Source organism: Mycoplana sp. MJR14 (genome assembly GCF_029210525.1).
Classification (GTDB): domain Bacteria; phylum Pseudomonadota; class Alphaproteobacteria; order Rhizobiales; family Rhizobiaceae; genus Mycoplana.
On the sequence record NZ_JARGEO010000002.1, the window covers coordinates 166,618 to 279,532 of the forward strand.

The window sequence follows — 112,915 nt, forward strand, 5'->3', positions numbered from 1 at the left end:
GTCCGTCGCTCCGCATCACATGCCGCCGACCGCCCGGAAGGCGCCAGCGCGCGTCGGGAGAAGCGGGAAGAGAACTTCAGAGCCATACTGCCCCGGATCTTCGGAAAAATCGATGGCCGATCGGGGTGGAACGACAGGCCCTACTACCGATCTGGGGCATGACGACTGCCATTTTTGCTATTGAGTTCCCCAGAATACCGAGCGTTGCTGCTTTCACCTTGACCACATTGTCACTTTGACACCGCGAGCGCACTGAACTTTACTGGTGTTGGGTGGCTGGAGGGAGTGGTGACTAGGGTCTTAGCACTTTTGTTTGCGCTGTTGGCGACCTCGACTGGGGCGCTTCGAGCAGCCGACATTCAGATGGAGCGCCTTGAGAAAGGTACGATCATCGCCGTGGAGGGTACGTTCGTCGAGGGCGACGATGTGCGCTTCAAGAATCTGGCGATCGCTGCCGACAGCGCGGTTGTTGTTTTTAATAGCCCAGGTGGCCTCGCGCACGTTGGCATGGAGATTGGCCGCACGATTGCCATCAAAGGCTTCGTCACAGCTGTGTTCCAAGACCATATCTGCGCCTCGGCATGCGGTCTTGCTTGGATAGCTGGCAAAACGCGCTTTCTTCATCCGACCTCCAAGGTCGGCTTCCACGCGGTCTTTACCGATCAATACGGTCAACAGGATGTAAGCAGCGCCGGCAATGCGTTGGTCGGCTCCTACCTGCAAAAATTGAATCTCAGCGAGAATGTCATTGTCTATGTGACGCAGGCAAATCCGTCTTCGATGCAATGGCTTACCGCAGAAGATGCGCGACGGATCGGCTTGGATGTCGAGCCGATACCGCAGTCGGTCGAGCCTTCGCCGCCATCGTCCAACGTCCCGGTTCCGTTTGGCTCCACCTCGCAAGAGCAGGCCAACCTGCCGCAGCAAACGCCGGCAATTTCACCCATGCCTCCTTCATGGCAATTCTACGACCATACGGACCTCCCCGGATATGACCTTCCGGGCATGCCGTTGAGAGTGGCTTCAGCAAACCACTGCCGCAAGGAATGCGAAGCCCATGACCGCTGCTCCGCGTTCACTTACAACGTGCCCCAGCGGGCCTGCTTCCTAAAGGGGATGGCGACCGAAGCCCTGCAGTACTCCGGGGCCGTTTCTGGATATATCGGATCTCCAGAGGACATCATGAGAGTCGGGCGTGACTTTGGTCCAACGCTTGCTTTCAGGACGAGTCGCGATATCGAGATTGTCGCGAGGCCTTTTGCTCGATTTCAGAACTATTCCTTGTCCGCGTGCCAGGACCAATGCGTCACGTCATCGCGGTGCCAAGGGTTCAGTTACTTCAGAAGCGGTATGTGCCTGATGTTCGATGTGCGCAAACCGACACGACGGAACCTGCTGTCCGTTGCTGGCTCGCGTTCAAACTAGTTGCGAGCGCGGCTTGCCAGCATCAGTGACACTGCATTTGGCTGATCAGCATGCTGCACCTTGACGCGACATATGTCGCGCTGGAGCACCACGATGCGAATCGTCGACAACCCGTTGGGCACGAGGCTGTCACCCATGTCCTGGGTACGCTCAGTTACCTATGTCTCCGGGTCGGACAGGGGAAGGATGGCGGAGAAGAAGGGATTCGAACCCTCGATACCGTTTCCGGTATACTCCCTTAGCAGGGGAGCGCCTTCGACCACTCGGCCACCTCTCCGTCGCGGTTTCAGTATGCGGCGAATGCTGTGATTGCAAGGCTTTTTTGCGGTACTCGCCAGAATTTTCCCGCGCCATCCTATGCCTCCCCCATACGGGAACAGACGCGAACAAACCTTGGTTTCCGGCGCGCTCCCGCAAAGTTTCCGCAACATTTGATCCCGCTTCGTTCTCAAACGAGAAGTGGAAGGCGAGCTTTTGGGCGAGCGCGCCGATCGATGGATTGGCGAGCGTTACGTCCACTGATTCCCGACCGCCCTCGGCGCGCGGGCGTATGACGTTCTTGGTCTGACCAGTGGTCTCAGACGCCTCTTCGGCGCGCGCCCCGGCAACACCTGCTGCACGTTGCGGAACGTCGCGGCGCAAGGCGCGTTTACTTCGCCGAGAGAGGTGCGCTCGCGATCAGGGCGAGACCAATTCGGGAGGTTTCGATGACGGATCTGACGCTGCAGGACATTGCAAGGGAAATGAAGGCCATCGATTTCGGGATGCTGTCCACGCGGAGCGAGAGCGGCCGGATTTCCGCCCGCCCGATGAGCAACAACGGCGACGTCGAGTTTGATGGCGACTGCTATTTCTTTTCCTACGAGGACACGCGGAAGGTCGCCGATATCCGGCAGGCGCCGGGCGTCTCGCTCACCTTCAGCGGAGCCCCTTCCCTTTTCGGAAAGCCCGGGATCTTCGTCGCCGTCCAGGGCGATGCGGTGCTGAGCAAGGACAAGACCGAGTTCCAGCAGCATTGGGTCGACGGCCTCGACCGGTGGTTCCCGGACGGCATCGAAACCGAGGGGCTCATCCTGATCAAGGTGGTCGGGAACAGGGTCGACTACTGGGACGGCAATGCGAACGGCACGATCGAGATCGCCCGCTAGCACGTCGGGCGAGACTTCGCGCACGCGCTCCGGAACGATCTCTGCCGCAGATCGTTGAAGCAGCGCCACAACCCATCGGGAGGATAAGATGCAGTCACTGTCCGAACTGTTCGAACACACCCTGAGGGACGTCTATTTCGCGGAGAACGAAATCGCGAAGTCGCTTCCCAAGGTCTCCAAGGCCGTGAAGAGCGCGGAGCTGAAAAAGGCGCTCGATGCCCATCTGGACGAGACGAAGGGGCAGATCGAAACGCTGAAGAAGGTCTTCAAGACGATCAACGTCAAGCCGGCCGGCGAAAAGTGCGATGCCGCCGAGGGTCTCTTGAAGGAAGCCGACGGCATCATCGACGAGGGCAAGGGCGTTGCGCTCGATGCCGGCGTCCTTGCCGCCTGCCAGGCGGTCGAGCACTACGAGATTGCCCGCTACGGCTCGCTGCGCGAGTGGGCCAAGGTTCTCGGAAACGAGGAGGCGCACGTGCTGCTGAGCGAAATCCTCGATCAGGAGAAGGCGGCAAACAACGTGCTGACCAACCTGGCCGTCTCGAAAATCAATCACTGAGCCATGCCCGGTCGCAGGTTCCTCGTGAAGGACGGCGCGTTCCAGTTGGCTGCGCGCCGGCCGACCGGGGCAAATCCGCACCACCGCTCCTCCAGACTGCGCTCGCCGCGGCCTGGAGATCAGGCTTGGCAAGCTTCGGTCTCGCGGTCGTTCATGCGACTGAAAGGTGACTGTCCGAGGTCGCCGCTCGACGTCCCCTCAATGGGGTACGCTGCCTCTGACGCAGTTGTCCGGTTTCTCCCCATTCGCCCGTTGCTTCGCCGGGCGGACGATTTCCAGATATACAGCCCTATCCCTCACCCCGGCGCGATAGAGAATCATCATGCGCCGTGCGACCTCGTCGGCCGCCGCCGACCGGTGCGCGATGTGCTCCTGTTCGCAGACCTTATCGAAGAGCTCCCGAAGCCGCGCAGCCTCGCCGGGGCCGGTACATCCAGCATTTGCGAAATCAACCATAGCCCTATCCTCCAAACGACGGAGCTTGCTCCTCCGGAGGGCGCAGGACAACCAACTATCGCGTTAGAAGGGGAACATTCACGAAGGCTCAGCCGGACGGCGGCCACGCCGGGATGGCTCGCTCCGCAGACGTCGCGCGTGGCAGGTTGCTTCCATGGGACTGCCCACGGGTTGGCCGCTAACGGTTTCGTGTTTTCAACTGGACCAGGTTCCACAGCCTTTCGGCGTCTGCTGGAGAAAAAGCGCGCCACGGTGCGAAACGCTCGCCGCCGGCCTGCATTTTCATGACCAGGTGCCGCCGGGTTCTTCTCGCCCGCTTCACGGCGGACCAGGGTGTTTGCAGTGACGCGCCGGCCGCATCCGATATCGTCATTCCAGTCTGATCCACCACATAGGAGAGTATCTTGTTCTGTGCGGGAAGCCGGATGAACGGCAGAGCGCCAAATAGCAGCATCAGTGAGGCGGCAATGATCGGCATTTGCAACATCTGCCATCCCCCGCTGCGAAATGTCCTGTAAATTGCTTGTCCCGGATCGCTCCAAATTGGCGCAACGCCACTGGCAGAATAGTAAAACAGACAAAAACCAAACTGCACCAACTCCAATAGGACCAAAACCTTGATCATCCGGGGTAGCAGGAAGCTCAAGTTGTCGATTTGAGTGAGTGTGGCTCTTCCGGTGATCGCTTGTGTTTCGGGTCCACTCATAGTCTTCACCTACCCAGGGTATCAACGGTGGCACAGCGCACCGCTGTGGCTGCAATACGCTGGATCGACCTGTTCGCTCAACCCTCCCCTGAGTCATCTTCCGCTATGTGACACCGGCGCTCCCGGCAAGCCGGCATGGCGACCCGACCCACGCTCCCCTTGGTGCTTTCCTGTTTCGAGCCCCCCACCGACCCGCATAATCATCGCATCCGATCAGATCGCATATTTTGTTGACTCGCAGCGATCCCATGTGTATTTACATCGCATCCGATATAAACGGATCCGATTAAAAATGGAGGCATCGATGACAGAGACGCATTTCGTTCCCGATTCCAGCAGCACTACCGGAAGGCGCGTCGAGGGGCCGGCCGTTCCCCGGCCGCCGCTGCATCCGACCGCAAGGCGCCTGTTCGGCGCCGCGTGGTCGGCCTGCTACCTGGGCGCCGTCCAGGTTGCCGCCTTCGAGCGGCACATCGCGCTTCCGCCGGGGGCGGAGGTGGACGCCGAGATCGACCTCGACGACGGCGGTTCGCATGCGCTGCGGGCCCGCCTGAACGTCAGCATGCCCGGCGTCGACCGAGAGACGGCGCGCGAACTCATCGATGCGGCCCACACCATCTGTCCCTATTCCCGGGCGGTCCACGGCAACATCGACGTCGCGACCAACCTGGTCTGAACCCGATCCGGTCGGGTCCGCCGCATGCGCCTGCGGACCTGACGCCCCCACTTTGGAGGACTGTCATGCGGAAGGCCGACGCCTTGTCCCTGAACGCCCATGGCGCGTTTTCGCGCCTGCTCGATCCCGACGTCTACGAACCGCTGCCGGACGACTGGCTCGTCGGCATCACCGATGTCGTCGATTCGACGGTGGCGATCGCCTCCGGGCGATATGAGGACGTCAACTTCGCCGGGGCGTCGGCGATTGCCGCCCTGGGCAACGCCTGGGGACGCTTCGATTTTCCCTTCGTTTTCCGGGGCGACGGCGCCGCCTTTGCCCTTCCCCCGGAAGGCCTCCTGACCGCGACGTCGGCGTTGCGGCAGGTGCGGGCCTTCGCAGCAACGCACCTGCGTCTCGATCTTCGCGTCGGCCTGCTGACCGTGTGCGACATCCGCGCCCATGCGCACGACGTCCGGGTCGCCTGCTTTGCGCCGAGCGCGAACGCCCGCTATGCGATGTTCTCGGGCGGCGGGTTGAAGTGGGCGGAGCAGCAGATCAAGGACGGCCGCTACCTGGTCGAGCCCGGGCGCTATGCGACCGATCCGGATCTGACCGGCCTCGCCTGTGAATGGCAGCCGTTCGCCAGCCGTCGCGGCGAAATCCTGTCGCTCCTGGTCGAGCCGTCCGAATATGCGACGGCCGAGGGTTTTTCGGCGCTGGCGAAAGAGGTGCTTGCCATTGTCGACGCGGACCCGCGCCAGTCCCATCCGCTGCCGGACGAAATCGGGCGGCCCAAGAGCAGCCGGTCGCGCGTCAGCGCCGAGCGTTGGTCGAACGTCGTCGCAAGTTCGGATTTCCGCAAGTTCGACGACGGCCTGCGGCTGACGCTGGATTGCACCGTGGAGCAGATCGAAACCGTCGAGGCCGTCCTTGTCGCGGCGCGCGCACGCGGCGAAATCAGCTTCGGCCTCCACCGTCAGTCGCATGCGTTGATGACCTGCCTGGTGCCGTCGGGCGGATCTGGGGCGCATCTGCATTTCCTGGACGGGCAGGATGGCGGCTATGCGAAGGCCGCCCTGATGATGAACCCGGACAAGCTCCGCAAGGCGTCGCCGCACTAGCCGGAAGCCGGATCGCCGGACAGATGAGATCGAAAATCTCCGGGTCGGCCGGTGCCGACCCGAAGCCGTTGCCGGGCTATCGCTTCGCCGTTGCCGGCTGCGCCGCCTGCAGAAGGCTGTCGCGCATTTTCGCCACCGATCGCTGGACGCTGGCGAAGTCGTCGCCCAGGCCGGTCGCGCCGACAAGCGCGGCACCGGGGTTCGTTTCGATCAGCGCCCTTCCTGCCGGTGTCAGCGTCACACGAACCTGCCGCTCGTCGGCCGGGTCGCGCCGACGCTCCAGGTAGCCTTCGGACTCGAGTTTCTTGAGCATGGGCGTCAGCGTGTTCGATTCCAGGAAGAGCTTTTCTCCCAGCGCGCCGACGGTCTGCTCGTCTTCCTCCGAGAGCGCGACCATCGTCACGTACTGGGTATAGGTCAGGCCGAGCTTGTCCAGCAGCGGCTTGTAGGCGCGGCCGAAGGCGAGGTTCGCGGAGTAGATCGCGAAGCACATGAAGTTCGAGAGCTTTTCGGTGCCGCCGTCGCTTGCGGGCGTCTCCTGCGGCTCTCCTTTCCGGGACGTGGGCATGTCGGTTCCTCTTTGTGGTCGATGTCCTCCTCTATATAAATCGCATCCGATTAAATCGCAATGTTGTTGACATCATTTTTGAGATCGCTTATATAGATCGCATCCGATTGAAACGGATGCGATCAAAAACGAAAGGACATCGCAATGACTGAGAAGGTTCTCTTCACCGGCAAGACGCACAACACCGGCGGCCGCGACGGCGGCACCCGCAGCAGCGACGGCATGCTGGACCTGCGCCTGGCGCAGCCGCATCCGGCCGCCGAAAACCTGTTCGGCGCGGCCTGGTCCGCCTGCTACATCGGCGCGATCGAGCTCGCTGCCCTGCAGCGGAAGGTCAAGCTTCCGGCCGGCCCCGCAGTCGACGCCGAGATCGATCTGAACGCTCTGGACGGGTCGTACTTCCTGCGCGCACGTTTCAACGTCAGCCTGCCCGGCCTCGACCGTGACGTGGCACATGCGATCATTCACGCTGCCCACGAGATCTGCCCCTACTCCAAGGCGACGCGCGGCAATATCGACGTCGAGACCAACCTGGTCTGAACCGGACGTCGAACAAATAGACCAGCATGAAGGGATGCGTGGCTCTCCGGCAGGAAGCCACGCATTTCGCTTGACGTCCCAGGAGCCGGCCGGGTCGCCATATGAGCCATCGCTGATGGACGCTCTCCCCGCCATGTGAGATAGTCGGCAGGCCTTCGGCCCGCGTCCAGGAACCGGGTTTCGGGCCGAAGCTTCTCAAGTCCATTGCCAATTTCGTCGCTCGCCGCGGTCCGGTCATCGGCGCGGTGCCATTGCGATCTCATAGGACAGCGGAGGGCGCGTCGTGAGGAGAGAAATCCTGACCGGTTTGTTCGTGTCGGCCATTCTGGCCTTCGTCGGCGGCGTCGCCATCGCCGCGCAGGACAAGTTCACCGTGCAGGTCCCGGGCGGCCTGTCGCTTGGCGAATGTCGCGGCTACGACGACTGGCCTGCGGTCGCCGCAAGCCTGCCGGAGGAACCCGAAGTGAAGCTCAATCTGATCGTGGCGAACCCCACCATGATCGCGGCCTACAGGGCGGGCATACCGGCCGAGGGCAAGCATTTCCCCGACGGATCCAGGATCGTCAAGATCCTCTGGGTGCCGAAGAACAACGACGTGGCGCCGTTCGGCGTCAAGGTCCCGGACCGGATTTCGAGCATCGGCTGCATGGTCAAGGACAGCAGTCGCTTTGCGGACACCGGCGGCTGGGGCTACGCCCAGTTCGACTACGACCCGGCTTCCGACACCCTCGTGCCGAATACCGCCTTGCAGGGCAACGACGCCAAGTGTGGCGCCGCCTGCCATCAGCTTGCGGAATCGACCGACTTCATCTTCACGGCCTACGGCAAGCGATAGAACCGGCCGAAATTCCGGGCGAAGCGGCCAGCCCTCGCCCCCGCGAAAACGGGGCGCGGCGCACCCTGCCATGGTTGCAGGACGGCGCTGCCGTGCCGTCACCGCGACGTGAACGGTCCATTCAACGCCCATTCAGGAAAGATGCATAAGCTGCCCTCCAGCAACGAAGCATTGCAGCAAGAGGACGATTACCATGGGTTGGAACGGCTACACCTACTACGGCACCGACGGGCGCAACACCGTCTACCAGGATGACCGCGACGAGGTCGACATCTTCACCTATGGCGGCAACGACACGATCTATCTGAACCTGGCCGACAAATGGGGCGGCTTCAACTATGTCGAGGCCGGCAGCGGCAACGACTATGTGAAGAACTGGTTCGAGGGCGGCAACAAGATCGAACTCGGCTCGGGCGACGACACCTACATCCACAACGGCTATGCCATCGACGACGACTACTATGACCGGGTCTATGGCGGCTCCGGGGACGACTGGTTCGAGGTCCTGACGCTGCAGAGCGACTACTATGGCGAAGACGACGACGACACGTTCCTCTCGGCCGGCTACGACAACTACTTCAACGGCGGTTCCGGCCGCGACACGCTGAGCTACGAGTTGCAGGACGACAGCGACCTGAGCGGCCGGGGTGTGCTCGTGGATCTCGACGGCAAGTACGCGAAGGTCGGCGCGAACAAGGAGACCTTCACCAGCATCGAAAACGCCATCGGCACGGGCTACGACGACACGCTGCGCGGCAATTCCGGCGCCAACGACCTGGAAGGCGGCAGCGGCAACGACATCCTGTCGGGGCGCAGCGGCAACGACTATCTCTACGGCGGCTCGGGCAGCGACGAGCTCCTGGGCAGCAACGGCAACGACGACCTGATCGGCGGCCGCGGCATGGACATTCTCGACGGCGGCACGGGCGCGGACTACTTCATCTTCGATTCCATCAAGGATTCTGTCGTCGGCAGCAATCGCGACGTGATCGAGGACTTCTACCGCTCGGAGAAGGACAAGATCGACGTCAGCAACATCGACGCCAACGTCGACAGGAGCGGCAACCAGTCGTTCACCTTCATCGGTACCCATTCGTTCAACGACAAGGCCGGCGAACTGCGCTACTCGGGCCACATCATCTCCGGCGACGTCGACGGCGACGGCAGGGCCGATTTCCAGATCGATGCCAACCTGACGAAGTACTATTCCAGCGACTTCGTTCTCTGAGCGAAGGCCGCCTCCGAACGAAGAAGCTCTCGAAAGAGCGACAGGGCGCCGGCAATCACCGGCGCCCTGTCCTGCCTTCGCCGCGGCACGCGCGGGTCTGCCCGGCCGCCCCCGGGCGATGACGGCGCCTCAGGCGGCGCTGACGTCCACCCAGCGGCGCTCGGCGAAGGACTGCGCCATCGCATGCACGGAGCGTTCGATCCGCAGCCCCTCGGCAAAATCCACCACACGGCAGGGCGCGCCCGCGATCGCGGCCAGAAGCTCGCGGCATTCGATGACCTTGAGATCGTTGAAGCCGAGGCTGTGGCCGGGGGCCGGAACGAAGCTGCCATAGGGGCGATGCTGCGGACCGGCGAGAACGGTGGCAAAGCCCTGCTCGCCCGCACGGTCCGTGGCGCGGTAGATCTGGAATTCGTTCATCCGCTCCTGGTCGTAGAGGATCGCGCCCTTCGAGCCGAAGATCTGCAGGGCGATCCGCCCCTTTCGGCCCCAGGCGGCGCGGTTGACCATCAGGACTGCGGAAATGCCGCCGGAAAGACGCAGGAGCACGTTGGCCTGGTCGTGGTTTTCGACGGCCCGCCGCCCGCCCGCCGCAAGCGGGCGGTCCGCATAGGGCTTGCCGAGATCGGTCATGACGGATTCGGCGTGGCCGAACAGGTTCCACAGCAGCGACAGCGTGTGGACGGCGAAATCGTCCAGCGCGCCGTATCCCGACGCCTTCTCGCTACGCGGCGAGAACGGGGCCTGCGGATCGGCCATGAAGTCCTCGTCCATCTCCACCCGCACCTGGTTGACCGCGCCGATCGCGCCCTCATCGATCAGGGCGCGGATGTGGCGCATCACCGGGTTCTGGATGTAGTTGTAGCCGACGATCGTGACCCGGCCGGACCGGCTTGCCGCCGCCGCCATCCGCTCGGCATCGGCCAGCGACGTCGCCATCGGCTTCTCGCACCAGACGTGCTTGCCCGCCTCGAGGGCTGCGATCGCCATCTCGGCGTGGAACTGATTGGGCGTGGTGATCGAGACGACGTCGACATCGGGATCGGCGAGCAGGTCGCGCCAGTCGGACGTCGCCCGCGCAAAGCCGAATTCGCGCGCCCTCGCCTGCGCGAGCCCTGTGTCGCGCTCGGCAAGATGGACCAGCCGGGGCCGCTCGACATCGCCGAAAATGGTCGCAACATTGTTCCAGGCGAGTGCGTGACACTTGCCCATATATCCCGTACCGATCAATCCGACGCCGATGGCTGCCATCATGTCTCCTCCTTCTGACGACGGCGGGGATGATGGACCCGAATATTTCGGAATGAAAGTGACATTTTTCAAATCTTATGGAATAAATGTTTCACTTTCGACGGAACGACACTGCACCGGAGATTTGGATCGCATATGGACGATCATCAGGACGACCATCAGAACGAGGTATCCGGGCAGGACGGAGCGATCCGCGTGCCGCGCGATTTCGACAGCCTGCGCAGCGTCATCATCGAGCGGAAGGCGGCGATGCCGAAACGGCTGGCGCAGGTGGCAGCCTATGCGCTCGGCCACCCGGACGAGATCGCCTTCGGCACAGCGGCCAGCATCGCCGCCGCCGCCGAGGTGCAGCCGTCCACGCTCGTGCGCCTCGCCCATCACCTCGGCTTCGACGGCTTCTCCGACCTGCAGACCGTCTTCCGCGAACGCCTGCGCGACCGCACGCTGTCCTACGAGGAGCGGCTGGCGACGCTGGAGCAGGGCTCGGCCGCGGATGCGGACGCCGAACTCCTGACGGGTTTCATCACCGCCGCCAGCCAATCGGTGGCGCGGCTCGCCGCGACGATCGACCGGGACCTCTTCTCCAGGGCGGTCGAGCTTCTCGCCGGTGCGGAGACGATCTTTCTGGTCGCCAAGCGCCGGTCCTATCCGCTGACCGCGCACATGGCCTATGCCTTCGGCAAGCTCGGCATCCGCCACCAGATGATCGCCTCGCCGAACGGGATCGACACGGAGCTCGCGGGCTTCGCCACGCCGCGGGATGCGGCGATCGCGGTCAGCTTCGCCCCCTACGCCGCCGAGAGCATCGGCCAGGCGCAGGCGCTCGGCGAGAGGGGCGTGCCGATCGTGGCGATCACCGATTCGGCCTTCTCGCCGCTTTCGGGCTGCGCCACCCACTGGTTCGAGGTCGCCGAAGCCGACTACGGCGGCTTCCGCTCGCTCTCCGCATCGATGGCGCTCGCCATGGCGCTGCCGGTCGCGATCGCCGAAAAGCGCCGCCAGCGCGAGCGCGGCCGCCGGGCGGCGCCGAAACGCAATGGAACAAATATTCCGAATTGACTGCAGTCTGGAATTGATGTTTCATTTCGGCGTGCACGATCCCGGGCAGCCGGATCGCGCCGACGGGAGGATCTCATGCCGACAGAAGACCCAGACACCTTGGCGGACACGACGCTCGACGTCATCGCGATCGGCCGTTCCTCGGTGGACCTCTACGGCCAGCAGCTCGGGAGCCGGCTGGAGGACATCACCTCCTTTGCCAAGTCGGTCGGCGGCTGCCCGGCCAATATCGCCATCGGCACGGCGCGGCTGGGGCTGAAGTCCGGCCTGATCACCCGCGTCGGCGACGAGCAGATGGGCCGCTTCATCCGCGAGCAGTGCGGCCGCGAGGGCGTTTCCACCGCCGGCATCGTCACCGACCCGGCGCGGCTCACCGCGCTCGTGCTGCTGGCGATCGAGGCCGAGGGCGTCTCGCCGATGATCTTCGTGCGCACCGACTGCGCCGACATGGCGCTCTGCGAGGACGACATCGACGAGGCCTTCATCCGCTCCTCGCGCGCCGTCCTCGTCTCGGGCACGCACTTCTCCCGCCCGAACACCGAGTCCGCGCAGCGCAAGGCGATCCGCATCGCGCGAGAAGCCGGCCGCAAGGTCATCTTCGACATCGACTATCGCCCCAATCTCTGGGGCCTCGCCGGCCATGCGGAAGGCTTCGAGCGCTACGTGAAGTCCGACCGCGTCTCGGCGGTGATGAAATCGGTGCTGCCGGACTGCGACCTGATCGTCGGCACCGAGGAGGAGATCATGATCGCCTCCGGCGCGGACGACGTGCTCTCGTCGCTGAAGGCGATCCGCGCCGTCTCGGCGGCGACGATCGTGCTGAAGCGCGGGGCCATGGGCTGCATCGTCTATGACGGGCCGATCAGCGACGACCTCGAGGACGGCGTCGTCGGCCAGGGTTTTCCGATCGAGGTCTACAACGTGCTCGGCGCCGGCGACGCCTTCATGTCGGGCTTCCTGCGCGGCTGGCTGGCCGGCGAGGACCACGCCACCTCCGCCACCTGGGCGAACGCCTGCGGCGCCTTCGCCGTCTCCCGCCTGCTCTGCTCGCCGGAATATCCGACATGGGCGGAGCTGTCCTATTTCCTCGACAAGGGCAGCCGGCACCGGGCGCTGCGCAAGGACGCGGCCATCAACCACATCCACTGGGCGACGACGCGGCGCGGCGAGATCCCGCTCTTGATGGCGCTTGCCTGCGACCACCGCATGCAGCTCGTCGAGCTTGCCGACCAGGCCGGCGCGCCGCACGAGAAGATCGCCGCCTTCAAGCGGCTGACGGTGGAAGCCGCCGCGCGGGTCGCCGGTGGCCGGTCGGGCTACGGCATGCTGATCGACGAGCGCTTCGGGCGCGACGCCTTCTTCGACGCCGCCGGCAAGGGCTTCTCCTGGATCGGCCGGCCGGTCGAACTGCCGGGCTCGCGGCCGCTCCGCTTCGAGTTCAGCCAGGACATCGGCTCGCAGCTCGTCGAATGGCCGCTCGGCCACTGCATCAAGTGCCTGTGCTTCTATCATCCCGACGATCCGGCCGCGCTCAAGGCCGAACAGCAGCAGAAGCTCACCGCCCTGTTCGAGGCGGCGCGGCGCGTCGGGCGCGAACTGTTGATCGAGATCATCGCCGGCAAGAACGGGGAGCTGGATGATGAAACGGTCTCCAGGGCGCTGCGGGAACTCTACGATCTCGGCATCAAGCCGGACTGGTGGAAGCTCGAGCCGCAGGCCTCCGAGCAGGCGTGGCGCAACATCGAGGCGGCGATCGCGGAAAACGACCCCTATTGCCGTGGCATCGTGCTGCTCGGGCTGGAGGCGCCGAAGGCGGAGCTGCTGAAGGCCTTCGAGGCCACGAAGGCAGCCCCCTCGGTGAAGGGCTTCGCGGTGGGACGGACGATCTTTGCCGATGCGGCGCGGCAATGGCTCGCCGGTCGCATCGACGACGAGGCCGCGATCGAAGACATGGCCGGCCGGTTCCGCGAACTGACCGAGGCATGGCTTTCGATGCGCGCAATGAAGTGAGTTAGTCCCCTCCGCAGCCCCCTCACCCGGCCTTTCGCTTCGCTCGATCGACCTCTCGCCTCGGGGAGAGGAGGACGAGACGGCGCGGCGGTTCCCTTCTTCCGGCGGGGGACGATGGGCCGACGGGCGGTTGAGGGACATCACGCACTTGCCCGGCGCAGGCGGGCAGGCGAAAATGAGACTGGGACGAGTGAGACTGGGACGAGAAGGACGAAGGGTGGAGGACCCGATGGCAAGCACGATCCGGCTGACGATGGCGCAGGCCGTCGCGCATTTCCTGAAGAGCCAGATGACGATCGTCGACGGCAGGAAGGTGCCGATCTTCGGCGGCGTCTTTGCGATCTTCGGCCACGGCAACGTCGCCGGCATGGGCGAAGCGCTCTACCAGGTGCGCGAGGAACTGCCGACGTGGCGCGCCCACAACGAGCAGGGCATGGCGCATGCGGCGGTCGCCTATGCCAAGGCGAGCTTCCGCCAGCGCTTCATGGCCTGCACCACCTCGATCGGCCCCGGCGCGCTGAACATGGTGACGGCGGCCGGCGTGGCGCATGTTAACCGCCTGCCCGTCCTCTTTCTGCCCGGCGACGTCTTCGCCAACCGCATTCCCGATCCGGTGTTGCAGCAGATCGAGGATTTCGGCGACGGCACGGTCACGGTCAACGACGCCTTCCGCTGCGTCTCGCGCTATTTCGACCGGATCACCCGGCCCGAGCAGATCATCCCGGCGCTGAAGCGCGCCATGCAGGTGCTGACCGACCCCGTCGATTGCGGGCCGGTGACGCTGTCCTTGTGCCAGGACGTGCAGGCGGAGGCCTATGACTATCCCGAGAGCCTGTTCGCCGAACGGGTCTGGACCGAGCGGCGGCCGCGGCCGGACACGGGCGAGTTCGCCGCCGCGATCGACGCGATCCGCCATGCCGAGAAGCCGCTGATCATCGCCGGCGGCGGCGTGCTCTATTCGCGCGCCACGGTCGAACTCAAGGCGTTCGCCGGCCTGCACGGCGTCCCCGTCGCCGTCACCCAGGCCGGCAAGTCGGCGATCCCCGACGACCATCCGCTGTGCATGGGCTCGATCGGCGTCACCGGCACCTCCGCCGCCAACGCCTTTGCCGAGGAAGCCGACCTGATCCTCGCCGTCGGCACGCGGCTGCAGGATTTCACCACCGGTTCCTGGGCGCTGTTCAAGAACGACAAGGCGCGGATCATCGGGCTGAACACCACCGCCTTCGATGCCGCCAAGCATGACGCGCTGCCGCTCGTCTGCGACGCGCGCGAGGGGCTGACGCTGCTGTCGGAAGCGCTTGGCGGCTGGAAGGTGTCTGCGGCCGTGGAGGCTTCCGCCGCCCGGCGCAAGGCCGAGTGGACGGCGGCCGCGAACAAGGCGACGGCTGCGACCAATGCCGCACTTCCCTCCGACGCGCAGGTGATCGGCGCCGTGCAGCGCGCGATCGGCGGCGAGAATTCGATCCTCGTCTGCGCCGCCGGCGGGCTGCCCGGCGAGCTGCACAAGCTGTGGCAGGCCGGCCATCCGGGCAGCTACCACATGGAATACGGCTTCTCCTGCATGGGCTACGAGATCGCCGGCGGGCTCGGCGTCAAGATGGCGCGGCCGGATGCGGATGTCGTCGTCATGGTCGGCGACGGCTCCTACATGATGGCCAACTCCGAGCTCTCGACCGCCGTCATGCTCGGAAAGAAGCTGACAGTCGTCGTGCTCGACAATCGCGGCTACGGCTGCATCAACCGGCTGCAGATGGCGACCGGCGGCGCCAACTTCAACAACCTGCTGAAGGACGCCCGGATCGAGGCGATGCCCGACATCGACTTCCGCGCGCATGCCGAAAGCATGGGGGCGGTGGCGGTCAAGGTCGCCTCGATCGCCGACCTCGAGACGGCGCTCGAGCAAAGCAAGGGCACCGACCGCACCTCGGTGATCGTCATCGACACCGATCCGCTGATCACCACCGAGGCCGGCGGCCACTGGTGGGACGTGGCCGTCCCGGAAGTGAGCCCCCGCGAAGCGGTCAACAAGGCCCGCGAAGCCTATGTGAAGGCGCTGGCTGCGCAACGCATCGGCTAGGCGCCGACACCCGTATCAGATCACGCTTCGGACAGGCCGTCGCCCGGCTTTTCCGATCCCAAGGAGACTATCGATGAAAGCCAAACTCGGCATGTCGCCCATCGCCTGGTGGAACGACGACCTTCCGGAACTCAGCGACGACGTGTCCCTCGAGGAATGCCTTCGGCAGTCGCGCGGCGCGGGCTTCACCGGCATGGAAAAAGGCCGTCGCTTCCCGGAGGATCCGGCGGTGATGCTGCCGATCCTGCGCGCCGCCGACGTCACGCTCTGCGGCGGCTGGTTCTCGGGCACGCTCGTCGATGAGGAGCTTTCCGCCAACAAGGATCGCATCGCCCCGATGATCGAATTGTTCAAGGCGGTCAATGCGCCCTGCATCGTCTACGGCGAAGTGGGCCGCTCCATCCAGGGCGACCGCAAGAAACCGCTCGCGACCAAGCCGCGCCTTTCGGACGACGAGATGAAGGCCTATGCGCGCCGCGTCACGGAATTCGGCGAATGGTGCGCAGACCAGGGCATGCCGCTGTCCTACCACCATCACATGGCGGCCGTCGTCGAGACCGAACCGGAACTCGACGCCTTCATGCGCGCATCGGGCGAAGGCATTCCGCTGCTGCTCGATGCCGGCCATCTGGCCTTTGCCGGCGGTAACGTGTTGCGCGCCATCGACAACCATCACGCCCGCATCAACCACGTCCACGTCAAGGACATCCGCAAGGCCGTCGTGGACGGGCTGGATCGCAGCCGGCAATCCTTCCTCGATGCGGTGGCGCTCGGCGCGTTTACCGTGCCCGGCGACGGTTCGCTCGATTTCGGCGCGATCGTCCAGCGGCTGGCCGACCAAGGCTATGAGGGGTGGTTCGTCGTCGAGGCCGAGCAGGATCCGCGCAAGGCTCCGCCACGGAAAATGGCCGAGATCGGCCATGCGGAACTGATGCGCGTCATGACCGCTGCGGGCTACACCGTCGAAACGGAAGGCTTTCCAAAAGGATAGCGCGCCTGCGCCCACCTGAACACGAATGCCGGATGAAAGGACCAAGCCGATGCCGAAACTGCTCGTCAAGCCGAACGGAAGCCATGGCCGGGTGACGCATGTGACGCCCGAGACCGCCGGCTGGACCTATGTGGGCTTCGACCTGCACCGGATGAAGCCCGGCGAGATCGTCGCAGCCGAGACCGGCAGCCGCGAGGTGTGCCTGGTGTTCGTCACCGGCAAGGGCACCGCGACGGCGGGCGGGGAGAGCTTCGGGGTGCTCGGCGAGCGGATGAGCGTGTTCGAGGGGCAGCCGCATGCGCTCTATGTGCCGGCCGATTCGAACTGGTCGGTGACGGCGGAGACGGAGCTCGAGCTCGCCGTCTGCTCGGCGCCGGGCGGCGGCGGCCACAAGGCACGCGCGATCCCGCCCGGCACGCATCCGCAGATCGTCCGCGGCAAGGGCAGCAACGTCCGCCACGTCACCAACATCATGCCGGAGGACGACGGTGTTGCGCATTCGCTGCTGGTGGTCGAGGTGATCACGCCGGAGGGCCACACCTCCTCCTACCCGCCGCACAAGCACGACCGCGACGACCTGCCCAACGAGAGCCTCCTGGAGGAGACCTACTACCACCGGCTCAACCCGCCGCAGGGCTTCGCCTTCCAGCGCGTCTATACCGACGACCGCTCGCTCGACGAGGCGATGGCGGTGGAGGACGGCGACGTGACGCTGGTACCGAAGGGCTACCACCCCTGCGCCACCTGCCACGGCTACGACCTCTACTATCTCAACGTGATGGCCGGACCGAAGCGGGTATGGAAGTTCCACAATGCGGCGGAGCACGAGTGGTTGCTGAACCGGTAGCGTCGACGGTTTTCACGCTTCAATCCAACGGCACGGCATGCCACGGCATCATGGATGGGCGCGCGGGCTCATGCGGTCGAGCCACGCGGTGAGCCTCGACCTCTCCCGGACCAGACCGTCCTGGTTGAAGTGGTGAACACAAAAATGGGCCCACGAATCTTCGTAGGCCATGTCCATCTCCCCGATGACCGAGGTCGTGCCCAGGCCGATCTCCGCGTAGGTAAATTCGAAACTGCCGCTCGGACGTGCCAGCGCGATGTGGAACGGCGCGCCGGTGAATTCGTTGATCATCGGCCTGCCGCTGCTGCGCATGACGCCGGGTATCTCCACTCTCGCGGTTCGCAGTTCCAGATCGGCTTCGAGATGAATCGGCAGGAACAACGTCTCGCAAAATTGCGAACAGGTGGTGGCGAATACGGAGAAGAGGTTGCTCAACGGCTCGCCTGCCGCGCCCGAGATGATCGCTTCGAGCCCGAACCGCTGTGCCTCATCGGCGCGCTCGTCGATCACGATCAGGCGCCGGCCGTTTCCGTCCTTGATTTCGCCGGGCCACTTGTACAACGCCGCCCAGTTCAAGCCTGCGATCGGCGTATCGCCGAAGTGGCCTTCGACAAGGCTGCCGACGAAGGCCGACTGGCAATAGCCATGCGTGCTCGGCAAGTTGAACTGGCACCCGCAATTCATCGCGCAATTGCAGTTGTCATAGGTCTCGCTCTTGAACAGCCATTGTTCAGCCATTCGCCGATCCTCCCCGACCCACTGCGTGTTGCAGGAGAAGGCAGATCGTCACGCCGCGCGCTTTGATGTCGCGGTCGTGGGCTCTATCCTGCAGCGGTACGGCGCCGTTGCATCGCCCGCGCGCTTCGCCCTAAGTGCCCCGCTCCAACGTCCGGATGCGGAAGAGGCGAAATTTTACCAGCGTCCCAAGATCGCTTCAATCCTTAGCGCCCGTTGCAAAGGAGGCGGTTCCTATGGGTGGCCCGCTGCGTCACGCAGTGAAACCTTACTGCCGTTTCGGTCGCAACAGCCCCCAGTCCCGCGCGATCTGCAGCGTCGAGGAAAACCCGGCCTCCAGCATGAACGGCTCGGAGCGCGCGGCGTAGCCGCCGCCCTTGCCGCGGGTGACGGGGGTGCCGTGGCCGAGGCCGGCGATGCGGTGGTAGGTGACGCGGCTTCGGCCGGAGGCGTCACGCCAGCGGCGGGTGCGCCGGCCCTTCGTGCGGCTCTCGGAGAAGGCGGCCGCGTCGAGGCCGTGGACGTCGAGCCACTGGGCGACGAGCGCCTCGGCATTCGAGATCGAGACCGTCCGGTCGGCCGTGCCGTGCCAGATCGCCACCGGCGGCAGGCGGCCTTGCGCCGGTGCGGCGGCGCGCACCAGTTCGCCCCATTCGCGGGCGGCGCGGCCCGGCACCTGTTCCATCGCCGCCAGCGCCCGGCGGGCGTCGCGCGCGGCCCCGAACGGCAGGCCGGCGATAATCGCGCCGGATGCGAAGAGCTCGGGGTAGTTCGCAAGCATCGCCGCCGTCATCGCCCCGCCGGCCGAAAGGCCGGTGATATGGATGCGGGCGGGATCGATCCGCGCGCGGGCGGACAGGTGATCGATCATCTGGCGGATCGAGGCCAGTTCGCCGCGGTCGCGCGTCACCTCGCTCGGACGAAACCAGTTGAAGCAGCGGCGCGGATTGTTCGCGTCCCGCTGCTCGGGATAGAGCACGGCGAAGCCCTGCTCGCGCGCCAGCGCCGCCCAGCCGGCGGCGCGGTCGTAGCTCTCCGCCGTCTGGCGACAGCCATGCAGGACGACGACGAGGGCGGCGTTTGCCGGCAGGCCGTCCGGCAGGTATTCCAGCATGCGCAGATTGCCCGGATTGGAGCCGAAGCCCTTCACCTCGGCCAGCTGCGGTCCGTCGATCCGCCGCCGGCGGACGGGGGCGGCCTTCTTCTCGGGATCGCGGAAGAAGGGCTGGAACAGTTCGCCGAAGCGTTCCGGATCGAGGAAGAAGCTCTCCACCGATCGCTTGAAGCGGTCACGCACGTTCGCGTCTCCTTGACAATTGGCAGCTGTCTCGTGCCACCGGCAGAGGACATATTGATGACGAAGGCTGAAATTCCCGGGCGAGGCGATCCGGGGCGTTTCATTCGTGGCGCGCATGAAACCATGCGCAAAGAGGGAAAGTCCCGCCGCCGGCGGATTGTTCCCGCCCTTCCGGCCGGCGCAAAGCTGATGTAGCACTCATGTCCGAGAAAACCTCTGAACGACACGACGGCGAGAGGAAGCCCTGAGATGAGTGCACACAAAGCGACCCCGGAGCAGGCCCGCGCCAAGATGGCCGCCTTCGACTGGGAGGACCCCTTCCTGCTCGAGGACCAGCTCACCGACGAGGAGCGGATGATCCGCGACGCCGCGCGCGCCTACTGCCGCGACAAGCTCGCCCCGCGGGTCACCGAGGCCAACCGCCACGAGATCTTCCACCGCGAGATCATGACCGAGATGGGCGCGCTCGGTCTGCTCGGGCCGACGATCCCCGAGGAATATGGCGGCGTCGGCGCCAACTACGTCTCCTACGGGCTCGTCGCCCGCGAGGTGGAGCGGGTCGATTCCGGCTATCGCTCGGCGATGTCGGTGCAGTCCTCGCTCGTCCTGCACCCGATCTTCGCCTACGGCACCGAGGCGCAGCGCAAGACCTACCTGCCGAAGCTCGCCGCGGGCGACTGGGTCGGCTGCTTCGGCCTGACCGAGCCGGACCACGGCTCCGACCCCTCCTCCATGGTCACCCGGGCGAAGAAGGCCGATGGCGGCTATCTGCTGTCCGGCGCCAAGAACTGGATCACCAATTCGCCGATCGCCGATATCGCCATCGTCTGGGCGAAGTCGGAAGCGCATGACGGCAAGATCAAGGGCTTCATCCTGGAACGCGGCATGAAGGGCTTCGAGACGCCGAAGATCGAAGGCAAGTTCTCGCTGCGCGCCTCGATCACCGGCATGATCATGATGCAGGACGTGTTCGTGCCGGAAGAGAACCTGTTGCCGGAAGTGGCCGGTCTCGCCGGTCCGTTCGGCTGCCTCAACCGCGCCCGCTACGGCATCGCCTGGGGCGCGATGGGGGCCGCCGAGTTCTGCTGGCACGCCGCGCGTCAGTACACGCTGGACCGCAAGCAGTTCGGCAAGCCGCTGGCGCAGATGCAGCTCGTCCAGAAGAAGCTCGCCGACATGCAGACGGAGATCGCGCTCGGCCTGCAGGGCGCGCTGCGTCTCGGGCGGCTGTTCGACGAGCACCGCGCCTCCGCCGAGCTGATCTCGCTGATGAAGCGCAACAATTGCGGCAAGGCGCTCGACATCGCCCGCGTCTCCCGCGACATGCACGGCGGCAACGGCGTCTCCGACGAGTACGGCGTGATCCGCCACGTGATGAACCTCGAGGCGGTCAACACCTACGAGGGCACCCACGACGTGCATGCGCTGATCCTCGGCCGGGCGCAGACCGGCCTGCAGGCCTTCCAGTAGGCTCTGCCCCCTCCGCGATATCGCTCCGGCGGCGCCCTGCGAAATGCAGGGTGCCGTCTTTGCATTTCATCAACCGCGTGCGGATAGACTGGATGCAGGATATCGGTCGGGAGGACGTCATGTCCCTTCAGAGCGCGCACGAGCACGAGCACAGCAGGCACCAGAACCAGAAGCGCAGCTTCGTCCAGCACCGCATCGACAGGCTGAGCCACGTCATCCCGGTCGGCCACCACCTGAGCGCGGCGACCGAATACGACTGCATCGTTCGCACGATCTCCTCTGCCGGCGCCATCATCGACCTCAGCGGCCGCGTCGAACTTCCGGAAAACTTCTTCCTGCGCATCGGCGGCATGCAGGACGAGATCGGCTGCACCCAGGTCCGCCGGGTGGGCGACGAACGGGTCGTCCGGTTCAACATGTTCCTCGATGCCGACTACCTCAAGCTCGTGATGTCGCGCTGATTCGACCTTGCGCGAGGCTGCCCGCGCCGGCCGCCCGGACCCCAATGATATGGTGTGTAAATTTTGAGGAATTGCTTTCAGCCAATTCCAACACATAGTTGCAACACTATCGTTGAGGGAATGATGTCCCGCTTCTTTCTGGAGAGTTGCAATGGTGGAGCTGGTTGACAAGCGGCAGAGCGGCGGCCTGTACGAGCGCAAATGGGAACGGTTCAGGGTCAACCGCCAGGGCATGCTGCTCTCGGTCGGCTTCGACCTGGCGCTGCCCAAGGTCAGGACCTGCCAGCTGATCGACATCTCGCAGGGCGGCGCCAGCCTCTCGGTCAACACCACGATCGGGCTCGGCCCGCACTACTACCTCACCGTTGTCGGCGTGATGGCCCGCGTCGGCTGTGCGGAGGTCTACCGCAACGACCACCGCATCGGCGTGCAGTTCATCAAGGAGATCGACGAGGAACTGCTGCACGAGATCGTGCGCGCCGACTACTTCACCGGCGGCGTCGCCGCCAAGAAGAAGGAAGCGCCGCCCGCCTACATGCGCGGCGTCGATCGCCAGCGCTTCGCCTTCTAGGAACGGCCGGTTGCGGCCGGGCGCCGCGTTCCCGGCGCGGCAGGCGGGATGCAAAATGTAACGCCTTGAATCCCGTCCGTTATTCTGCCGGAAAACCAATTCCGATTTGCCGGAAACTGCAGTAGGGTGCCGGCCCGCACGTGCCGGGCGACCGCGGTCGCCTGCGCACCCTTCCGCGCCGCACGATACAGGGTTTGCAGACATGTCCGGCTTCTTTCGCTTCACCCCGCTTGCCAACGCGCTGCCGTCCACCGTGCCCTTCGTCGGGCCGGAGGCGATCGAGCGTGCGCGCGGACGGAAGGTGCGCGCGCGGATCGGCGCCAACGAGAGCGGCTTCGGTCCCGCCCCCTCCGTGCTCAAGGCCATCCGCGAGAGGGCCGGCGAGACCTGGATGTACAGCGATCCGGAGAACTTCGAGCTGCGCGAGGCGCTTGCCCTTCACCATGGCGTCTCGCGCGAGAACATCGCGATCGGCGGCGGCATCGACGGGCTGCTCGGCGAGATCGTGCGGCTCGTGGTCGAGCCCGGCACGCCGGTCGTCACCTCGCAGGGCGGCTACCCGACCTTCAACTACCATGTGAACGGCTATGGCGGGCGGCTGGTCACCACGCCCTATGTGAACGACAGGGAGGACCTGGAGGGTCTGCTTTCGGCGGCGAAGCGCGAGGACGCACCGCTCGTCTACCTCGCCAATCCGGACAATCCGATGGGAAGCTGGTGGGACGCCGGCAGCGTGCTGTCGTTCGCACGCGCCCTGCCCGACCGGAGCCTGTTGATCCTCGACGAGGCCTATTGTGAGACCGCGCCCGCCGGGTCCACGCCGGCGATCGACGCGCTGATCGGCCAGCCCAACGTGCTCAGGATGCGCACCTTCTCCAAGGCCTACGGGCTCGCCGGCGCCCGCGTCGGCTATGCGATCGGCACGCTCGGCAATGTCCAGGCCTTCGACAAGATCCGCAACCATTTCGGCATGGCGCGCATCTCCACGGTCGCCGCCCTGGCGGCGCTGGAGGACCAGGCCTATCTTCGCGACGTGGTGGAGAAGATTGTCGTGGCGCGCGATCGGATCACGGCGATCGCCAGGCAGAACGGGCTTTCACCCCTGCCCTCGGCGACCAATTTCGTCGCCATCGACTGCGGCAGCGACGGCGTGCACGCGCGGGCGATCGTCGACGGGTTGATGGAGCACGGCGTCTTCATCCGCATGCCGGGCGTTGCGCCGCTGAACCGCTGCATTCGTGTCAGCGTCGGACCGGATGCGGATCTCGACCTGTTCGAGGCGGTTCTGCCGAAGGTCCTGAAGGCCGTGAGGTAGCTGGCAAGTAGCAGGCAGTAGGCAGTAGGGTCGCGGACAGCATCATCTTCCGCAGGCTTTGTTGTTCTTGGTCAACCCCACGGCCTACTGCCGATTGGCTATTGCCGTCTTCCTCAATGCACCGTCATCCATTCGCGGGCGGCCCGCAGCGCCAGGGCAAGATCGGTCTTGCTCATGGTGGCCGCGAGGTCGGCGCGCAGTTCGGCGGCCCGATCGCAACCCTTGATGGCAGCGATGTTGAGCCACTTGTGGGCTGCGACCAGATCGACGGCGCATCCGCGACCGGTCGCATACATCAGACCCATTTCGCAGAAGGCATCCGCGCGGGCCTCGCCGCCCGTCATGGCGGCATTTTCGGCATTCTGGATTTCGAAGCGTGCCATCGTCTTGTCCCTGTCTTCGTTTCTTCTTCTCGTATCGCCCTGTTTTTTCTACCTTTCGAAGCCCTTCCGTCTTTGCGGTCGTTGATCTTCGAAGGTTTGTCCGGCCGGTTGTTTTCCGTGCTCGTCTTATGGCTCCACTATGCCAAAAGGCCTTCAAAGGTCGCTTAAAATGCATGCTTAATTTGCGACAAACAAAGTTCAAACGCTTGGTAAACTTGGGTTTTCGTTAAGCATCGGAGGGGCTGGAACGCAGCGGATTCGCTTCAAAATTTACGAAAAATTCAACCGGCGATTTAAAGCAATGGCTAACCACGCAAACCGGTCGGATTCTTCCCGGCGCGCAGAAATGCCGGCGCCTTCGGGCGGCGAACTGGCCGGAAACCCTGAAAAATTTCCGACGCCTGCTTGTTTACCTTTACGTTTGCGTAAGCTAGCTTTCGCGGCATCGGGCTGAGGGCGCAGGCACAACGACGGCTGCGCCATTTCAACGGGGGCAGTCCGGGACCGGGAGGAAAACGATGACACGCAGGTTCGTTGCGGCCATGGCGCTGTGCCTTGGCGTTTGCGGCGGCGCATTCGCGGCCGAGCCGATCGAAGGAAACTGGAAGACCGCAAGCGGCGAGACCGCGGCGATCGAGAAATGCGGCGGCGGCTTCTGCATCACGCTGAAGACCGGCAAGTTCGCCGGCAAGCGGATCGGCCAGCTCGAAGGCTCGGGCGACGCCTACAGCGGCTCGATCACCGATCCCGTCGACGACAAGACCTACAGCGGTTCCGGCACGGTCAACGGCAACGCGCTGACGATGAAGGGCTGCATGCTGAAGGTGTTCTGCAAGTCGCAGACCTGGTCGCGGCTCTGATCCTGCGCGCGCAGAAGCAGAGAGGCTTTCTGCGACGCCGGGTGAAAACACGAGGCGCACGGCGGCGCAGGACGAGAGCCGGCCCGTTCCTTCCGGACGGGCCGGCTCCTGCATTGACGGACGACGCTACCGCGCCCGCTGGTTGAACAGGATCTTCTGGGCTTCCTTGTCCTCGGCGAGGCTCGCCTGGCGGGCGCGCTCTTCCTTGCCAACCTCGATGCCGCGCTGGACGGCGGGCCGCGCGAGCACGGCCTCGAACCAGCGCTTCAGGTTGGGGAAGTCCTCAAGGGTCTGGCCCTGGTTCTCGTAGGGACGCACCCAGCCGATGCAGGCCATGTCGGCGATCGAGTACGCGCCGGCGAGGTATTCGTGTTCTTCGAGCCTGCGGTTCATCACGCCGTAGAGGCGGTTGACCTCGTTGGTATAGCGGTTGATGCCGTATTCGATCTTCTCCGGCGCGTACTGGCGGAAATGATGCGCCTGGCCGGCCATCGGCCCGAGACCGCCCATCTGCCAGAACAGCCATTCCTCGACCTGCACCCGGGCGCGCTCGTCGGTCGGGTAGAAGCGGCCGTACTTGCGGCCGAGATACTGCAGGATGGCGCCGGATTCGAAGACGGAGATCGGCGCGCCGCCGGGGCCGTCCGGATCGATGATCGCCGGCATGCGGTTGTTCGGTGCGATCTTCAGGAAATCCGGCGCGAACTGCTCGCCCCTGCCGATGTTGATGTATTTCACCGCGTAGGGAACGCCCAGTTCCTCCAGCATGATGGTGATCTTGTGGCCATTGGGCGTCGGCCAGTAGAACAGCTCGATCGGTCGGGTCATCCGGTTCTCCTTGGTGCGTCTCCGGCCCTTCCCGGCGCGGGATCCGCATGGGTTCAAAACGTGCGGGCGCCCCTCCGGCGACCGATGGTGGTGGCCGGGCATGGGCCGGACTGACGTAGAGGCGCGCCGGCCCGCCTTCAAGGCTTGCCCGCTCGTTTCCTGAACGCCAGATGAACCGACCTCTCAGGACGCATTCAGTCGCCACGTGCAAAAAGGGCATCATCACACGCCACCCAAGGGGAAGAACAATGGAAATCCTGGCACGTCGACTGACGATCATCTCGCTGCTCATGACCGTTTTCGCAGTCTCGGTGGCGGCCGCCGTCGAAACCGATGCCCGCCGCCACGAGCAGCTGCAGCGCTACGGCACTGCCAGCGCCTGCGCCATCCCCGCCCTCTGCCCGCCGGCCCTCTGAGCCGGGCCGCGCAAACCGCCGAAGGGACACGTCCCATGCCGCTTTCGCTCTTTTCCAGCCTCGCCGTCGGTTTTCGCATCCTTCTCCTGACCGCGCTGATGGTGGCTCCGCTGGCCGCCGTCTCGTTTGCGAACGGAACCAGCCTCGGCATCGGCAAGCAGGGTGCCGGTCTCGTGCTCTTCGTCACCCTGCAGCGCCAGGCGATGATCTGACGCCCTACGACCCGGGCGGCGCGCAGCAGCCTGCACGTGAAAAGCGATTTCCGCTTTCACGCCACTTCCGCTAAGGATCGGGCTCCAGCCACGGAGCCTTCATGCAGCCCTTCCTCGTCTATGCCGCCGCCGCCCTTGCCGAAATCGCCGGCTGCTTCGCCTTCTGGGCCTGGCTCCGGCTCGACAAATCCGCCCTGTGGCTGATCCCCGGCATGGCGGCGCTCGCCGCCTTCGCCTGGCTTTTGACGCTGATCGATTCGAGCGCTGCCGGCCGCGCCTATGCGGCCTATGGCGGCGTCTACATCGCCGCCTCCCTGCTCTGGCTGTGGCTCGCGGAAGGCGTGGCGCCCGATCGCTTCGACCTGGCAGGCGCCGGCATCGCGCTCGCGGGGGCGCTGGTGATCCTCGCCGCACCGCGCTAGGGGTAAACATTCCCGCCGAAAACGGTCCGATTGCGGTGCGCAGGCATTACTTTCGTCGCGTTTGCGTGCAAAATTGGCAGGAGATCAACGATTCACGAGCAAGAGCAACTTGTCGCCCACGGCCCTCCCCTTCTCCACGCCCGAACCCTTCGAGCCCCAGACCTTCGATGATCCGGCCAAGGCCGTCGACTGCCTGCAGGCGCTCTATGACCGCAACACCCGGTTTCTCACCGACGCCTTCATGGGGCTGGCGAAGATCGGCGCGCCCGACTGCCGCTACCGCGCCTGCTATCCGCAGGTGAGCGTGCAGTCGACGAGCTTCGGCCATGTCGATTCGCGCCTGTCCTACGGTTATGTCGCCTCGCCCGGCATCTATTCGACCACCATCACCCGGCCGACGCTGTTCCGCCACTATCTGAAGGAGCAGCTCGGCCATCTGATGCGCAATCACGGGGTCGTGGTCACCGTTTCCGAATCGGCGACGCCCATTCCGCTGCACTTCGCCTTCGGCGAGGGCGCCTATGTCGAGGCGGAGGTGGCCGAGAACATCACGGTGCCGCTGCGCGACCTGTTCGACGCGCCGGACCTGACCAATACCGACGACGAGATCGCCAACGGCTCCTACGAGCCCGGCCCCGGCGAGCCTTCGCCGCTGGCGGCATTCACCGCCCAGCGCGTCGACTATTCGCTGGCCCGGCTCAGCCACTACACGGCGACCAGCGCCAACCATTTCCAGAACTTCGTGCTGTTCACCAACTACCAGTTCTACGTCGACGAGTTCTGCGCCTGGGCGCGGCTTCAGATGGCCGAGGGCGGCAACGGCTACACCGCCTTCGTCGAGCCCGGCAACGTCGTCACCCAGGCCGGCAACGACAAGCCGGACACCGACCTGACGCTGGCACGGCTGCCGCAGATGCCGGCCTACCACATCAAGCGCAAGGGCCATGGCGGCATCACGCTGGTCAATATCGGCGTCGGCCCGTCCAACGCCAAGACGATCACCGACCATATCGCCGTGCTGCGCCCGCATGCCTGGCTGATGCTCGGCCACTGCGCGGGCCTGCGCAACAGCCAGACGCTCGGCGACTACGTGCTGGCGCACGCCTATGTCCGCGAGGACCACGTGCTCGACGACGACCTGCCGGTCTGGGTGCCGATCCCCGCACTCGCAGAGGTGCAGGTGGCGCTGGAAAGTGCCGTCGCCGAAGTCACCGGGCTCGAGGGCTACGACCTGAAGCGGATCATGCGCACCGGCACCGTCGCCACGATCGACAACCGCAACTGGGAACTGCGCGACCAGCGCGGGCCGGTGAAGCGGCTGTCGCAGTCGCGCGCGATCGCGCTCGACATGGAATCGGCGACGATCGCCGCCAACGGCTTCCGCTTCCGCGTCCCCTACGGCACGCTGCTCTGCGTCTCCGACAAGCCGCTGCACGGCGAACTGAAGCTGCCCGGCATGGCGACCGCCTTCTACCGCACCCAGGTCAACCAGCACCTGAGGATCGGCATCCGGGCACTGGAAAAGCTCGCCGGCATGCCGACGGAAAAGCTGCACTCGCGGAAACTGCGGAGCTTCTTCGAGACGGCGTTCCAGTAGGTCGCAGGCAGTGGGCGACAGGGAGTAGGCAGTGGGCAATAGGCCTGCAATGGGCGAGACCGGCGGCGGTCAGCGCGCCCTTGCGGGGATCCACGACAGCACCACCGACAGTGCCGTGCCGATGCAGGCGCTGGCGACGATCATCAGATGCGCGTTGATCGACGCCTCCGCCAGGACCGACAGGCCCGCCCGGCCGCGATCGGCGCCGAAGGCTGCGGCGCCGGCGGTGATGCCGGCGGGATAGGTGCCGACGCCGCCCGGCGCATGCACCGGCAGAACCGAGGACAGTTCGCCGCCGAGCGCGCCGCCGAAGGTGGCGGCAATGGGGGACACGCCGAGCAGGCCCAGCACCCAGGCGAGCACCAGCACCTTGACGCCCCAGTTGAGCACGGTGAAGCCCCAGGCGCGGGCGAAGCGGCCGGCATCGGCCGGGATACCCGCCTCGACCTCCTCCAGCAGCGTCTCCAGCTTCCCCGGCAGGCGGCCATGGAGCCGGCGGAAGAACGGCGCCTTGACGGCGAAGAGGGCGAGCGGCGAGACGAGGAACAGCGCCCAGAGGAGCCAGGCGGCCGCGTGGTTGCCGGCGTTGAGCACGAGTCCGATGCCGGCGGCGGCGCAGAGCGCGTGCAGGTCGAGCAGGCGCATCACGAAAAGTGCCGCCGTGGCGCGCGGCAGCGGCACTGCGAACTGAGAGCGCATCAGGAGCGGGAAGCTCGTCTCGCCGGCCCGGAACGGCAGCATGATGTTCAGGAGGTTATGGACCTGCGTCAGCCGGAACAGCTTGAGGAACTGCCCGGCGGTCGCTGTGGGGAAATAGTCGTGGATGCGCTGGGTGCGCACGAGGTAGGTCGCCGTCAGCAGCGCGAGAGCCGCGATCGTCGTGCCGGTGCCGACCTTCTGCCACTGCGCCAGGAGCCGTCCCCAGCCCCACTGCCATTCGACGAAGGCGAGATAGGCCAGCAGGCAGGCGAGCGTGAGCGCCGTCATCGCATGGCGGGAGACATGACGGGAAAGCCCGGATCCTCGGCTGGAATTTGGCGCGGAACTCATATAAGTGCTGGGTTTCCCTCGTCAGGTTGCGGGCGCGTGTTATCACGATACGCACGACGACAGAACTCCGCCGGAGTGGAGAAAGAAGAGTTGCAGCAAAATTCGGAAACCATCATCGCGGTCGAGCAGCAGTCCGCGGCCATCGAGATTTCGCTCGTCGTGCCCGTGTTCAACGAGGAAGAGAGCGTCGGACCGCTGATCGAACGCATCTGCGCAGCCATGGACGGCTTCGACAAGCCGTGGGAGCTGATCCTCGTCGACGACGGCAGCACGGATGCGACGCTCCTCAAGGCGCGCGGCCTGCTGGACCGGCCGGGGCTGACCATGGCGATCATCGAATTGCAGCGCAATTTCGGCCAGACGGCGGCCATGCAGGCCGGCATCGACGCCGCCCGCGGCCGGCTGATCGCGACGCTGGACGGCGACCTGCAGAACGACCCGGCCGACATCCGCGCCATGGCGCAGGCGCTGGACGACCGCCAGCTCGACCTGCTCGTCGGCTGGCGCAAGAACCGCAAGGACGGGCTTTTCCTGCGCAAGATCCCGTCCTGGTGCGCCAATGCGCTGATCGGCCGGATCACCGGCGTGCGGCTGCACGACTACGGCTGCAGCCTGAAGATCTACCGCGCCTCGATCATCAAGCAGGTCAAGCTGATGGGCGAGATGCACCGCTTCATCCCCGCCTGGGTTGCCGGCGTGGTGCCGAGCTCGCGCATCGGCGAGATGGTCGTCACCCATCACCCGCGCACCCTCGGCACCTCGAAATACGGCATCTCGCGCACCTTCCGGGTGATCCTCGACCTGCTCTCGGTGCTGTTCTTCATGCGCTACAAGGCGCGGCCGGGGCATTTCTTCGGCTCGATCGGGCTTGCGGCCGGCGCGCTCAGCGCCGTCATCCTCGCCTATCTGTTCATAGACAAGTTCGCCTTCGGCAACGACATCGGCACGCGGCCGCTGCTGCTCGTCGGCGTCATGCTGTTTTTGTCGTCGATCCAGCTGATTACCACCGGCATCCTGTCGGAAATGATCGCGCGCACCTATTTCCGCGATGACGACACGCCGAACTATATCGTCCGGCAGATCTTCCGCGGCCCGTGAGATGACCCGCTTCCTGCGATCGGCCCCGCATGCGGTCTTCATGCTGCTGGCCGTCTATTTCGCCGTCAATTTCCTGGTGCGGATGGCGTTGCCGGGCGCGCTCGAGCGCGACGAGGCGCAGCAGATCCTCCTGTCGCAGTGGCTGTCGGCCGGCTACGACACCCAGCCGCCGTTCTACAACTGGCTGCAATACGGGCTGATCCGGCTGACGGGTCCGAGCGTTTTCGCGATCAGCATCCTGAAGAACGGGATGCTGTTTGCCGCCTATCTCGCCTACGGGCTGGCGGCGCGCACGGTGCTGAAGGATCGGGATCTCGCGATCATCGCCACGCTGTCGCTCCTGACCATCCCGCAGATCGCCTTCGAGGCGCAGCGCGACCTGACGCATACGGTGGCCGTCGTCTTCGCCGCAGCGCTCTTCCTCTACGGCTTCCTGCGCACGCTCGCCGCCCCCACGGCGCTCTCCTATCTCGTCACCGGCGTCGCGATCGGCATCGGCATGATCGCCAAGTACAACTTCGCGCTCCTTCCGGCCGCGGGCCTTCTCGCCATCCTGTTCGATCGCGAGTGGCGGCAGCGGCTGTTCGACTGGCGGCTTGGCCTGACCGCCGCGGCGGCGCTGGTGATCGTTCTGCCGCATGCGCTCTGGCTGCTCGACCACCTGGCGCTCGCCTCCGGCGGCACGATGGACAAGCTGTCGGACGGCAGCACCGGGATTTCCTCGCAGATCCTCGAAGGCCTGCTGTCGCTCGCAACCGCGATCCTCGGCTTCTCGGCGGTGACCGTCGCAGTGTTTGCGATCGTCTTCCGGGGCGACCTGTGGAAGGCGCTCTCCGCCGGCAACCGCTGGACCGCGCTGATCGAGGCGATGATGGCCTTCTTCCTGCTGGCGCTCTTGCTCCTGATCCTCTTTGCCGGGGCGGCGCACATCAAGGACCGCTGGCTGACGCCGCTTTTGCTGGTGCTGCCGCTCTATCTCTGCCTGAAGATCGAGGCCGCCGGTCTCGGCAATGCGCTGCAGCTGAAGCGCTTCGCCCCGATCGCCGCCGCCATCATGATCGCCGTGCCGGCAATCCTGTTTGTCCGCGTCGCCGCCGCCGGGCTGACCGGCGACTACCAGAAGCTCAACGTGCCCTACGACGCCTTTGCCCGGCATATCGCCGAGGAAGGGGTGACGCCCGTCGTCATCCTTGCCGACGATACGCACCTCGCCGGCAACCTGCGCCTGCAGTTTCCCTGGGTGCCGGTCGTCTCGGAGGACTATGCCGGCTTCGCCCCGGACGTCGCCTGGAGCGCGCAGGCGCCGGTGATGGTCGTCTGGCGCAACGAGGACGGTTCACCGGCCGAGGCGCCGCAGGCGCTTCTCGCCGACGCCGCCCGCTTCGGCAAGGGCCGGGCGGCGGCCGCACCCGACCTGCACCGGGTGGAACTGCCCTATCTCTACGGCCGCGACGGCGACCGCTACAGTTTCAGTTATGCGTGGGTGTATCCGGCGGCGGAGTGAGCCGATTTCGATCGGCGCGGTAGTCGTTGTTGGCGCGGGCGCATGTCCTCTCCCGGGGGGCTATCGTGAGAACGCGCGGTCCCTTCCTCCTCCGTCATCCCGGACTTGATCCGAGATCCAGCCCGCGCAAGTCTTTGCGCGATGAAGCTTTTCCCGCGCCGCAGACGCGGCGCTGCTGGATGCCGGATCAAGTCCGGCATGACGGATCTTGAATGGCGTCACGCGCGTTGGTGCGCGCGCTCAGCCCTTCATCACCTTCCACGCATGATCCAGCCCCTTGCGGGTGATCGCGATCATGTCGTCGATCTCGGCGCGGGAAATGACCAGCGGCGGGGAGAAGAGCATGCGGTCGCCGGAGGCGCGGGCGCATGTCCTCTCCCGGGGGCTACCGTGAGAACGCGCGGTCCCTTCCTCCTCCGTCATCCCGGACCTGATCCGGGATCCAGCCCGCGCAAGTCCTTGCGTGATAAAGCCTTTCCCGCGCCGCGGACGCGGCGCTGCTGGATGCCGGATCAAGTCCGGCATGACGGAATGTTGAATGGCGCCACGCGCGTTGGTGCGCGCGCTCAGCCCTTCATCACCTTCCACGCATGATCCAGACCCTTGCGGGTGATCGCGATCATGTCGTCGATCTCGGCCCGGGAGATCACGAGCGGCGGGGAGAAGAGCATGCGGTCGCCGGTGGCGCGGGCGCATGTCCTCTCCCGGGGGGCTACCGTGAGAACGCGCGGTCCCTTCCTCCTCCGTCATCCCGGACCTGATCCGGGATCCAGCCCGCGCAAGTCCTTGCGCGATAAAGCTTTTCCCGCGCCGCAGACGCGGCGCTGCTGGATGCCGGATCAAGTCCGGCATGACGGGATGTTGGATGGCGTCACGCGCGTTGGTGTGCGCGCGCTCAGCCTTTCATCACCTTCCGCGCATGATCCAGCCCCTTGCGGGTGATCGCGATCATGTCGTCGATCTCGGCCCGGGAGATCACGAGCGGCGGGGAGAAGAGCATGCGGTCGCCGGTGGCGCAGGCGCATGTCCTCTCCCGGGGGCTACCGTGAGAACGCGCGGTCCCTTCCTCCTCCGTCATCCCGGACCTGATCCGGGATCCAGCCCGCGCAAGCCATTGCGCGATAAAGATTTTCCCGCGCCGCAGACGCGGCGCCGCTGGATGCCGGATCGAGTCCGGCATGACGGGATCTTGGATGGCGTCGCGTGCGTTGGTGCGCGCCGTCAGCCCCGCATCACCTTCCACGCATGATCCAGACCCTTGCGGGTGATCGCGATCATGTCGTCGATCTCGGCGCGGGAGATCACCAGCGGCGGGGAGAAGAGCATGCGGTCGCCGGTGGCGCAGGCGCATGTCCTCTCCCGGGGGCTACCGTGAGAACGCGCGGTCCCTTCCTCCTCCGTCATCCCGGACCTGATCCGGGATCCAGCCCGCGCAAGTCATTGCGCGATAAAGCTTTTCCCGCGCCGCAGACGCGGCGCCGCTGGATGCCGGATCGAGTCCGGCATGACGGGATCTTGGATGGCGTCGCGTGCGTTGGTGCGCGCACTCAGCCCTTCATCACCTTCCACGCATGATCCAGACCCTTGCGGGTGATCGCGATCATGTCGTCGATCTCGGCCCGGGAAATCACGAGCGGCGGGGAGAAGAGCATGCGGTCGCCAGTGGCGCGGGCGCATGTCCTCTTCCGGGGGGCTATCGTGTGAACGCGCGGTCCCTTCCTCCTCCGTCATCCCGGACCTGATCCGGGATCCAGCCCGCGCAAGTCCTTGCGCGATAAAGCTTTTCTCGCGCCGCAGACGCGGCGCTGCTGGATACCGGATCAAGTCCGGCATGACGGGATCTTGGATGGTGTCACGCGCGTTGGTGCGCGCTCAGCCCTTCATCACCTTCCACGCATGATCCAGACCCTTGCGGGTGATCGCGATCATGTCGTCGATCTCGGCGCGGGAAATGACCAGCGGCGGGGAGAAGAGCATGCGGTCGCCGGTGGCGCGCAGGACGAGGCCGTTTGAAAGGCAGTGGTTGCGGACCTCGACGCCGGCCTTCTCCTTGTCGGCGAAGCGCGTCCGGCTCGCCCTGTCCTCGGCAAGCTGGACGGCGCCCATCAGCCCGACGCACTGGGTCTCGCCCACCATCGGATGGTCCTCGAGCGACTTCAGTCCTTCCGCCAGGTACGGGCCGACGTCGTCGTGGACGCGCTCGACCAACTTCTCGTCCTCGATGATGCGCAGGTTTTCCAGCGCTGCCGCAGCGCAGACCGGATGGCCGGAATAGGTGAAGCCGTGGTTGAAGTCGCCGGCCTCGTTGACGAGCACGTCGCCCACCCGATCGGAGACCATGACGCCGCCGATCGGCAGGTAGCCGGACGACAGGCCCTTGGCGATCGGCGCCAAATCCGGCTCGACGCCGAAATGCTGGTGGCCGAACCAGCGGCCGGTGCGGCCGAAGCCGCAGATCACTTCGTCGACGACGAGCAGGATGTTGCGCGCCTTGCAGATGCGGGCGATCTCCGGCCAGTAGGTTTCCGGCGGCACGATGACGCCGCCCGCGCCCTGGATCGGCTCGGCGACAAAGGCTGCGACGTTGTCCTCGCCAAGCTCGTCGATCTTTTCCTCCAGCTCGCGGGCCATCTTCAGGCCGAACTCCGCCGGCGAAAGGTCGCCGCCCTCGCCGAACCAGTAGGGCTGGCCGATATGGACGATGCCCTCGATCGGCAGGGCCCCCTGCTCGTGCATGTATTTCATGCCGCCCATCGAGGCGCCGACCACGGTGGAGCCGTGGTAGCCGTTGCGCCTGGCGATCACCATCTTCTTTTCAGGCCTGCCGAGCGTCGCCCAGTAGACGCGGGCCATGCGGAACCAGGTGTCGTTCGCTTCCGAGCCCGAGCCGGTGAAGAAGACGCGGTTGATGTGCGGGCCGGCATGGGACGTGATCTTCTGCGCCAGCAGTACCGCCGGCGGCGTCGTGGTGCCGAAGAAGGTGTTGTAGTAGGGCAGCTCGTTCATCTGCCGCATCACCGCCTCGGCAATCTCCTTGCGGCCGTAGCCGATATTGACGCACCAGAGCCCGGCAAAACCGTCGAGATATTTCTTGCCGAGGTTGTCGAAGATGTAGCAGCCCTCGCCGCGCTCGATGATGCGGGTGCCGGCGGCGTTCAGCTTCTTCATGTCGGAGAAGGGATGGATGTGGTGGGCGGCATCGAGCGCACCGAGATTGGAGGCGGCGGCGGACGGGTTCGACATGAGAGACTTTCCTCGGTCTGCAGGCGAATGCCAGGGGGACGTTGAGAGGGCTCCACCGGCCTCTCCCCCGAAGCCCGTGAAAGCGCCCGCACTCATTGAACGGCGGGTCAGAATAGGCTAGGAAAATGCCCATGTAACAGGCATTTGGCAAGAGAGCGGCGCGAGAATCGCTTGGCCACGATGTCGTCAAGGAACCTGCCCGAGGCGAATACTGATCATGAGCAACGACATCCCGGCGCGCGCCAACGTGCCCGCCAATGCCCCGCCCCGTATCGAAATCCTGCTCGTCGGCATGAACGGCGACCTGCGCGGCAAGCAGATCCCGCTGGAGGCGGAGAAGAAGGTCTGGGACGGCACCGTGCGCCTGCCCTCCTCCACCCAGTCGCTCGACATCTGGGGCGACGACAACGACGACATCACCGGCCTGTCGCTCTCGGTCGGCGATCCGGACGGGGAATGCGTGCCCGACCGCCGCTCGCTCGCCGCCATGCCCTGGGCGCCGGCCGGCTCGAAGCAGGTGCTTGCGACCATGCACGAGCTCGACGGGACGCCGAGCTTCATGTGTCCGCGCGCCATCCTCGCCAATCTCCTGAAGCGCTTCGACGAGCGCGGGCTGACGCCGGTGGTGGCGACCGAGCTGGAATTCTACGTGGTGCAGGACGACTGGCGCACGACCGGCAAGCCGCGGCCGCCGGAGCGGCTGATGTACCGCGACCAGCCGAACGGCTTCCAGCTCTACGACATGAGCGCGGTGGACGCACTCGACGACTACCTGCAGACCGTGCGCGCCTACGCCCGCGAGATGGAGCTGCCGGCGGATGCGACGACGGCCGAGTTCGGCCACGGCCAGTTCGAGATCAACCTGCTGCACCGGCCGGACGCGCTGGCGGCCGCCGACGACTGCATCTACTTAAAGCGCGTCGCCGAGCAGGCCGCCCGCCGGCACGGGCTGAAATCCACCTGCATGGCCAAGCCCTATGCCGACCAGGCGGGCTCGGGCCTGCACGTGCATGCGAGCATCCTCGACCGCGACGGCCGCAACGTGCTCGACGCCAGGGGCGGCGATCCGCTGCGGCTGAAGTCGGTCACGGCCGGCATGCTGAAGACGATGCGCGAGGCGCAGCTGATCTTCGCCCCCTTCGCCAACTCCTACCGCCGCTTCCAGCCGGGCTCGTTCGCGCCGGTCGACATCGACTGGGGCTTCGGCCACCGGGGGACGGCGATCCGCATCCCCGACAAGGACGGCCCGGCCGCCCGCATCGAGCACCGCGTCGCCGGCGCCGACGTCAACCCCTACCTGCTCCTGACGGCGATCCTCGGCGGCATGCTGCTCGGCCTCGACGCCGACCTCGACCCTGGCCCGGCGACCGAACCGGGCAAGGACCCGGTCGGCGTGCCGCGGCTGACGCACGATTTCCTGACGGCGGTGGAGGAATTCTCCGCGTCCGCCTTCATCGCCGACGTCTTCGGCGAGCGCTATCGGAAACTCTACGGCGACACCAAGCGCAAGGAGGCGATCACCTACCTGCGCACGGTCTCCGACTTCGACTACCAGACCTACCTGCCGCGGATCTGAGCGGCGGCCGCGCCCGGCTCAGGCCGCCGCTTCGGTGGTGGGCGCGGCGACTTGGGCCTCGACGCGCGGGACGATCACCTTCAGTTCGCCGGCATGCAGGCGCAGGGCCACGTCCTTGCCCATCGGCAGCAGTTCGCCGTCGATGACGCAGTTGACGGCGCGGTCGATCTTGGGGAAATGCAGGTCGACGGCGCTGCCGGTCATCTCGGTGATGTCGGCGTTCTCGCGCAGCCTGCCGCGCAGGATGTCGGTGGCGAGCTTCGCCACGCCGCGGGAGCTCAGCGGATTGGCGACGTAGAAGCCGAGATGGCCGCCGGTGACGTCGTCGGCATAGAGCAGCCCGTCATTGCCGAAGCGGTTGTTGGAGACGTTGATCGCCGAGACGCGCCGGTGCTCGCGCATGCCGTCGACGTCGAACTCGACCTCGAATTCCGGCGGATCCAGCATGACGCCGACGGCGGCGCGGACGTTGGCTGCCATCTTGCCGAGCCGCGAGCGATAGGTCATCGCGTTGCGCAGCCTGACCATGCGCGCATGCATGCCGGCGGAGAACTGGTGGACGAAGGCGCGGCCGTTGGCGCTGCCGATGTCGGCGTCGGCGACGGTGCCTTCGGCGAGCGCGTCGAGCGCGTGCCAGATGTTGAGCGGGATGCGGAGCGAGCGGGCGAAGAGGTTCATGGTGCCGGCGGGCACGACGCCGAGCGAGATGCCGCTTTCCCAGGCGAAGCCGGCTGCGGCCGAGATCGTGCCGTCGCCGCCGCCGGCGAGCATGGCGTCGAGGTCGGTGCGGTCGGCGCAGCGGCGCAGCGCCATCTCGATATCCGCCCCCTCGACGACGTCGCAGTCGAGATGATGGCCGGCATCACCGAACACCTTTTCGGCATGGCGAACATAGGCGTCCATGTCGGTGGTGCGGAAGGTGCCGCCGTCCTTGTTGAATATCGCCTGAATCCGCATCGCATTCTCCGGTGTCTCGCGCGCGCCCTCCCCCAAACGTTCTTGCCATTAGATAGTTGCAAAGCGGCGAAATAACAGCGGACGGGCCGAGATTGGCCACCTGCGCATGGGGCGCGGTGCTGCCATGCAAAAATGCGGATACTGAATTTCGCTGACGATGTTAACTTTCGCCAAGCTCCGCGCCGTCTTGCAGAGTCCAACCCTACGATCGTCCATCGCATGGCCGCCGGCCGGATCGCCTGCACAGCACCCGGGAGGAGGGTGGCAGCGCGGTACTTCCGCCTTTGTGCTGCGCCCCACAGAGAAGCCTCCGTGTCCGAATTGCATCCCGCTGAAAATGCCGCCGCCCTTGCCGAGCAGCCCCGCGTCTCCCCGCTGACGGTGGCGCTCATCATCCTTGCGCTCGCCGTCGGCAGCTTCGGCATCGGCACCGGCGAATTCGCCATCATGGGGCTCCTGCCCGATGTCGCCACCACCTTCGGCGTCTCCAATGCGCGGGCCGGCTATGTGATCAGCGCCTATGCCTTCGGCGTCGTCGTCGGTGCGCCGGTGCTTGCGGTCATCGGCGCCCGCTTCCGGCGGCGCGACCTGCTGCTGGCGCTGATGAGCGTGTTTGCGGCCGGCAACATCGCCAGCGCGCTGGCGCCGACCTTCGAGAGCTTCCTGCTGATGCGGTTTCTGACCGGGCTGCCGCACGGCGCCTATTTCGGCGTCGCCGCCCTCGTCGCCGCCGCGATGGTGCCGGTCAACAAGCGCACGCAGGCGGTCGGAAAGGTGATGCTCGGCCTGACGCTCGCGACCCTCATCGGCACCCCGCTCGCCGCCTTCTTCGGCCAGATGCTCGACTGGCAGTTCCTGTTCGCCGCCGTCGGCGTCACCGGCGTGCTGACCGCGGCCCTCATCGCCATCTTCCTGCCGCGCGACAAGGCGCCCGTCGGCATCAACGCGCTCACCGAGCTCGGCGCCCTGAAGCGCAAGCAGGTGTGGCTGACGCTCGGCATCGCCGCCACCGGCTTCTGCGGCATGTTCGCCGTCTTCACCTATATCTCGCCGATCGTCACCGAGGTCGCCGGCCTCGACCTGTCGATGGTCCCGGTCATCATGGCGGTGTTCGGCTCGGGCATGATCGTCGGCAACATCTTCGGCGCCAAGCTTGCCGACCTGTCGCTGATGCGCACCATCGGCTGGTCGCTGACGGTCTATTTCTTCGTGCTCGTCACGCTCTCCCTGACCGCGCACATCCCGGCCATGCTGTTTGCCTGCTGTTTCCTGATCGGCTGCAGCTTCGTCGTCGGCCCGGCGCTGCAGACGCGGCTGATGGATGTCGCCGGCAATGCGCAGACGCTGGCTGCGGCGCTGAACCATTCCGCCTTCAACGTCGCCAATGCGCTTGGCGCCCTCTTCGGCGGCATCGCCATCAGCAACGGCTACGGCTATGCCTCGATGGGCTTCGTCGGCGCGATCATGGCCGTCTGCGGCATGCTGGTCTTCGCAACCTCGGTGGCGCTCGACCGGCGCGACCGGCAGGTTCCGGCGGCGGCCGTCGCGGCCGAATGACGGCCTGACCTCAAGGTGACCTGAAGGCGAGGTGCAGCGCGCGGCCGCAGGACGGCGGCGCGCACCGCGGGCGCATCCCTGCCCGCCTTCCGCGCACGGCGCGCATCGAAATCCCCCTGCTCCGTCCCTCTCCACGCATCCCGATCGCACGCCCGGCGTCCGGGCGCGAACCGGGGCAGCCATGCCCGCAAATCGGCGATTCTGCCGGGCACAAGGGTGTTACCAAGGTGACAACCTGCGGTGCGCGCTCTGGTAGAAACGTCTCCAGCGCCCCGCCGAGCGAGCCGAAAGGATCAGAGCGGGTCGGACCGGAAGCCAGGACGGCGCCGGGAGATCCACATGCGACCTGGAGACTGAAATGCCCAGCTTTATCGATTCCCTCACCGGCTCCAACTGGTTCGGCTACCTCGGCCGCACGGTGCTGACCTCCATGTTCTGGATGAGCGGCGTGGCAAAGATGCTCGACTTCGACGCCGGCGTCGCCGAAATGGCCCATTTCGGGCTGGAGCCCGCGCCGTTCTTCAACGCCGCCGTCGCGCTGACGCAGCTGTTCGGATCGGCCTTCATCATCGCCAACCGCTTCACCTGGCTCGGCGCCGGCATGCTCGCGGTGTTCACCGCGCTCACCATACCGATCGCGCACAACTTCTGGACGATGGAGGAGCCGCTCCGGACCCTCGAATTCTACGTGGTGTCGGAGCACGTGACCGTCATCGGCGCGCTGATGGTCGTCGCCTGGAAGTCCGCCCACACCGACCGGGTTGCTGCTACGGCGTAGCGGCAAAGGGACGCCGCCCCGCCCCCCAACTCCCGGGGCGGCGTCCCGATCGATCCGGCCTGCGGCGCGGGCAAGCCTCTTCCGCCGCCGTCATCCACGACAACAGGAATGCCTTGCCCGTCGTCCGGGCGACGATTGCTGCTGCCTGACGCCCACTCTTCCGACCGGATTTGCCGCTGCGGCGTAGCGGCAAAGGGACGCCGCCCCGCCCCCCAACTCCGGGGCGGCGTCCCGATCGGCTCGGCCTGCGGAATGGAGGAACCGTCCCCCCAGATACCTGCGGCCTCATCGAGCGCGGGCCGTCATGAAAGCGACGATCGCTGCTGCCTGACGCCCACCCTTCCGACCGGATTTGCCGCTGCGGCGTAGCGGCAAAGGGACGCCGCCCCGCCCCCCAACTCCCGGGGCGGCGTCCCGATCATTTCAGGTCCGGCAGCTTCAAGGGGCCGCCGGTCTTGATCGTGCGGATGGCGAAGTTGGAGCGGATATCGGACACGCCCGGCAGCGTCAGCAGCGTGTCGGTCAGAAGCCGCTCATAGGCCGCAAGATCGGCCACCACCACCTCCGCCAGGAAATCGGCATTGCCCGATATCAGGAAGCAGGACACGACCTCGGGAATGGCGAGCAGCGCCGCCTGCTGCGACAGCGCATTCTGCAGGCTGTGGCGGTCCACCTTGATCTCGACGAAGACGGTCAGCCCGAGGCCGACCTCCTTGCGGTCGATATCGGCCCGGTAGCCCTTGAGTATGCCCGACTTTTCCAGGTTGCGGATGCGGCGCAGGCAGGGCGAAGGCGACAGGTTCACCCGCTCGGCGATCTCGACATTGGTGGCGCGCGCGTCCTCCTGAAGGATGCGCAGGATCGCGATATCGAATTTATCCAGATTTGGCATCTTTCTATCTTTTAAGACCGGATATTGGCGGATAATTGCCAATTGTAGTTTCATACAGCCATAATTAGCAAGGACATGCCTCGGCATTCGGCAGTAGTTTTCCCGCAGAAACAACCCATACCGCTGCCGGGGAATACCAAATGTCCATCTCCACCCTTTCTCCCACCGAACGCACCTCGACCGCGGCCGGCTATGCCGGGGCAATCGTCACCGTGCTCATCTGGGCAACCTGGGTGCTCGCCACCCGCCATACCGCCTCCACATCGCTGACCACGATCGACGTCGGCCTGCTTCGATATGGCGTTCCCGCCCTCGTCCTGTCCCCGATCTGGATCCGCATGGGCCTGCTGCCCCGGGGCGTTCCGTTGCGGCTCGTCGTCATCATGGTCGCCGGCGCCGGGGCGCTGTTCTTCCAGGTGACGGCATTTGCCCTGCACTCCACGCCGGCTGCAGCGGGCGGCATCCTGCTCGGCGGCTCCATGCCGCTTGCGACGGCCCTGATCGGCATCGTCCTGTTCGGCGAACGTCCGGACCGCATGCGCGTGCTCGGCCTCTTCGCCATCCTTGCGGGGCTTGCGCTCCTGCTCGGCAAGGCGCTGCTCTCGGGCGGCATGACGCTCACCGGCTTCGTGCTGCTGCCGTTTGGCGGGTTGCTGTGGGCAGGCTATACCCACGCCTTCCGGCGGTCGGGCCTGACGCCGCTGCAGGGCGGCGCCCTCATCACGAGCTGGTCGACCCTCATTCATCTCGGCCTGGCGGCGATTTTCGGCACGACGCTCGCCGCAGCCCCGGCGTCGGAAGTGGCGGTGCAGTTCACCAGCCAGGGCATCCTCTCCGGCCTCGTCGCCACCTTCGCCTACGGAACGGCCATCCGCGCGCTCGGCGGCACGCAGGCGGCGGCGTTCACGGCGATCACGCCGGTGCTGGTGACGCTCGGCGGCGGGCTCATGCTCGGCGAGCCGCTCGGCATGACGGAACTGCTTGCCGCCGTCGTCACCGGCGCCGGCGTCGCCCTCTCCACCGGCATCCTGTCGAAGCGGGCGTGAGTGACCGCAGCGCGAACGAAAAAAGGCCCCGGCGAGCGATCACCGGGGCCTTTTCCCATCTGCAGGTTTCGCCCCTTATCCGTGCACGATCTCGCGATGGCGCTGCAGCCGCTTGCCGTAGGCCTGGCTGACGCGGTCGAAGATGATGGCGATGCCGACGATGGCGAGGCCGTTGAAGATGCCGAGCGTGAAATACTGGTTGGAGATCGCCTTCAGCACCGGCTGGCCGAGACCCTGGACACCGATCATCGAGGCGATCACCACCATGGCCAGCGCCATCATGATCGTCTGGTTGATGCCGGCCATGATCGTCGGAAGCGCCAGCGGCATCTGCACGTTCTTCAGTTTCTGCCAGCCCGACGAGCCGAAGGCGTCTGCGGCCTCCAGCACGTCCTTGTCGACCAGGCGGATGCCGAGATTGGTCAACCGGATCATCGGCGGGATGGCATAGATGACGACCGCGATCAGGCCCGGGACCTTGCCGATGCCGAGCAGCATGACGACAGGGATGAGATAGACGAAGCTCGGCATCGTCTGCATCACGTCGAGGACCGGGTTGATCAGGTTCTGCAGGCGGTCGGAGCGCGACATGGCGATGCCGATCGGAATGCCGATCGCGATCGACAGCACGGTGCAGACGAAGATCATCGAGATCGTCTTCATCGTGTCGTCCCACATGTCGAAATAGCCGATCACCAGCAGCGTGCCGACGCAACCGGCGACGATCTTCCAGTTGCGGCTGGCGAACCAGGCGATCAGCGCGATGGCGAGGATGACGATCGGCCAGGGCGTGCGGGTCATCAGCCGTTCGGACTGGATGAGGAAGAACTGCAGCGGTTCGAAGAAGGATTCGATCAGATCACCATAGGCGCGGGTGAACGCGCGGAAGCCTTCGTCGATCGCCTTTTTCAGCTCGCGCAGCGAATCGTCGTTCATATGCGGAAATTTGGTGAGCCATTCCATGCCCGTTCCCCTTCTTCTTCACGTCGCGGCGCCACCGGCCGTGCTGCCGGCGGCGGCCAATAAGCATCTGGCGGCGCGCCCGCCGGGAGCGCGCCGCCAGGTCACAACGTTGATGATCAGAGCGAAGCCTTGATCTTCTCGGCGGCTTCCGGCGAGACCCAGGGGGTCCACAGCGCCTCGTTCTCCTGCAGGAAGTGCTTGGCGCCATCCTCGCCGCTCGCCTGGTTGTCGGTCATCCAGGCCATCAGCTTGTTGACGGTGTCGTTGGTCCAGGCGCGCTTGTTGAGGTAGCCCATGACGTCCTCGCCGGCCCGCTCGGAGAAGCCCTTGGTCACCAGCGTCTGGACCTTGTCCTTCGGCCAGTCGTTCTTCTTCGGGTCCGGGCAATCGGCAACGGTGTTGCAGCGCTTCCATTCGGCGGCGTCGGCGGGTACGCCGTGCTCGAGCTTGACCATCTCGTACTTGCCGAGCAGCGCGGTCGGGGCCCAGTAGTAGCCGACCCAGCCTTCCTTGCGCTCATAGGCCTTGGCGATCGAGCCGTCGAGGCCGGCGGCCGAGCCGGTGTCGATCAGGTTGAAGCCGGCGGCCTCGCCGCCATAGGCCTTGTAGAGCTGCGCGGTGACGACCGTGCCGCCCCAGCCCTGCGGGCCGTTGTGGACGGCGCCCTTGGAACTGTCCTCCGGATCGGGGAAGAGCTCGGGATGCTTCAGCGCGTCGTCGATCGTCTTGATCTCGGGGTTGGCGTCGGCGATGTACTTCGGGATCCACCAGCCCTGGACCGCTCCGTCGGACAGCGCGACCGCGGCGCCGACGAGCTTGCCCTCTTCCAGGCCGCGGTTGACGACGTCCGGCAGCAGGTCGACCCAGCCTTCCGGCGCCAGATCCGGCTCGCCCTTCTCGATCATCGAGGTGATGGTGGGAACAGTGTCACCGACGATGATATCGGCGTTGCAGCCGTAACCTTCGGACAGGATGATCTTGTCGAGGGCCGCCAGGACCTCGGCGCTCTGCCAGTTCATGCTGGCGATCGTCACGTCGCCGCATTCGGCGTTGGCCGCGCCCGCAAGGCCGAACAGGCCGAAGGTGAGGCACGTGGTTGCAAGAAGCTTCTTCATTGTCGGTTCCCTCATTTATTCAGGCGGTGATTTCGCCCCACTGTCCGACTGCACCGCCGCAACCGGACCAGCGATTGGAAGCACGGGACCGACCCGGCGGCAAGCGCCGGGAGAGGTCGGATGCACAGCCACGAGTTTTGCAGGCGTGGGGTGGAATGTCGCTCAAAATGCGTCCGAGACTGGCCCCATTGCGCCATCGCCATCAAATCGCCGCGAAAGGAGGGATGCAACGCGACCAGCGCCGCCCGTTATGCGGGTGCGGCGCTAATCGGATGATAGAATTGGCCTTTTTCCTGGAGCGCAGGCGAATCAGGCCTGGATCACGACGACCCGGTCGCCTACGTTGACGCGCTCGTAAAGGTCAATGATGTCGTGGTTGAGCATGCGCACGCAGCCGCTCGACATGGCAAGGCCGATCGATTCGGGCTGGTTGGTTCCGTGGATGCGGAAGTGGGTGTCGTTGCCGCCGCGGTAGAGGTAGACGGCGCGCGCGCCGAGGGGGTTCCACGGGCCGCCTTCGAGACCGCCGGCGAGCTTGCGGTAGCGCTCCTCGCGCCGCATCATGTTCGCCGTCGGCGTCCAGCGCGGCCATTCGGCCTTGCGGCCGACATAGGCGCTGCCGGCAAAGGCCAGGCCCTCGCGGCCGACACCGACGCCGTAGCGCATCGCCCTGCCCTCGCCGAGCACGTAGTAGAGCCGGCGGGCGGGCGTGTCGACGACGATCGTGCCGGGCTTATGCGGCCCCTCGTAGGCGACCTCCTGGCGGCGAAGCTCCGGCTTCACCTTGTCCAGCGGCATGGCCTTCAGTGGAAACTTCTCGTCCGGAATGGCCGCATAATTGGCGACGTGGTTGGGCGCATCGGTGGAGCATCCGGCAAGCAGGGCAGACATGCCCAGCAGAAGGCCACGGCGGGAAATCGGCATGACTATGTCCTTGGTCAGTCAATAGGATGGCCAAGGTTTATTGAGATTATGGTTAATGAATCGATAAGGCTGCGTTCGGGAATGTGATCACGAATACGTAAACGGGCGGTGTGCGTTGAATGCCGCATCGAATGATGCTATTTTTGATGCAATCCATCCGGAGGTCCCGATGCGTACCACGATCACCTTTGACGACGAACTTCTCGCCCGCGCCCAGGAAGTGACGGGGATCAAGGAGAAGTCCGCGCTCGTGGAGGAGGCCCTGATCAAGCTGGTGGAGCACGAGGCGGCGCACCGCCTGATCAGGCTTGGCGGCAGCGATCCGGATGCCAAGGCAGCGCCGCGGCGCAGGTGGAACGACGGCGGCAAACTCGGTTCCTCTGAATGATCCTCGTCGACACGTCGGTCTGGATCGATCACCTGCGGCAAGGAAACAGGCACCTGGAAGCGATGCTCAGCCGGCGGCAGGTTCTCGCGCACCCCCATGTGGTGGGCGAGATCGCGCTCGGCTCGATCAGGAACCACGATCAGGTTGTCACAGCGCTGACGGAACTGCCGCAGGCGACGGTCGCGGACGATGCGGAGGTCCTGTTTCTCATCAGGAAGCATGCGCTGATGGGAAGCGGCATCGGCTATGTCGACGCCCACCTGCTGGCATCAACGATGCTGACCCCCGAGGCACGGCTCTGGAGTCACGACAAACGCCTGGCCAACGTCGCCGGGGCGCTCGGCGTCGGCCTCACCCCTTAGAACAACCGGCGCCGATCCCGACGGTTGCTCATCCGGCGATCGTCCGGCAGCGTCTGCCGTCGCTCCGCGGCCTCACATATTCGGATAGACCGGCCCCTCGCCGCCCTGCGGGGGAACCCAGTTGATGTTCTGGTTGGGGTCCTTGATGTCGCAGGTCTTGCAGTGGACGCAGTTCTGGGCGTTGATGACGAAGACGTCTTTGCCGTCCTTCTGCACCCATTCGTAGACGCCGGCGGGACAGTAGCGGGTGGAGGGCCCGGCATAGACGTCGAGTTCCGAGGTCTTCTGCAGCTCCGGATCCTTCACCTGCAGGTGGATCGGCTGGTCTTCCTCGTGGTTGGTGTTCGACAGGAACACCGAGGAGAGACGATCGAAGGTCAGAACGCCGTCGGGCTTCGGATAGTCGATCTTCTGGTGCTTCTCGGCCGGCTCCAGCGAGGCCGCATCGGTCTTGCCGTGCTTCAGCGTGCCGAAGAAGGACAGGCCGAACAGCGTGTTGGTCCACATGTCGAGGCCGCCGAGCGCGACGCCGACGGCGGTGCCGAACTTCGACCACAGCGGCTTGACGTTGCGCACCTTCTTCAGGTCCGAGCCGATGGCGCTGTCGCGCCAGCCGCGCTCGATCTCGATCGGCTCGTCATGGGCGCGGCCGGCGGCGATCGCATCGGCCAGCTTCTCGGCGGCAAGGATGCCGGAGAGCACCGCATTGTGGCTGCCCTTGATGCGCGGCACATTGACGAAGCCGGCCGAGCAGCCGATCAGGGCGCCGCCGGGGAAGGACAGCTTCGGCACCGACTGCCAGCCGCCCTCGGTGATGGCGCGGGCGCCGTAGGAGAGCCGCTTGCCGCCCTCGAAGGTGCTGCGGATGGCCGGGTGGGTCTTGAAGCGCTGGAACTCCTCGAAGGGGTAGAGCCAGGGGTTCTTGTAGTTCAGGTGGACGACGAAGCCGACCGCGACCAGATTGTCCTCCAGATGGTAGAGGAAGGAGCCGCCGCCGGTCTTCATGCCGAGCGGCCAGCCGAAGGTGTGCTGCACGAGACCCTGCTTGTGCTTCTCAGGCTTCACCTCCCACAGCTCCTTCAGGCCGATGCCGAACTTCTGCGGCTCGCGGCCCTTCGAGAGGTCGAATTTCGCAATCAGCTGCTTGGCGAGCGAGCCGCGCACGCCTTCGCCGATGAGGGTGTACTTGCCGAGCAGCGCCATGCCGCGGGTATAGTTGGGTCCCGGCTCGCCGTCGCGGCCGATGCCCATGTCGCCGGTGGCAACGCCGATGACGGCGCCTTCGTCGTTGTAGAGCACCTCGGAGGCGGCAAAACCCGGATAGATCTCGACGCCGAGCTCCTCCGCCTTGGTGGCGAGCCAGCGACAGACATTGCCGAGCGAGACGATGTAGTTGCCGTGGTTGTTCATCAGCGGCGGCATGGCGAAGTTCGGCAGGCGCACCGAGCCGGCCGGGCCGAGCACCAGGAACTGGTCGTCGGTGACCTCGGTCTTGAAGGGATGCCCCTCCTCCTCGCGCCAGCCGGGCAGCAGCCGGTCGATGCCGATCGGATCGACGACGGCGCCGGACAGGATATGCGCGCCGACTTCCGAGCCCTTCTCCAGGACGACGACGGAGAGATCCGGATCGACCTGCTTCAGCCGGATCGCCGCAGCAAGGCCGGCCGGCCCCGCGCCGACGATCACCACGTCGAATTCCATGCTTTCGCGCTCGGGGAGTTCCATCGCCTCGCTCATTCGTTCCTGCCTCCGCTGCCGTTCCGCTGACGGCCGATCTGTTATTGCGGTCCTCATGACAAATGCGCAAGTCCCTGTCGAGCCAAGGGGCGACAGGGAGTGTCCGCATTTGCGCATGACGTCATGCCCGCGGGCCGACATTTGTTGGCATTGACGTTTACGTCAACAAAAGAATCCGCCCGCGACACCGTTTTGCCCCTCTCGCGGCAGCCGCCTCTGCCGGATGGACAGCCACAGCCTATGATCGATGCGATGAACGAAGTTGACGTTTCCGGAACTATTCTTGACAGGATCGGCGCATGCGGCCGCAGGCGACGGCACGGGCCTGTTTGGCAATCGGCGGCGGGCATACTATAGCCATCGGCACGCCGGCGGCCTGCCGGCGGCAACCGATCACGCGCAAGCCGCACCGTGACGCCGCACCGGCCACGGCGACAGGACAAGGCGCATACTGGCAGATGAGGGCAGGATGGATCTCGGCATCAAGGGAAAGAGAGCACTGGTGCTCGCCTCGTCGCGCGGGCTCGGCCGCGGGATCGCCGCGGCGCTGGCGCGCGAGGGCGCGGACGTGCTGCTGTGCGGACGCGACGGCGCAAACCTTGCGGACAACTGCGCCGCGATCAACGCCGAGGGTCGGGGCCGCGCCTCGTTCGTCGTCGCCGACCTGTTCGAGGACGACGTGGTGGAGACGCTCGAGGCGGCGGTCGCCGAAAAGCTCGGCGGCATCGACATCCTCGTCAACAATTCCGGCGGCCCGACGCCGGGGTCGACCGAGGACATGACGCCGGAGACGCTTTCGACCTATTTCAACGCGATGGTGCTGCGGCTGATCACGCTGACCAACCGTCTCCTGCCGCAGATGAAGGCGCAGCGCTGGGGCCGCATCCTGACGGTCGCCTCCTCGGGCGTGATCGAGCCGATCCCCGGCCTGGCGCTGTCCAACACCTTGCGCCCGGCCCTTGCCGGCTGGTCGAAGACGCTGGCGAGCGAGGTCGCGCAATACGGCATCACCGCCAACATGCTCCTGCCCGGAAGCATCCGCACCGACCGGCTGGAAAGCCTCGATGCCGCCGCCGCCGAACGCAGTGGCCGGCCGATCGAGGACGTCCAGGCCGAGTTCGAGGCGGAGATCCCCGCCCGCCGCTACGGCCGGGTCGACGAATTCGCCGCCACCGCCGCCTTCCTCTGCAGCGCGCCGGCAAGCTACGTCACCGGCACCCTCGTGCGCTGCGACGGGGGTGCTGCACGCTCGACCTGAGCGGACGGCGTGGATGGCCCGCCCCGAAGCGCACCGCTGGCCTTGCGGCGGGTGCGGCCGTTCCTGTATGCCTGAAGCATGATCTCCGCCGCCGACCTTCAAGCCGCCGAACTGGCCGCCCTGCTCGCGTTTCACGCCGATGCGGGGGTGGAATGGCTGCTCGAGGACCAGCCCGTCGACCGGATCGCCGAATTCGAGGCGATGCGGACGGCGCATGCCGCCCGCCAGGGCGGCGGCGACGCCGCGGCCCGGAGCGCGGACGGCAGCCAGGCGCCCTCCGGCAGTGCGGGCGCGCGCGGCACTGCGCGGCCGGCGCCGAAGGAGGTGGCGGCTCCCGCCGTCGCCATGCCCGACAGCCAGGCGGTGGCCGAGGCGTCCGCCATCGCTGCCGCCGCAACCACGCTCGACGACCTCAGGGCGGCGATGGAGGGTTTCGGCGGCTGCAACCTGAAGAACAGCGCCCGCGGCCTCGTCTTCGCGCAAGGCAACATGCAGCCTTCGATCATGGTGATCGGGCCGATGCCGAACGCGGACGACGATCGCGAGGGCCTGCCGTTCTCCGGGCGGCAGGGCGCAATGCTGGACCGCATGCTTTCCGGCATCGGCCTTGCCCGCGCCGACGTGCTGCTGACGAACGTCATTCCCTGGCGGCCGCCCGGCAATCGCGTTCCCTCCGCTCCGGAAAGCGACATCTGCCGCCCCTTCATCGAGCGCCAGATCGTGCTCGCCGCACCGAATCACCTGCTGATTCTCGGCAATTTCGCCGCCCGATTCTTCTTCGGCGGCACGCAGACCATCCACCAGATGCGCGGAGAGTGGCGGGAACTGGCGATCGGCGGCCGAAAAATACCGGCACTCGCCACGCTTCACCCGCAGGATCTCGTGGCCGCGCCGGTCAGCAAGCGCCTCGCCTGGCAGGACCTGCTTGCGTTTCGCGCAGGACTGGCCGGTCCGGCCACGTGAACCACGCAACAAAATAACTATTACAATTCAATATGATATATGACGACCGCTCGACCTCGACCGGTCTGCGGCCTGCATTCCTGTCCGCATTTCTGCCTTCGACATGAACAGAATATTACGGAAGCCATGCGATCTTCGCATATCAGCAGGGCGTAATGTCGCATTGCAAGACGGATGCTGCGCTGCAATATTGCATGCGGGGGGGACAGATTAAGGATATTCGATCATGACCGCCCGCCTTCGCCCGATCCATTCCGGCTTCGAGACGCTGCGCTATGCCGGCTACCGTCCGGCCAATGGCTTCGGTGGCCTGCGCACCCCGGCCAACGAGCAGATGACGGCCTCCGGCTACGCTCGCATCAACCGCCCGGCCAACATCTACGCCGAGTTCGTCCAGCGCTGATCGCGCCTGCGCGTTGAGCCGCAACGCGCAAGGCCGCTCCATGCCCGGGAAGACACGAATGCAACGGATCCGCAAGCTGATTTCCGACCTGCACGACATCCGCACCGCGGTCAACGCCGCGCGCGAATACAACGTGCTCGCCTCGCTTCCCCGCGACGCCGCCCGCCGGAGCGACCAGTTGAAGGCGTTCCTGCCCAACTGAGCGCCGATCCCGGTCCGGATCGGCGTCATCCCATCCTTTGCGCCAGCCGCTGTCGCAGTGGACACCGCAGACGGACTTCTTTAGAGGCACAGTCCTGTTGTCCCGCGCGCCATACCGGCGACGGGGACCCGTCTTCCGGAATCCCGTCATGGTGGCGAGCCTCATCCCCTTTGCAAGCCTTCTCCTGTCGACGCTGCTGATGATGGTGGGGTTCGGCCTGCAGAGCTACGTCATCCCCGTGCGCGCCGTCGCCGAGGGATGGTCGACGCAGACGATCACCTGGATCGCGACGGGCTACACGCTCGGCTTCACCTCCTCGTGCATCGTCACCCCGAAATTCATCCTCGCCGTCGGCCATGTCCGCGTGTTCGTGGCGCTGGTCACGCTGCTCTCGATCGCGATCCTGCTCTGCTCGGTGCTGGTCGACTGGCGCGCCTGGATGCTGTTCCGCACCATTTCCGGCTTTGCCATCGCCGGCAGCTACCTGATCATCGAGAGCTGGCTGAACGAGCGGGTGACGAACGACAACCGCGCCGGCGTGTTCTCGCTCTACGTGATGACGACCATGGTCGGCGGCATCGCCGGCCAGTACCTGGTGCCGCTCGGCGATCCGAAGAGCACGACGCTGTTCATCCTCTGCGCCATCATCTTCTCGGTTTCGCTGCTGCCGACGGCGCTGACCTCCTCGCCGCTGCCGGCCGCGCCGACGCAGGCGCGCTTCAACGTGCCGAAGCTCTATCGGCGCTCGCCGGTCGCCGTCGTCGGCGCCTTCCTCGCCGGCGCCCTCGCCGGCGCCTGGCTCAACCTCGGCGGCGTCTTCACCCAGCGGATCGGCCTGACCACGACGCAGGGCGCCACCTTGCTGGCGGCCCTCCTCGTCGGCAGCACGCTGGCGCAGATCCCGATCGGGCGGGCTTCGGACCGGATGGACCGGCGGCTCGTCATGGTCGCCTGCGGCGGCGTCGGTGTGGCGGCGAGCCTTGCCATGATCGCCGTCCAGGGCGGCGCGCCGGTCCTTCTCTACATCGTCGCCGGCCTCGTCGGCTGCGTGCTCTTTCCGATCTACGCGCTGAACGTGGCGCATGCCAACGACCTCGCCCAGCCGGACGAGTACGTCGAGATTTCCTCGGGGATGATGATCGTCTACGGGATCGGCACGATCTCCGGGCCGCTCGTGGCCGGCCCGGTGATGGACCGCTTCGGGCCGTCGGCGCTCTTCGTCGTCTTCACGCTCTATTTCGCCCTCTACGGCGGCTATGCCGCCTGGCGCATCATGCGCCGCGACGCCCAGACCGGCATGGTGGTGAAGACCGACTACCAGGCGATGCCGGTGCAGCCGCTCGGCGCCGAAACCTGCGCCGCCGCAGCGCTGCAAGGTGAAGGCCTCCCCGACGAGGCGGCCGAGGATCTCGTCGCCGACACGACCACGCCGCAGTGGAAATCCTGAACGCGGCGGCCGGGCGGCTTCGTCGCCCTTCCCGGCCCTGCCCCGTCATCCGTGCGGCGTCATGTGGCGGCGCGCCGCCTTCCGCCTGAGGCCGAGCCGGTGCTCGCGGATGATGATGAAGATGCCGGCGCCGACGACGATCAGGGTGCCGGCGAGCATGGTCAGGGTCGGCACGTCGTCGAACAGGACGTAGCCGAAGCCCATGCCGAGCAGGATCGAGGTGTATTCGAACGGGGCGATGGTGGAGACGTCGGCATAGCGATAGCTCGCCGTCAGCAGAAGCTGCGCCACCCCGCCGCAGAAGCCCGCCAAGGCGAGGAGCAGCAGCGCGCGGCCGCTGACATCGACCCAGCCGAGCGGCAGGGTCGCCAGCGAGAAGATGGACGCCGACAGCGAGAAGTAGAGGACGATCGTCGGCGTCTTCTCGGTCTGAACCAGACGGCGCACCAGCACCATCGCAATGGCGCCCAGCGTCGCCGACGCGAGCACGGCCAGGGCGCCGAGCGCCTCGGCGGTCCCGACGCCGCCCTGCTCCAGAAGCGTCAGCCGCGGCCAGGTGATGACGGCGACGCCGACGAGCCCCGCCAGCACGGCCGACCAGCGATAGATCCCCACCGTCTCCTTCAGGAACAGCGCCGCGATGATGACCGCGATCAGCGGCATGGCGTAGCCGATCGCGATCGCCTCCGGCAGCGGCAGATGGACGAGGCCATAGAAGCCGAAGCTCATCGCCAGGATGCCGACGAAGCCGCGGCCGAGATGGCCGAGGATGGCCGAGGTGCGGAAGGAATCGACGAGCTCGCCGCGCACCGCGAGCCAGGCCATGATCGGCACCATCGCGAAGGCCGAGCGATAGAAGGTGATCTGGCCGGTCGTGATGCCCTCCCCCGCCGCCTTGATCAACGTGGACATGCAAACGAAGATTGCGACGGAGGAGACCTTGAGAAAGATCGCCTTCATCGGCTGCTGCTCGGCAAACTCCATGCTTATTCACAGTCTCTTGTTCGCAGCCTCGTCGGCCGCAGGGCATCGGCATCCATCGGACGGGAAATCGCTGGCGCCGATCCTATACGACGGCACAGGGATTCGGGATCAATTTTGGTGATGTGCCTGAACAGGTTTTGATGGGCGCCTTGCGATTTTCGGCGCCGCAGGCATTAGTCATACGATTTATATACCATTTCTCAAATATTGAGCATTAATCATAATTGAGAAAATTTTGATCAATTTCACCCCGCCGGCGACGCGCCCCGCCGGTCACGCTCACGAGATTGCCATGTCCGCCAACCCCGCGACTGCACAGGCACATTCCCAGCTTTCCGCCACGCCCCGAACCATGCGCGCCATCGCGGAGGGCATCGGCACCGATCTCGAGCGCTTCAGCGAGGAGAACAGCTCGATCGCCCGCCAGATCAAGATGCTGGCGATCAACGCCAGCATCGAGGCGGCCCGCGCCGGCGAGGCCGGAAAGGGCTTCGCCGTCGTCGCTTCCGAGGTGCAGCGGCTGGCCGACATCTCCAGCACGATCGCCCACCAGTTCGAGCGCAACGTGCTGGGCCGGATCACGCTCGGCCGCTCCGTCTCGGAATCGCTCGTCAACCAGATGGAGGGCGTGCGGCTCGTCGACATGGCGCAGACGCTGGTGCAGCTGATCGTGCGCAACCTGTTCGAGCGCACCGCCGACGTCCGGTGGTGGGCGACCGATCCCGCCCTCTGGCAGGCGCTGCAGGCGCCGGGCCGGAGCGCGTTCGATGCCGCTGCCGCCCGCCTGTCGGTGATCGCCAAGTACTATACGGTCTATCTCGATCTCGTCATGACCGATGCCGACGGACGCGTGGTGGCCTCCGCCAACCCCGCCTATGCCAGCTCGGTGCGCGGCGTCAACCTGTCCGACAAGGACTGGTTCCGCGCCGCCGCGGCGACGAAAAGCGGCGACGACTACGCGGTCGAGCGGGTCCAGCCGAGCAACCTGCACAACGGCCGGCATGCGATCGTCTATGCCGCCGGCGTCCGCGAAGGCGGCCTGCCGAACGGCAAGCTGCTCGGCACGCTCGGCGTCTATTTCGACTGGCAGCAGCAGGGCCAGTCGATCGTCGAGAAGGAGGCGAGCCTGCCGCCGCATGTGGCCGAGCGGACGCATGTGATGCTGCTCGACGGCGACAACCGCGTCATCGCCTCGAACCGCCCCGCCATGATCTTCACGAGCTTCGGCCTCAGCAATCCGGGCGGGGCGATGCGCGGCAGCTACTACGCGCCCGACGGCACCATCGTCGCCTTTGCGAAGACGATCGGCTACGAGGACTATGACGGGCTCGGCTGGACCGGCGTGGTCGTCCAGCAGACCGAGAACGACGCCGAGATCCGCGAGACGCTGGCGTCGCAGAAGTAGCACCGCCCCTTGCCCCGACCGTGGACGGCCGCCTCGGTCGCAGCCGGCCGGCCGGATTCATCCCCCTTCACGGACAGCCGTGAATTGCAGAATGTCAGGCGAGGACGCCTTACGGCAATGAGATGTTAAGCCCGAGCGAATATGAAGGGGCCAGCAGAAGACCAATCCGTCCTTTCCCCCCTTGTCAGGTTCCTCTAAAACGAAGCAAGGCGAAGGACACGAGCAGGACAGACCATGCGCACTGAGAACGGCCGGATCATCCATCTGGCAGACTACCGCCCGACCGATTTCGTTCTCGAACGCGTCGACCTGACCTTCGAACTCGACCCGACCAACACCAAGGTCGATGCCAGGCTGATCTTCCATCGCCGCGAGGGCGTCGATCCGAAAGCGCCGCTGGTGCTCGACGGCGACGAGCTGACGCTCTCGGGCCTTCTCTTCGACCAGAACGAGATGCCGGCCAGCCAGTACGACGCCACCCCGGAGAGCCTGACGATCCGCGACCTGCCGGCGGAAACCCCCTTCGAGCTGACGATCACCACCTACATCAATCCCGAGGCCAACACGCAGCTGATGGGCCTCTACCGCACCAACGGGATCTACTGCACCCAGTGCGAGGCCGAGGGCTTCCGCCGCATCACCTATTTCCCCGACCGGCCCGACGTGCTGGCGCCCTATACGATCACCATCATCGGCGACAAGGCCGCCAACCCGCTGATGCTGTCGAACGGCAATTTCCTCGGCGGCGCAGGCTATGACGAGGGCCGCGCGTTCGCCGCCTGGTTCGATCCGCATCCGAAGCCGAGCTATCTCTTCGCGCTCGTCGCCGGCGACCTCGGCGTCGTCGAGGACACCTTCACCACCATGTCCGGCCGCGAGGTGGCGCTGAAGATCTATGTCGAGCACGGCAAGGAACCGCGCGCCGCCTATGCGATGGACGCGCTGAAGCGCTCGATGAAGTGGGACGAGGAGGTGTTCGGCCGCGAATACGACCTCGACATCTTCATGATCGTCGCCGTCTCCGACTTCAACATGGGAGCGATGGAGAACAAGGGCCTCAACGTCTTCAACGACAAGTACGTGCTGGCCGACCCGGAGACCGCCACCGACGGCGACTATGCCAATATCGAGGCGATCATCGCCCACGAATACTTCCACAACTGGACCGGCAACCGCATCACCTGCCGCGACTGGTTCCAGCTGTGCCTGAAGGAGGGCCTGACGGTCTATCGCGACCACGAGTTCTCCGCCGACCAGCGCTCGCGCGCGGTCAAGCGGATCGCCGAGGTGCGTCACCTGAAGTCGGAGCAGTTCCCCGAGGATGCCGGTCCCCTCGCCCATCCGGTGCGGCCGACCAAGTACCGCGAGATCAACAACTTCTACACGACGACCGTCTACGAGAAGGGCTCGGAGGTGACGCGCATGATCGCGACCCTCCTCGGTCCGGACCTGTTCAAGGCGGGCATGGACCTCTATTTCGAGCGCCACGACGGCGAGGCGGCGACGATCGAGGACTTCGTCAAGTGCTTCGAGGACGCCAGCGGCCGCGACCTTGCGCAGTTCTCGCTCTGGTACCACCAGGCCGGCACGCCGCTCGTCTCCGTCTCCAGCGCCTTCGACCAGGCGAAGGGCGTCTTCACGCTCTCGCTCGAGCAGATGGTGCCGCCGACGCCCGGCCAGTCCGCCAAGGAGCCGATGCACATCCCGCTGCGCTTCGGCCTGCTTCTGCCGGACGGCACCGAAGCGAAGCCCTCGGCGATCGAGGGCGCCGAGATCACCGGCGACGTGCTGCACCTCACCGCCCGCAGCCAGGTCGTCACCTTCTCCGGCATCGGCGGCCGCCCGGTCGTCACCCTCAACCGCGGCTTCTCGGCGCCGATCAACGTGCATTTCGAGCAGGCGCCGGCCGACCTCGCCCACATCGCCCGCCACGACGCCGACCTGTTCGCCCGCTGGCAGGCGATCAGCGACATCGCCCTTCCCAACCTCGTCGAGGCCGCGCGCAAGGCCCGCGAGGGCGGCGAGATCGCCGTCGATCCGATGCTGACCGAGACGCTGATCGCGGTCGCCGGCGACGAGACGCTGGAGCCCGCCTTCCGCGCCCAGATCCTGGCGCTGCCGAGCGAGGCCGACGTCGCCCGCGAGCACGGCAGCAACAACGATCCCGATGCGATCCGCGCCGGCCGCGAGGCCGTCCTCTCCGTCGTCGCCCACAAGGGCGCAGCACTGTTTGCGGCCCTCTTCGACCGCAACCACACCACCGGCAGCTTCACCCCGGATGCGGCAAGTGCCGGCAAGCGGGCGCTGCGCAACGCAGCCCTCGGCTATCTCGCCATCGCAGAAGGCACGCCGGAGCGGGCCGCGAAGGCCTTCGCCGCCGCCGACAACATGACGGACCTGAGTGCGGCGCTGACCGTCCTCGCCCACCGCTTCCCCGAGGCGCCGGAGACCCAGGCGGCCCTCGAGAGCTTCCGCGCCCGCTTCGCCGAGAACCCGCTGGTCATCGACAAGTGGTTCGCGATCCAGGCGACGATCCCCGGCAGCGGCGCGCTCGCCCGCGTCGAGCGGCTGATGGAGAGCCCGCTCTTCAACCGCAACAACCCGAACCGGGTGCGGGCGCTGGTCGGCACCTTCGCCTTCTCCAACCCCACGGGCTTCAACCGTCCCGACGGCGAGGGCTACCGGTTCCTCGCCGCGCAGATCCTCGAGATCGACCCGAAGAACCCCCAGCTCGCCGCGCGCATCCTCACCTCGATGCGGTCCTGGCGCGCGCTGGAGGAAGGCCGGGCGGAGCATGCGCTGAACGCGCTGCGGCGCGTCGCGGCCGGGGAGAAGCTGTCGGCGGACGTCTCCGACATCGTCGAGCGGATGCTGAACGGCTGAGAAGGCTGCCGAACGCTCCGGCGGCACCGTCGCCGGACTACAATTTCCCAACGATGAGAACTGGTTAAAAACTCGTTACCTTTTCCTCTGGACAAGGTGAATCGCGAATGATTCATTAGCTTAGATTCGGACGGCGGCGTTTTCGAATCACCAGAAGAAACAGGATATTGGACATGGCGGACGCGCAACGGGGTCGCGCAGCCGAGGGGCGGATTCGCCTCAAATTTCCGGGCTTGGCACCCTGGAACCAGGACCTGGCAGAACATGCCAGGATCTTTGCCGGGCCGGCGGCGTTCCGCCTGTCGCGCGCAGAGCCCGTCCTGAAGCGTTCGATCCCGATCCTGATCATCGCGTTCCTCCTGGTCGTCGGCATTTCGCGGCTGACCGGCCTCGTTCTCGAACACCAGCGCATGGATGCGAGCCTGCGCGACGGCACCACGCTGATGGCGGCCGCCGTGTCGATCCTCGTCTCCACCGATGACGGCCGCCTCATGGCCGAGGGCCGGCGCGGCGACATCGAGCGCGCGCTGTCGAAATTCCTGCCGCAGGACCGGCTGCCCGAAGGGGCGCTCGTGCTGTTCGTGCAGAAGGACGGCCGGGTCTTCGCCGGTTCGCTGTCGGGGGCGGGCTATGTCGGCATGTCGATGACGCGGATCGCGCCGGACGTGGCCGCGTCCCACTATTTCGGCGACCCCTCCGGCGTCGTTCGCGCCCGGGTGGGCGACGTCGATCACTATGTCGCCGTCGTCGACGTGCCGGCGGCCGGCGGCTATGCGATGGTGGCGAGCCCGGTCGGGGCGATCGACGAATTGTGGCGCAGCGACCTGTCGCTGAACGTCACGCTGTTTGCCGGCATTTCGGCCATCCTCGGCATCGTCCTCTACGCCTATTTCCTCCAGGCGAAGCGCTCGCGCGATGCCGATGCGATCTTCGCCGAATCCAACCTGCGGGTGGAGACGGCGCTGGCGCGCGGACGCTGCGGGCTCTGGGATTTCGACCTGTCCGGCCGGCGGCTGTTCTGGTCGCGCTCGATGTACGAGATGCTCGGCATGACCCCGCGCGAGGACTATCTCTCCTTCGGCGACGCGGCGCGGCTGATGCATCCCGACGACGACGGCATCTACCAGGTGGCGCGCGCGATCGCCAAGGGCGAAGCCCGGCAGGTCGACCAGGTCTTCCGCATGCGCCATGCCGACGGCCACTATGTCTGGTTGCGCGCCCGCGCCCAGCTGATCCGCATGGGATCAGGCCGCACCCACATGATCGGCATCGCCATGGACGTGACCGAGCAGCACAAGCTGGCGCAGCGCTACCACGAGGCCGACCAGCGGCTGGCGGTGGCGATCGAATGCACCTCGGAGACCTTCGCGCTCTGGGACAAGGACGATCGCCTCGTCATGTGCAACGCGCACTATCAGCAGGCCTACGGGCTTCCCGACGAGGTGCTGGTGCCGGGCACCGAACGGCTGGTGGTGCTGGCGGCGGCCGCGCGGCCGGTGATCGCCCGGCGGATGGCCGACAGCGACAATACCGGCTCGCAGACCACCGAGGTTCAGCTTGCCGACGAGCGCTGGCTGCAGGTCAACGAGCGGCGCACCCGCGACGGCGGCCTCGTCTCGGTCGGCACCGACATCACCATGATCAAGCGCCACCAGGCGCGGCTGCGCGAATCCGAGCGACGGCTGGTGGCGACGATCAGCGACCTGTCGGCCTCGCGCGCGACGCTGGAAAAGCAGAAGGCCGAGCTTTCCATCGCCAACGCCAACTACCAGGCCGAGAAGGAACGCGCGGAGGCTGCCAACCGGGCCAAGTCGGAATTCCTGGCCAACATGTCGCACGAGCTGCGCACGCCGCTGAACGCCATCCTCGGCTTCTCGGAGATCCTGCAGAACCAGATGTTCGGCCCGCTCGGCTCGGACAAGTACGACGAATACGCCCGCGACATCCATGACAGCGGCCAGCACCTGTTGAACGTCATCACCGACATTCTCGACATGTCCAAGATCGAGGCCGGTCACATGCGGATCAGCTGCGACGCCATCGACCTGGCGCCGCTGATCGAGGAGACGCTGCGGCTGACGTCGATCTCGGCGAAGCAGAAGAACGTCCGCGTCCACCAGCAGGTATCGTCGGGCCTGTCGCTGATCGCCGATCGCCGCGCGATGAAGCAGATCCTGCTGAACCTCCTGTCGAACGCGATGAAGTTCACCAACAAGGGCGGCCAGGTGCATGTGCGGGCAAAGAAGCGGGGCGGCGCGGTGACGCTGACGATCGCCGATACCGGCATCGGCATCCCGCGGGCGGCGCTTGCCAAGATCGGCCAGCCGTTCGAGCAGGTGCAGAGCCAGTACGCCAAGAGCAAGGGCGGCTCCGGCCTCGGCCTTGCCATCTCCCGGTCGCTGACCCGGCTGCACGGCGGCAGCATGCGCATCTTCTCGGTGGAGGGCAAGGGCACCGTCGTCTCCGTGCGCATCCCGGCGGCCGACGACGTCGTGTCCCCCTGCCGCCAGGCACGCTGAGGCGCGACGATCGCGTCCTCGCCCCGTTCGGCCGCCCGGGATCAGATCGCGACCGTGGCCTGGAAGATGCGGCGCACGGCCTTCGAGAGCCGCCGCAGCTCGGCCTCCAGCGTCTTGACGTCCGGGCAGTCGCCGGCGCGGCAGACGAGGTCGACCAGCCCGGCCGGCGCCTCCTTCGGATCGAACGGCCCGTCGATGCACAGCCGCACGATCTGGGAAATCTCCGAATAGACCCGCAGCGCCTGCTGGACCGTGTCGAGGTCGTTCTCGTCCATCTGCCCGCGTGCGACCACGGCAAGCGCATCCGCGGTCGGCAGTGCCTGCTCCGGCAGCGCCCCGCCCCGCGCCGGCGCCGAAAGCGCCAGGAACTGCGCGATGAACTCGATGTCGATCAGGCCGCCGGCAATCAGTTTCAGGTCCCAGATGTCGCGCGGCGGCTTCTCCTTGTCGATCAGCGCGCGCATCTCGGCGACGTCCTTGGCGATCGCCGCGACGTCGCGCCGGCGGTCGAGCACGGCGGCGATGGTCGCGCGGGTCTCGGCGGTGAGGCTCTCGTCGCCGCAGACGACGCGGGCGCGCGTCAGCGCCATGTGCTCCCAGGTCCAGGCCTCCTCCTGCTGGTACTTCGCAAAGGAGGTGATGCGGGTCGCCACCGGCCCCTTGTTGCCGGAGGGGCGAAGCCGCATGTCCACTTCGTAGAGCACGCCCTCGGCGGTCGGCGCGGAGAGGGCCGCGATCAGCCGCTGCGTCATGCGGGCGAAATAGCGCGTCGCATCCAGCGGCCTGGCCCCGCGCGATTCCGCGGACGCCGCGCCGTCGTGGTCGTAGAGCAGGATCAGGTCGACGTCGGAGCCGGCGGTCAGCTCGAAGCTGCCGAGCTTGCCCATGCCCAGGATCGCCACCCGCCCGCCCGGAAACGTCCCGTGCGCCGCCTCGATCTCGCGCCTGACCGCCCCGAGCGCCGCCTCGATGATCAGGTCGGCGACGTGGGTCAGCGCGCGCCCCGCCCGCACACCGTCGATCGTGCCCGTCAGGAGCCGGATGCCGATCAGGAAGCGCTGCTCGGCGGCGATGATGCGCAGCCGGTCCAGCACCTCCTCGTAGTGCCGGGCGCCGGCGACGAAACCGTCGATGCGCTCTGCGAGGTAGGCGCGGGTCGGCAGTTCCGCGAGCAGGCGCGGATCCAGCATGCCGTCGAAGACGTGCGGCCGGCCGGCGATGATCTCCGCCAGCCGCGGCGCCGACGACATGATGTTGACGATCAGGGACAATAGCCGCGGATTGTTGCCGAGCAGGGAGAAGAGCTGGATGCCGGCCGGCAGGCCGGAGATGAACTGGTCGAAGCGCAACAGCGCCTCGTCGGCGCGCTTGCTCTCGCCGAACACCTTCAGGAGCTCGGGCGTCAGCTCCGTCAACCGCTCGCGCGCCTCCACCGATTGCGTGGCGCGGTAACGGCCGTAGTGCCAGGTGCGGATCGTCTGCGAGATCGCCTCCGGCCGCTGGAAGCCGAGCCGGCGCAGCGTCTCGAGCGTATCGGGATCGTCGCGCTGGCCGGTGAAGACGAGGTTGCCGCCCTCCGTCGAGAGCTTCGTCTCCTGCTCGAACAGCGCGCCGTAGCGCCGCTCCACCGTCCGCAGCACCTCGACCAGCGCGCCCGAGAACGCCGCGGCATCGGCAAAGCCCATCATGAAGGCGATCCGCTTCAGCTCGGCCTCGGTCTCCGGCAGAAGGTGCGTCTGCTCGTCGCGCACCATCTGGATCCGGTGCTCGACGTCGCGCAGGAACCAGTAGGCGGCGATCAGCTCGCTGCAGGTCGTCTCGTCGATCCAGCCGGCGCGGGCAAGCTCCTGCAGCATCGGCTCGGTGGCGCGCAGCCGCAGCTGCGGCATCCGGCCGCCGGCGATCAGCTGCTGGGTCTGGACGAAGAACTCGATCTCGCGGATGCCGCCGCGCCCGAGCTTGATGTTGTGCCCCTTCACCGCGATCTCGCCATGCCCCTTGTGCACGTGGATCTGCCGCTTGATCGAGTGGATGTCGGCGATCGCCGCATAGTCGAGATACTTGCGGAAGACGAAGGGGACGAGTTCGCGCAGGAAACGCTCGCCGGCCGCCACGTCGCCGGCGATCGCCTTGGCCTTGATGAAGGCGGCGCGCTCCCAGTTCTGGCCGCGGCTCTCGTAGTAGAGCATCGCCGAATCGACGGAGATCGCAAGCGGCGTCGCGCCGGGATCGGGCCGCAGCCGGAGGTCGGTCCGGAACACGTAGCCGTCCGCCGTCCGCTCCTGCATGATCCGGATCAGCCGGCGCACCAGCCTTGCGAAGGTCTCGGTCGCCTCGCTCTCGTCGACGGCGATGCCGGCCTGCAGGTCGAAGAAGACGACGAGGTCTATGTCGGAGGAATAGTTGAGCTCGCCGGCGCCCAGCTTGCCCATGCCGAGCACGATCACGCCGGAGCCCTCGCCCGGCCGCGACTCGTCCTTCAGCGCGAGCTTGCCGGCCGACTGTCCGGCCAGGAGCAGGTGGTCGATCGCCGCATGGACGGCGGCTTCGGCGAATTCGCTGAGGAAGGCCGTGGTCTGGCGGCCGTCGATCAGCCTGGCGAGATCGGCGAGTGCGGTGAGAAACGACAGCTTGCGCTTGGCCTGCCGCAGCCGCGCCATCACCGCCGCCTCGGAGGCGTTCTCGTGGAGGGCCGGATCCCAGGCGCCGCGCGCCTCGGCGATCGCCTGGCGAAGCTGCGGCAGCAGCGGCCCGCCGATCGCGCTCGACAGGAGCTCCGGCGACACCCGCGCGGTATCTCTCAGATAGGGCGACAGCGACAGGGCGGCGGCGATGAAGTCCTTCAGCGCGCCCTCGCCGGCGAGGAGGTCTGCGATGTCCGGCTGGCTGCGGGCGATATCCTTGAGGTCGGAAAGGACGGACTTGACCTCCGTCTGGTTCAGCGGCCGGATCGCACCGGCCTCGATGTCGCTCAGTCGCAGCGTCTCTTTCATCGTCATCGCCTCCCCGCGACGCGCATCGGCACCAGCCTTCAACAGCACGCTCTAGCAGGCCGATCGCGTCGGGAAAACCGATGGCGATGGAAAATCACGGTGATACAGCTTCGCCGCGAGCAAGGAACGCGCTACGTCAGGCCTTCCCCGCGCCGCCTGCGGGAAAGCGCATCGTCGCCGTCAGCCCGTGCTCGGTCCCGTCGCCGGCGATGGTGGCGTCGAGCTTCAGGGTGCCGTGATGCACCTCCATCACCGCCTCGACCAGCGACAGGCCGAGGCCGGTGCCGGGCTTGCTGCGGCTCTTGTCGAGGCGGACGAAGCGCTTCAGCACATCGGCGCGCCGTTCGGCGGGAATGCCGGGCCCGTTGTCGGCGACCGACACCTGTGCCGCCTCGCCCTCGCGTGACAGCCGCACGACGATGCGGCCCTCCGGCGCCCCGTCCACGTACTTGATCGCATTGTCGAGCAGGTTGCCGAGCGCCTGCCCGATCAGTTCGCGGTTGCCGGTGACGTGGATGTCGGGCGCGATCTCGGCCGTGACCGAAAGCCCGGCCTCCTCGGCGGCCGGCTCGTAGAGCTCGACGCAGTCGGCGACGATCTGGGTGAGGTCGACCGGCCCCATCTCGGCGACCGCCGAGCCGGCCTCGACCCGGGAGATCATCAGCAGCGCGTTGAAGGTGCGGATCAGCTGGTCGGATTCGGCGATGATCTCCGACAGGGATTCGCGGAACTCGGCGGGCTCCGTCTTGCCGGCGAGCGCGGCTTCCGCCTTGTTGCGTAGCCGCGTCAGCGGCGTCTTCAGGTCGTGGGCGATGTTGTCGGAGACCTGCCGCAGGCCCTCGTTCAACTTCTCGATGCGGCCGAGCATGGCGTTCAGCGATTCCGACAGCCGGTCGAACTCGTCGCCCGAGCCGCCGACCGGCAGGCGCTGCGTCAGGTCGCCGTCCATGATCCGCTGGCTGGCGTCCGACATCCGGTCCATCCGGCGCAGCGCGTTGCGGCCGATCAGGTACCAGATCGCCAGGGCGCCGATGCCCATGATGCCGAGCGCCACCACCAGCGACTGGCGCACGAGCCCGCGGAAGTTTTCGGGCTCGCCGAGGTCGCGGCCCACGAGGATCTTCAGGCTGTTGGGCAGCAGGAACACCTCGGCGAGCGCGGCATGGCGCTCGGACTTGCCCTCGTCGCCGAAGCGCTCGTAGCGGAACGGCGCCGTCGTCCAGCCCTCCTGGTCGAGCACGCCCGGCTGCAGCGACAGCACGTTGCCGGCCAGGATCTCGCCGGCGGGATTGGCGATGATGTAGAGATTGGCGCCGGGCTGGCGGGCGCGGCGCTCCAGCGTCCTGAGCAGTCCGTTCATGCCGGCGCGGTTGTAGACCTGCTGGATCTCGAAGGCCTCCTGCGCCACGGTGTCGCGGATCTGGTCGCGCAAAAGCCCCTGCGACATCGAGGTGACGTAGAAGACGAGGAAGGCGGCGCAGGCGGCAAAGAGCAGCAGGTAGAGCGCCGAAAGGCGGACCGCGGTGGTCCGGAACAGCGCTTTCATCCCCGAGGCCATGTCCGATGCTGCCATGTCAGGCGGAAACCTCGTCCTTGATCATGTAGCCGGCGCCGCGCACCGTGCGCAGCAGCGGCTGGTCGAAGTCCTTCTCGATCTTCGAGCGCAGTCGCGAGACGTGCACGTCGATCACGTTGGTCTGCGGGTCGAAGTGATAGTCCCAGACGTTTTCCAGAAGCATGGTGCGCGTCACCACCTGGCCGGCGTTCTTCATCAGGTATTCCAGGAGCCGGAATTCGCGCGGCTGCAGCAGGATCTCCCGGCCGGCGCGGCGGACCACATGCGCCAGGCGGTCGAGCTCGAGGTCGCCGACGCGGTAGGTCATGTCCTGCTCGGGCGAACCCTTGCGCCGGCCGAGCACCTCGACGCGGGCGAGCAGCTCGCTAAAGGCATAGGGCTTGGGCAGGTAGTCGTCGCCGCCGGCGCGCAGGCCCGTCACCCGGTCGTCGACCTGGCCGAGCGCCGACAGGATCAGCGCCGGGGTGTGGATGCCCTTCGCCCGCAGTTCGGAAATCAGGGACAGGCCGTCGCGGCGCGGCAGCATGCGGTCGACGACCAGCACGTCGTAGGCGTTCTCCGTCGCCAGGAACAGGCCGCTGTCGCCGTCGCTGGCATGGTCGGAGACGATGCCGGCCTCGCGGAACGCCTTGGTGAGGTAGGCGGCGGCATCCAGATCGTCTTCTACAATCAGTATCTTCATGGATGAACCTTACACGGGTTGGCGCGCGCTTGAACAGATCGCCGCGGACAGGGCCGCGTCAAGACGCAAGGCGCCGCGAAACCTTGCGATTTCGCGGCGCCCGGATCGAGCTGTGCGGATCAGCCCTGGTCGATCGGCAGGGCAACGAAGCGGCTGCCATCGTCGGTGTCGACCTGGAACAGCGCGCGCGAGCGGCCGTCCTTGCGGGCCTGGTCGATCACCTTGGTGATGTCTTCAGCCGACTTGACTTCCTTGTTGTTGACCGAGGTGATGCGGTCGCCTTCCTTCAGGCCGCGGTCGCTCGCGTCGCTGTCGGGGTCGACGGCGGCGACGGTGACGCCGTTGCCGTCATCCGAGGGGCTGACGGCGATGCCGAGGTCGGCGAGCTCCTGCTCGCTCGACTGCGGCTCGTCGGGCGTGGCCTGATCCGGCTCGGCAGACGCCTGCTGGTCGGCCTGGAGCTTGGCGATCTCGACCTTGACCGTCTCGGACTTGCCGTTGCGCCACAGCGTGAACTCGGTCTCGGTGCCGGGCGTGATCATGGCGACGCGCTTTGCGAGGTCGCGCGGATCCTTGATCGGGTCGCCGTCGAGCGCGGTGATCACGTCACCCTTCTTGATGCCGGCCTTCTCGCCGGGAGAACCGGCCTGCGGCTCGACCACCAGCGCACCCTGCGCCTCGGCGAGGCCCAGCGATTCGGCGATGTCCTTGGTCACCGGCTGGATCTGCACGCCGAGCCAGCCGCGCTCGACCTTGCCGTCCTTCATCAGGTCGGCGACGACGTCCTTGGCGACGGAAGCGGGGATCGCGAACGCGATGCCGACATTGCCGCCGGAGGGCGAGAAGATCGCCGTGTTGATGCCGACGACCTGGCCGTCGAGGTTGAAGGCGGGACCGCCCGAGTTGCCGCGGTTCACGGCCGCGTCGATCTGCAGGTAGTCGTCATAGGGGCCGGAGCCGATGTCGCGGCCGCGGGCGGAGATGATGCCGGCGGTCACCGTGCCGCCGAGGCCGAACGGGTTGCCGACGGCGACGACCCAGTCGCCGACGCGGACCTTGCTGTCGTCGGCGAAGCTGACATAGGTGAACTTGCGGTTCTCCTTGTTGTCGATCTTCAGGACGGCGAGGTCGGTGCGGCTGTCCTTGCCGACCAGCTTGGCGTCGAGCTCGGTGCCGTCGTTCATGATCACGGTGAAGGCGGCGCCGTCATCGACGACGTGGTTGTTGGTGACGATGTAGCCGTCCTCGGAGATGATGAAGCCGGAACCCTGGGAGGTCGGGCGCAGGTGGCCCTTGCGCTTGCCGTCATGGTCGCGGTCGCCGAAGCGGTGCGGGCCGCGGTCGGCGCGGGGGCCGTCAGGGCCGCCGTCGGGGCCGCCGAACTCACGGAAGAAGCGCTTGAGCGGATGGTCGTCCGGCAGCTCGTCGAAGCCGCGGCCGCCGAAGTTGAAGTTGAAGGTGCTGCCGCTGTCGTCGCTGGCCGGCTTGATGTCGGACTGGACGCGGACGGAGACGACGGCCGGCGAGACGGCATCGACGACGTCGCCGAAGCTTGCGACCTGCGGGCCGGTGACCTTGACCGGCTCGGCGAAGGACTGCACCACCTGTGCAGGAATGCCGGTCGCCAGCATCAGCGCCGCCAGACCTGCCACGGTGGAGGTCTTCAGAGCCGTCTTGAGCGAGGGGCGGAAGGAAATTTGCTTGGACATCGCGGAACCTTTTCTCTGGTGTCTCGACTGGAGATCGATGACCAACAGATAGGCGTCTGCACATTACCGTGCACTATCCGCGGGATGAAATTTTGGTAATGTTTCGCTCGCCTGCGTCGCTGAACGGCAAGGAAATGGCCACCGCGTGAGGCGTCACGCCCCAAACCCGTTGCATCGATGGTGAAACTACTCCTCGACGTCACTATGCGCTGGCACGTGCCGGGTCTGTTCGTCGGACTGGTGCCCTACGCGTCCTACAAGCTCGGCGTCGCATACCCTCCGGCGCGCTTGCCCGCGTTCATCTATCCTCGAATGCAGTGCGACCTGGCCTATCTCCAACAATACGGGGGACTGGACCCGGATCGCTTCATTTCCTCCCTCTTCAATGGCGAGATTGTCGCGATCATTCTTGGTCTGGGAGTGGCTTTCTTCCTGGCCGTACACTGGCACACCTACAGGCGGCAATTTCCCGAACGGCTCGAACGGACGAAACCACGAGCCGAACTGCTATTCTGCGCAGGATGTGCAATTCTTGTTGCTGCCTACATTGCGTTGGCGGCAATGCCGAGCTCGAAAGCGTGGGGCAGCAACTGTTCGATGTTTGCCGATCCCGGCAAGTGGTCTCGCCGGCACGCGCTCGCGCCCCACGAAGGCGTTTTCCTCATGATCGGCATCATGACATATACGCTGTATCTAGCTCCCGCCGTGCTAGTGACCTGCTTTAAACTCTCCAGGGAAAAGGCGGCAGATCGGGCCCAAAAGAACGGGAGGCGTGGATCATCAGCCCTTTAGCAGCTTCTCCAACTCTGCCTTTTCCTCCGCCGTCAGCGGTTCACCCACCGCCTTGCCGGCGCGCCGGCGCACGAACAGCGCCATGGCGACCGCGCCGCCGACGAAGAGCAGGATCGGCGCGCCCCAGAGCAGCAGCGTCTCGCCGCGCAGACGCGGCCTGAGCAGCACGAACTCGCCGTAGCGCGAGACGACATAGTCGATCACCGCCGCGTCGCTGTCGCCTTCCGAAATCCGCTCGCGCACGAGCAGGCGCAGGTCGCGGGCGAGCTCGGCGTTGGAATCGTCGATCGACTGGTTCTGGCAGACCATGCAGCGCAGCTGCGCCGAAAGCGCCCGCGCGCGCGCCTCGAGCGCCGGATCGGAGAGCACCTCGTCCGGATTGACGGCGAAGGCCGGCAGCGGCGAAAGCAGCAGGAAGAAGGCCAGTGCCGACCGCGCAAGGACGCCACGACGCCGCTCGCCGCCTGCCGGGGCGCCTCGCCCCTCATCCTTGCCCGGCGCGTCTCGCCCCTCATCCGCCCTGCCGGGCACCTTCTCCCCGCAGGCGGCGAGAAGGAACGCGCCGCGCCGGCCTGCCAGGCGTACGCGTCGCGCATGGGCCACGTTCCCCCTCCTCGCCTGCGGGGAGAGGGCCAGGGTGAGGGGCAAGTCTCTCGCAGCCCGGCCAAACAGAGAGCGCATCATTCCGCCGCCTCCAGTCCCGCCACGGGCCTTGCCCGGCGCGCGCCCTGCGGGGCGCCGATGCGCAGCCGGCGGTCGCACAGCGACACGAAGCCGCCCGCCATCATGATCAGGGCGCCGAGCCAGATGCACAGGATCATCGGCTTCCACCAGACGCGGACGACGATGCCGCCGTCGCTCATGGCGTCGCCGAGGGAGACGTAGAGCTGGCTGAAGCCGAAGGTGCGGATGCCGGCCTCGGTCGTCGGCATCCGCCGCGCCGTGTAGAGTCGCTTGGACGACCAGACGTCGCCCTTCGAAGCACCGGCGCGCGCGACGGTGAAGTGGCCGCGCTCCTCGGTGAAATTGGCGCCGCGCCCCTGGCGCATGCCATCGAAGGTCAGCGTGTAGCCGCCGGCCTCCACGGTCGCGCCCGGCTTCATCACGACCACGTGCTCGGTCTCGAAGGCGGTGACGGCGACGATGCCGATGAGGGTGACGCCGAGGCCGAAATGGGCGAGCGCCGTGCCGAAGGCGGAGCCCGGAAGGCCGAACAGCCGCCGGCGCGCCACGCCCGCGGACACCTTGCCGATGCCGGCGCGCAGCGCCAGGTCGGTAACGGCGCCGGCCAGCATGTAGAAGCCGAGCGCCAGCCCGAAATAGGCGAGCACCGGCCCGCCGCCATGCGACCATTGCGCGATCGCCGCCAGCACGAGGCCGACGCCCGTCGCTGCGAACAGTCTCTGCCCGGCCGCCAGCAGGTCGCCGCGCTTCCAGGCGAGCAGCGGCCCGAACGGCACCGCCAGCAGCAAGGGCAGCATCAGGAGGCCGAAGGTCAGGTTGAAGAAGGGCGCGCCGACCGAGATCTTCTCGCCCGTCAGCGCCTCCAGCACCAGCGGATAGAGCGTGCCGGTCAGCACGGTCGCAGCCGCCGTCGTCAGGATCAGGTTGTTGAAGACGAGCGCGCCCTCGCGCGAGATCGGCGCGAACAGGCCGCCGGCCTTCAGCGTCGGCGCCCGAAACGCAAAGAGCGACAGCGCGCCGCCGATGAAGACGACGAGGATCGTCAGGATGAACACGCCGCGCGTCGGGTCGGTCGCGAACGCATGCACCGAGGTCAGCACGCCGGAGCGCACGAGGAAGGTCCCGAGCAGCGACAGCGAAAACGTCAGGATCGACAGCAGCACCGTCCAGATCTTCAGCGCCTCGCGCTTTTCCATCACCAGCGCGGAGTGCAAGAGGGCGGTGCCGGCGAGCCACGGCATGAAGGAGGCGTTCTCCACCGGGTCCCAGAACCACCAGCCGCCCCAGCCGAGTTCGTAGTAGGCCCAGTAGGAGCCCATGGCGATGCCCGCGGTCAGAAAGCTCCAGGCCATCAGCGCCCAGGGGCGGACCCAGCGCGCCCAGGCGGCGTCGATCCGCCCGTCGATCAGGGCCGCGATCGCGAAGGAGAAGCAGACGGAAAAGCCGACATAGCCGAGATAGAGCAGCGGCGGATGGATCGCGAGCCCCACGTCCTGCAGCACCGGGTTGAGGTCCTGCCCCTCGCCCGGCGCCGGGTCGAGCCGCAGGAAGGGATTGGAGGTCAGCAGGATGAAGAGCGCAAACGCCGTCGTGATCCAGCCCTGGACGGCGAGCACGTTGGCGCGCAGCCGCTCCGGCAGGTTACCGCCGAAGGCCGCCACCAGCGCGCTGAAGAAGGTCAGGATGAGCAGCCAGAGCATCATCGAGCCTTCGTGGTTCCCCCAGACGCCGGAGATCTTGTAGATCAGCGGCTTCATCGAATGGGAATTCTCCCAGACGTTCACCACCGAGAAGTCCGAGGTGACGTAGGCAAAGGTGAGGATCGCGAAGGCGAAGGCCGTCAGAAGGAAGCCTGCGACCGCCGCCGACGGCGCCACCGCCATCAGGGCCGGGTCCTTCCGCATCGTGCCCGCGAGCGGCAGCAGCGACTGGACGATCGCCGTCGCCAGCAGCAGCACCATCGCGTAATGGCCGATTTCGATGATCAACGGATCGTCTCCTTGCCGCCGAGTTCCACCCCTTGCGCCTTCAGCCGGTCGGCCACGTCCTTCGGCATGTAGGTCTCGTCATGCTTGGCGAGCACCGTGTCGGCCACGAAGACCGGGCTGCCGGCGACGAAGGCGCCCTCGGCGACCACCCCCTGCCCCTCGCGGAACAGGTCCGGCAGGATGCCGGTATAGGTCACCGGAACCGTGCCGATCGTGTCGGTGACGACGAAGGTGACCGTCGAGCCCGCGCCGCGCTCCAGCGACCCGGCCTCGACGAGGCCGCCGAGCCGGATCCGGGTGCCGGGCGGAACCTCGGTCTTCTTAAGGTCGCCGGGCACGTAGAAATAGGCGATCGACTGGCTGAAGGCGAACATGACCAGCAACACCGCCGCCAGCAGGAAGCCCACGCCCCCGCCGATCACTGCCAACCGTTTCTGCTTGCGTGTCATTGTCCGCTGCCCTCGGCCGTTATCTGAAGCTCGCCCGCCAGCGCCAGCAGTTGCCTGCCGTTGTCGCTCTCGGGCGGAAAGCGTTTCAGCGCCGTCGCTAGCGCCGCTTCGGCGGCCTGTCTTTGATCCAGGACCACATAGGAGCGGATGATGCGCATCCAGCCCTCGAAATTGTCGGGGTTCTCCTTCAGCCGGGCCGCGAGGCCGTCGACCATGCCCTCGATCATCTGCTGGCGGCTCTGCGTGTCCATCTCGCCGGCCGCGGCCACGTCCTCCGCGGTCGGGCCGCCCGGCGCGCCGTTGCCCGCCGCTTCGGGAGCCTGTCCTGCCGCCTGTTCCGGTGCCTGTCCTGCCGTCTGCCCCGGCGCCTGCCCGGCACCGTTGCCCCCGAGCGAGGCGATGTGGCGATTGACCAGCGGCAGCCAGGGCGCTTGCGCCGGCGAATCCTTCGCCAGCGCCTCGAATGCGCCCCTCGCCTCGTCCCGCCGGCCTTCCTGCTCCAGCGCCAGCGCCAGGTAGAAGCGGGTGCGCGGGTTGCTGGCGTCCAGCGCCTGCGAGCGCTGCAGCACCTCGCGGGCATCCTTGGTGACGATGCCGTTTGCGAGCGCGATCAGCGTCTCGGCATAGCCGTCGAGCCGCTCCGGCGAACCGCCCAGGATCCGGATCGCCTGGCTGTAGGCGTTGGCCGCGTCGTCGAGCCGGCCGTTGCGGGCATAGATCGGCGCCAGCAGGTCCCAGCCCGCGCCGTCGTCGGGGTTTTCGGCGAGGTGCCGCTCGGCCTTGGCGAGCAGGATGTTGAGGTCGTTGCCGGGTGCCGCGAGCCGCGCCGCCAAAGGCTGGGCGGGCAGCTCCGGCCGTCCTTGCAGCAGGTAGAGACAGAGCCCGATTGCGGGCAGGAGCACGACGATGACGGCCTGGGCGAAGAGGTTGCGGCGTCTGTTCGATGGCGGGGCGGCAGCGGCCGCGTCCACCGGCGCGGCCTTCTCGCGGGCGTTCGCCGCGATCAGCCGCCGTGCGATCTCCGCGCGGGCAAGCTCGGCCTCGGCCCGGCCGATCAGCCCGGCCGCCTCGTCGCGCCGAAGCTCGTCCAGCTGGTCGCGATAGACCTCGGCATCGTGCGCCTCGGCGTCATCCGTGTCGCGGCCCGCCCGCAGCAGCGGCAGGAGCAGCGCGATGGCGACGGCGGCGGTCAGGGCGGCGGCAAGGATCCAGAACATGGCGATCAATTAATGGAACGCCATGCCTTTTCCAATTGCAAAAGGCCTGCTGACGGAGATTTGAGGCGTTTCGCCGCATTCCGCCCGAACGACGGGCCCGCCGTTCAGGTCAGCGGCGTCCAGGTTCCCGCGGCGGTGCGGCAGGCCGCGCCGCGGCTGACCGTCTCCCGCCCGCCGGCCGTCACCGTGTGGCTGTATTGCCGGCAGTTCTGCGAGCCCACCTGGTAGGGGGCGGCGGCGACGATCGATCCCTGCACCCCGCGCCCCTGCCAGACGACCGGCTGGCCGCCCGGGGCGGCCTCGAGCGCGCGATATTCGGCCTCGAGCGCGCGCTGGCGGTCGGCGGCAGACAGCGTCACCCCCGATGCCCTGGAGACGAGACCGCCTTCCAGCGCGGAGATATAGGCTTCCGAGGACACGGCCGCTCCGGCCGACGCGTTTGCCGTGCTGATGGTGCGCCCCGAGGTCGTGCTGCAGCCTGCAAGCCCGATCGAAGCGACGACTACCGGAATGGTTACGACACGAGACTTTCTGTTCATCCGGTCTGTCTGATTCATTTCAGGCCTTTTCCCGAGACAACCGGCTCATTCATCGAGCGCGGCGGACGACGTTGCATCGCAGCACCTATCTTGCACTGTCTTCGGTCTCAAGCAACATCCTTTGCGACCGCCGGCAGCGTCAATCGTGCCAGCAGCCCGCCGAGGGGGCCGCGCGCCAATGTCAGCGTCCCCTGGTATTCCGAGGTGATCTCGCGGACGATCGAAAGACCGAGGCCCGTGCCCGGCTTGCTCTCGTCCAGCCGCCGCCCGCGCTTCAGCGCCTCCTGGATCTGGTCCGGCTCCAGCCCCGGGCCGTCGTCCTCGACCTCCAGCAGCACCCAGCGGCGGCGCTGAACGTCGCCGTTGTCCTGCGCATCCGGCGCCGGGATCGCCCGGAGCACGACGGTGTTGCGAGCGTAGCGCGCCGCGTTCTCCAGAAGGTTGCCGACGACCTCCTCGAGATCCTGCTGCTCCATCGCCAGCATCAGGTCCTCCGGCTCGATCATCACGGGGAACTCGATGTCGGCGTTCAGCCGGCGCATCACCCGCGCCAGGCGCTGCAGCACCGGTGCGGCTTCTGTGCGGGCCAGCACCGATTCGCGCTGGGCGGCGATGCGGGCGCGGTTGAGGTAGGACTGCACCTGGCTCTGCATCGCCTCGGCCTGCGTGCGCACCAGCTCGCCGTGCGAGGGCGACAGCACGCGGGCCTCGTTCAGAAGCACTGCGATCGGCGTCTTCAGCGAATGGGCGAGGTTGCCGACCTGCATGCGCGCGCGCTCGATGATGCGGCGGTTGCTGTCGATCAGCGCGTTGACCTCGCTTGCGAGCGGCTGGATCTCCCGCGGGAAGGCGCCGCTCAGCTGCTCGGCCTGGCCGGCGCGGATCTGCTCCAGCGCCTTGCGCACATGGTCGAGCGGCTTCAGGCCGATCAGGATGGCGACCGCGTTCAGGCAGAGGCTGCCGAAGCCGAAGCCGGCCAGGGCGAGATAGAGATTGCGGGAAAAGGCGCGGATATCGTCTTCCAGCACGTTGCGGTTGCCGGCGATGCGGAAGCGCGCCGTGCGGCCGTCCTGGTCCAGCACCACCTCGGTCTCGACCACCTCGACCCGGTTTCCGAAGGTGTCCTCGGTCGTGTAGTAGCGCTCGTAGCGCGTATCGAAGGGAATGGTCTCGGTGTCGGGGATCGGGATGCTGCCGTAGCCCAGCGACGTCGACGACATCGGTTCGGAGGGGAAGTTGTCGCCGATCGGCTCGACGATCCAGTACCAGCCCGTCTGCGGCTGCGAGAAGCGCAGGTCGCCGAGCTGCGGGCTGCCGGTCAGCTGGAAGCTCTCGTCGGTGGAGACGGAGTTGATGACGTTGTAGAGCTGGGCGCGCAGCAGGTCGCGGAAGGCGCCCTCGGCGCTGCGGCGGTAGAGCGTGGAGATCACCAGCGCGATCACCACCAGCGCCACCGCCGACCACAGCGAGGCGAGCAGCAGCACGCGGAAGGTGAGCGACCGCGCGCCCGCAGGTGCCCTAGCGGCCATCGCCGGGCGCTTGCATGCGATAGCCGAGGCCGCGCACGGTCTCGATCAGGTCGACGCCGATCTTCTTGCGCAGCCGGCCGACGAAGACCTCGATCGTATTGCTGTCGCGGTCGAAGTCCTGGTCGTACATGTGCTCGACCAGTTCGGTGCGCGAGACCACCTGCCCCATGTGGTGCATGAGGTAGGAGAGAAGCCGGTATTCGTGCGAGGTCAGCTTCAGCGCCACGCCGTTGACGGTCGCCTTCGAGCCCTTGGTGTCGAGCCGGACCGGTCCGCAGACGATCTCGGAGCTCGCGTGTCCCGCCGCGCGGCGGATCAGCGCCCGGATCCGGGCCAGCACTTCCTCGACGTGGAAGGGCTTGGCCACGTAGTCGTCGGCGCCGGCGTCGATGCCGGCGACCTTGTCGCTCCAGCGGTCGCGCGCGGTCAGAAGCAGGACCGGCATGCGCTTGCCGTCCGCCCGCCATTTCTCCAGCACCGTGATGCCGTCCATCTCCGGAAGGCCGATGTCGAGGATCACCGCGTCATAGGGCTCGGCATCGCCGAGATAGTGTCCCTCCAGGCCGTCATGGGCCTGGTCGACCACATAGCCCGCCTCCTTCAGCGCCTCTGCAAGCTGGCGGTTGAGGTTTTCGTCGTCCTCGACAACGAGAATGCGCATCTGTCGGCTTCCCTTCCTTCCGGTCCCCGAAACGCGGCGAACCCTCCGGATCGGCCTTGCGCGCTTCGCGTTCCTTCTTGTCGCATGTCGCGGTCGCAAAGACCACTGCCCGCTTCGGGGCGACATGCCTTGCGGACCCGGCGGCCCGTCCGGCTATTCCATCGGCACGCGCACGGTGATCTTGCGCGGCCGCGCATTGCCCTTGCCCGGCACCAGCACGGTCACCACGCAGACGCCGTTGCGCGGCTGTGCCGACAGCAGCTCCCCCCCTGTCTCGGCGATGACCCGGCGCGCCGCGTCGCTGCAATCGGCGGCAGCCGGCTGCACGCCGGGCAGGCGGTCGGCGGCCGGCGCCGCGAAGAGCGCCATGCTGGCCGCTGTCGCAGCGATGATGATGGGCGAGGTCATGGACACACTTTCGATGGCACTAACAACGTGGCGTCAGAATTAACGCAGCGACGCTGAATGGCAAATGAATGTGTCGATGAATTCCCCGCGACCAGCCGCGCCCCTCAGCGCAACCGCCTGCTGGCGGCGAGCCGTCCTGCAATCGCGACAATCCCGCCCGCGGCGGCCACAAATGCCGTCACCCGGTCTGCCAGCTCGGCCTGGTCGGCCCCGCTGATCTCGATGCCGGCCAGATTGAGGACCGAGGCAGCGACTGCGAGTATGCCACCCCAGACCGTCCTCGACAAATACCAGCCTTTCGTCTCCGCATCCATGCAACGCTCCTTTCCAGTCAGGTTTCAACGGTTCTTTCGGCCGCGATGCCCGCGCGCACGGCCCGCCCGAGCTGGCGGACGCGGATCGTGTGCGCTGTCTGCGCCGCGCCGAAATCGGTGATTTCGTCCGTCGCCGGATAGAGGCAGGCCGGCCCGTCGGTCTCGATGGAGCGCACCACCGCGCCGGCGCTCAGGATATCCAGCCGGTAGGCCTCGAACGGCTCGTCGAGCGGAATGTCGAAAGCCTCCCACCCGTCGGCGTCGCGCCGCGCCCGCCGGGTCCAGGAAAAGCGGATGTCGCCGTCGCCGAGCCGCTGGCCGCGCAGGTGCACCGGCGAAAGCGGCGTGCGCGCCCGCATGCCGCCGGCAAAGGCGACCGGCGCGCTCGCCTGCGCGGTCCCGCGCGCCTCGACGATGAAATTGAGGCTTCGCCCGGCCTCCTCCGCCGTCAGGGCCAGCGGCCGCACCGCCTCGTCCAGCACGATCGCCGCAGCGCCCGCCGGATGGCCCTCGTTCATCGCGTCCTCGCTGCCGGCAAGCCCCCGCAGCAGGCCGCCGAGCCGCCAGCGCCGCGGCGCCGTCTCCTCGGCCTCGAGGTAGCCGATGATCTCGAAACGGCCGGAGGGGGTGGCGACCGCGATCCGGTTGTCGCCGCCGAGGACGGCGTCGCGCGTCCGTGTCGACAGCCCGCCGAAGGGCAGGTCGAGCTCGATCGCGTTCACCTGGTCGAAGCGTCCCCAGGCGCCCGGCGCCAGCGCGGCGGCAAGCCGGCCGATTCGTGCCGGCCGCTCCAGCCGCACGCGCGGCGCATAACCGTCCGCACCCGGCGAGGTGGAGACCAGCACCGGCCGCCAGGGCCTGGCATGGACGGCGACGCGGGCGAAGCTCTCGTCTGCGCCCGCCTCGAAGCAGGGCAGGTCCAGCAGGTGCACGTCCGGCAGGAAGGCCGCCGCTTCCAGTCCCGCCGCCGCCCGTGCCGACTGGCGGGCAAACGGCACCGGCGCGTTCGCGTCGCCGCCGGCAAAGCTCTGCGCCTCGATCTCGCGGACCGCGCCCTCGATCACCCGCCTGACGACGAAGCGTCCTTCCGGACCGTCCACGAGCCGGACGACGTCGCCGGGCATCACCGATACCGCGTTCGGCGGCAGGCGGAACGTCAGCCGCCGCATGCCGGCGCGATGGTCGCGGAGCATCGCCTCCGCCGCGCCCGCCGCCGCCGCGCCATGCAGCACGGCCGGCAGCGACAGCCGCAGCACCCGGTCGTTCTCCGCCGTCGTCCGGCGCGAGCGCGCGGTCGCCCGCTGGTAGGCGGCCGTGTCGGAGAAATGGTCCAGCACCCCCTCGCCGGAAAATTCGCTGCCGTGGCCGCGCACCTCCTCGAAGGCCGTCTCGTCCGGCCGCTCGGCCAGGACGTCGATCGCAACGGCCGGAAGCGCGGCCCGCAGCCGCGAGCGGAAGACGAGCGTTCCGCCGTCCTCCACCGCATCGATCTGGAACGCCGCCAGCAGCGGCTCCAGCAGGCTGCGCGCCGATCCCGGCTCGGCCTGCACCAGGCCCGTCAGGTCGCCGCCCACCATCGAGACGTCGAAGTCGTCGAAGCCGTGGTCGGACAGGATCGCCGCGATGGCGTCGGCGACCGTCGTGGCCCCCAGCCGCCCGTTCAGCCAGTGGCCGAGCTGCCAGTTGTGGCCGTCCGCCCAGAGCGCGTCGTTTTCGGGAAAGGCCGGATAGGGCCGCGCATCCCAGGTCCAGACGAAGATGTGGTCCGGGTCGACCATGCCGGGCTCCGGTCCGTCCCCCCGCCACCAGCCGAAATGGGCGTCGAGAAAGCGCCGCTGCACCGCGTCGGCGCGACCGCCGGCGGAAAAATAGGGCAGCGCGTTCTCCGCGCTCTTCGGATCGGTGAAGACGTTCGGCTGGTTTGCCCCCTTGTCGACCGCCGGGCAGCCGAGCTCGGTGAACCAGATCGGCTTGGAGCGCGGCTGCCACGCCGTCGGCTCCGGCAGTTCCGCCCCGCCCGCGCGCCCGTAGTGACGGTTCGTCCACCAGCCCTTCAGGTCCTTGTAGCGATAGAGCCAGTCGCGGCCCGCCAGGCCGTCGGTGATCGGCGCGCGCAGCCGTGCCGCCCTGTCCGCCGGGCTCGCATAGTACCAGTCGTATCCCTCGCCGGCCGAAATCTGGGCGCGCATCGCCGCCGTGTCGTCGGCAAGGCGAAACCCGTCCGGGTTGCCGTCCAGCGCATCGCCGTCGCGCCAGTCCGACAGCGGCATGTAGTTGTCGATGCCGACCGCGTCGATCGCTTCGGACGCCCAGAGCGGGTCGAGGTTGAAATGGACCTCGCCGCTGCCGTCGGCCGGATGGTAGCCGAAATACTCGCTCCAGTCGGCGCCGTAGGTCAGCTTCGTCTGCGGTCCGACGATGCCGCGCACGTCGGCGGCCAGCGCGCACAGCGCCTCGACGAAGGGAAAGGCGCCCGCCGCGTCGCGCAGCTGCGTCAGCCCCCGCAGTTCCGAGCCGATGATGAAGCCGTCGACGCCGCCCGCAGCCTTCGCCAGCTGCGCGTAGTGCAGCACCATCCGCCGGTAGCCCGCGTCGGCGGCCGTCGACACGACCGTCGTCCCGGATACGGCAAAGTCGTCCGCCGCCGCATCGCCGCAGAAGGTCTCGACCTGCGCGCGCGCCTCGGCCGTCCGGTCGGCGCTGCCGGGCCGGCCGGTCGCCGGATGGCAGGTGATGCGGCCGCGCCAGGGATAGGCCGCCTGCCCCGTCCCGCCATAGGGATCGGGCAGCGTGTTGCCCGCCGGCACGTCCATCAGGACGAAGGGATAGAGATAGACCTTGAGCCCGCGGCGCTTCAGGTCGGCGATCGCCGCCACCACGCTTGCGTCCGACGGCGTGCCGCCATAGGCCGGTCCGCCGCCGCTTTCGCTGACGCGATGCGCCTCGCCGCGGCCGATGCCGCTCACGGCCCACGGCCGGCTCTCGTCGCTGCGCGCGGAGACCTCGACGCCCGGCACGATCCGGCAATGGCCGGCGCGAAGATCGGTGCCGAACCAGGCGACCACCAGCGCCACGCGCTCGAGATTGGGGCAGAGCGCCTGCAATTCGTCGAGCGAGGCCGTCCAGTCGGTGGCAGCGATGCGGTTGTTGCGGTTGATGTTGCGCCCCTCGCCGGCGCCGAGCCGCTCCGTCACCAGCCGCGGATCGTAGCCGTGCTCGCTGGAGCCGGGGATGATCGTGACCGCCCGGATGCGGCCTTCCAGCGTGCCGGTCGGCTTCAGCACCTCGAACTGCAGGATCGGGATGCGGTTGCCGAAGCTGTCGAGCGGCAGCCGCTCGAAGACCGCATAGGCCAGCCCGCGATAGGCGGGCGCGTTGCCCGCCCCCTGCTTGGCCTCGATCAGCGGATCGGGCGGCTGGTCGGCCTCGCCGCGATAGAGGCGCATCGGCACCTCCGTCAGGTCCAGTTCGCGGCCGTCCGCCCAGACCCGGCGCACGCCCGCGATCGGCCCCTCGCAGATGCCGACGGCGAAGTTGCCGAAATAGCTGTAGGTCTCGACGCGCGGCCCGGTCGCCTTGCCGCCGGCGCGCTCGGAGGTCACCTCCTCCTCGAACCGCGTCGCCCAGATCAGCGTGCCGCCGACGCGCGCCGTGCCGTAGACGCGGGCGATCCCCGCCCCTTCGTCGGCGCCGGGAATGCGGCCGTCCTGCAGCCGGGCGCCGGTGACGGTCGCAGCACCGCCGACGAGCGCGCGATCGACCACCGAGCCCGCCAGCGCACCGACCGCACGTCCCGCGATCGCCCCGATCGGCCCGAAGATGCCGCCGAGCGCCGCACCCGCCGCCTGGAATAGGATTGTCGCCATGAGGCCTCTCCAGCTTTATGTCCAGAACCGCCCGCCGCGGCATCTCGCCCGCACCCTGCCCCGTTCCCCTGAGACGCGAGAGGGGACGGAAACGTCCCGGCAACCGCCCTTCTCCCCGCCTGCGGGGAGAAGGTGCCGACAGGCGGATGAGGGCAGCGGCGTCACCGCGAAAATTCGCTGCCGTTGCAACAGCTTGCAGGCTTTCCCTGCTAGCCTGATTCCGGCCCTTGCCATTCCGATTCAAGTCGGCCAACCGGACCGCAACGCGGCCCCGTCACGCCTCCCCGCGCTCCCCTTGCGGAAACCGGAACACCGCGCAGATCCGCCGCCGCCAGGACGGCACCAGGGCGGATTCGATCACCGCCGCCTGTTCGTAGGCATGGATGAACAGCCCCGGCCCGCTCAGGATGCCGAGATGCTTGGCCGCACAGCCCGGCTGCCAGCGAAACAGCAGCACGTCGCCCGGCGCCATCTCGTCCTGCGCCAGCGCCGCCCCGAAATGCCGGCGTGCTGCGGCGAGCAACCGGTCCCCGCCGGCCCGCTCCGCCCAGTCCGGCTGGTAGGGTTCCGGCCGCTCCGGCTCGCGGCCGTAGATCTCGCGCCAGACGCCGCGCACCAGCCCGAGGCAGTCGCAGCCGACGCCCTTGCGGCTTGCCTGGTGGCGGTAGGGCGTGCCGATCCAGCCGCGCGCGGCGACGACCACCGCCTGCGGGAGCGCCTCATTGATAGAGCGGCCTGCCGTCGTGCACCGTGTCGCCATCGGCATAGCCATAGGCGAAGTCGCTGCCCGGCATGTGCGGGAAGCCACGGAAATTGCGGTGGTTGTCGAATTTCTGGCGGCAGGTCGCAAAGCTCTTGTCGCAGCCGGCGACCACCCGGAACCGGTCGCCCGCCGCGACCGTCACCGGCATCGGCAGCCACAGCGTCAGTTCCACCGTGCCGTCATCGCTGCGGTGATCCTCGAGGTCGGCCGCCGCCCCGGCATTGCCGCCGTCGAGAAAGGTCAGCACACCATGGCGGAAGAACCTGGTAGCGAATGCCCCGAGACCGGAGACCCGCAACCTTCGCTCGTCCAGCACCGCCGTCACCGCGCCCTCGGCCGTCAGGCCGCCGGCGGCCAGATCGACGCCGCAGCGGCCGTCGCCCAGCATCGCGTCGCAGCGGTGGCCGTAGATGCGCCCCCGCGTCTGGTCCAGCGCATGCGTCAGCCGACGCAGCTCGGCGCGGAACGCCCCGCCGGCGCGCGTGACCTCGCCGATCTCGCCTGCGCGCAGCAGCATGCGCCGGTCCGGGTCGCGCCAGTCGACGAGAAAGACCTCGACCCTCGCCGCGTCGTAGCGTCCCGCCGCGAGATCCGCCTCGCTGATCGCCGCGGACGAGAAGCCGCCGGCGATCTCGCTCGCCTCCGCCGCCAGCCCCGCCCCGCTTTCCGCGTCGCTTGCCGCAAAGCCGCTGGCGGCCAGAAAGGTCAGGCCGGCGAAGGCGAGGTCGCGGTCGTGCTCGGTAAAGCCCAGCACCGTCCCGTCCCTCAGCGTCACCCGCCAGCACAGGCAGAGCGTCGTCGCATCGTCGGCGAGCCGGGCGGCCAGGTCGTCGGGCACCTGTCTCATGGGGCGATCTCCACCAGCGGGATGGACGGGATGCGCCCGGCGCTGAACTGCGCCAGGTCGATGTCGATCCGGTCGGTGTCGAAGCGCACCGGCACGTCGAATTCGTACCCCGCCGTGACGACCGCGCCGGGGCCGGGAACGGCGTCCGCCGAAAAGGTCACGATCCCCGTCCGGGCATCGAGCGACCAGGCGCCGGCCGCAACCGGCGTGCCCGCCACCGCGACCGTGACGCTGCCCTCGACCGGCTTTGCGATCGTACGCTGCGTGGCGCCACCGGCATCCGCATAGGTCTTGACGAGCTGGAAGGCCGCCGTCGCCCCGTCGCCGGTGCCGATCCGCTGGTCGTCCGCGGTGACCGCCTGGCCCGGCGCGCAGGACCTGAAGTCGAGCGGATCGCGGAAGCGGAAGCCGTACAACTGCCCCGCCCGCGCCTCGAAGAAGGCGAGCACGGCATAGAGATCGTCGATCGAGCGCACGCCCGACCCGGCGTCGTAGCGCCGCCGCGCGTCGTGCCAGCGCCGGTTCCTGTGCTCCCGCCCGTTGGAAAGCGAGACGATGTCGGTACGCCGCACCGGCCCGCCGCTGGTCCCGAGCGCGATCCGCAAGGGAAAGCGCACCTCGTGAAATCCGTTCATGACCTCTCCCTCAAAGCCCGCGCTGGCCGCGCCCGACGGCCCGCGTCAGCATCGCCGCGATCTGTCCCTCGGAGCGCATGAAGCTCGCGGCATCGTTCGCCGTCACGTTGAAGACGATGCTCGCGCCGCCGCCGCCGGTGCCGGCCGCCACGCCCAGCACCCCGTCCGGCCCGCGCTGCAGCGGCAGGATCGCCTCCGCCCCGGCCTCGCCCATCAGGCCGAGGCCGCCGGCGGCCGGAAAATAGGTCGGCGCCGCCACCACGCCGCCCTTGGCGAACGGCGTCACGCCGGCGGCCAGCCCGGCGATGCCGGAGGACAGCAGACCCTCGAGCGGCTTCAGCCCGGCCGTAAGCCCGATGTCGCTGATCCTGAGCGCCAGCCCCTTCAGCACGTCCTCCAGTCCGCGCCCGTCGACCGCAGCCGAACGCAGCGCCCCGGTCAGCGCCGCCCCGAACGAGCGCGCCCGCGCCTCCAGATCGTCGAGGACCGGGCCGAGCGCCTCCGCGCCCGCCATCGTCCCGGCCAGCGGCCGGTCATCGTCTTCCGCCATGGTGAAACTCCGTTGTCTCGCACATCCATCCAGCCGCCGCCCGGCCGCATTTCGCTGAACCGCACGGCATCCGACCGGCCCCGCAGACCATCAGCCGCCGCGCGCCCCCGCCGATCCGCCCGCCCAGGTCCAGCGGCGCCCGGCGATCACCCAGCCCCCTCGTCAGGGTTGCCGGCAGCGTCGAAACGGTCGCCACCGCGATCGGGAAAGCGCAGCATCAGCGCCTCCAGCGCCTGTCGCCCGGGCGCGCCGCCGCCGGCATGTCCGTGCACGCCCGCAGCGATCGCGAGCTCGACCGGCGTCATCGCCCAGAAGGTCGCAGGATCGAGCCGCAGCCGGCACAGCCCCGCCTGCAGCGCCGCCCTCCAGGGAAAGGGCGCAGGCTCTGGGCTCATCGCGCCGGCTGCGGCTCGCGAGGGTTTGCAGCGGCGCCGCCCGCACCGCCATCAATCCCGTCGCCACCCCCGTCACCGGTCCCGAACGTCGCCGCCAGCAGCTCCGCCACCGCGCGCGCCGCCGCCGCGAGCCCGCCGTCCGCCGTCATCCCGGCCACGTCCTCGTCGCTGAAGAGGTTGCCGCCGCCGCGCAGGCCGGCGCCGAGGATGCGGATGATGTCGCGCGCCCCGAGGCGGCCGCGCGAGAAGCGTGCGGCGAGGTCGCCGAGATCGTCGGCCGCAAAGGCCGTCTCCAGTTCCGCCAGCGCTCCCAGCGTCAGGCAGAGGATGCGGCGCTCGCCGTCGAGCACCGCCTCGACCTCGCCGCGCCGGCGATTGGCCCGTCCCACCGTCGCCCAGCCTGCCGTCGCCCGCCCCGGCATCAGAGCGCCCCGAAGGACAGCAGGCCGGCCGATTCCAGCGCGATCTCGAACAGCACCTCGCCGTCGTGATTGCCGGAATATTCGAGCGCGGTGATCTGGAACGGCCCGCTCACCGTGCCGAAGTCCGGGATCACCAGCTGGAAGGACAGGATGCTGCCGGCAAAGAACGCCGCGCGCACCAGCGCGTCCGACGCCTGGTCCTTGAAGATGCCGCCGCCGGAGACGGAGGCGCGCTGCACGCCGGCGCCGCCGAGCAACTCGCGCCAGCGCCCCGCCGACTGCGCATCCGTCACGTCGACGGCCTGCGCGTTGAAGGCGAGCCGTTTCGTCCGCAGCCCCGCGACCGTCACGTAGCTCCCCTCGTCCTCGACCTTCAACAGCAGGTCCCGCCCCTTCTGCGCCACCATCCGCTCGCTCCTTTCGCGACAATGAAAATGGGCGCCCCCGGCGCCCGCCGTTCCTCGGCCAACCCGTTTTCGCCGGGCGTGCCCCGCTCCTCGCCTCCGTCATCCCGGGCCCGACCCGGGATCCAGCAGCGCCGCGTCCGCGGCGCGAGAGAATCCTCTGCGCACGATGGCGCCGGATCCGATCCGCCATGACGGCCTCTGTTGGCGTCCAGCTCGAAGGCATGGACGTCCGGTCTGGAGCCGGTCAGCCCTGAACCTCGAGACGCCCGCAACCTGTCGGCAATCCCGCCAGGCGGGCTCGAGCCCGTTTCCCGCCGCTTCTCCCCCTTCTCCCGCCGCGCCCCTCCTCGCCCCCGTCATCCCGGGCCCGACCCGGGATCCAGCAGCGCCGCGTCCGCGGCGCGAGGAAATCCTCTGCGCGCGATGGCGCCGCATCCGGTCCGGCATGTCGGCCTCCATTGGCGTCCGGCTCGAAGGCATGGACGTCCGAAACCCGACCTCGCAGCGAGATTCGGAATTCTCACGCAACGTCTTGATTGCACCGCGTTATTTCCGTTCCAGCGTGGCCGCCATCCCGCCCCGACCCTCACTCCGTCACCGCCCGGAACCGCATCTCTGCCCGGTGGTGCGGCCGCGCGCCGTCGCGGGCGATCCTCGTCCGCCGGTGCAGGAGGCTCACCAGGTGGAAGCCGTCGAGCACGAGGTCGGTGTCGTGCAGCAGCGCGCGGACCCGCGCTGCGATCCTCTGCACCTCCCCATGCCCGCCCGCGGCCGACCAGGCGTGCAGCGTCAGGAGATGCTCCTCGCCCGCCTCCGTCGCCGTCGACAGGTCGCCGCTGTCGATCGCCGCGATCACCACCTTCGGCAGGCGCTGCCGGTCGGCCAGGCGGTCGGAGATGCCGCCCGGCCCGACCAGCGCCGAGAGTGCCGCGTCGCCGGCCAGCCGTTCGAAGATCGCCCTCTGCAGGGCCGAGGCCGCGCTCATCGTTCGTTCTCCTCGCAGTCGCAGAGCAGGTAGCGCCCCGTCTCGTCCGGGTCGCGGAAGGTGCGAAGCACGAAGACGCGCGCGCCCTTCCGGAACCGCATGCCGCTTTCAAGGTCGGCGCGGTGGCGCAGCCAGATCCGGTGCGTCACCGTCATCGCTTCGGCGCCGGCCGCCTGTGGCCGCGCGGCCGAGACCGGCTCGATCCGCGCCCAGGCGGCGTCGAACGCCACATAGTCGACGGCGACGCCGCCCTGCCCGTCCGGCGTCTCGACGGCGCGCTCCAGCGCCAGGCGCGCGGTGAACGCGCCGGGATCGAACGGCAGCCGGGCCATCACAGCCTCCGCATCCGGAACGGCGCCACCAGCCGGTCGTAGCCGGCCGGCACCGCGCCCGGCTGCTCGGCCGGCGACAGCACCCCGCGCAGTTCGTACATCGCCGCCACATGGACGAGCATCGCCCGTTTCAGCGTGTCGGGCACGTCGGTGCCGGCCTCGCCGAAGCCGGCGATGAAATCGATCTCGATGCCGTTCAGCGCCCGGCCGGGGCCGGGAAGCGCTGCGGGCTGCGCCGGCAGCAGCAGCCGCGCCGGCCGGGCGGTGCCGTCCAGAACGGCCCCCGTCACGTCGAGTTCGACCGGCACGCCGGCATCGTCGTAAACGGTAACAGCCTCAATCGTTTGCACCGGCCCTTTGACAATCCGGATCACGCGGCTCTCCGGCCAGGCGTCGAGATAGAGGCGGAAGCTGCGGGCGATCAGCGCCAGCCCCGTCTCGCGCTCCAGATGTTCGCGGGCGGCCCGGATCAGCGCCGCCAGCAGCTCGTCCTCGGCGGTGCCGTCGAGGCGCAGATGCGCCTTGGTCTCGGCCAGCGTGATCGCCTCGGCGCCGGGCGGCGCCAGTTCAACAAGGGTCATGGCAGGTCTCGTTTCTGAAGGTGGATCGGCTCGGCCGGCGCAATGCGGGCCCGGTCCGGATAAGGGCATCGTCAAGGGAGCGGGCGGATGCGGCGGGAGGCAGGCCGCATCCGCCCCTCGCGCCCGGGGACGGCAACCGTCCCCGGGCGCGAAGTCATCGATGAAAACGCGAACAGCCGCCGATGGTTGCCGCTGCGCCGCGCAGCCTCGCCGCTCCGTCCCTCTCCCCGCCCGCGGGGAGAAAGTGCCGGCGGGCGGATGCGGGGCCACGTCCCCGCCATCGGCTGTTCGCCATTCGCTACTGGCTATTCGCCCCTCAGCTCGCGGCGAACCGCAGGAGCTTGATCGCCTCGAAGTTCTGCACCCCGCCGCCGACGCGCTTGGTCGTGTAGAACAGCACGTAGGGCTTGGCGGAGTAGGGATCGCGCAGCACCCGCACGCCGGTGCGGTCGACGACCAGATAGCCGGCGCGGAAGTCGCCGAAGGCGATCGACAGGCTGTTGGCGGCGATGTCCGGCATGTCCTCGGCCTCCACCAGCGGAAAGCCCATCAGCTGCGCCTGCTGGCCGGGTCCGGCCGGCGGCCGCCAGAGATAGTTGCCGTCGGCGTCCTTGAACTTGCGGATCTCGCCCTGCGTCTTGCGGTTCATCACGAAGGCGGCGTTCTGGCGGTGGCTCGCCTTCAGCGCGTAGATCGCCTCGATCAGCGTGTCGGACGGGCCCGTCGCCTTGAAGGCGCCGGCGGCGCCGGTGGCGATATAGCCGATGTTGCCCCAGCTCCAGGTGCCGTCGGCAACCGCGGTGTAGCTCAGGAACCCCTTCGGCTTGTTGATGCCGTCGCCGGACACGAAGGCCGTGCCCTCCTGCTCGGAGAAGACGATGTCCACCTCCGAGGCGATCCAGCTCTCGACGTCGACCGCCGCGTCGTCGAGCAGGGCCGCGGTCGCCGCCGGCATGGCGTAGAGCTCCATGGTCGGGAAGGTCAGCTCGGCGAGCTGCACATTGCCGGTCTGCGGCCGCGCCGCCGTCTCGGCCACCCATCCCGCCGCCATGCCGCTCGTCGAGAACGGCTTCTTCAAGATGGCGGAGGAGACCTGCCGCACCGTCGAGAGCGCCCGGATCGGCGAGGCGATCGAAAGCCTGCGGCCGATCTCGGCATCCGTCTCCTCCGGCACGAGATAGCCGCCGTCGGCCGCCGAGCCGACCGACATCGCCTTGCCTTCGAGCTCGCGCAAGCCCGCCTCGTCGCCGCGGCGGATGTAGGCGGAAAACGCCTGCTTGTGCTCGGTCGCCTCGGGGCCGTCGCCGCCGCGCGACAGCGCCGGCCGCGCCTTCTTCAGCGCCAGGTGGTCGAGCGTGCGCTTGTGCTCGTCCATCGCCTTGTTGATGCGCTCCAGCTTGTCGCGGGTGACCACGTCGGCCGAAAGCTTCTGCTCGATCTCGCCGAGCCTGCGGTCGTTCGTCTCCTTGAAGGCCTCGAAGGCCTCCATGAAGTCGTCGAAGGCGGCCGTCATCGTGTCCGGCGCCGTCTTGATCTCCGGCGCGGTGGTCGTCGTTTCCCTGTCCATTGCGTCTTCCTTGGCTGGGCATGTCTCCCCGGGCCGCAAACAGGTCCAGGGAGAGGCATGCGTGGGGACAATCGGCAGAGCCGTGCGGGGCGCCCCTTTTCGGGACGCGCCGCACGCCTCAGCGCTTCAGCATCCGCGCCGCCCGCCGCATGGTGCGGACCAGCTCGGTCTCGTGATCGCGGAACCACCGCGCATTCTTCACGTTCGAGACCCGCGCCGACGGCAGCATCGGGAAGGTCACGATCGAGATTTCCCAGAGGTCGGCCTCGAGGATCCGGCGCACACCGGTCTGCCGGTCGGTCTTCGACCGCACCGTCTGGAAGCCGATGGAGAGCCCGTCGAGCGCGCCCGACTTCATCAGCTGGTGCACCTCGCGGGCCCGGGCGACGCCTTGCGAGAGCACGCCCTCGACATAGAGGCCGCGCTCGTCCTCGCGGATCGTCCGCCAGCGCCCGAGCGGCTCCGCCGGATCGTGCTGGTAGAGCATCCGCACCCCCGCCGCCCCGCGTTTTGCCAGCGACCTGGCGAAAGCCCCGGGCGCCAGCACGTCCTTGCCGAGGTCCACCTCGCCGAACAGGCTCGCATAGCCCGAAAACACCCCGTCGCCGGACACCCCGGCAAGCGTCAGATCCGCATATTTCTTCGTCCGCCAGACAGGCAGCCTGTCAGAGGTCATGGTCGTTCTCCGATGTTGGGGGGTAGGCAGTGGGCAGTGGGCAGTGGGCAGTAGGCAGTGGGCAGTAGCGAGTAGCGGGGTGCGGGTGGCGGGGTGCGGGTAGCCAGCACGCGGCAGCGATCCGCGCAATGCGAGCAAAGAGCAGGCAGCAGGCACCGGTCACGGGCTGCAACGAATGCCGCAGCCGGCAGATGCTGCAGTCCCCGGACGCCGTTCCGTCCGCGCTACTGCCTACTGCCTAATGCCCACTGCCTATTCCCTAGTCCCTATTCGCTACTCGCTATTCGCTCCCAACTCGCTACTGCCTACTGCCCGCTCCCTACTGCCTACCCCCTCCCTGCATCCGCTCCGCCGCGCGCATCAGAACGCCGAGCCCCCACCAGGCCGTCAGGCTGGCGGCGGCGGAGCCGGCGAGCGTGGTCTCGTAGCGGGAGACGAAGGCTGCGATCTCCAGCCGGGTGGCGAGCCAGACCCCGACCGGCCCGCCGAAGATCATCCCGCAGGTGAGCCCGGTGACGAAGCGCGAGGCCGCCTCGCGCCGCCCCTTCGGCAGCATGTAGACGAGCGACACCGCCGCCCCCGCCGCAGACCCCACCCACCGCGCCGCCCAGAGCGACGCGTCGTTTCCGAAATCAGCCATGGAGAGTCTCCTTCGAGGACGTAGGCAGTAGGCAGTGGGCAGTGGGCAGTAGGTGGTGGGGGGCGTGCGATGGCGAATAGCGAGTAGTGAATAGGGAATAGGGAATAGGGCAGTGGTGAACTGCAGAGACAGGGGCCATGGGAACCCGACGCGCAGCCAGTTCGCCGCAGGCGCTCCAGCGCACGGCTCTGCCCCGCCACAGCGCCAACGCCGGTTCCCCACTCCCTACTCCCTACTGCCTACTGCCCACTGCCTACTGCCTATCCGACAGCGAGTGGCGAGTGGTGAACTGCAGAGACAGGGGGCCATGGGAACCTGACGCGCAACCAGTTCGCCGCAGGCGCTCCGGAGCACGGCTCTCCCCACCCCCAGCGCCAAACGCCGGTTCCCTACTCCCTACTGCCCACTGCCCACTGCCTATTCCCTACTGCCTATTCCCTGCTGCCCCTCAATACCCCACCGCCCGCCGCTTCTCCTCGTCGCTGAGGAACGCGGCCGCGCCGACGCGCGCCCAGAGTTCGCCGCGCTCGGCGGCAAGCCCCGCCACCTGGTCGAGGTCGGGCGCCAGCCGGAGCGGGGCGGCCCGTCCCTCCGACAGAAAGCCGGAGAGCGCCGACGCGGTGCGGAAGATCAGCGGCAGCACGGTCAGCCGCCAGAAGGCGCGGTTGGCCTCCTGGTAGTTGGCATAGGTCGCGTCCCCCGGGATGCCGATCAGCATCGGCGGCACGCCGAAGGCGAGCGCGATGTCGCGCGCCGCCCCGTTCTTCGCCTCGACGAAATCCATCTCGCGCGGCGAAAGCCCCATCGCCTTCCAGTCGAGCCCGCCCTCCAGCAGCATCGGCCGGCCTGCCCGCGCCGGCCCCGAATAGCCCTCCTCGAGCTCCGCCTTCAGCCGGTCGTACTGGTCGGGCGAAAGATTGCCGCCGTCCTTCGGCTGGTAGACCAGCGCCCCGGAGGGCCTGGCCGAATTGTCGAGCAGCGCCTTGTTCCAGTGCGCGGCCGCGTTGGAAAGGTCGAGCGCCACGGAAGCCGCCTCCAGCGGCGCGAAGCCCAGATGGTCGTCGAGCGGGTGGAACAGCCGCAGGTGCAGCACCGCAGCCCCCGCTCCAGCCCCCGCCCCGGCCCCCGCCGGCACCCCGTCCGCCGCCGTCCCGCCGAAGGCCGCCCCGTCTCCCCCGCCGTCGGCGGTCGGGTAGCGCCGGACATGGGCGCCCGCCCGGTATTCGTAGGCCTCCGGCCAGCCGTCGCGCCCCTCGATCACCCGCACCCGGTCCGGCCGCAACAGGTGCAACTCGCGCAGGCGGCCGCCGATCCGCACGCCCTCGACGAAGGCATTGCCGGAGATCTGCAGGTGGCCGTAGAGCGCCTCGAAGAATTCGTTGCCGCCCATGCGCGCGTTCGGCCGCGCCAGCAGCCCCATGACGGCATCGTCGGCCAGCTCGTCCTCGCCCTCGTAGACCAGCCAGGGCACGGCGGCCGCGGCCTCGGCGATCATTCGCACCGCCCGGTGCGCCACCGGGTTGCGCATGAAGCCCTCGCGGGCGAGGGCTGCGTAGCTGCGGGCCGTCCAGCGCGCCCGCCCCTCCGCCGTCAGCGTCACGAACCCGCCCGCCTTGGTCTCGGGCAGGCCGCCAGCAATCGTCCCGGCACCCCGCCAGGCCTGAAGAAACGGAATTTTCATGAAGCCTCGTCCCTTTCTGATCCCACCCGCCGCCACAACCCCGCGCACCCCGACGGCGCCGGCACGGCGCATCGGCGATGCGCCGCAGCAAGGCACCCCCGCCGCCGTCATCCCATCCCGCGCGTTCCGGCCCGCGTATTCCGGCCTGCATGTCCCGGTCCGCGCGCTCCGACTTGTACGTTTCGTCCCGCGCACTCCCGCGCAAAGCCGGCCCTGCTCGTGCCGGCCCGCAGCCGCCCCTGCCGCCACCCTCGACCCGAGGCCTCCCCCCGTACCTCCGTCATCCCGGCCCCGAGCCGGGATCCAGCCGCGCCGCATCCGCGGCGCGAAAGAATCCCCTCGCGCGCAACGATGTGCGCGCCCTGGATGCCGGATCAAGTCCGGCATGACGGGGGTGAATGGCCACCGCCGCGCCGTCGCTCTGTGATCTCTGTCCCGTTCGGTCTGTCCCGTGTAGCCGTCCCGCCCGCGCGTCCCCGTGCTGCCCGTCCCGCACGTCCCGTTCCGCGCATCCCGCGCTGCATGTTCCGGTCCGCGCGCTCCGGTGCGTGCAGCCCGTCCCGCGCACTCCCGCGCGAAGCCGGCCCTGCTCGTTCCGAGCCGGCCCCACCCCCCGCGGCCACCCTCGACGCGAGGCATCCCCCCATACCTCCGTCATCCCGGCCCCCGAGCCGGGATCCAGCCGCGCCGCGTCCGCGGCGCGAAAGAATCCCCTCGCGCGCAAGGACTTGCGCGCCCTGGATGCCGGATCAAGTCCGGCATGACGGGGGCAGAAGGCCACCGCCGCCGTTCCTCTGTGATCTCTGTCCCGTTCGGTCTGTCCCGTGCAGCCGTCCCGCCCGCGCGTCCCCGTGCTGCCCGTCCCGCGCACTCCCGCGCAAAGCCGGCCCTGCTGGTTCGGCCCGCAGCCGCCCCTGCCGCCACCCTCGACCCGAGGCCTCCCCCCGTACCTCCGTCATCCCGGCCCCCGAGCCGGGATCCAGCCGCGCCGCGTCCGCGGCGCGAAAGATTCCTCTTGCGCGCAAGGACTTGCGCGACTGGATGCCGGATCAAGTCCGGCATGACGGGGGTGAATGGCCACCGCCGCGCCGTCGCTCTGCAAGCTCTGTCCCGTTCGGTCTGTCCCGTGCAGCCGTCCCGCGCATCGTGTCCCGTGCAGCCCGTCCCGCGCACTCCCGTCCCGCACATCCCGTTCTGCCCATTCCGACCTGCATGTTCCGGCCCGCGCGCTCCGGTGCGTGCAGCCCGTCCCGCGCACTCCCGCGCGAAGCCGCCCCTGCTCATCTCCGCCCCGCGCGCCGCGCCGGCGTCCCGCCTCAGCCGGTCGTGTAGCTGATCGCGGCGTAGTATTCCTTGGCGTAGCTCGCCACGAGCATCTTCTTGTCCTCGCCGTTGATGATCCGGCGGGCGTTTTCCCATTCCTGCTTGCGGCCGGCGAAGTAGTCCGAGAGCTTCCTGCCGGTGAAGGAGCCGTGGATCATGCCGTAGAAGAGGATGTCGACGGCGGTCTTCAGGTCCATCGCCAGTTCCGGCCGGCCGACGAGGTCGAGCCCCGTCGCACGCGCCATCTTCACGTAGTTCGCCTTGTGGGTCAGCTGGACGAGGCCGCGCCCCAGCCAGCTCTTGCCGTCGGCGTCCTTGCGCCAGTAGGGCGTGCTGACCCAGGGCAGCCGCCCCGCCCGGAAGGCGCGTTCGAGGATCGCGATCGCCCGGTCGTCGCTCCTGGCAAAGGTCTCGCGCACCGGCTGCATCGTCCGCCCGGTCTCGTGATGGGCCGTGGCCAGCATGTAGGCCAGCCAGCGGTCGTCCGCGTCCGCCATCTCGCCTTCCCATTTGTCGAGGATCGCCGTCAGCCCGTCGACCTGCGCCTGCTTCAGCGAACCGTCGAAGAGATGCCCGCGCACGTAGTCGAAGAAAGACTTCCTGTTGATCGCCACCATGTCACCCCTCCATCCGCGTTCGATCCGAAAGGCGTGCAACGACATTAGGGCCGGACGCGTCTGCCGCATCCACCCTGCAAGGCGCGAAAACCGCGCATCCGCAATGTCCAAGGGCGCGCCCCGCGGCGCTGCTCCAGTAAATCACAAATCGCTAATGCACACACCAAAAACTTGCGCGATGGGCTCAGATTCCCCTCACCCGCGGCTCGCCGCGCCGGTCGAGGACGAGCGCCGTCAGCGCCCAGACGAGCGCGTCGAGCCGGTCGGGCGAGCGGCCGGAAGACAGCCCGTCCGGGCCGAAGTCGCACATCTGGTCCTCCAGCTCCGGAAAGGCGCCGGCATGCAGCACCCGGCCCTGCTCGTAGAGGGCCGCCACCGGCTCGGCGCGCAGGAACTTGCCGCGCGTCGCCCGCACCGTCGTCACCGGCAGGTCGGCATCGATGCTGCGCAGCATCGCGCCCACCATGTCGCCGCCCTGGTTCACCTCGGCCACGACCCGGTCGGCGTCGAAGCGGCGGAAGGCCTGCACCACCGCGCCGGCCCAGCCGGCCGGGCTCGCGCCGGTGACGGAGCGGTCGGCCAGCACCACCGCCCGCCCGGCCGCATCCAGCCCCGCGACGACGATGCCGCAACAGGACCGGGCGGAGGCCGCAGCCGGCGGATCGACCGCCACGACGATGCGCGACAGCGGGCCGGACTGGGCGGCGGCGAACCGCTGGCGCACCGCCTCCAGCCGTTCCCGGCTCCAGAGCGCGTCCTCGCGGTCGGTGATCAGTTCGCCGTCCAGCTCCTGCCGGCCGAGCCGCGTGCCGCCGTAGCGCTCGGTCAGCGCGTCGATGAAGCCGGCGGAAAGGTTCTTCGCATTGTCGGCCGTGCGGATGCGCTCGAGCGCGGTCGCCCTGTCGGCGGCCAGCGCCCGCAGCAGCGGGATCGCCCGCGGCGTCGTCGTCACCAGCGCGCGCGGATGCTCGCCCAGCCTGAGGCCGAACTGCAGCATGTCCCAGGTCTCCTGCGCATGCCGCCACTTGCCGAGCTCGTCGCACCAGGCGAGATGAAACTGCGGCCCGCGCAGGCTCTCGGGATCCTCGGAGGAGAAGATCTGTGCGATCGTCCCGTTCGGCCAAACGAGCCGGCGCCGCGAGGCCTCGAATTCCGGACGCTCCGCGCGGGCGATCCGGCAGATGCCGGACACGCCGTCGATCATCACCTCGCGCGCGTCGCCCAAAGTCTCGGCCACCAGCGCGATCCGCAGCCGGGCCGTGCGGCGGGCGATGTCGTGCACCCATTCGGCGCCGGCCCGCGTCTTTCCCGATCCGCGGCCGCCCATCAGCAGCCACACCCGCCAGTCGCCCTTCGGCGCCTCCTGGGCCGGATGCCGCTCCAGCGCCCAGAGCCGGAACGCGCGGCCGAGCCGCTCGCCGCCGATCTGCCGCCCGCCGAGTGTCAGCACCGCCCCCGCCACCTGCTCCCTTCTCCCCGCCTGCGGGGAGAAGGTGCCGGCAGGCGGATGAGGGGCAGCGCCGTCCTCGACGACAGACGCCGGCGTGGAGACCGTCACAGACCGCCCATCGCCGCCGGCCCCGTCCGGCGCACCGCCCGGGCCCTGGCCGATCCGCCGTTCCAGCGCATCCACGCATCCGAGCGCAGCCGCGACGGCCGCTTCGTGTCGCTTGCGGCTCAGGCCCGCCTCCTTCGCCATGCGGTCGGCCGCCTTCTGCAGTTTCCGCTCGATCTTCTTCGCCAGCAGCCGGTCGTCACGGCCCGTTCCCGCCGTCCACCGCGCTGTCGTCGACCCGGTCCCCCGCCCCGTCGTCCATCCGGTCGCTCGCCCGGTCGCCCGGGGCCCCGCCGTCGGCCGCCCGCCGCGCGTTCGCTTCATGGTCCGCCTTCCATCGCTCGAGATAGGCCTTCGCCTTCGCCTCCACCCGCCGGTCGAACTCGGCGACGACCGCGTCGAAGTCGGCGGCTTCGCCGGCGAGCTCGGCGGCATCGCGCCGCTCGCTCAGGATCGTCCGCTGCAGGCTGTCGATCTTCTCCAGCGTGCGCACGATCAGCGACACCGCCTCGATCGCAGCCTTGGCGTCGGCCTGGCCGAGCTTGCGCCCGGCCTCGTCGTCGGCCTCCGCCGCCGCCTGCTCGGCGGAACGGCGCTGGCTCTGGAAGCGCTGGAAGCGCTCGCGCAGCTCCTTCGTCATCTGGGAGAGCATCGCCTGCATGTCGTCGAGCGGATCGCCGTCCGCCTCCGACTTCAGGTCCAAGACGATCGCCGCCATCGCCCCGTCCGGGTCCGGCGCGGCAGGCCCGTCGCAGGCAGGCTCGCCCGCCCCGAACAGCCGCAGATCCACATCGTCGCAATCCGTCATGGCAAGCCCCGCACGAAAAAGGCGCCGCGATCCGAACCGGACGGGCGCCTTGCGTCTGCTGTCAAAAAATCTGCCTACTGAATTCCCTGGCCCGAATACGGGCCGGCGGCCGGCGGGCGGATATCGCCGCTTGATGGGGTCCGGCCTCGTTCGCCCCGGCCATTCCACCGGTTCGGTGAAACGTCCGTGTCACGGGAACGCTTTGATGCCTGCGCGTTTCCCGATAGCGATCTCGCTTCCACCGGGACCTGCCGCGGCAACCGGACATCCGGGGGATCGCTCCGCCCGCACTTTTCCGACCGTAGCCGAACCCTATCAAACCACCGTCACGCCGTCAAGGATTATTTTCCTAGATTTTATGCGCAGTACTGGGACGTTGAAATGTGTCAATCGAACACCATCCTATAGGATATCATCTGCTCCCAAGGGCCTCACGCACGATGCGTGCCACCGCTGCATCTTCATCTTGCCTGAAGACCGGAACAGTTGTCAGACGGTTGGTTGCGCGTCTCCGTAGTTCGATAGGAACAGAATTGTCCTGCTCCAGCAAAGCAATAACCGATATGTCCTGCTTGACCTCATACGCTGCTGTCTGGTGCAAGAAAATTGCATCATGCACGCGACCGGGCGAATTGCCAAAGAAGATCGCGACAGGTGGGCGGTCCTTCGCCTCAACGATCATGTCAGGCTTCACCTCAGATAAGCGAGCGTTGACGGCCTCGCCTTCTCTAATTTGGGCGTGATCTCCCACCCCCAACCGTATTGCTTGGGCAGCATCTTCGCGAAACGTCGAGATGACCTTCTCTTGGGTCAGCAGGAGAAAATCATTCATTCTGATCATTACACTTACAAAATTCAGTGCACGGGTTGCAACTTCGTAGACTGGAAACGGGTTTGTCTTGATCGTGGCTTCCTCGGAATCGAAGTATGCATCGACGCCCGCCAAGAGGCTGTCTAATGCCCTTCGACGCGTTTCGGTCTCGAAATCAACCCCGGCACCTTCTAGAAGCGGTATTGTGGCGCCATCATCCTCAAGACGATAACGGCCATCGTCCGCTTGAAGGATATAGAATGAAATGCGATCACCGTCGTCACGTCTAAACGCGGTGCCGACCGCCAAGCCCGCCGGAACATTGGTGACAGTAATGTCGTCGCAGAAGGCTCTGCAGAGGTCAGCCTTCATAGCTCGCCGTCCCTCTTGTCGATTCCAAACACCTTCACCGCACAGTTAAATGCGGATGCAGGCGAAAGATCGCTCTTTCCGAACTTAAACTCTATACGCCTATGTTTACTCCCACTTCTAGGCAGACGAATAGCTCCAAAGCGATTTGTCCAAACATTGATCGTATGGAGGTCACCGCAGCGGGCATGACAGTGCCAGCCCGGTTCCGATGCATGGAACTCATAGTCGCAAAGGATCGTCGTTTCCCCTGCAGAGGTGACTCCGAGGGACGCCCTGAATATTTGCTTGGCCTCGTTGAGCAAGACCAGCACGCGGCACTCATTTCCCAGCGCGGAGAACGTGATTATATGCCAGCGGTAGAGAGGACCCCACTTATAGAATTTTGATTTGGCTTTACGCGACGGCCATTGGGCACGGGGTATCTCCCCTTGCTTCCAACCCCCGTGCTTAACCGAGGATTTCTTTGCCCCAATCAAAGCCCTCAAATCCATGGTTTCCTCTTATCATTGAAATGATAACGAAGTATACAACCAGGCTTATTCTTCTACCTCGATGGAGCTCCTTTTTCACTTCGCCCGCCCGCCCCGCGCCGGCTGCTTTCTGCGCCGGCCGTTCCGTGCTATTTTTCATCATGACGTCCGAAGATCTGGTCCAGATGGCGCTGGCGATGCCGGGCGCGGAGGAAAGTGCCCATTTCGGCAAGCGCGACTTCCGGGTGGGCGGGCGCATCTTCCTCGCCCTGCCGGAGCCCGGGCGCGCCGTCATCAAGCTGACGCGCGGCCAGCAGGCGATGCTGACGGAGACGGAGCCGGGCCTGTGCGCCGCCGTGCCCGGCGGCTGGGGCCACAAGGGCTGGACGTCGGTCTATTTCGCCGCCGCCGAAGCCGATACGGTGCACCACATGGTCGAGATCGCCTGGGGCAACGTGGCGCCGAGGCCGGCCCCCGGCAGTGAAACCGGAACCGACCGGGGCGGAAAGGGCACGACGCATTGAAAACGGCCGCCGGGAGCGGCAACCTTTGGCGAACAACCGCCGCCTTCCTCAAAAAATGACTTTCTTTCTGTCGCCGGATGACTAGAAGTTCGATCCGAGCCGCCGGACCGCCGGTACTTTTCTTTCGACCGCTGCTTGCGGAACCAGACCAGACGATGGAACTCACATGCGGATAGTGATGATTGGCGCCGGCTATGTCGGCCTTGTTTCGGGTGTTTGCTTTGCGGACTTCGGCCATGACGTCGTCTGCGTCGACAACGTGGCCGAGAAGATCGAGGCGCTGCGCAAGGGCGACATCCCGATCTACGAGCCGGGCTTGCAGGAACTCGTCAAGTCGAACGTCGAGGCCGGCCGGCTGAACTTCACCACCGATCTGGAGCAGGCGGTCGCCTGGGCCGACGTCGTCTTCATCGCCGTCGGCACGCCGTCGCGCCGCGGCGACGGCCATGCCGACCTCACCTATGTCTATGCCGCCGCCCGCCAGATCGCCAAGGCCGTCGACGGCTACACCGTCATCGTCACCAAGTCGACCGTGCCGGTCGGCACCGGCGACGAGGTCGAGAACATCATCCGCGAGACCAATCCGAACGCCGATTTCTCGGTCGTCTCCAATCCGGAATTCCTGCGCGAGGGTGCGGCGATCGGCGACTTCAAGCGTCCGGACCGCATCGTCGTCGGCACCGACGAGCCGCGCGCCATCGAAGTCATGACCGAGGTCTACCGGCCGCTGCACCTGAACGAGGGACCGCTGTTCTTCTGCGAGCGCCGCACCTCGGAACTCATCAAGTACGCCGCCAACGCCTTCCTCGCCATGAAGATCACCTTCATCAACGAGATCGCCGACCTCTGCGAGCGCCTCGGCGCCGACGTGCAGAAGGTCGCCAAGGGCATCGGCTACGACAAGCGCATCGGCGACAAGTTCCTGCATGCCGGCCCCGGCTACGGCGGCTCGTGCTTCCCCAAGGACACGCTGGCGCTGGTCAAGACCGCGTCCGACGCCGACAGCCCGATGCGGCTGATCGAGACCACCGTCGCCATCAACGACAACCGCAAGCGCGCCATGGCCCGCAAGGTCATCGCCGCCTGCGGCGGCTCGGTGCGCGGCAAGAAGATCGCCGTCCTCGGCCTGACCTTCAAGCCGAACACCGACGACCTGCGCGACGCCCCGGCGCTCACCATCATCCAGGCGCTGCAGGATCACGGCGCGCAGATCGCAGCCTTCGATCCCGAGGGCATGGAGGGCGCCCGCGCGCTGCTCTCCGACGTCGAGTTCGGCGCCGATCCTTACGCGATCGCAGCCGGCGCCGAGGCGATCGTGCTCGTCACCGAGTGGGACGAGTTCCGCGCGCTCGATTTCCGCAAGCTGCATTCCACCATGAAGGCGCCCAATCTGATCGACCTGCGCAACGTCTACCCGCCGCAGGAAGTGCGGCGCTACGGCTTCGAATATGTCGGCATCGGCCGGAGCGGCGACAGGATCTGAGGCATGCGCTATTTCATCACCGGCGCGGCCGGCTTCATCGGCTTCCACCTTGCCCGGCGCCTGCTGGAGCAAGGTCACGAGGTCGTCGGCCTGGACGGTATGACCCCCTATTACGACGTTGCCCTGAAAGAGGCGCGCAATGCCGGGCTGGTGCAGTTCCCGGCCTACCGCTTCCACAAGGTGATGCTCGAGGACCAGGCCGGCGTGCGCCGGGCGCTGGAGAGTGCCGCGCCGGACGTCATCGTGCATCTGGCCGCCCAGGCCGGCGTGCGCTACAGCCTGGAGGAGCCGAAGTCCTACGTCGAGTCCAACATCCTCGGCACCTGGAACATCCTCGAGGCGGCGCGCGCGGTCAGGCCGCGCCACCTGATGCTCGCCTCCTCCTCCTCCGTCTACGGCGCCAGCGACACGATCCCCTTCCGCGAGGGTGACCGCACCGACGAGCCGCTGACGATCTACGGCGCCAGCAAGAAGGCGATGGAGGTGATGGCGCACAGCTACGCCCATCTCTACGACCTGCCGACCACCACCTTCCGCTTCTTCACAGTCTACGGCTCCTGGGGCCGGCCGGACATGGCGCTGTTCAAGTTCACCCGCGCCATCCTCGACAATGAGGAGATCGAGCTCTACGGCGAGGGCCGGATGAGCCGCGACTTCACCTATATCGAGGACCTCGTCGAAGCGATGATGAAGCTGTCGGCGGTGGCGCCCTCCGAGGAGAACCGCGTGGCGTCGCCCGCCGGCCTCGACACGCTCTCCCGCCAGGCGCCCTTCCGGATCGTCAACATCGGCGGCGGCAACCCGGTCGGGCTCACCGATTTCGTCTCCACGCTGGAAACGGCACTCGGAAAGAAGGCGAAGACGAAGCTCTTGCCGATGCAGCCCGGCGAGGCGCCGCGCACCTTCGCCAGCCCCGACCTGCTCTTCGCGCTCACGGGCTACAAGCCGGCGACACCGCTTGCCACCGGCGTGAAGGACTTCGTCGACTGGTACGCCGACTACTACCACCCGGCCACGCATTCCGCCCGCCGTTCCTGACGGACCTCCGCCGCCGACGTCGCGCACTGGATTCAGAGAGCGCAGGCCCCAAGGCATGCACGATTTGAATCATGCTTGGCCGCGGAGGATCCGTCCTTCCGTCCACGCCTCAACGGCTCGGGCAACGTCCGCCCAACGCAGTCGGCCTTTCAGCCGCGCCGCGCCGCCTCGATTGCCGCGACGTCGATCTTGCGCATGGTCATCATTGCCTCGAAGGCGCGCTTGGCCTCGCCGCCGCCGGCCGCAAGCGCCTCGGTCAGGACGCGCGGCGTGATCTGCCAGGACACGCCCCATTTGTCCTTGCACCAGCCGCAGTCGCTTTCCCGGCCGCCGTTGCCGACGATCGCGTTCCAGTAGCGGTCGGTCTCCTCCTGGTCGTCGGTGGCAATCTGGAACGAAAAGGCCTCGTTGTGCTGGAAGGCGGCGCCACCGTTGAGGCCGATGCAGGGAATGCCCGCGACCATGAACTCCACCACCAGCACGTCGCCCTGCTGCCCGGACGGATAGTCTCCCGGCGCCCGGATCACCGCGCCCACGGCGCTGTCGGGAAAGGTCGCCGCATAGAAGCGCGCGGCATCCTCGGCGTCCTTGTTGTACCACAGGCAGATCGTGTTCTTCGCCATCGCAGGGTCCTCCGCGCTCACCTCTTTCCGGTGACATAAGGCTCGCTCCACCTTTCTCCAGCCCGCAAGGCCAGTTTCGTCTCGGCGGGCGCGCCCTTCTTGCGCCATCAGGATCGCCGCGCGGCCTCCCGACACCGCCCGCCGCTTCCGCAAGCAGCCAAGACCCCGTATCGGCGACTCAGCGTCAACGATATGCACCCTTTCGCGCGACCGCGTGGCTTGCTATCGCTTCATTGCGGCAGCACGGATCGCCGCCGGACTTCATCTCGCCACCGACGCCGGGACCGAACCGGAAACCCCGCAGGACCGACCATGCATCAGGCCATCGCGGCGCTTTCCTCCGAACGGTTCCTGCAGCGGCTCAGGCTCGGCGCCGGCCTCGTCATGCTCGTCTTCGTGGCGATGCATCTCTTCAATCATGCGCTGCTGCTCGTCTCGCTCGACACAGCCGAGCGGACCGGCCGGCTGTTCGCCCTTCTCTGGCGCAACCCCGCCGGCACGCTGCTGCTCTTCGGCGCCCTTTTCGTCCATGTCGCGCTGGTGCTGCGCTCGCTCTACCGGCGGCGGACGCTGCGCATGCCGGCACGCGAGGCGGCGCAGACCGCGCTCGGCCTGCTGATCCCCTTCCTGATCATCGAGCACGTCGTCCCGGCACGGCTGTCGCAGCCGCTGTTCGGCATCGTCGTCGACTACCGCATGGTCGTGCGCAGCCTGTGGGTGGTCAATCCGCTCTCGGGCCTGCGCCAGTCGGTCGCCCTCCTGGTGATCTGGGCGCATGGCTGCATCGGCGTCTATTTCTGGCTGCGCTTCCGCAGCTGGTATGCGAGCGCCTCCCCCTACCTTCTCGCCGTCGCGGTTCTCGTGCCGGTGCTGGCGCTGCTCGGCTTCGCCGACACCGGCCGCATGCTGGCGCACATGGCAGACACCGCGCCGCAGATGGATCCGGCCCAGGCGCAGGCGCTCGGCGCGCGGCGGCCGCCGATCGACCAGGCCGCCGTCACCGAGACGATGGGCCGGATCAAGCTCGGCTTCTATCTCGCCTTTGCCGGCGCGATCGCGCTCGTGCTCACAGCGCGCCGCCTCAGGACGCTGGCCGAGCGGGCGTCGCAGATCACCATCCGCTATTCCAACGGCGCGCTCGTCCGCGCCCCCCGCGGCCTCAGCCTGCTGGAGGCCAGCCGCCAGGGCGGCGTGCCGCACTATTCGGTCTGCGGCGGCAGGGGACGCTGCTCCACCTGCCGCGTACGCATCCTGCAAACCGCATCCCCCCTGCCCCCGCCCGGTTCGATCGAGGCGGCCACGCTCATGCGCATCCATGCCGACGGCGACGTCCGGCTCGGCTGCCAGCTGCATCCGCAAGGCGATGTCAGCGTGGCGCTGCTGATGGCGCCCAACCCGGACACGGCCCTGCCGGTCGCGACGGAACCGGTCCGGCCCGGCCGCGAGGAGGAGATCGCCGTTCTCTTCTGCGATCTCCGCAACTTCACCGACCTGTCGGAGGCGCGCCTACCCTATGACGTGGTGTTCCTGCTGAACCGCTACTTCGCCATCGTCGGCCAGGCTGTGGAACAGGCCGGCGGCCGGCTCGACAAGTTCATCGGCGACGGCGCCATGGCGCTGTTCGGGCTCGGCGGCGGCCGCGACCAGGGAGACCGGGACAAGGGAGACCGGGACCGGGCAGGCGGCGATGAGGGAAGCCGCGACCGGGGCGCCCGCCAGGCGCTTGCCGCCGCCGCCGCCATCGTGCGCGACATCGCCCATCTGAATACCGAACTGGGGCAGGATTTCGCCGTCCGCCTCCGGGTCGCCGTCGGCGTCCATGCCGGCCCGAGCGTCGTCGGTGTGATGGGCTACGGCACTACCAAGAACCTGACCGCGGTCGGCGACACGGTCAACGTCGCAAGCCGGCTGGAGACGACCGCCAAGGAGCACGACGTCGCCATCGCCGTCTCCGAGCGCGCGCTCGCCCGGTCCGGCGTTGCGACCGACGGCCTCCGCCACGACGAAATCGCGATCCGCGGCCGCACCGCGCCGCTGCGCGTCTACCTGATCTCCGAGGAGGAGAGCCGGCGCTTCGTCCTCGAGGCGGAGAAGGCGTAAGCGGCGGCCCGCGCGACGGCCGCCTTCGCCCTTCCGGCAGGATGCGGCCCGGCGGGAGGGCGCCGGCATCCCGCCCTCCCCGCATTCGCCGACGCCGAACCGTTTCGGCTCCGGCAACCGTACGCCCTCAGTGCGGCGCGGGCTGGATGTGCTGGATCGGGTTGCCGTCGACGGCGATCGCCTCGGCGTTCTGCAGCTTCTTGATGTCGTCCTGCGACAGCTGCGGCCGGTCCACCGTCAGCGTCAGCCGGTTGAGCTTCGCCGTCAGGGCGAACGGCGGCTGGTAGTCGGCGTCGTTGACGCCGGTCAGCGTGTCCGAGCCGATGTCGAAGCTCTCGTCCCATTGCAGGATCATCGGCAGGGTCTGCTTCATCTCCTGCGTATCGACCGCCGTGCCATCCACCTTCAAGACACCGGTCCCCGACCGGCCGAGGCCGCTCATGTCGTTGAAGGCAAGGGTGCCCACGCCGAGGCCGTCATATTTGAAGTCGAACTCCAGCGTATGGCGTCCGGGCGCCAGCACCGGTCCCTCCCAGCGGACGCGCTTCAGGTCGACGAGGTTCCACAGGAACACCGGCCTGCCCTTCAGGAGATAGAAGCCGTAGCCCGCGAAGCGGCCGCCCGAGGTGAGGATCATCCCCTCCCCGCCGCCGTCCGGCACCTCGATGTCGGCGGTGATCGTGTAGGAGGCGTTGAGGATCGCCGGCGAATCGCCCTGCGGCAGCCCCACCATCGGCACGGTGTAGGTGAACTCGGTCCGCCCCGCGGTGATGTTCGGCCGCGGCGCGACGATGCGCGCGCCGACCGAGGCATCCATCGGAAAGACCTGGTATTTCCTCGCCTCCGCGACGAAGGCCTGCTTCATCTGCGCGACCTTGTCGGGGTTCTTGTCGGCGACGTTCTGCGACTGGCTGAAGTCCGTCGTCAGGTCGTAGAGTTCGAGCACCTGGTTGTTCAGCGGGTCGGTGTTGGCCGGGCCGAAGGCCTCCCAGGGGGCGCGGTTCACCTTGGTGCTCAACAGCCAGCCGTCGTCGTAGAGCGCCCACTGGCCGAGCATCTCGAAGTACTGGGTCTTGTGGCGGGAGGGTGCGGCGGCGTTCTGCGCATCGAAGGTGTAGGCGAGGCTGGTGCCCTCGATCGGCGCCTGCTTGATGCCGTCCACCATGTCCGGGGCCGCAATCCCGGTCACCTCCAGGATCGTCGGCACGATGTCGATGAAATGGGCGAACTGCTGGCGCAGGCCGCCCTTGTCGGTGATGCGGGCCGGCCAGGAGATCGCCATGTTCTGGCGGATGCCGCCGAGCCGCGAGGCATTCTGCTTGAACCATGTGAACGGCGTGTCGAAGGCCCAGGACCAGCCGGCGGACATGTGGTTGTAGGTCTGCTCCGTGCCCCAGGCGTCGTACCACTGCATCTGCACCGCGGTCGGCATCTTGTTGATGCCGTTGAAGAATGCGACCTCGTTGGGGGTGCCGAGCGGGCCGCCCTCCGCACTCGTCCCGTTGTCGCCGTTGATGTAGATGATCAGCGTGTCGTCCAGCTTGCCCATGTCCTCGATCGCCTGCACGACGCGGCCGATCTCGTGGTCGCTGTAGGCGGCATAGGCGGCGAAGACCTCGGCCTGCCGGATGAAGAGCTTCCGGTCCTCTTCCGACACGTCGTCCCAGTTCGGCAGGATGCCGGTCGGCCAGGGCTCGAGCTGCGTGCCTTCGGGAACGACGCCGAGCTTCTTCTGGTTGGCGAAGATCGTCTCGCGCAGCTTGTTCCAGCCCGCGTCGAAGAGGTGCATGGCGCTGATTTTGTCGACCCATTCCCTCGTCGGGTGATGCGGCGCATGGGTGGCGCCGGGGGCGTACTTCACGAAGAACGGCTTGTCCGGCACCGTCTGGTTCAGGCGGTTGAGATAGGCGATCGCGTCGTCGGCCATGCCGGTGACGAGGTTCCAGCCGGGATCGCCCTCGAACGGGTAGATCTGGGTGGTGTTGCGGTAGAGGTTCGGCTGCCACTGGTTGGCGTCGCCGCCGACGAAACCGTAGAAATATTCGAACCCCATGCCGAGCGGCCACTGGTCGAAGGGACCGACGGAGCTCGCCGAAAAGGCCGGCGTGTTGTGGTCCTTGCCGAACCAGGCCGTCGCATAGCCATTCTCCAGCAGCGTCCGGCCGATCGTCGCCTTGTCCTTGGCGATGATGCTGTTGTAGCCGGGAAAGCCCGTCGCCTGCTCGGAGATCACGCCGAAGCCGGCCGAATGATGGTTGCGGCCGGTGATCAGCGCCGCCCGCGACGGCGAGCAGAGCGCGGTCGAATGGATGTTGTTGTAGCGCAGGCCGTCTCTCGCGATGCGATCCATCGTCGGCGTCGGAATGACGCCGCCGAAGGTGCTGGGCACGCCGAAGCCGGCATCGTCGGTGATGATCAGAAGAATGTTCGGCGCACCGCGGGGCGGCACGATGCGCGGCGCCCACCACGCCTTCGAGGTCAGGGCGTCATCCTCAATGAGGCCGCCGAACGGCGGATCGGCGGGCGGCAGTTGCGCCCCGTCGATCGTCGTGGTGGCCGCGGGCGAGCCCGGCGTACCGGATGTCTGGATTTCCGCCGCGCCGGCCGAACTCGTCAAAGAGAACAGGGCCAGGCCCAGCGCACATGCGATATGCCCGTGCAATCGGTCGCGCATCGTCCATCTCCCCTTGGAATATTCCACGGAAACGCCCAGCCGGCGGCAAAATAGCCGCCACCGCCGATGCCCGTAAATTGCGGCGGTGTATGATACCCGAATCTACGGTTGCCCCGGGTCGCGGCCGGAAACGCCGTCCCCGGGGCCGTGCGCGCCGGACGTTCCGGTTCGTCCCCGTCTGTACCGCGCCACACTTCTGTGGTCTGTGACCACCGATTCCACATGCGAGGTACCCCATGATTCGCCCACAAACGCTTCTCCTCCCGATGATCGGGCTGCTGAGCCTGTCGCTTGCCGGCTGCGAGACCTCCGGCCCCTCCGGCGGCTACTACGACGGCGGCTACCATGGCGGGAGCTACTACGACGGCGGCTATTACGAGACGAGCCGGCCGCGCTACCGGGTGGTGGAGCCGCGCTACGACCGCGACCGCCACGACTACCGCGACCGCGGCGACGACCGGTACGACCAGCGGATATCGGACCGCGAAAGAAACAGGGAGCGGGAGCGGGAGCGGGACTGGGATCGGGACCGCAGCCGCGACAACGATCGCGACAGGGACCGGGATCGGGACAGGGATCGCGACAGGGACCGCGACAATGACCGGAACCGCGACCGCGACAATGACCGGGATCGCGACCGGCAGCAGAACGTCGACAAGCGCCCGCAGCGCAACGACCGGCCCGACGACCGCAAGCCGCCGTCACGCGACAGCGACAGCCGCCCGTCGCAGCGCGTCTGCGAGCGGGACAACAGCTGCCGGTAGCGCGAACAGGCCGCAGGCGGGGCGTCGTCCGGGCGCCCCGGCTCAGACTTTCCGATAGAGAAAATACCGCTCCCGCGGCACGCTTTCGGGCACCTCGAGCGGCTGCAGCGTCGGCTCGTCGAGCGGCAGGCCGCTGACGGCGATGCCGCCGCTCGCCAGCATGCCCGAGACCATCTGCGGCAGCCAGGTCAGCGTCAGCGCGTCCTTCTCCGGGTAGCCGGTGCCGATATCGGCGTGCACCAGCGCCGCCGTCCCGGTCTGGAAGGCCCGGCCGGTCTCGCAGATCTCGCCCAGCACCAGGTCGTTCGCCTCGGGCACGGAGGAGGCATGCGCGCCGCAGGCGCGGTCGAAGGCGACGATGCGGCGGTCGGGGAAATGTTCGCGCAGGTGGTCGAAGGTGCGGCCGTTGCCGAGCCCGATCTCCATGATCGGCCCGTCGGCGGGCAGCTCCATCCGCGCGCAGATGTGGTTGAGGACGTCGCGCTGGGCCGTCAGGCGGCGGATGAAGCTGTCGAGACGGCTCATCGGTTTTCCTTGCTCTTCTGGCTAGGGTCAGGACATATTAAATTCAGCCATTCTGTTCGGCTCCATGGGATTGGATGGAAGGGAGCAAGCGCAAGGCAAGGCTTTTAGCCTTGTCGAGCATTGCTTCCGATCAGGCGGCCCATGGAGCCGAACCCTCCGGGCGAGACGGATTTCGCGCCTGGACGGCGTCGGAAAGATTTGAAAATGATGAGCATTTCCTGCACCTTTCCTTCTAGCCAGACGCGAAATCCGTCTCGCAGAATGGATGAATTTAATAGGTCCTGACCCTAGGCCTTGACGATGTTGTCGCCGTCGATGCCGCGGCGGGCAAAGGCGTTGCGGGTGTCGACGACGAGCGGCGTCCAGCCGGCGAGTGCGGCATAGTCGATCGCGTCGTGGTCGGTGGAGACCAGCACCGCGTCGTAGCCGCGCACGGTCTGCTCGTCGAGCGGCACCGAGCGGCGGCCCTTCAGCGCCATGTATTCGCGGGTGCGCGGCACTTCGGCGACATAGGGGTCGTGATAGTCCACCGTCCCGTTGCGCTCCAGGATCAGCTCGATCAGCTTCAGGGACGGGCTCTCGCGGATGTCGGGCACGTTCTTCTTGTAGGCGAGCCCGATGACGAGGACGCGCGAGCGGCTCAGCGCCTTGCCGAGCCGCATGTCGAGGGCTTCGGCGAGCCGCCCGACCACATGGCGCGGCATCGCCGCGTTGATCTCGCCGGCGAGCTCGATGAAGCGGGTCGGCAGTTCGAACTCGCGCGATTTCCAGGTGAGGTAGAACGGATCGATCGGGATGCAGTGGCCGCCGAGACCGGGGCCGGGATAGAAGGGCATGTAGCCGAACGGCTTGGTCTTGGCCGCGTCGACCACCTCCCAGATGTCGATGCCCATCGCGTCGTAGAGCACCTTCAGCTCGTTGACGAGGGCGATGTTGACGGCGCGGAAGACGTTTTCGGTGAGCTTCACCGCCTCGGCGGTCGCATTCGAGGAGACCGGCACCACCGCCTTCACCACCGCCCCGTAGAAGGCCTGCATCAGCGCCGAGGCCGCCTCGCCCGCGCCCGCCACCACCTTCGGGATCGTCGCGGTGTCGAAGTCGCGGTTGCCGGGATCCTCGCGCTCGGGCGAGAAGCCCAGGAAGAAGTCGGTGCCGGAGCGCAGTCCGCCGCGCTCCAGGATCGGCCGCACCAGTTCGTCCGTCGTCCCCGGCCAGGTGGTCGATTCCAGCACGACGAGCTGCCCCGGCCGCAGCGTCGCGGCCACGGCCTCGGCGGTGCGCACCACGTAAGACATGTCCGGCTCGCGCTGCTTCGTCAGCGGCGTGGGCACGCAGATCACGATCACGTCGCAGCCGGCGAGCCTTGCGAAGTCGGTGGTGGAACGGAACCGCCCCGCCTCGCTCTCCGCCTTCAGCGCCGCATCGGGCACCGCGTCGATGTAGGAGGCGTGGGCGTCGAGGGCCACGATCTTCGCGGGGTCGATGTCGAAGCCGGTGACGTCAAAACCGTTTCGCGCAATCGTGATCGCCAGCGGCAGGCCGACATAGCCGAGCCCGATCACCCCGGCGCGCGCGCGCCTTTCGGTGATCGCCGCCAGCAGGCTCTCGGCGGAAGAAGAAAGCAAGGTCAATGCGTTGTACCCTTTCGGTCGTGTCTGCGACAATTGGGCGGAAATCGCCGCGTCGTCAAGGCGAGCGGGCGGGCGGCTTGCCGCCGGCGCCGGTCGCGCCGGCACAATTCTTCCGCGCGTCTTCTGGTTTTGCCACAGTCGCTCGCCTATATCAGGCGCTCTGCGTCGTCGATCCCGAATCGATTGCGACGGCGCTCGCGGCACAGAAGCAGAAGGCTTCCCCATCGAAGGACAAATGATGAACACGCGCCCTGCCGACGTCTCCAACATTCTCCTCGACCGGGTATCGTCGTGGCTGAAAACCGCTGCACTCGGAGGCGAAAGCCTCGAGTACATCATCGCCGGCTTCTGCGAGCGGCTTGCCGCGGCCGGGCTGCCGCTCGTGCGCGTGCATCTCAGCTTCTCGATGCTCCATCCGCTCTACGACGCGCTCGGCTTCACCTGGATGCGCGGCCAGGGCGTCACGGTCGAGGGCTTCCGCGCGGACGGCGAAAACAGCGAGCCGTCGCGCTTTCTGCTCAGCCCCTACTATTACCTGTTGAGCAACAGCCTCGACCACCTGCGCCGCCGCATCGATCCGGCCGCCCCCTCCGAGTTCCCCATTTTCGACGACCTGAAGGCGCTCGGCGCCACCGACTATCTCGCCTTCGTCCAGTCGTTCGGGGAATCGCCCGGCCAGGGCATGGTCGGCTCGTGGTCGACGGATGCGCCCGGCGGCTTCAGCGACAACGTCGTCGACGCGCTCCTGAAGATCCAGAACAGCCTCGCGGTCGCCGCCAAGATGGCCGTGCTCGGCAAGCTCGCCGACAACATGCTCCTGACCTATCTCGGCGGCAATGCCGGGCGGCGGGTGCTTTCCGGCCAGATCCGCCGCGGCGACGGCGACACGATCCGCGCCGCCCTCGTCATGGCCGACATGCGCCAGTCGACCGTTCTGGCGGAGAAGGAGGGCCGGCAGGCCTATATCGACACGCTGAACGATTTCTTCGACGCGATCGCCACCCCCTTCAACCGCAACGGCGGCGAGATCCTGTCCTTCATCGGCGACGGCTTCCTGGCGGTCTATCCCTGCGGTCGCCACCGCGAGCCCTCGCAGGTCGCCGCCCAGTCGGCCATGTCGGCCGTGCGGCATGCGACGATGCGGATGAACGAACTCAACGCCCGGCGCAACCGGGCGGGGCTGGCCGACATCCGCTACGGCATCGGCCTGCACGTCGGCAACGTGATGTTCGGCAATGTCGGGCTGAAGGACCGGCTGACCTTCTCCGCCTTCGGCTCGGCGGTCAACGAGGTGCAGCGGCTGCAGGGACTGACGAAGAAATACGCCAAGTCGATCGTCGCCAGCCAGACCTTTGCCACCTATTGCGGCGGCGAATGGGTCACGCTCGGGGAGGAGAAGCTGCGCGGCGTCCGCCAGAAGCTGACCGTGCTTCTGCCCGGCCAGACCAACCTGCAGCTCGACCAGGCCGAAGCGCTCGACGGTCAGGACCGCGACGGGCGGTCGGAGGCCGAGCAGGTCATGCTGCTCTATCGCGATGCGCGCTCTCGCAAGCCCGACCAGCGGCCGCGCATCCCGATGCTCTCGCGCGGGCTCAACTGACATGGCGGGCGGCACTGCGCAAGGACGCCAGGCCGCCCCCCGACACGCCTTCGAGGCGCCGCTGATCGACGGCTTCGAGGGTGACGGCTTCTCGCCCGCGGGCGGCCTCTACTACCGCGACAACGCCGAGCAGCGCGCCGGTTACTACGAGTTCCAGCACGACGTCACCTGCGGCAGCGCCGGTGCGCTGAAGCTCGGCGTGCGGCCGATCGCAAACGGTGCCGGCGGCGGCAGCGAGCGGGCGGAGATCTGGGAGCGCACCGATCTGCGCGTCCCCTACGGCCGCGCCGTCTGGTACGGCTTCTCGGTGCGCTTCGGCGAGCCGGTGCCGCAGGCCGACCACCGCCACCTGATCGCCCAGTGGAAGCGCGAGATCGGCCCCACGGCACCCGGCGACTACAGCCCCTTCCTGGCGCTCCGGCTCGTGCGCGGCCGCCTGTTCGCCACGGTGGAGACGACGCTGCGCGCAGCCGACCTCGCCGGCCCCGGCAGCAGCAGCGGAACGCCGGCCTGGCTGCGCCGGGAGGCGGGCCAGCTGCGGGCGCTGGTCGCCGCCGACGGCGGCTGGAGCGAGGAGGACGGCCTGCCGTTTGCCGCCCGCACCACCCGCATCGCGGTGACCGATCGCGGCGGCCGCCTGCCGCAGCCGGGCAGCGGCTGGATCGATTTCGCGGTGATGACGCGGCCGGGGCTCGGCGGCAGCGGCCATGTCGAGCTCTTCGCCAACGACAGCTGGATCGCCACCGTCCGCGGCGACATCGGCCACGACGACGCCGGCCTCGGCGCCCGCCAGTATTTCAAGTTCGGCCCCTATCGTTCCGCCGCTGCCGGCGAATGGACGCTCTATTTCGACAACTTCCGCCGGTCGATGCGCGCAAAGGATGTGCTGGGACCGCGATCGCTCGCCGCCTACCGCGGCGCGAGCACCGGAAACATCCCGCCAACTGCCTGATTTTGAAGGCATTCCCCCCATCCGACAGCCGCCGCCGAGGCGATGCAAAGAGCATGGACAGCCGGCAGGCGCTCGGCTAGTGTGCCTGCGGATTGGGAAGGCACATAAAGTAACCGAAGGAAACTCCGGACATGATCTTAGGGGCAGATCTGTTACGGATTGAAGATCTCAGCATCTCGTTTGCCATGCTCGGGGGCCAGATCGATGCCGTGAAGAAGGCAAACCTGCGGGTGCTTCCCGGCAGGGTGACGGCGCTCGTCGGCGAATCCGGCTCGGGCAAGTCGGTCATCAGCCAGTCGGTCATGCGCATCCTGCCGAAAGCGGCGACCGCGAGCGGCCGGATTCTCTTCAACGATCCGCTGGCGGGCACGCAGACCGACATCCTGCAACTGTCGCAGGACGGGCCGGACATCCGCGCCATCCGCGGCCGGCGCATCGGCAAGATCTTCCAGGAACCGATGACCTCGCTGTCGCCGCTGCACACCGTCGGCGACCAGGTCAGCGAAGTTCTCACCATCCACGAGGAGATGTCGAAGGACGAGCGCTACGAGCGCACGATCGAGATGCTGCGCATGGTCGGCTTCAGCAAGCCCGAGCGCGCCTACCGGATGTATCCCTTCGAGCTGTCGGGCGGCATGCGCCAGCGCGCCATGATCGCGCTGGCGCTGATCTGCCGGCCGGCGCTCCTGATCGCCGACGAGCCGACGACGGCGCTGGACGTGACGATCCAGGCGCAGATCCTGAGGCTGCTGAAGGACCTGCAGCAGGAATTCAACATGGCGATGCTGCTGATCACCCACGATCTCGGCGTCGTCGCCAACGTCGCCGACGAGGTGGTGGTGATCTACCACGGCGAGATCATGGAGGCGGGACCGGTCGAGGACATCTTCCGCCGGCCGGGCCATCCCTACCTCAAGGGCCTGATGGCGGCCGTGCCGCATTTCGACATGAAGCCCGGCGAACGGCTGAAGGCGCTGCGCGAGGTGCCGGTGAACGCCTCCCACCTGCTCGGCGTCTCCAAGGAGCGGCAGGAGCAGCCGGGACCGGACATCCTGCTTTCGGTGCGCGACGTCACCAAGTCCTTCAAGATCCGCAAGGCAGGCTTCTTCCGCCGCGCCGACGAGGCGCCGGTGCGCGCCGTCGACGGCGTCAGCTTCGACATCCGCCGCGGCGAGTGCCTGGGGCTCGTCGGCGAGAGCGGCTGCGGCAAGACCACCGTCAGCAAGATGCTGATGCGGGCGGTGACGCCGGATTCCGGCGAGATCATCTTCCACGACCGCAACGGCCCCGTCGACGTGCTGGCGGCCGAGGGCGAGGCGCTGCAGAAGCTGCGCGGCAAGATCCAGATGGTGTTCCAGGATCCGGTCTCCTCGCTGTCGCCGCGCATGACGGTGCAGAACATCCTCTCCGAGCCCCTGGAGATCCACAAGCGCGGCACGCCGAAGTCGCGGCTGGAGACGGTCAGCGCGCTGATGGAGGTGATCGGGCTGAACCGCCGCTACCTCAGCCGCTATCCGCATTCCTTCTCCGGCGGCCAGCGCCAGAGGATCGGCATCGCCCGGGCGCTGGCGCTCGGGCCGGAGCTTCTGATCTGCGACGAGCCGGTCTCCGCCCTCGACGTCTCGGTGCAGGCGCAGATCCTCAACCTCCTGAAGGACCTGCAGAAGGACCTCGGCTTGACCTACCTGTTCATTTCGCACAATCTGGCGGTCGTCGACTATATGGCCGACCGGATTGCGGTGATGTGCGCAGGACGGATCGTCGAACTCGCACCGCGTGAAATCCTCATGCGGGCGCCCGTTCATCCCTACACGAAATCGCTCCTGGCCGCAGTGCCCTTCCCGGATCTCGACCGTCCGCTGGACTTTACGACGCTCAAGACGGCGAATGCCAGCGACATGCGGAACTGGTCCGCACCGTTCCGCCAGGACGACGACGGACACGGCCTGGCAACCGCCGACCTCGGCGAAGGCCATCTCGTGCTCGCCCGTAGCAACGCGGATGTGAGAGAGCTACGCCCGTGATCAGACGTCGAACCGTTCTCGGCATGATGGCCGCCACCTGCCTTCCCGCCTCGCTGGCGCGCGCGACGCTCGCCCTGCAGGAGCCGGAGTTCTTCAAGGAAAAACTTGCCGACGGCACGCTGCCGCCGATGACCGAGCGCCTGCCCAAGGTGCCGCGCGTCATCAACCTGGCCGCGATGGACCGCAAGCCCGGCCGCTACGGCGGCACGGCGCGGATGGTCATCGGCAGCCAGAAGGACACCCGCCTGATGACGATCAACGGCTATGCGCGGCTCGTCGGCTTCGACGAGCACCTCGTGCTGCAGCCGGACATCCTGGAGCGCTTCGAGCAGGTCGAAAACCGCGTCTACACCTTCAGGCTGCGCGAGGGGCACCGCTGGTCGGACGGACATCCCTTCACCGTCGACGACTTCGTCTACTACTGGGAGGACGTGCTCAACAACAAGGAGATGCGGCCGCGCGGGCTGCCGCTCGACCTGCTGTCCGACGGAAAGCCGCCGCGCTTCGAGGTGGTCGACCCGCTGACCGTGCGCTATTCCTGGGACGTCCCCAATCCCGACTTCCTGCTCCGGCTCGCCTCGCCGCAGCCGCTGACCCTGGCGCTGCCGGCCCACTACATGAAGCAGTTCCACCCGAAATACGCCGATCCCGAGGCGCTGAAGAAGATCGTCGAGGAGGAGGGCGAGGACGACTGGACGGGCGTGCACATCAACCGTTCGCGCACCTACCGGCCGGAGAACCCGGACCTGCCGACGCTCGACCCGTGGCGCAACCTGATCGCGCCGCCGGCCGAGCAGTTCATCTTCGAGCGCAACGCCTTCTTCCACCGCGTCGACGAGACCGGCCAGCAGCTGCCCTATGTCGACAGGGTGGTGCTCAACGTGTCGGCCTCCGGCATCATCCCCGCCAAGGCGGGCGCGGGCGAGACCGACCTGCAGACGAGCGGCCTAGACTTCGTCGACTACACCTTCCTCAAGGACGCCGAGAAGCGCTACAAGATGCAGGTGCGGTTGTGGGAACGCACGCAGGGCTCGCGCATCGCGCTGCTGCCGAACCTCAACTGCGGCGACAAGGTCTGGCGCGACCTGTTCCGCGACGTGCGCGTGCGCCGGGCGATGTCGGTCGCGATCGACCGCGAGGAGATCAACAAGGCGAGCTTCTTCGGCCTGGCGCGCGAGAGCGCCGACACCATCCTGCCGCAGAGCCCGCTGTTCAAGCCCGAATACCAGCACGCCTGGGCGCAGTTCGATCCCGACCTCGCCGACAAGCTGCTCGACGAGGCGGGCCTGTCGGCGCGCGACGACGACGGCCTGCGGCTCCTGCCGGACGGGCGCACCGCCAGCCTGATCGTCGAATCCGCCGGCGAGAGCACGCTGGAGACGGACGTGCTCGAGCTCGTCACCGACCACTGGCGCCAGGTGGGGCTGAAGCTGCACGTGCGCACCTCGCAGCGCGACGTCTTCCGCAGCCGCGCGCTCGGCGGCGAGATCATGGTCTCGGTGCAGCAGGGCATCGACAACGGCATCCCGACCGCCGACATGTCGCCGTCGGGGCTGGCGCCGACCGGCGACGAGCAGCTGCAATGGCCGGTCTGGGGCCTGCACTATTTGTCCGCCGAGCAGAAGGGCGAGGCGCCCGACCTGCCCGAGGCCAAGCGGCTGGTCGACCTGATGCGGCAATGGAAGCGCTCCAGCTCGACGGCCGAGCGCGAGGCGATCTGGACCGAGATGCTGTCGATCTATACCGACCAGGTGTTCTCGATCGGCATCGTCAACGGCACGCTGCAGCCGATCGTCACCGCCAGGAACCTGACGAACGTGCCGGAGAAGG

Annotated in this window: 102 protein-coding genes and 1 tRNA gene (1 of these 103 cut by a window edge); 49 read left to right on the plus strand and 54 right to left on the minus strand. The window is 67.4% G+C overall.

What is annotated here, in order from left to right; all coding sequences use genetic code 11:
- The first annotated feature begins 363 nt into the window (after nt 1-363).
- A complete protein-coding gene (locus P0086_RS05075) occupies nt 364-1,425 on the plus strand; it encodes a PAN domain-containing protein (RefSeq protein ID WP_275783190.1) in 1,062 nt (353 codons plus the stop codon).
- Nucleotides 1,426-1,612: 187 nt separating this feature from the next.
- Here the strand turns inward: P0086_RS05075 and P0086_RS05080 are convergent.
- Nucleotides 1,613-1,702: transfer RNA gene (locus P0086_RS05080), tRNA-Ser, on the minus strand.
- Between the two features lie 430 nt (nt 1,703-2,132).
- On the opposite strand from P0086_RS05080, the gene P0086_RS05085 reads away from it, so the two are divergent.
- On the plus strand, nt 2,133-2,573 hold the full coding sequence (locus P0086_RS05085; RefSeq protein WP_275783193.1) for a pyridoxamine 5'-phosphate oxidase family protein: 441 nt from the start codon (nt 2,133-2,135) through the stop codon (nt 2,571-2,573).
- Between the two features lie 88 nt (nt 2,574-2,661).
- Entirely contained in the window at nt 2,662-3,132 is a 471-nt protein-coding gene (locus P0086_RS05090; RefSeq protein ID WP_275783196.1) for a ferritin-like domain-containing protein, read from the plus strand.
- A 198-nt stretch (nt 3,133-3,330) separates the two neighbouring features.
- On the opposite strand, the gene P0086_RS05095 is transcribed toward P0086_RS05090, so the two are convergent.
- Entirely contained in the window at nt 3,331-3,588 is a 258-nt protein-coding gene (locus P0086_RS05095; protein ID WP_275783198.1) for a hypothetical protein, read from the minus strand.
- Nucleotides 3,589-3,766: 178 nt separating this feature from the next.
- The gene (locus P0086_RS05100; protein WP_275783201.1) at nt 3,767-4,294 is read right to left on the minus strand and encodes a YcxB family protein; all 528 of its coding nucleotides are present in this window, start codon (nt 4,292-4,294) and stop codon (nt 3,767-3,769) included.
- A 304-nt stretch (nt 4,295-4,598) separates the two neighbouring features.
- Here P0086_RS05100 and P0086_RS05105 point away from each other — a divergent pair, with 304 nt between their 5' ends.
- Together P0086_RS05105 and P0086_RS05110 are read left to right on the plus strand one after the other, a co-directional pair.
- Entirely contained in the window at nt 4,599-4,970 is a 372-nt protein-coding gene (locus tag P0086_RS05105) for an OsmC family protein (RefSeq protein WP_275783203.1), read from the plus strand.
- A gap of 65 nt (nt 4,971-5,035) precedes the next feature.
- Nucleotides 5,036-6,073 carry a DUF3095 family protein gene (locus P0086_RS05110; protein WP_275783206.1) on the plus strand — a complete coding sequence of 346 codons (1,038 nt, stop codon included), beginning with the start codon at nt 5,036-5,038 and terminating at the stop codon, nt 6,071-6,073.
- Between the two features lie 76 nt (nt 6,074-6,149).
- Here the strand turns inward: P0086_RS05110 and P0086_RS05115 are convergent, their stop codons facing one another.
- Nucleotides 6,150-6,641: a MarR family transcriptional regulator gene (locus tag P0086_RS05115; protein WP_112607724.1), complete on the minus strand. Its 492-nt coding sequence runs from the start codon at nt 6,639-6,641 to the stop codon at nt 6,150-6,152.
- A gap of 144 nt (nt 6,642-6,785) precedes the next feature.
- Here P0086_RS05115 and P0086_RS05120 point away from each other — a divergent pair, with 144 nt between their 5' ends.
- From P0086_RS05120 to P0086_RS05130, 3 genes are all read left to right on the plus strand, one after another.
- On the plus strand, nt 6,786-7,181 hold the full coding sequence (locus P0086_RS05120; protein ID WP_148189618.1) for an Ohr family peroxiredoxin: 396 nt from the start codon (nt 6,786-6,788) through the stop codon (nt 7,179-7,181).
- A 283-nt stretch (nt 7,182-7,464) separates the two neighbouring features.
- Nucleotides 7,465-8,016 carry a cytochrome P460 family protein gene (locus P0086_RS05125; protein WP_275783212.1) on the plus strand — a complete coding sequence of 184 codons (552 nt, stop codon included), beginning with the start codon at nt 7,465-7,467 and terminating at the stop codon, nt 8,014-8,016.
- Between the two features lie 193 nt (nt 8,017-8,209).
- Nucleotides 8,210-9,244, plus strand: a complete 1,035-nt coding sequence (locus P0086_RS05130) for a calcium-binding protein (RefSeq protein ID WP_275783215.1) — start codon at nt 8,210-8,212, stop codon at nt 9,242-9,244.
- Nucleotides 9,245-9,373: 129 nt separating this feature from the next.
- Here the strand turns inward: P0086_RS05130 and P0086_RS05135 are convergent, their stop codons facing one another.
- The gene (locus P0086_RS05135; protein WP_275784403.1) at nt 9,374-10,495 is read right to left on the minus strand and encodes a Gfo/Idh/MocA family oxidoreductase; all 1,122 of its coding nucleotides are present in this window, start codon (nt 10,493-10,495) and stop codon (nt 9,374-9,376) included.
- Nucleotides 10,496-10,630: 135 nt separating this feature from the next.
- Between P0086_RS05135 and P0086_RS05140 the strand changes: the two genes are divergently transcribed.
- The 5 genes from P0086_RS05140 to iolB all read left to right on the plus strand — a co-directional run bounded on the left by P0086_RS05140 (nt 10,631) and on the right by iolB (nt 17,482).
- Nucleotides 10,631-11,554, plus strand: coding sequence for a MurR/RpiR family transcriptional regulator (locus P0086_RS05140; RefSeq protein ID WP_148656752.1), 924 nt, complete (start codon nt 10,631-10,633; stop codon nt 11,552-11,554).
- A 75-nt stretch (nt 11,555-11,629) separates the two neighbouring features.
- Nucleotides 11,630-13,564 carry a 5-dehydro-2-deoxygluconokinase gene (gene iolC, locus P0086_RS05145; protein WP_275783220.1) on the plus strand — a complete coding sequence of 645 codons (1,935 nt, stop codon included), beginning with the start codon at nt 11,630-11,632 and terminating at the stop codon, nt 13,562-13,564.
- A gap of 229 nt (nt 13,565-13,793) precedes the next feature.
- Nucleotides 13,794-15,644: a 3D-(3,5/4)-trihydroxycyclohexane-1,2-dione acylhydrolase (decyclizing) gene (gene iolD, locus P0086_RS05150; RefSeq protein WP_275783222.1), complete on the plus strand. Its 1,851-nt coding sequence runs from the start codon at nt 13,794-13,796 to the stop codon at nt 15,642-15,644.
- 73 nt (nt 15,645-15,717) lie between these two features.
- Nucleotides 15,718-16,635, plus strand: a complete 918-nt coding sequence (gene iolE / locus P0086_RS05155) for a myo-inosose-2 dehydratase (RefSeq protein WP_275783224.1) — start codon at nt 15,718-15,720, stop codon at nt 16,633-16,635.
- 49 nt (nt 16,636-16,684) lie between these two features.
- On the plus strand, nt 16,685-17,482 hold the full coding sequence (gene iolB / locus P0086_RS05160; RefSeq protein WP_275783227.1) for a 5-deoxy-glucuronate isomerase: 798 nt from the start codon (nt 16,685-16,687) through the stop codon (nt 17,480-17,482).
- Between the two features lie 48 nt (nt 17,483-17,530).
- Here iolB and P0086_RS05165 read toward each other — a convergent pair whose 3' ends face one another.
- Complete coding sequence (locus P0086_RS05165) at nt 17,531-18,220, minus strand: DUF1326 domain-containing protein (RefSeq protein WP_112597315.1); 690 nt, start codon at nt 18,218-18,220, stop codon at nt 17,531-17,533.
- A gap of 265 nt (nt 18,221-18,485) precedes the next feature.
- Nucleotides 18,486-19,514, minus strand: a complete 1,029-nt coding sequence (locus tag P0086_RS05170; RefSeq protein WP_275783230.1) for a PHB depolymerase family esterase — start codon at nt 19,512-19,514, stop codon at nt 18,486-18,488.
- Between the two features lie 57 nt (nt 19,515-19,571).
- On the opposite strand from P0086_RS05170, the gene P0086_RS05175 reads away from it, so the two are divergent.
- The 5 genes from P0086_RS05175 to P0086_RS05195 all read left to right on the plus strand — a co-directional run bounded on the left by P0086_RS05175 (nt 19,572) and on the right by P0086_RS05195 (nt 23,331).
- On the plus strand, nt 19,572-19,709 hold the full coding sequence (locus P0086_RS05175; protein WP_162714640.1) for a hypothetical protein: 138 nt from the start codon (nt 19,572-19,574) through the stop codon (nt 19,707-19,709).
- A 54-nt stretch (nt 19,710-19,763) separates the two neighbouring features.
- A complete protein-coding gene (locus tag P0086_RS05180; protein WP_275783235.1) occupies nt 19,764-20,984 on the plus strand; it encodes an acyl-CoA dehydrogenase in 1,221 nt (406 codons plus the stop codon).
- A gap of 119 nt (nt 20,985-21,103) precedes the next feature.
- A complete protein-coding gene (locus P0086_RS05185; RefSeq protein WP_148151140.1) occupies nt 21,104-21,445 on the plus strand; it encodes a hypothetical protein in 342 nt (113 codons plus the stop codon).
- 151 nt (nt 21,446-21,596) lie between these two features.
- Nucleotides 21,597-22,016, plus strand: coding sequence for a PilZ domain-containing protein (locus tag P0086_RS05190; RefSeq protein ID WP_112607706.1), 420 nt, complete (start codon nt 21,597-21,599; stop codon nt 22,014-22,016).
- Between the two features lie 202 nt (nt 22,017-22,218).
- Nucleotides 22,219-23,331 (plus strand): pyridoxal phosphate-dependent aminotransferase, encoded by a 1,113-nt coding sequence (locus tag P0086_RS05195; RefSeq protein ID WP_112614553.1) that lies wholly within the window; start codon nt 22,219-22,221, stop codon nt 23,329-23,331.
- Nucleotides 23,332-23,444: 113 nt separating this feature from the next.
- Here the strand turns inward: P0086_RS05195 and P0086_RS05200 are convergent, their stop codons facing one another.
- The gene (locus tag P0086_RS05200; protein ID WP_112607702.1) at nt 23,445-23,714 is read right to left on the minus strand and encodes a tetratricopeptide repeat protein; all 270 of its coding nucleotides are present in this window, start codon (nt 23,712-23,714) and stop codon (nt 23,445-23,447) included.
- A gap of 518 nt (nt 23,715-24,232) precedes the next feature.
- Between P0086_RS05200 and P0086_RS05205 the strand changes: the two genes are divergently transcribed.
- Complete coding sequence (locus tag P0086_RS05205) at nt 24,233-24,574, plus strand: DUF2147 domain-containing protein (protein WP_112597306.1); 342 nt, start codon at nt 24,233-24,235, stop codon at nt 24,572-24,574.
- Nucleotides 24,575-24,700: 126 nt separating this feature from the next.
- On the opposite strand, the gene P0086_RS05210 is transcribed toward P0086_RS05205, so the two are convergent.
- The gene (locus P0086_RS05210) at nt 24,701-25,402 is read right to left on the minus strand and encodes a glutathione S-transferase N-terminal domain-containing protein (RefSeq protein WP_275783243.1); all 702 of its coding nucleotides are present in this window, start codon (nt 25,400-25,402) and stop codon (nt 24,701-24,703) included.
- A 248-nt stretch (nt 25,403-25,650) separates the two neighbouring features.
- On the opposite strand from P0086_RS05210, the gene P0086_RS05215 reads away from it, so the two are divergent.
- The 4 genes from P0086_RS05215 (at nt 25,651) to P0086_RS05230 (ending at nt 28,049) form a co-directional block, all read left to right on the plus strand.
- The gene (locus tag P0086_RS05215) at nt 25,651-25,818 is read left to right on the plus strand and encodes a hypothetical protein (protein ID WP_162702340.1); all 168 of its coding nucleotides are present in this window, start codon (nt 25,651-25,653) and stop codon (nt 25,816-25,818) included.
- Between the two features lie 35 nt (nt 25,819-25,853).
- Entirely contained in the window at nt 25,854-26,030 is a 177-nt protein-coding gene (locus tag P0086_RS05220; protein WP_275783246.1) for a hypothetical protein, read from the plus strand.
- Nucleotides 26,031-26,131: 101 nt separating this feature from the next.
- Nucleotides 26,132-26,452, plus strand: coding sequence for a YnfA family protein (locus tag P0086_RS05225; RefSeq protein ID WP_112597302.1), 321 nt, complete (start codon nt 26,132-26,134; stop codon nt 26,450-26,452).
- 109 nt (nt 26,453-26,561) lie between these two features.
- Complete coding sequence (locus P0086_RS05230) at nt 26,562-28,049, plus strand: AMP nucleosidase (protein WP_112597301.1); 1,488 nt, start codon at nt 26,562-26,564, stop codon at nt 28,047-28,049.
- 69 nt (nt 28,050-28,118) lie between these two features.
- Here the strand turns inward: P0086_RS05230 and P0086_RS05235 are convergent, their stop codons facing one another.
- Nucleotides 28,119-29,099, minus strand: coding sequence for a lysylphosphatidylglycerol synthase transmembrane domain-containing protein (locus P0086_RS05235; RefSeq protein ID WP_275783249.1), 981 nt, complete (start codon nt 29,097-29,099; stop codon nt 28,119-28,121).
- Nucleotides 29,100-29,189: 90 nt separating this feature from the next.
- Between P0086_RS05235 and P0086_RS05240 the strand changes: the two genes are divergently transcribed.
- Nucleotides 29,190-30,197, plus strand: coding sequence for a glycosyltransferase family 2 protein (locus P0086_RS05240; RefSeq protein ID WP_112597298.1), 1,008 nt, complete (start codon nt 29,190-29,192; stop codon nt 30,195-30,197).
- A 1-nt stretch (nt 30,198) separates the two neighbouring features.
- Nucleotides 30,199-31,701 (plus strand): glycosyltransferase family 39 protein, encoded by a 1,503-nt coding sequence (locus tag P0086_RS05245; RefSeq protein ID WP_275783253.1) that lies wholly within the window; start codon nt 30,199-30,201, stop codon nt 31,699-31,701.
- A gap of 1,872 nt (nt 31,702-33,573) precedes the next feature.
- On the opposite strand, the gene P0086_RS05250 is transcribed toward P0086_RS05245, so the two are convergent.
- Nucleotides 33,574-34,944, minus strand: a complete 1,371-nt coding sequence (locus tag P0086_RS05250; RefSeq protein WP_275783256.1) for an aspartate aminotransferase family protein — start codon at nt 34,942-34,944, stop codon at nt 33,574-33,576.
- A gap of 217 nt (nt 34,945-35,161) precedes the next feature.
- On the opposite strand from P0086_RS05250, the gene P0086_RS05255 reads away from it, so the two are divergent.
- Nucleotides 35,162-36,520 (plus strand): glutamine synthetase family protein, encoded by a 1,359-nt coding sequence (locus P0086_RS05255; RefSeq protein WP_148652384.1) that lies wholly within the window; start codon nt 35,162-35,164, stop codon nt 36,518-36,520.
- Between the two features lie 18 nt (nt 36,521-36,538).
- Here the strand turns inward: P0086_RS05255 and P0086_RS05260 are convergent, their stop codons facing one another.
- Entirely contained in the window at nt 36,539-37,477 is a 939-nt protein-coding gene (locus P0086_RS05260) for a diacylglycerol kinase family protein (protein ID WP_275783259.1), read from the minus strand.
- A 321-nt stretch (nt 37,478-37,798) separates the two neighbouring features.
- Here P0086_RS05260 and P0086_RS05265 point away from each other — a divergent pair, with 321 nt between their 5' ends.
- Nucleotides 37,799-39,034 carry an MFS transporter gene (locus tag P0086_RS05265; RefSeq protein ID WP_275784405.1) on the plus strand — a complete coding sequence of 412 codons (1,236 nt, stop codon included), beginning with the start codon at nt 37,799-37,801 and terminating at the stop codon, nt 39,032-39,034.
- A 358-nt stretch (nt 39,035-39,392) separates the two neighbouring features.
- Entirely contained in the window at nt 39,393-39,812 is a 420-nt protein-coding gene (locus tag P0086_RS05270) for a DoxX family protein (protein WP_275783262.1), read from the plus strand.
- A 418-nt stretch (nt 39,813-40,230) separates the two neighbouring features.
- Here the strand turns inward: P0086_RS05270 and P0086_RS05275 are convergent, their stop codons facing one another.
- Nucleotides 40,231-40,704, minus strand: coding sequence for an Lrp/AsnC family transcriptional regulator (locus tag P0086_RS05275; protein WP_112597287.1), 474 nt, complete (start codon nt 40,702-40,704; stop codon nt 40,231-40,233).
- 140 nt (nt 40,705-40,844) lie between these two features.
- Between P0086_RS05275 and P0086_RS05280 the strand changes: the two genes are divergently transcribed.
- A complete protein-coding gene (locus tag P0086_RS05280; protein WP_148652382.1) occupies nt 40,845-41,750 on the plus strand; it encodes a DMT family transporter in 906 nt (301 codons plus the stop codon).
- 75 nt (nt 41,751-41,825) lie between these two features.
- Here the strand turns inward: P0086_RS05280 and P0086_RS05285 are convergent, their stop codons facing one another.
- The 3 genes from P0086_RS05285 to P0086_RS05295 all read right to left on the minus strand — a co-directional run bounded on the left by P0086_RS05285 (nt 41,826) and on the right by P0086_RS05295 (nt 44,752).
- The gene (locus P0086_RS05285; RefSeq protein ID WP_112597284.1) at nt 41,826-42,713 is read right to left on the minus strand and encodes a proline/glycine betaine ABC transporter permease; all 888 of its coding nucleotides are present in this window, start codon (nt 42,711-42,713) and stop codon (nt 41,826-41,828) included.
- 116 nt (nt 42,714-42,829) lie between these two features.
- Nucleotides 42,830-43,828, minus strand: a complete 999-nt coding sequence (locus tag P0086_RS05290; RefSeq protein ID WP_275783267.1) for an ABC transporter substrate-binding protein — start codon at nt 43,826-43,828, stop codon at nt 42,830-42,832.
- Between the two features lie 309 nt (nt 43,829-44,137).
- A complete protein-coding gene (locus P0086_RS05295) occupies nt 44,138-44,752 on the minus strand; it encodes a L,D-transpeptidase (protein WP_112597280.1) in 615 nt (204 codons plus the stop codon).
- A gap of 169 nt (nt 44,753-44,921) precedes the next feature.
- On the opposite strand from P0086_RS05295, the gene P0086_RS05300 reads away from it, so the two are divergent.
- Both P0086_RS05300 and P0086_RS05305 read left to right on the plus strand, forming a co-directional pair.
- The gene (locus tag P0086_RS05300; RefSeq protein ID WP_275783269.1) at nt 44,922-45,140 is read left to right on the plus strand and encodes a type II toxin-antitoxin system VapB family antitoxin; all 219 of its coding nucleotides are present in this window, start codon (nt 44,922-44,924) and stop codon (nt 45,138-45,140) included.
- On the plus strand, nt 45,137-45,502 hold the full coding sequence (locus P0086_RS05305; RefSeq protein ID WP_112607678.1) for a type II toxin-antitoxin system VapC family toxin: 366 nt from the start codon (nt 45,137-45,139) through the stop codon (nt 45,500-45,502). Before P0086_RS05300 ends, P0086_RS05305 begins: the two co-directional genes overlap by 4 nt.
- 72 nt (nt 45,503-45,574) lie before the next feature.
- On the opposite strand, the gene P0086_RS05310 is transcribed toward P0086_RS05305, so the two are convergent.
- Nucleotides 45,575-47,239, minus strand: a complete 1,665-nt coding sequence (locus P0086_RS05310) for an electron transfer flavoprotein-ubiquinone oxidoreductase (protein WP_275783273.1) — start codon at nt 47,237-47,239, stop codon at nt 45,575-45,577.
- Nucleotides 47,240-47,708: 469 nt separating this feature from the next.
- On the opposite strand from P0086_RS05310, the gene P0086_RS05315 reads away from it, so the two are divergent.
- The 5 genes from P0086_RS05315 to P0086_RS05335 all read left to right on the plus strand — a co-directional run bounded on the left by P0086_RS05315 (nt 47,709) and on the right by P0086_RS05335 (nt 51,512).
- Complete coding sequence (locus P0086_RS05315) at nt 47,709-48,497, plus strand: SDR family oxidoreductase (protein ID WP_275783276.1); 789 nt, start codon at nt 47,709-47,711, stop codon at nt 48,495-48,497.
- A 78-nt stretch (nt 48,498-48,575) separates the two neighbouring features.
- Nucleotides 48,576-49,460: a uracil-DNA glycosylase gene (locus tag P0086_RS05320; RefSeq protein ID WP_275783279.1), complete on the plus strand. Its 885-nt coding sequence runs from the start codon at nt 48,576-48,578 to the stop codon at nt 49,458-49,460.
- 226 nt (nt 49,461-49,686) lie between these two features.
- On the plus strand, nt 49,687-49,863 hold the full coding sequence (locus P0086_RS05325) for a hypothetical protein (RefSeq protein WP_275783282.1): 177 nt from the start codon (nt 49,687-49,689) through the stop codon (nt 49,861-49,863).
- A gap of 58 nt (nt 49,864-49,921) precedes the next feature.
- Nucleotides 49,922-50,065: a hypothetical protein gene (locus tag P0086_RS05330; protein ID WP_162714639.1), complete on the plus strand. Its 144-nt coding sequence runs from the start codon at nt 49,922-49,924 to the stop codon at nt 50,063-50,065.
- Nucleotides 50,066-50,213: 148 nt separating this feature from the next.
- Entirely contained in the window at nt 50,214-51,512 is a 1,299-nt protein-coding gene (locus tag P0086_RS05335; RefSeq protein ID WP_148656741.1) for an MFS transporter, read from the plus strand.
- 45 nt (nt 51,513-51,557) lie between these two features.
- Here the strand turns inward: P0086_RS05335 and P0086_RS05340 are convergent, their stop codons facing one another.
- A complete protein-coding gene (locus P0086_RS05340) occupies nt 51,558-52,496 on the minus strand; it encodes a DMT family transporter (protein WP_275783286.1) in 939 nt (312 codons plus the stop codon).
- 292 nt (nt 52,497-52,788) lie between these two features.
- On the opposite strand from P0086_RS05340, the gene P0086_RS05345 reads away from it, so the two are divergent.
- The 3 genes from P0086_RS05345 (at nt 52,789) to P0086_RS05355 (ending at nt 59,303) form a co-directional block, all read left to right on the plus strand.
- Complete coding sequence (locus P0086_RS05345) at nt 52,789-53,901, plus strand: methyl-accepting chemotaxis protein (RefSeq protein ID WP_275783289.1); 1,113 nt, start codon at nt 52,789-52,791, stop codon at nt 53,899-53,901.
- Between the two features lie 234 nt (nt 53,902-54,135).
- On the plus strand, nt 54,136-56,784 hold the full coding sequence (gene pepN, locus P0086_RS05350) for an aminopeptidase N (RefSeq protein ID WP_275783291.1): 2,649 nt from the start codon (nt 54,136-54,138) through the stop codon (nt 56,782-56,784).
- A gap of 173 nt (nt 56,785-56,957) precedes the next feature.
- Entirely contained in the window at nt 56,958-59,303 is a 2,346-nt protein-coding gene (locus P0086_RS05355) for a PAS domain-containing sensor histidine kinase (RefSeq protein WP_275783294.1), read from the plus strand.
- 41 nt (nt 59,304-59,344) lie between these two features.
- On the opposite strand, the gene P0086_RS05360 is transcribed toward P0086_RS05355, so the two are convergent.
- The 4 genes from P0086_RS05360 to P0086_RS05375 all read right to left on the minus strand — a co-directional run bounded on the left by P0086_RS05360 (nt 59,345) and on the right by P0086_RS05375 (nt 66,263).
- Nucleotides 59,345-62,296, minus strand: a complete 2,952-nt coding sequence (locus P0086_RS05360) for a bifunctional [glutamine synthetase] adenylyltransferase/[glutamine synthetase]-adenylyl-L-tyrosine phosphorylase (RefSeq protein ID WP_275783297.1) — start codon at nt 62,294-62,296, stop codon at nt 59,345-59,347.
- 136 nt (nt 62,297-62,432) lie between these two features.
- Nucleotides 62,433-63,869 (minus strand): HAMP domain-containing sensor histidine kinase, encoded by a 1,437-nt coding sequence (locus P0086_RS05365; RefSeq protein ID WP_275783300.1) that lies wholly within the window; start codon nt 63,867-63,869, stop codon nt 62,433-62,435.
- Nucleotide 63,870: 1 nt separating this feature from the next.
- The gene (locus P0086_RS05370; protein WP_112593976.1) at nt 63,871-64,554 is read right to left on the minus strand and encodes a response regulator transcription factor; all 684 of its coding nucleotides are present in this window, start codon (nt 64,552-64,554) and stop codon (nt 63,871-63,873) included.
- Between the two features lie 119 nt (nt 64,555-64,673).
- A complete protein-coding gene (locus P0086_RS05375) occupies nt 64,674-66,263 on the minus strand; it encodes a Do family serine endopeptidase (RefSeq protein WP_148149806.1) in 1,590 nt (529 codons plus the stop codon).
- Between the two features lie 177 nt (nt 66,264-66,440).
- On the opposite strand from P0086_RS05375, the gene P0086_RS05380 reads away from it, so the two are divergent.
- Nucleotides 66,441-67,055: a hypothetical protein gene (locus tag P0086_RS05380; protein WP_275783303.1), complete on the plus strand. Its 615-nt coding sequence runs from the start codon at nt 66,441-66,443 to the stop codon at nt 67,053-67,055.
- Here the strand turns inward: P0086_RS05380 and P0086_RS05385 are convergent.
- The 28 genes from P0086_RS05385 to P0086_RS05520 all read right to left on the minus strand — a co-directional run bounded on the left by P0086_RS05385 (nt 67,044) and on the right by P0086_RS05520 (nt 94,677).
- The gene (locus P0086_RS05385; RefSeq protein ID WP_112600590.1) at nt 67,044-67,481 is read right to left on the minus strand and encodes a cytochrome c-type biogenesis protein; all 438 of its coding nucleotides are present in this window, start codon (nt 67,479-67,481) and stop codon (nt 67,044-67,046) included. The genes P0086_RS05380 and P0086_RS05385 overlap by 12 nt on opposite strands.
- Nucleotides 67,482-67,735: 254 nt before the next feature.
- Nucleotides 67,736-69,727, minus strand: a complete 1,992-nt coding sequence (locus P0086_RS05390) for a heme lyase CcmF/NrfE family subunit (protein ID WP_275783306.1) — start codon at nt 69,725-69,727, stop codon at nt 67,736-67,738.
- Nucleotides 69,724-70,176, minus strand: coding sequence for a cytochrome c maturation protein CcmE (ccmE, locus tag P0086_RS05395; protein WP_112593972.1), 453 nt, complete (start codon nt 70,174-70,176; stop codon nt 69,724-69,726). Before ccmE ends, P0086_RS05390 begins: the two co-directional genes overlap by 4 nt.
- The gene (gene ccmI, locus P0086_RS05400; protein WP_275783309.1) at nt 70,173-71,393 is read right to left on the minus strand and encodes a c-type cytochrome biogenesis protein CcmI; all 1,221 of its coding nucleotides are present in this window, start codon (nt 71,391-71,393) and stop codon (nt 70,173-70,175) included. Before ccmI ends, ccmE begins: the two co-directional genes overlap by 4 nt.
- 104 nt (nt 71,394-71,497) lie before the next feature.
- Nucleotides 71,498-71,950, minus strand: coding sequence for a hypothetical protein (locus tag P0086_RS05405; RefSeq protein ID WP_275783311.1), 453 nt, complete (start codon nt 71,948-71,950; stop codon nt 71,498-71,500).
- Nucleotides 71,951-72,039: 89 nt separating this feature from the next.
- The gene (locus tag P0086_RS05410; RefSeq protein ID WP_112593970.1) at nt 72,040-73,461 is read right to left on the minus strand and encodes an ATP-binding protein; all 1,422 of its coding nucleotides are present in this window, start codon (nt 73,459-73,461) and stop codon (nt 72,040-72,042) included.
- The gene (feuP, locus tag P0086_RS05415) at nt 73,451-74,122 is read right to left on the minus strand and encodes a two-component system response regulator FeuP (protein ID WP_112593984.1); all 672 of its coding nucleotides are present in this window, start codon (nt 74,120-74,122) and stop codon (nt 73,451-73,453) included. The genes P0086_RS05410 and feuP overlap by 11 nt, the downstream gene beginning before the upstream one ends.
- A gap of 153 nt (nt 74,123-74,275) precedes the next feature.
- Nucleotides 74,276-74,530: a hypothetical protein gene (locus P0086_RS05420; RefSeq protein WP_275783316.1), complete on the minus strand. Its 255-nt coding sequence runs from the start codon at nt 74,528-74,530 to the stop codon at nt 74,276-74,278.
- 104 nt (nt 74,531-74,634) lie between these two features.
- A complete protein-coding gene (locus P0086_RS05425) occupies nt 74,635-74,844 on the minus strand; it encodes a hypothetical protein (RefSeq protein ID WP_112593968.1) in 210 nt (69 codons plus the stop codon).
- Between the two features lie 17 nt (nt 74,845-74,861).
- Nucleotides 74,862-78,710 (minus strand): glycoside hydrolase/phage tail family protein, encoded by a 3,849-nt coding sequence (locus tag P0086_RS05430; RefSeq protein WP_275783319.1) that lies wholly within the window; start codon nt 78,708-78,710, stop codon nt 74,862-74,864.
- A gap of 274 nt (nt 78,711-78,984) precedes the next feature.
- Complete coding sequence (locus P0086_RS05435) at nt 78,985-79,470, minus strand: NlpC/P60 family protein (RefSeq protein WP_275783321.1); 486 nt, start codon at nt 79,468-79,470, stop codon at nt 78,985-78,987.
- On the minus strand, nt 79,430-80,320 hold the full coding sequence (locus P0086_RS05440) for a DUF2163 domain-containing protein (RefSeq protein ID WP_275783324.1): 891 nt from the start codon (nt 80,318-80,320) through the stop codon (nt 79,430-79,432). The genes P0086_RS05435 and P0086_RS05440 overlap by 41 nt, the downstream gene beginning before the upstream one ends.
- Complete coding sequence (locus P0086_RS05445; RefSeq protein ID WP_275783327.1) at nt 80,317-80,955, minus strand: DUF2460 domain-containing protein; 639 nt, start codon at nt 80,953-80,955, stop codon at nt 80,317-80,319. Before P0086_RS05445 ends, P0086_RS05440 begins: the two co-directional genes overlap by 4 nt.
- Before the next feature lie 10 nt (nt 80,956-80,965).
- Nucleotides 80,966-81,505, minus strand: a complete 540-nt coding sequence (locus tag P0086_RS05450; RefSeq protein ID WP_275783331.1) for a phage tail tape measure protein — start codon at nt 81,503-81,505, stop codon at nt 80,966-80,968.
- Between the two features lie 146 nt (nt 81,506-81,651).
- Nucleotides 81,652-81,900, minus strand: coding sequence for a rcc01693 family protein (locus P0086_RS05455; protein WP_275783333.1), 249 nt, complete (start codon nt 81,898-81,900; stop codon nt 81,652-81,654).
- Nucleotides 81,897-82,322: a gene transfer agent family protein gene (locus P0086_RS05460; protein WP_148652367.1), complete on the minus strand. Its 426-nt coding sequence runs from the start codon at nt 82,320-82,322 to the stop codon at nt 81,897-81,899. The genes P0086_RS05455 and P0086_RS05460 overlap by 4 nt, the downstream gene beginning before the upstream one ends.
- Complete coding sequence (locus tag P0086_RS05465) at nt 82,322-82,729, minus strand: phage major tail protein, TP901-1 family (RefSeq protein ID WP_112593960.1); 408 nt, start codon at nt 82,727-82,729, stop codon at nt 82,322-82,324. The genes P0086_RS05460 and P0086_RS05465 overlap by 1 nt, the downstream gene beginning before the upstream one ends.
- A gap of 586 nt (nt 82,730-83,315) precedes the next feature.
- A complete protein-coding gene (locus P0086_RS05470) occupies nt 83,316-83,714 on the minus strand; it encodes a DUF3168 domain-containing protein (RefSeq protein WP_275783336.1) in 399 nt (132 codons plus the stop codon).
- Nucleotides 83,711-84,046: a phage head closure protein gene (locus P0086_RS05475; RefSeq protein ID WP_275783338.1), complete on the minus strand. Its 336-nt coding sequence runs from the start codon at nt 84,044-84,046 to the stop codon at nt 83,711-83,713. Before P0086_RS05475 ends, P0086_RS05470 begins: the two co-directional genes overlap by 4 nt.
- Complete coding sequence (locus P0086_RS05480) at nt 84,046-84,627, minus strand: head-tail connector protein (protein WP_275783340.1); 582 nt, start codon at nt 84,625-84,627, stop codon at nt 84,046-84,048. Before P0086_RS05480 ends, P0086_RS05475 begins: the two co-directional genes overlap by 1 nt.
- A gap of 316 nt (nt 84,628-84,943) precedes the next feature.
- Nucleotides 84,944-86,194 (minus strand): phage major capsid protein, encoded by a 1,251-nt coding sequence (locus P0086_RS05485; RefSeq protein WP_275783343.1) that lies wholly within the window; start codon nt 86,192-86,194, stop codon nt 84,944-84,946.
- A gap of 118 nt (nt 86,195-86,312) precedes the next feature.
- Entirely contained in the window at nt 86,313-86,870 is a 558-nt protein-coding gene (locus P0086_RS05490) for an HK97 family phage prohead protease (RefSeq protein WP_112600491.1), read from the minus strand.
- 319 nt (nt 86,871-87,189) lie between these two features.
- Nucleotides 87,190-87,510, minus strand: coding sequence for a DUF6107 family protein (locus tag P0086_RS05495; protein ID WP_112612109.1), 321 nt, complete (start codon nt 87,508-87,510; stop codon nt 87,190-87,192).
- Nucleotides 87,511-87,958: 448 nt separating this feature from the next.
- Nucleotides 87,959-89,191 (minus strand): phage portal protein, encoded by a 1,233-nt coding sequence (locus P0086_RS05500; RefSeq protein WP_275783352.1) that lies wholly within the window; start codon nt 89,189-89,191, stop codon nt 87,959-87,961.
- Nucleotides 89,192-90,507: 1,316 nt separating this feature from the next.
- Nucleotides 90,508-91,131 (minus strand): glycoside hydrolase family 19 protein, encoded by a 624-nt coding sequence (locus tag P0086_RS05505; protein ID WP_148151950.1) that lies wholly within the window; start codon nt 91,129-91,131, stop codon nt 90,508-90,510.
- A gap of 184 nt (nt 91,132-91,315) precedes the next feature.
- Nucleotides 91,316-92,557: a terminase family protein gene (locus P0086_RS05510; protein WP_345799306.1), complete on the minus strand. Its 1,242-nt coding sequence runs from the start codon at nt 92,555-92,557 to the stop codon at nt 91,316-91,318.
- A 328-nt stretch (nt 92,558-92,885) separates the two neighbouring features.
- The gene (locus P0086_RS05515; RefSeq protein WP_275783357.1) at nt 92,886-93,494 is read right to left on the minus strand and encodes a hypothetical protein; all 609 of its coding nucleotides are present in this window, start codon (nt 93,492-93,494) and stop codon (nt 92,886-92,888) included.
- Between the two features lie 412 nt (nt 93,495-93,906).
- Nucleotides 93,907-94,677, minus strand: coding sequence for a DUF1828 domain-containing protein (locus P0086_RS05520; RefSeq protein WP_275783359.1), 771 nt, complete (start codon nt 94,675-94,677; stop codon nt 93,907-93,909).
- A gap of 631 nt (nt 94,678-95,308) precedes the next feature.
- On the opposite strand from P0086_RS05520, the gene P0086_RS05525 reads away from it, so the two are divergent.
- The 3 genes from P0086_RS05525 (at nt 95,309) to P0086_RS05535 (ending at nt 98,192) form a co-directional block, all read left to right on the plus strand.
- Complete coding sequence (locus P0086_RS05525) at nt 95,309-95,671, plus strand: MmcQ/YjbR family DNA-binding protein (protein ID WP_148192797.1); 363 nt, start codon at nt 95,309-95,311, stop codon at nt 95,669-95,671.
- 166 nt (nt 95,672-95,837) lie between these two features.
- Nucleotides 95,838-97,154 (plus strand): UDP-glucose/GDP-mannose dehydrogenase family protein, encoded by a 1,317-nt coding sequence (locus tag P0086_RS05530; protein ID WP_112600172.1) that lies wholly within the window; start codon nt 95,838-95,840, stop codon nt 97,152-97,154.
- Nucleotides 97,155-97,157: 3 nt separating this feature from the next.
- Nucleotides 97,158-98,192, plus strand: coding sequence for an NAD-dependent epimerase/dehydratase family protein (locus P0086_RS05535; protein WP_275783363.1), 1,035 nt, complete (start codon nt 97,158-97,160; stop codon nt 98,190-98,192).
- 149 nt (nt 98,193-98,341) lie between these two features.
- Here the strand turns inward: P0086_RS05535 and P0086_RS05540 are convergent, their stop codons facing one another.
- Nucleotides 98,342-98,815, minus strand: a complete 474-nt coding sequence (locus tag P0086_RS05540) for a VOC family protein (RefSeq protein WP_275783366.1) — start codon at nt 98,813-98,815, stop codon at nt 98,342-98,344.
- Between the two features lie 312 nt (nt 98,816-99,127).
- Here P0086_RS05540 and P0086_RS05545 point away from each other — a divergent pair, with 312 nt between their 5' ends.
- Nucleotides 99,128-100,915 (plus strand): adenylate/guanylate cyclase domain-containing protein, encoded by a 1,788-nt coding sequence (locus P0086_RS05545; protein ID WP_275783368.1) that lies wholly within the window; start codon nt 99,128-99,130, stop codon nt 100,913-100,915.
- A 127-nt stretch (nt 100,916-101,042) separates the two neighbouring features.
- Here the strand turns inward: P0086_RS05545 and P0086_RS05550 are convergent, their stop codons facing one another.
- Nucleotides 101,043-103,589, minus strand: a complete 2,547-nt coding sequence (locus tag P0086_RS05550) for an arylsulfatase (RefSeq protein WP_275783371.1) — start codon at nt 103,587-103,589, stop codon at nt 101,043-101,045.
- 236 nt (nt 103,590-103,825) lie between these two features.
- On the opposite strand from P0086_RS05550, the gene P0086_RS05555 reads away from it, so the two are divergent.
- Nucleotides 103,826-104,353, plus strand: coding sequence for a hypothetical protein (locus P0086_RS05555; protein ID WP_275783374.1), 528 nt, complete (start codon nt 103,826-103,828; stop codon nt 104,351-104,353).
- Nucleotides 104,354-104,395: 42 nt separating this feature from the next.
- Here P0086_RS05555 and P0086_RS05560 read toward each other — a convergent pair whose 3' ends face one another.
- Together P0086_RS05560 and P0086_RS05565 are read right to left on the minus strand one after the other, a co-directional pair.
- The gene (locus tag P0086_RS05560) at nt 104,396-104,878 is read right to left on the minus strand and encodes a class I SAM-dependent methyltransferase (RefSeq protein ID WP_275783377.1); all 483 of its coding nucleotides are present in this window, start codon (nt 104,876-104,878) and stop codon (nt 104,396-104,398) included.
- A 287-nt stretch (nt 104,879-105,165) separates the two neighbouring features.
- Nucleotides 105,166-106,503 (minus strand): nucleotide sugar dehydrogenase, encoded by a 1,338-nt coding sequence (locus tag P0086_RS05565; protein ID WP_275784411.1) that lies wholly within the window; start codon nt 106,501-106,503, stop codon nt 105,166-105,168.
- A 244-nt stretch (nt 106,504-106,747) separates the two neighbouring features.
- Between P0086_RS05565 and P0086_RS05570 the strand changes: the two genes are divergently transcribed.
- The 4 genes from P0086_RS05570 to P0086_RS05585 all read left to right on the plus strand — a co-directional run.
- On the plus strand, nt 106,748-108,109 hold the full coding sequence (locus P0086_RS05570; RefSeq protein ID WP_112611824.1) for an adenylate/guanylate cyclase domain-containing protein: 1,362 nt from the start codon (nt 106,748-106,750) through the stop codon (nt 108,107-108,109).
- Between the two features lies 1 nt (nt 108,110).
- Nucleotides 108,111-109,061, plus strand: coding sequence for a polysaccharide lyase (locus P0086_RS05575; RefSeq protein WP_275783381.1), 951 nt, complete (start codon nt 108,111-108,113; stop codon nt 109,059-109,061).
- A 131-nt stretch (nt 109,062-109,192) separates the two neighbouring features.
- Nucleotides 109,193-111,085 (plus strand): ABC transporter ATP-binding protein, encoded by a 1,893-nt coding sequence (locus P0086_RS05580; protein ID WP_275783383.1) that lies wholly within the window; start codon nt 109,193-109,195, stop codon nt 111,083-111,085.
- Nucleotides 111,082-112,915, plus strand: the 5' portion of a protein-coding gene (locus tag P0086_RS05585) for an ABC transporter substrate-binding protein (protein ID WP_112611808.1). The gene runs 77 nt beyond the window's last position; the window shows 1,834 of its 1,911 coding nt (coding positions 1-1,834); it begins with the start codon at nt 111,082-111,084; the stop codon falls past the right edge of the window. Before P0086_RS05580 ends, P0086_RS05585 begins: the two co-directional genes overlap by 4 nt.

Bases quoted from the DNA above. Each gene is read 5' to 3' on its own strand.
- P0086_RS05180 (WP_275783235.1), top strand. From the start codon at position 19,764: ATGAGTGCACACAAAGCGACCCCGGAGCAGGCCCGCGCCAAGATGGCC.
- P0086_RS05355 (WP_275783294.1), top strand. From the start codon at position 56,958: ATGGCGGACGCGCAACGGGGTCGCGCAGCCGAGGGGCGGATTCGCCTC.
- ccmI (WP_275783309.1), bottom strand. From the start codon at position 71,393: ATGTTCTGGATCCTTGCCGCCGCCCTGACCGCCGCCGTCGCCATCGCG.
- P0086_RS05430 (WP_275783319.1), bottom strand. From the start codon at position 78,710: ATGGCGACAATCCTATTCCAGGCGGCGGGTGCGGCGCTCGGCGGCATC.
- P0086_RS05100 (WP_275783201.1), bottom strand. From the start codon at position 4,294: ATGAGTGGACCCGAAACACAAGCGATCACCGGAAGAGCCACACTCACT.
- P0086_RS05440 (WP_275783324.1), bottom strand. From the start codon at position 80,320: ATGAGACAGGTGCCCGACGACCTGGCCGCCCGGCTCGCCGACGATGCG.
- P0086_RS05470 (WP_275783336.1), bottom strand. From the start codon at position 83,714: ATGAGCGCGGCCTCGGCCCTGCAGAGGGCGATCTTCGAACGGCTGGCC.
- P0086_RS05445 (WP_275783327.1), bottom strand. From the start codon at position 80,955: ATGAACGGATTTCACGAGGTGCGCTTTCCCTTGCGGATCGCGCTCGGG.
- P0086_RS05245 (WP_275783253.1), top strand. From the start codon at position 30,199: ATGACCCGCTTCCTGCGATCGGCCCCGCATGCGGTCTTCATGCTGCTG.
- P0086_RS05115 (WP_112607724.1), bottom strand. From the start codon at position 6,641: ATGCCCACGTCCCGGAAAGGAGAGCCGCAGGAGACGCCCGCAAGCGAC.
- P0086_RS05545 (WP_275783368.1), top strand. From the start codon at position 99,128: ATGCATCAGGCCATCGCGGCGCTTTCCTCCGAACGGTTCCTGCAGCGG.
- P0086_RS05210 (WP_275783243.1), bottom strand. From the start codon at position 25,402: ATGACCCGACCGATCGAGCTGTTCTACTGGCCGACGCCCAATGGCCAC.
- P0086_RS05500 (WP_275783352.1), bottom strand. From the start codon at position 89,191: ATGAAAATTCCGTTTCTTCAGGCCTGGCGGGGTGCCGGGACGATTGCT.
- P0086_RS05200 (WP_112607702.1), bottom strand. From the start codon at position 23,714: ATGGCACGCTTCGAAATCCAGAATGCCGAAAATGCCGCCATGACGGGC.
- P0086_RS05315 (WP_275783276.1), top strand. From the start codon at position 47,709: ATGGATCTCGGCATCAAGGGAAAGAGAGCACTGGTGCTCGCCTCGTCG.
- pepN (WP_275783291.1), top strand. From the start codon at position 54,136: ATGCGCACTGAGAACGGCCGGATCATCCATCTGGCAGACTACCGCCCG.
- P0086_RS05465 (WP_112593960.1), bottom strand. From the start codon at position 82,729: ATGGTGGCGCAGAAGGGGCGGGACCTGCTGTTGAAGGTCGAGGACGAG.
- P0086_RS05375 (WP_148149806.1), bottom strand. From the start codon at position 66,263: ATGTCCAAGCAAATTTCCTTCCGCCCCTCGCTCAAGACGGCTCTGAAG.
- P0086_RS05435 (WP_275783321.1), bottom strand. From the start codon at position 79,470: ATGGCGACACGGTGCACGACGGCAGGCCGCTCTATCAATGAGGCGCTC.
- P0086_RS05110 (WP_275783206.1), top strand. From the start codon at position 5,036: ATGCGGAAGGCCGACGCCTTGTCCCTGAACGCCCATGGCGCGTTTTCG.
- P0086_RS05560 (WP_275783377.1), bottom strand. From the start codon at position 104,878: ATGAGCCGTCTCGACAGCTTCATCCGCCGCCTGACGGCCCAGCGCGAC.
- P0086_RS05425 (WP_112593968.1), bottom strand. From the start codon at position 74,844: ATGGATGCGGAGACGAAAGGCTGGTATTTGTCGAGGACGGTCTGGGGT.
- P0086_RS05495 (WP_112612109.1), bottom strand. From the start codon at position 87,510: ATGGCTGATTTCGGAAACGACGCGTCGCTCTGGGCGGCGCGGTGGGTG.
- P0086_RS05360 (WP_275783297.1), bottom strand. From the start codon at position 62,296: ATGAAAGAGACGCTGCGACTGAGCGACATCGAGGCCGGTGCGATCCGG.
- P0086_RS05305 (WP_112607678.1), top strand. From the start codon at position 45,137: ATGATCCTCGTCGACACGTCGGTCTGGATCGATCACCTGCGGCAAGGA.
- P0086_RS05270 (WP_275783262.1), top strand. From the start codon at position 39,393: ATGCCCAGCTTTATCGATTCCCTCACCGGCTCCAACTGGTTCGGCTAC.
- P0086_RS05310 (WP_275783273.1), bottom strand. From the start codon at position 47,239: ATGAGCGAGGCGATGGAACTCCCCGAGCGCGAAAGCATGGAATTCGAC.
- P0086_RS05185 (WP_148151140.1), top strand. From the start codon at position 21,104: ATGTCCCTTCAGAGCGCGCACGAGCACGAGCACAGCAGGCACCAGAAC.
- P0086_RS05340 (WP_275783286.1), bottom strand. From the start codon at position 52,496: ATGGAGTTTGCCGAGCAGCAGCCGATGAAGGCGATCTTTCTCAAGGTC.
- P0086_RS05410 (WP_112593970.1), bottom strand. From the start codon at position 73,461: ATGGCCGCTAGGGCACCTGCGGGCGCGCGGTCGCTCACCTTCCGCGTG.
- P0086_RS05515 (WP_275783357.1), bottom strand. From the start codon at position 93,494: ATGACGGATTGCGACGATGTGGATCTGCGGCTGTTCGGGGCGGGCGAG.
- P0086_RS05475 (WP_275783338.1), bottom strand. From the start codon at position 84,046: ATGGCCCGGCTGCCGTTCGATCCCGGCGCGTTCACCGCGCGCCTGGCG.
- P0086_RS05175 (WP_162714640.1), top strand. From the start codon at position 19,572: ATGACGAAGGCTGAAATTCCCGGGCGAGGCGATCCGGGGCGTTTCATT.
- P0086_RS05190 (WP_112607706.1), top strand. From the start codon at position 21,597: ATGGTGGAGCTGGTTGACAAGCGGCAGAGCGGCGGCCTGTACGAGCGC.
- P0086_RS05520 (WP_275783359.1), bottom strand. From the start codon at position 94,677: ATGAAGGCTGACCTCTGCAGAGCCTTCTGCGACGACATTACTGTCACC.
- P0086_RS05405 (WP_275783311.1), bottom strand. From the start codon at position 71,950: ATGAATCAGACAGACCGGATGAACAGAAAGTCTCGTGTCGTAACCATT.
- P0086_RS05090 (WP_275783196.1), top strand. From the start codon at position 2,662: ATGCAGTCACTGTCCGAACTGTTCGAACACACCCTGAGGGACGTCTAT.
- P0086_RS05575 (WP_275783381.1), top strand. From the start codon at position 108,111: ATGGCGGGCGGCACTGCGCAAGGACGCCAGGCCGCCCCCCGACACGCC.
- P0086_RS05255 (WP_148652384.1), top strand. From the start codon at position 35,162: ATGAGCAACGACATCCCGGCGCGCGCCAACGTGCCCGCCAATGCCCCG.
- P0086_RS05120 (WP_148189618.1), top strand. From the start codon at position 6,786: ATGACTGAGAAGGTTCTCTTCACCGGCAAGACGCACAACACCGGCGGC.
- P0086_RS05380 (WP_275783303.1), top strand. From the start codon at position 66,441: ATGGTGAAACTACTCCTCGACGTCACTATGCGCTGGCACGTGCCGGGT.
- P0086_RS05335 (WP_148656741.1), top strand. From the start codon at position 50,214: ATGGTGGCGAGCCTCATCCCCTTTGCAAGCCTTCTCCTGTCGACGCTG.
- P0086_RS05345 (WP_275783289.1), top strand. From the start codon at position 52,789: ATGTCCGCCAACCCCGCGACTGCACAGGCACATTCCCAGCTTTCCGCC.
- feuP (WP_112593984.1), bottom strand. From the start codon at position 74,122: ATGCGCATTCTCGTTGTCGAGGACGACGAAAACCTCAACCGCCAGCTT.
- P0086_RS05450 (WP_275783331.1), bottom strand. From the start codon at position 81,505: ATGGCGGAAGACGATGACCGGCCGCTGGCCGGGACGATGGCGGGCGCG.
- P0086_RS05555 (WP_275783374.1), top strand. From the start codon at position 103,826: ATGATTCGCCCACAAACGCTTCTCCTCCCGATGATCGGGCTGCTGAGC.
- P0086_RS05490 (WP_112600491.1), bottom strand. From the start codon at position 86,870: ATGACCTCTGACAGGCTGCCTGTCTGGCGGACGAAGAAATATGCGGAT.
- P0086_RS05165 (WP_112597315.1), bottom strand. From the start codon at position 18,220: ATGGCTGAACAATGGCTGTTCAAGAGCGAGACCTATGACAACTGCAAT.
- P0086_RS05365 (WP_275783300.1), bottom strand. From the start codon at position 63,869: ATGGCAGCATCGGACATGGCCTCGGGGATGAAAGCGCTGTTCCGGACC.
- P0086_RS05195 (WP_112614553.1), top strand. From the start codon at position 22,219: ATGTCCGGCTTCTTTCGCTTCACCCCGCTTGCCAACGCGCTGCCGTCC.
- iolE (WP_275783224.1), top strand. From the start codon at position 15,718: ATGAAAGCCAAACTCGGCATGTCGCCCATCGCCTGGTGGAACGACGAC.
- P0086_RS05540 (WP_275783366.1), bottom strand. From the start codon at position 98,815: ATGGCGAAGAACACGATCTGCCTGTGGTACAACAAGGACGCCGAGGAT.
- P0086_RS05130 (WP_275783215.1), top strand. From the start codon at position 8,210: ATGGGTTGGAACGGCTACACCTACTACGGCACCGACGGGCGCAACACC.
- P0086_RS05095 (WP_275783198.1), bottom strand. From the start codon at position 3,588: ATGGTTGATTTCGCAAATGCTGGATGTACCGGCCCCGGCGAGGCTGCG.
- P0086_RS05460 (WP_148652367.1), bottom strand. From the start codon at position 82,322: ATGCCGGGGCGGGCGACGGCAGGCTGGGCGACGGTGGGACGGGCCAAT.
- P0086_RS05205 (WP_112597306.1), top strand. From the start codon at position 24,233: ATGACACGCAGGTTCGTTGCGGCCATGGCGCTGTGCCTTGGCGTTTGC.
- P0086_RS05480 (WP_275783340.1), bottom strand. From the start codon at position 84,627: ATGACCCTTGTTGAACTGGCGCCGCCCGGCGCCGAGGCGATCACGCTG.
- P0086_RS05330 (WP_162714639.1), top strand. From the start codon at position 49,922: ATGCAACGGATCCGCAAGCTGATTTCCGACCTGCACGACATCCGCACC.
- iolB (WP_275783227.1), top strand. From the start codon at position 16,685: ATGCCGAAACTGCTCGTCAAGCCGAACGGAAGCCATGGCCGGGTGACG.
- P0086_RS05235 (WP_275783249.1), bottom strand. From the start codon at position 29,099: ATGAGTTCCGCGCCAAATTCCAGCCGAGGATCCGGGCTTTCCCGTCAT.
- ccmE (WP_112593972.1), bottom strand. From the start codon at position 70,176: ATGACACGCAAGCAGAAACGGTTGGCAGTGATCGGCGGGGGCGTGGGC.
- P0086_RS05525 (WP_148192797.1), top strand. From the start codon at position 95,309: ATGACGTCCGAAGATCTGGTCCAGATGGCGCTGGCGATGCCGGGCGCG.
- P0086_RS05580 (WP_275783383.1), top strand. From the start codon at position 109,193: ATGATCTTAGGGGCAGATCTGTTACGGATTGAAGATCTCAGCATCTCG.
- P0086_RS05140 (WP_148656752.1), top strand. From the start codon at position 10,631: ATGGACGATCATCAGGACGACCATCAGAACGAGGTATCCGGGCAGGAC.
- P0086_RS05285 (WP_112597284.1), bottom strand. From the start codon at position 42,713: ATGGAATGGCTCACCAAATTTCCGCATATGAACGACGATTCGCTGCGC.
- P0086_RS05220 (WP_275783246.1), top strand. From the start codon at position 25,854: ATGCCGCTTTCGCTCTTTTCCAGCCTCGCCGTCGGTTTTCGCATCCTT.
- P0086_RS05420 (WP_275783316.1), bottom strand. From the start codon at position 74,530: ATGACCTCGCCCATCATCATCGCTGCGACAGCGGCCAGCATGGCGCTC.
- P0086_RS05535 (WP_275783363.1), top strand. From the start codon at position 97,158: ATGCGCTATTTCATCACCGGCGCGGCCGGCTTCATCGGCTTCCACCTT.
- P0086_RS05295 (WP_112597280.1), bottom strand. From the start codon at position 44,752: ATGCCGATTTCCCGCCGTGGCCTTCTGCTGGGCATGTCTGCCCTGCTT.
- P0086_RS05485 (WP_275783343.1), bottom strand. From the start codon at position 86,194: ATGGACAGGGAAACGACGACCACCGCGCCGGAGATCAAGACGGCGCCG.
- P0086_RS05250 (WP_275783256.1), bottom strand. From the start codon at position 34,944: ATGTCGAACCCGTCCGCCGCCGCCTCCAATCTCGGTGCGCTCGATGCC.
- P0086_RS05105 (WP_275783203.1), top strand. From the start codon at position 4,599: ATGACAGAGACGCATTTCGTTCCCGATTCCAGCAGCACTACCGGAAGG.
- P0086_RS05505 (WP_148151950.1), bottom strand. From the start codon at position 91,131: ATGGTGGCGATCAACAGGAAGTCTTTCTTCGACTACGTGCGCGGGCAT.
- P0086_RS05290 (WP_275783267.1), bottom strand. From the start codon at position 43,828: ATGAAGAAGCTTCTTGCAACCACGTGCCTCACCTTCGGCCTGTTCGGC.
- P0086_RS05215 (WP_162702340.1), top strand. From the start codon at position 25,651: ATGGAAATCCTGGCACGTCGACTGACGATCATCTCGCTGCTCATGACC.
- P0086_RS05300 (WP_275783269.1), top strand. From the start codon at position 44,922: ATGCGTACCACGATCACCTTTGACGACGAACTTCTCGCCCGCGCCCAG.
- P0086_RS05370 (WP_112593976.1), bottom strand. From the start codon at position 64,554: ATGAAGATACTGATTGTAGAAGACGATCTGGATGCCGCCGCCTACCTC.
- P0086_RS05550 (WP_275783371.1), bottom strand. From the start codon at position 103,589: ATGCGCGACCGATTGCACGGGCATATCGCATGTGCGCTGGGCCTGGCC.
- P0086_RS05135 (WP_275784403.1), bottom strand. From the start codon at position 10,495: ATGGCAGCCATCGGCGTCGGATTGATCGGTACGGGATATATGGGCAAG.
- P0086_RS05455 (WP_275783333.1), bottom strand. From the start codon at position 81,900: ATGAGCCCAGAGCCTGCGCCCTTTCCCTGGAGGGCGGCGCTGCAGGCG.
- P0086_RS05075 (WP_275783190.1), top strand. From the start codon at position 364: ATGGAGCGCCTTGAGAAAGGTACGATCATCGCCGTGGAGGGTACGTTC.
- P0086_RS05085 (WP_275783193.1), top strand. From the start codon at position 2,133: ATGACGGATCTGACGCTGCAGGACATTGCAAGGGAAATGAAGGCCATC.
- P0086_RS05280 (WP_148652382.1), top strand. From the start codon at position 40,845: ATGTCCATCTCCACCCTTTCTCCCACCGAACGCACCTCGACCGCGGCC.
- P0086_RS05570 (WP_112611824.1), top strand. From the start codon at position 106,748: ATGAACACGCGCCCTGCCGACGTCTCCAACATTCTCCTCGACCGGGTA.
- P0086_RS05530 (WP_112600172.1), top strand. From the start codon at position 95,838: ATGCGGATAGTGATGATTGGCGCCGGCTATGTCGGCCTTGTTTCGGGT.
- iolD (WP_275783222.1), top strand. From the start codon at position 13,794: ATGGCAAGCACGATCCGGCTGACGATGGCGCAGGCCGTCGCGCATTTC.
- P0086_RS05275 (WP_112597287.1), bottom strand. From the start codon at position 40,704: ATGCCAAATCTGGATAAATTCGATATCGCGATCCTGCGCATCCTTCAG.
- P0086_RS05225 (WP_112597302.1), top strand. From the start codon at position 26,132: ATGCAGCCCTTCCTCGTCTATGCCGCCGCCGCCCTTGCCGAAATCGCC.
- P0086_RS05260 (WP_275783259.1), bottom strand. From the start codon at position 37,477: ATGCGGATTCAGGCGATATTCAACAAGGACGGCGGCACCTTCCGCACC.
- iolC (WP_275783220.1), top strand. From the start codon at position 11,630: ATGCCGACAGAAGACCCAGACACCTTGGCGGACACGACGCTCGACGTC.
- P0086_RS05325 (WP_275783282.1), top strand. From the start codon at position 49,687: ATGACCGCCCGCCTTCGCCCGATCCATTCCGGCTTCGAGACGCTGCGC.
- P0086_RS05320 (WP_275783279.1), top strand. From the start codon at position 48,576: ATGATCTCCGCCGCCGACCTTCAAGCCGCCGAACTGGCCGCCCTGCTC.